Origin of the sequence: Streptomyces sp. NPDC088124, from assembly GCF_040685895.1 — a bacterium.
GTDB lineage: Bacteria > Actinomycetota > Actinomycetes > Streptomycetales > Streptomycetaceae > Streptomyces.
Genome location: NZ_JBFBJB010000025.1, coordinates 57263 through 142047 on the forward strand (window position 1 = coordinate 57263; position 84785 = coordinate 142047).

General features: G+C 72.9%; 76 protein-coding genes, 7 tRNA genes and 1 pseudogene (1 of these 84 cut by a window edge). 32 read left to right on the forward strand and 52 right to left on the reverse strand.

The window, feature by feature from the left end; genetic code table 11:
• A protein-coding gene (gene pgsA / locus AB0P17_RS21635) for a phosphatidylinositol phosphate synthase (RefSeq protein ID WP_365813259.1) crosses the window boundary here: on the reverse strand, positions 1-271 show its 5' portion. 419 nt of this gene lie to the left of the window's left edge; only the first 271 of its 690 coding nucleotides appear in the window; it begins with the start codon at positions 269-271; its stop codon lies beyond the left edge, outside the window.
• A gap of 282 nt (positions 272-553) precedes the next feature.
• On the opposite strand from pgsA, the gene AB0P17_RS21640 reads away from it, so the two are divergent.
• Together AB0P17_RS21640 and AB0P17_RS21645 are read left to right on the forward strand one after the other, a co-directional pair.
• A complete protein-coding gene (locus AB0P17_RS21640; protein WP_365813261.1) occupies positions 554-2788 on the forward strand; it encodes an elongation factor G-like protein EF-G2 in 2235 nt (744 codons plus the stop codon).
• Positions 2789-2993: 205 nt separating this feature from the next.
• On the forward strand, positions 2994-4649 hold the full coding sequence (locus AB0P17_RS21645) for a hypothetical protein (RefSeq protein ID WP_365813263.1): 1656 nt from the start codon (positions 2994-2996) through the stop codon (positions 4647-4649).
• A 100-nt stretch (positions 4650-4749) separates the two neighbouring features.
• Here the strand turns inward: AB0P17_RS21645 and AB0P17_RS21650 are convergent, their stop codons facing one another.
• A complete protein-coding gene (locus tag AB0P17_RS21650) occupies positions 4750-5313 on the reverse strand; it encodes an HIT domain-containing protein (RefSeq protein ID WP_365813265.1) in 564 nt (187 codons plus the stop codon).
• A 66-nt stretch (positions 5314-5379) separates the two neighbouring features.
• Here AB0P17_RS21650 and AB0P17_RS21655 point away from each other — a divergent pair, with 66 nt between their 5' ends.
• Positions 5380-6045 carry an ion channel gene (locus AB0P17_RS21655; protein ID WP_365813267.1) on the forward strand — a complete coding sequence of 222 codons (666 nt, stop codon included), beginning with the start codon at positions 5380-5382 and terminating at the stop codon, positions 6043-6045.
• 48 nt (positions 6046-6093) lie between these two features.
• Here the strand turns inward: AB0P17_RS21655 and thrS are convergent, their stop codons facing one another.
• Complete coding sequence (gene thrS, locus AB0P17_RS21660) at positions 6094-8070, reverse strand: threonine--tRNA ligase (RefSeq protein WP_365813269.1); 1977 nt, start codon at positions 8068-8070, stop codon at positions 6094-6096.
• A gap of 276 nt (positions 8071-8346) precedes the next feature.
• Between thrS and AB0P17_RS21665 the strand changes: the two genes are divergently transcribed.
• Complete coding sequence (locus AB0P17_RS21665) at positions 8347-9228, forward strand: 3'-5' exonuclease (protein ID WP_365813271.1); 882 nt, start codon at positions 8347-8349, stop codon at positions 9226-9228.
• Between the two features lie 64 nt (positions 9229-9292).
• Here the strand turns inward: AB0P17_RS21665 and AB0P17_RS21670 are convergent.
• Positions 9293-9364 (reverse strand) — tRNA-Val (locus AB0P17_RS21670).
• A 123-nt stretch (positions 9365-9487) separates the two neighbouring features.
• On the opposite strand from AB0P17_RS21670, the gene AB0P17_RS21675 reads away from it, so the two are divergent.
• On the forward strand, positions 9488-11989 hold the full coding sequence (locus AB0P17_RS21675) for a hypothetical protein (protein WP_365813272.1): 2502 nt from the start codon (positions 9488-9490) through the stop codon (positions 11987-11989).
• A gap of 72 nt (positions 11990-12061) precedes the next feature.
• Here AB0P17_RS21675 and AB0P17_RS21680 read toward each other — a convergent pair.
• Positions 12062-12133 (reverse strand) — tRNA-Val (locus AB0P17_RS21680).
• Positions 12134-12187: 54 nt separating this feature from the next.
• Positions 12188-12658: a TIGR02611 family protein gene (locus AB0P17_RS21685; RefSeq protein WP_365813274.1), complete on the reverse strand. Its 471-nt coding sequence runs from the start codon at positions 12656-12658 to the stop codon at positions 12188-12190.
• Between the two features lie 189 nt (positions 12659-12847).
• Between AB0P17_RS21685 and AB0P17_RS21690 the strand changes: the two genes are divergently transcribed.
• Entirely contained in the window at positions 12848-13261 is a 414-nt protein-coding gene (locus AB0P17_RS21690) for an SsgA family sporulation/cell division regulator (RefSeq protein ID WP_003959770.1), read from the forward strand.
• A gap of 226 nt (positions 13262-13487) precedes the next feature.
• Positions 13488-14057, forward strand: a complete 570-nt coding sequence (locus AB0P17_RS21695; RefSeq protein WP_365813276.1) for a CGNR zinc finger domain-containing protein — start codon at positions 13488-13490, stop codon at positions 14055-14057.
• Between the two features lie 3 nt (positions 14058-14060).
• Here the strand turns inward: AB0P17_RS21695 and AB0P17_RS21700 are convergent, their stop codons facing one another.
• A complete protein-coding gene (locus AB0P17_RS21700) occupies positions 14061-14213 on the reverse strand; it encodes a hypothetical protein (protein WP_365813278.1) in 153 nt (50 codons plus the stop codon).
• A 189-nt stretch (positions 14214-14402) separates the two neighbouring features.
• A complete protein-coding gene (locus AB0P17_RS21705) occupies positions 14403-14852 on the reverse strand; it encodes a hypothetical protein (protein WP_365813280.1) in 450 nt (149 codons plus the stop codon).
• Between the two features lie 213 nt (positions 14853-15065).
• On the opposite strand from AB0P17_RS21705, the gene AB0P17_RS21710 reads away from it, so the two are divergent.
• Positions 15066-15575, forward strand: coding sequence for a DsbA family protein (locus AB0P17_RS21710; RefSeq protein WP_365813282.1), 510 nt, complete (start codon positions 15066-15068; stop codon positions 15573-15575).
• Between the two features lie 45 nt (positions 15576-15620).
• Here AB0P17_RS21710 and AB0P17_RS21715 read toward each other — a convergent pair whose 3' ends face one another.
• The 4 genes from AB0P17_RS21715 to AB0P17_RS21730 all read right to left on the reverse strand — a co-directional run bounded on the left by AB0P17_RS21715 (position 15621) and on the right by AB0P17_RS21730 (position 19373).
• The gene (locus AB0P17_RS21715) at positions 15621-16457 is read right to left on the reverse strand and encodes a helix-turn-helix transcriptional regulator (RefSeq protein WP_365813284.1); all 837 of its coding nucleotides are present in this window, start codon (positions 16455-16457) and stop codon (positions 15621-15623) included.
• A 92-nt stretch (positions 16458-16549) separates the two neighbouring features.
• Positions 16550-17389 carry a GNAT family N-acetyltransferase gene (locus AB0P17_RS21720; protein WP_365813286.1) on the reverse strand — a complete coding sequence of 280 codons (840 nt, stop codon included), beginning with the start codon at positions 17387-17389 and terminating at the stop codon, positions 16550-16552.
• A gap of 53 nt (positions 17390-17442) precedes the next feature.
• The gene (locus AB0P17_RS21725) at positions 17443-18270 is read right to left on the reverse strand and encodes an aminodeoxychorismate lyase (protein WP_365813288.1); all 828 of its coding nucleotides are present in this window, start codon (positions 18268-18270) and stop codon (positions 17443-17445) included.
• Positions 18267-19373, reverse strand: coding sequence for a chorismate-binding protein (locus AB0P17_RS21730; protein WP_365813289.1), 1107 nt, complete (start codon positions 19371-19373; stop codon positions 18267-18269). Before AB0P17_RS21730 ends, AB0P17_RS21725 begins: the two co-directional genes overlap by 4 nt.
• Positions 19374-19531: 158 nt before the next feature.
• On the opposite strand from AB0P17_RS21730, the gene AB0P17_RS21735 reads away from it, so the two are divergent.
• The 5 genes from AB0P17_RS21735 to AB0P17_RS21755 all read left to right on the forward strand — a co-directional run bounded on the left by AB0P17_RS21735 (position 19532) and on the right by AB0P17_RS21755 (position 20023).
• Positions 19532-19604: transfer RNA gene (locus AB0P17_RS21735), tRNA-Gly, on the forward strand.
• A gap of 35 nt (positions 19605-19639) precedes the next feature.
• Positions 19640-19713: transfer RNA gene (locus tag AB0P17_RS21740), tRNA-Cys, on the forward strand.
• Between the two features lies 1 nt (position 19714).
• Positions 19715-19786, forward strand: a tRNA-Val gene (locus AB0P17_RS21745).
• Positions 19787-19806: 20 nt separating this feature from the next.
• Positions 19807-19878: transfer RNA gene (locus tag AB0P17_RS21750), tRNA-Val, on the forward strand.
• Between the two features lie 70 nt (positions 19879-19948).
• Positions 19949-20023: transfer RNA gene (locus tag AB0P17_RS21755), tRNA-Val, on the forward strand.
• Positions 20024-20075: 52 nt separating this feature from the next.
• Here AB0P17_RS21755 and AB0P17_RS21760 read toward each other — a convergent pair.
• The 3 genes from AB0P17_RS21760 to AB0P17_RS21770 all read right to left on the reverse strand — a co-directional run bounded on the left by AB0P17_RS21760 (position 20076) and on the right by AB0P17_RS21770 (position 21915).
• Positions 20076-20375 carry a zf-TFIIB domain-containing protein gene (locus tag AB0P17_RS21760; protein ID WP_365813291.1) on the reverse strand — a complete coding sequence of 100 codons (300 nt, stop codon included), beginning with the start codon at positions 20373-20375 and terminating at the stop codon, positions 20076-20078.
• A 67-nt stretch (positions 20376-20442) separates the two neighbouring features.
• Positions 20443-21483, reverse strand: coding sequence for an aminoglycoside phosphotransferase family protein (locus AB0P17_RS21765; protein ID WP_365813293.1), 1041 nt, complete (start codon positions 21481-21483; stop codon positions 20443-20445).
• Between the two features lie 225 nt (positions 21484-21708).
• Positions 21709-21915, reverse strand: a complete 207-nt coding sequence (locus AB0P17_RS21770; RefSeq protein ID WP_365813295.1) for a hypothetical protein — start codon at positions 21913-21915, stop codon at positions 21709-21711.
• Positions 21916-22509: 594 nt separating this feature from the next.
• Between AB0P17_RS21770 and AB0P17_RS21775 the strand changes: the two genes are divergently transcribed.
• Entirely contained in the window at positions 22510-23787 is a 1278-nt protein-coding gene (locus AB0P17_RS21775) for a serine/threonine-protein kinase (RefSeq protein ID WP_365813388.1), read from the forward strand.
• A 61-nt stretch (positions 23788-23848) separates the two neighbouring features.
• Here the strand turns inward: AB0P17_RS21775 and AB0P17_RS21780 are convergent, their stop codons facing one another.
• The 8 genes from AB0P17_RS21780 to AB0P17_RS21815 all read right to left on the reverse strand — a co-directional run bounded on the left by AB0P17_RS21780 (position 23849) and on the right by AB0P17_RS21815 (position 35122).
• Complete coding sequence (locus AB0P17_RS21780) at positions 23849-24667, reverse strand: RNA methyltransferase (protein WP_365813297.1); 819 nt, start codon at positions 24665-24667, stop codon at positions 23849-23851.
• Positions 24668-24746: 79 nt separating this feature from the next.
• Positions 24747-25970 (reverse strand): uroporphyrinogen-III C-methyltransferase, encoded by a 1224-nt coding sequence (cobA, locus tag AB0P17_RS21785; protein ID WP_365813299.1) that lies wholly within the window; start codon positions 25968-25970, stop codon positions 24747-24749.
• A 336-nt stretch (positions 25971-26306) separates the two neighbouring features.
• The gene (cobT, locus tag AB0P17_RS21790; protein WP_365813301.1) at positions 26307-29909 is read right to left on the reverse strand and encodes a nicotinate-nucleotide--dimethylbenzimidazole phosphoribosyltransferase; all 3603 of its coding nucleotides are present in this window, start codon (positions 29907-29909) and stop codon (positions 26307-26309) included.
• A 349-nt stretch (positions 29910-30258) separates the two neighbouring features.
• A complete protein-coding gene (cbiE, locus tag AB0P17_RS21795; protein ID WP_365813302.1) occupies positions 30259-31479 on the reverse strand; it encodes a precorrin-6y C5,15-methyltransferase (decarboxylating) subunit CbiE in 1221 nt (406 codons plus the stop codon).
• A 157-nt stretch (positions 31480-31636) separates the two neighbouring features.
• Complete coding sequence (locus tag AB0P17_RS21800; RefSeq protein ID WP_365813304.1) at positions 31637-32275, reverse strand: GNAT family N-acetyltransferase; 639 nt, start codon at positions 32273-32275, stop codon at positions 31637-31639.
• Positions 32276-32420: 145 nt separating this feature from the next.
• Positions 32421-33275, reverse strand: a complete 855-nt coding sequence (locus AB0P17_RS21805; RefSeq protein ID WP_365813305.1) for a MetQ/NlpA family ABC transporter substrate-binding protein — start codon at positions 33273-33275, stop codon at positions 32421-32423.
• Positions 33276-33374: 99 nt separating this feature from the next.
• Positions 33375-34046, reverse strand: a complete 672-nt coding sequence (locus tag AB0P17_RS21810) for a methionine ABC transporter permease (RefSeq protein ID WP_365813306.1) — start codon at positions 34044-34046, stop codon at positions 33375-33377.
• Positions 34043-35122 carry an ATP-binding cassette domain-containing protein gene (locus tag AB0P17_RS21815; RefSeq protein ID WP_365813308.1) on the reverse strand — a complete coding sequence of 360 codons (1080 nt, stop codon included), beginning with the start codon at positions 35120-35122 and terminating at the stop codon, positions 34043-34045. The genes AB0P17_RS21810 and AB0P17_RS21815 overlap by 4 nt, the downstream gene beginning before the upstream one ends.
• Positions 35123-35770: 648 nt before the next feature.
• Here AB0P17_RS21815 and AB0P17_RS21820 point away from each other — a divergent pair.
• Together AB0P17_RS21820 and AB0P17_RS21825 are read left to right on the forward strand one after the other, a co-directional pair.
• Positions 35771-36130, forward strand: a complete 360-nt coding sequence (locus tag AB0P17_RS21820; RefSeq protein ID WP_365813310.1) for a hypothetical protein — start codon at positions 35771-35773, stop codon at positions 36128-36130.
• A gap of 130 nt (positions 36131-36260) precedes the next feature.
• A complete protein-coding gene (locus AB0P17_RS21825) occupies positions 36261-36602 on the forward strand; it encodes a hypothetical protein (protein WP_365813390.1) in 342 nt (113 codons plus the stop codon).
• Between the two features lie 89 nt (positions 36603-36691).
• Here AB0P17_RS21825 and AB0P17_RS21830 read toward each other — a convergent pair whose 3' ends face one another.
• The 3 genes from AB0P17_RS21830 to AB0P17_RS21840 form a co-directional block, all read right to left on the reverse strand.
• Positions 36692-37195, reverse strand: a complete 504-nt coding sequence (locus AB0P17_RS21830; protein ID WP_365813312.1) for a GNAT family N-acetyltransferase — start codon at positions 37193-37195, stop codon at positions 36692-36694.
• A gap of 36 nt (positions 37196-37231) precedes the next feature.
• Entirely contained in the window at positions 37232-37852 is a 621-nt protein-coding gene (locus tag AB0P17_RS21835) for a sigma-70 family RNA polymerase sigma factor (protein ID WP_365813314.1), read from the reverse strand.
• Between the two features lie 74 nt (positions 37853-37926).
• Positions 37927-39078: a glycerophosphodiester phosphodiesterase gene (locus AB0P17_RS21840; protein ID WP_365813316.1), complete on the reverse strand. Its 1152-nt coding sequence runs from the start codon at positions 39076-39078 to the stop codon at positions 37927-37929.
• Between the two features lie 275 nt (positions 39079-39353).
• On the opposite strand from AB0P17_RS21840, the gene AB0P17_RS21845 reads away from it, so the two are divergent.
• The gene (locus AB0P17_RS21845) at positions 39354-39983 is read left to right on the forward strand and encodes a lysophospholipid acyltransferase family protein (RefSeq protein ID WP_365813391.1); all 630 of its coding nucleotides are present in this window, start codon (positions 39354-39356) and stop codon (positions 39981-39983) included.
• 12 nt (positions 39984-39995) lie between these two features.
• Here AB0P17_RS21845 and AB0P17_RS21850 read toward each other — a convergent pair whose 3' ends face one another.
• Positions 39996-41537, reverse strand: coding sequence for an MFS transporter (locus tag AB0P17_RS21850; RefSeq protein WP_365813318.1), 1542 nt, complete (start codon positions 41535-41537; stop codon positions 39996-39998).
• Entirely contained in the window at positions 41534-42082 is a 549-nt protein-coding gene (locus tag AB0P17_RS21855; RefSeq protein ID WP_365813320.1) for a TetR/AcrR family transcriptional regulator, read from the reverse strand. Before AB0P17_RS21855 ends, AB0P17_RS21850 begins: the two co-directional genes overlap by 4 nt.
• Before the next feature lie 79 nt (positions 42083-42161).
• Between AB0P17_RS21855 and AB0P17_RS21860 the strand changes: the two genes are divergently transcribed.
• Positions 42162-42671 (forward strand): HAD domain-containing protein, encoded by a 510-nt coding sequence (locus AB0P17_RS21860; RefSeq protein WP_365813393.1) that lies wholly within the window; start codon positions 42162-42164, stop codon positions 42669-42671.
• Between the two features lie 28 nt (positions 42672-42699).
• Here AB0P17_RS21860 and argH read toward each other — a convergent pair whose 3' ends face one another.
• Together argH and AB0P17_RS21870 are read right to left on the reverse strand one after the other, a co-directional pair.
• Positions 42700-44127, reverse strand: a complete 1428-nt coding sequence (gene argH / locus AB0P17_RS21865) for an argininosuccinate lyase (protein ID WP_365813322.1) — start codon at positions 44125-44127, stop codon at positions 42700-42702.
• 123 nt (positions 44128-44250) lie between these two features.
• Positions 44251-45444 carry an argininosuccinate synthase gene (locus AB0P17_RS21870; protein ID WP_365813324.1) on the reverse strand — a complete coding sequence of 398 codons (1194 nt, stop codon included), beginning with the start codon at positions 45442-45444 and terminating at the stop codon, positions 44251-44253.
• 219 nt (positions 45445-45663) lie between these two features.
• On the opposite strand from AB0P17_RS21870, the gene AB0P17_RS21875 reads away from it, so the two are divergent.
• The 6 genes from AB0P17_RS21875 to AB0P17_RS21900 all read left to right on the forward strand — a co-directional run bounded on the left by AB0P17_RS21875 (position 45664) and on the right by AB0P17_RS21900 (position 51271).
• Positions 45664-46593 carry a hypothetical protein gene (locus tag AB0P17_RS21875; protein WP_365813326.1) on the forward strand — a complete coding sequence of 310 codons (930 nt, stop codon included), beginning with the start codon at positions 45664-45666 and terminating at the stop codon, positions 46591-46593.
• Between the two features lie 105 nt (positions 46594-46698).
• Positions 46699-47310: a pyridoxamine 5'-phosphate oxidase family protein gene (locus AB0P17_RS21880; protein ID WP_365813328.1), complete on the forward strand. Its 612-nt coding sequence runs from the start codon at positions 46699-46701 to the stop codon at positions 47308-47310.
• A gap of 52 nt (positions 47311-47362) precedes the next feature.
• On the forward strand, positions 47363-48130 hold the full coding sequence (locus tag AB0P17_RS21885) for a L,D-transpeptidase family protein (protein WP_365813330.1): 768 nt from the start codon (positions 47363-47365) through the stop codon (positions 48128-48130).
• A gap of 95 nt (positions 48131-48225) precedes the next feature.
• Positions 48226-49593, forward strand: coding sequence for a ferredoxin reductase family protein (locus AB0P17_RS21890; RefSeq protein ID WP_365813394.1), 1368 nt, complete (start codon positions 48226-48228; stop codon positions 49591-49593).
• An 8-nt stretch (positions 49594-49601) separates the two neighbouring features.
• Positions 49602-50498, forward strand: coding sequence for an FMN-binding protein (locus AB0P17_RS21895; RefSeq protein WP_365813332.1), 897 nt, complete (start codon positions 49602-49604; stop codon positions 50496-50498).
• A complete protein-coding gene (locus tag AB0P17_RS21900) occupies positions 50498-51271 on the forward strand; it encodes an FAD:protein FMN transferase (RefSeq protein ID WP_365813334.1) in 774 nt (257 codons plus the stop codon). Before AB0P17_RS21895 ends, AB0P17_RS21900 begins: the two co-directional genes overlap by 1 nt.
• A 169-nt stretch (positions 51272-51440) precedes the next feature.
• Here AB0P17_RS21900 and AB0P17_RS21905 read toward each other — a convergent pair whose 3' ends face one another.
• From AB0P17_RS21905 to argC, 5 genes are read right to left on the reverse strand one after another with little or no spacing between them, the layout of a single operon-like run.
• A complete protein-coding gene (locus tag AB0P17_RS21905) occupies positions 51441-51983 on the reverse strand; it encodes an arginine repressor (RefSeq protein WP_365813335.1) in 543 nt (180 codons plus the stop codon).
• A gap of 17 nt (positions 51984-52000) precedes the next feature.
• Entirely contained in the window at positions 52001-53194 is a 1194-nt protein-coding gene (locus tag AB0P17_RS21910; RefSeq protein ID WP_365813337.1) for an acetylornithine transaminase, read from the reverse strand.
• Positions 53191-54135, reverse strand: a complete 945-nt coding sequence (argB, locus tag AB0P17_RS21915; RefSeq protein WP_365813339.1) for an acetylglutamate kinase — start codon at positions 54133-54135, stop codon at positions 53191-53193. Before argB ends, AB0P17_RS21910 begins: the two co-directional genes overlap by 4 nt.
• On the reverse strand, positions 54132-55286 hold the full coding sequence (gene argJ / locus AB0P17_RS21920; protein WP_365813341.1) for a bifunctional glutamate N-acetyltransferase/amino-acid acetyltransferase ArgJ: 1155 nt from the start codon (positions 55284-55286) through the stop codon (positions 54132-54134). The genes argB and argJ overlap by 4 nt, the downstream gene beginning before the upstream one ends.
• Positions 55283-56311: an N-acetyl-gamma-glutamyl-phosphate reductase gene (argC, locus tag AB0P17_RS21925; protein ID WP_365813343.1), complete on the reverse strand. Its 1029-nt coding sequence runs from the start codon at positions 56309-56311 to the stop codon at positions 55283-55285. The genes argJ and argC overlap by 4 nt, the downstream gene beginning before the upstream one ends.
• Positions 56312-56483: 172 nt before the next feature.
• Between argC and AB0P17_RS21930 the strand changes: the two genes are divergently transcribed.
• Complete coding sequence (locus tag AB0P17_RS21930) at positions 56484-58703, forward strand: NADP-dependent isocitrate dehydrogenase (protein ID WP_365813345.1); 2220 nt, start codon at positions 56484-56486, stop codon at positions 58701-58703.
• Positions 58704-58797: 94 nt separating this feature from the next.
• Here AB0P17_RS21930 and AB0P17_RS21935 read toward each other — a convergent pair whose 3' ends face one another.
• Both AB0P17_RS21935 and AB0P17_RS21940 read right to left on the reverse strand, forming a co-directional pair.
• A complete protein-coding gene (locus AB0P17_RS21935) occupies positions 58798-59685 on the reverse strand; it encodes a transferase (RefSeq protein ID WP_365813347.1) in 888 nt (295 codons plus the stop codon).
• Entirely contained in the window at positions 59682-60944 is a 1263-nt protein-coding gene (locus AB0P17_RS21940) for a glycosyltransferase family 4 protein (RefSeq protein WP_365813396.1), read from the reverse strand. The genes AB0P17_RS21935 and AB0P17_RS21940 overlap by 4 nt, the downstream gene beginning before the upstream one ends.
• Before the next feature lie 309 nt (positions 60945-61253).
• On the opposite strand from AB0P17_RS21940, the gene AB0P17_RS21945 reads away from it, so the two are divergent.
• Positions 61254-61445, forward strand: a complete 192-nt coding sequence (locus AB0P17_RS21945) for a DUF1059 domain-containing protein (RefSeq protein ID WP_365813349.1) — start codon at positions 61254-61256, stop codon at positions 61443-61445.
• A 63-nt stretch (positions 61446-61508) separates the two neighbouring features.
• Here the strand turns inward: AB0P17_RS21945 and AB0P17_RS21950 are convergent, their stop codons facing one another.
• Positions 61509-62285, reverse strand: coding sequence for a VOC family protein (locus AB0P17_RS21950; RefSeq protein WP_365813351.1), 777 nt, complete (start codon positions 62283-62285; stop codon positions 61509-61511).
• A 169-nt stretch (positions 62286-62454) separates the two neighbouring features.
• Between AB0P17_RS21950 and recQ the strand changes: the two genes are divergently transcribed.
• Positions 62455-64557 (forward strand): DNA helicase RecQ, encoded by a 2103-nt coding sequence (gene recQ, locus AB0P17_RS21955; protein ID WP_365813353.1) that lies wholly within the window; start codon positions 62455-62457, stop codon positions 64555-64557.
• 48 nt (positions 64558-64605) lie between these two features.
• Here recQ and AB0P17_RS21960 read toward each other — a convergent pair whose 3' ends face one another.
• Positions 64606-65181, reverse strand: a complete 576-nt coding sequence (locus AB0P17_RS21960) for a histidine phosphatase family protein (RefSeq protein ID WP_365813355.1) — start codon at positions 65179-65181, stop codon at positions 64606-64608.
• 148 nt (positions 65182-65329) lie between these two features.
• On the reverse strand, positions 65330-66772 hold the full coding sequence (locus tag AB0P17_RS21965) for a PLP-dependent aminotransferase family protein (protein WP_365813356.1): 1443 nt from the start codon (positions 66770-66772) through the stop codon (positions 65330-65332).
• Here AB0P17_RS21965 and AB0P17_RS21970 point away from each other — a divergent pair.
• Positions 66771-67775, forward strand: coding sequence for a DMT family transporter (locus AB0P17_RS21970; protein WP_365813358.1), 1005 nt, complete (start codon positions 66771-66773; stop codon positions 67773-67775). The genes AB0P17_RS21965 and AB0P17_RS21970 overlap by 2 nt on opposite strands.
• Positions 67776-67822: 47 nt before the next feature.
• Here the strand turns inward: AB0P17_RS21970 and AB0P17_RS21975 are convergent, their stop codons facing one another.
• Positions 67823-69205 (reverse strand): family 10 glycosylhydrolase, encoded by a 1383-nt coding sequence (locus tag AB0P17_RS21975; RefSeq protein WP_365813360.1) that lies wholly within the window; start codon positions 69203-69205, stop codon positions 67823-67825.
• A 212-nt stretch (positions 69206-69417) separates the two neighbouring features.
• Between AB0P17_RS21975 and AB0P17_RS21980 the strand changes: the two genes are divergently transcribed.
• Positions 69418-70278, forward strand: a complete 861-nt coding sequence (locus tag AB0P17_RS21980) for a 3-hydroxybutyryl-CoA dehydrogenase (RefSeq protein WP_365813398.1) — start codon at positions 69418-69420, stop codon at positions 70276-70278.
• 158 nt (positions 70279-70436) lie between these two features.
• Complete coding sequence (locus AB0P17_RS21985; RefSeq protein WP_365813361.1) at positions 70437-70694, forward strand: hypothetical protein; 258 nt, start codon at positions 70437-70439, stop codon at positions 70692-70694.
• Between the two features lie 49 nt (positions 70695-70743).
• Here the strand turns inward: AB0P17_RS21985 and AB0P17_RS21990 are convergent, their stop codons facing one another.
• The 10 genes and pseudogenes from AB0P17_RS21990 to infC form a co-directional block, all read right to left on the reverse strand.
• Positions 70744-71274 (reverse strand): NUDIX hydrolase, encoded by a 531-nt coding sequence (locus AB0P17_RS21990; RefSeq protein WP_365813363.1) that lies wholly within the window; start codon positions 71272-71274, stop codon positions 70744-70746.
• Between the two features lie 86 nt (positions 71275-71360).
• Positions 71361-72701: a transcriptional regulator gene (locus AB0P17_RS21995; protein ID WP_365813365.1), complete on the reverse strand. Its 1341-nt coding sequence runs from the start codon at positions 72699-72701 to the stop codon at positions 71361-71363.
• Positions 72702-73460: 759 nt separating this feature from the next.
• Positions 73461-74402, reverse strand: a pseudogene (locus AB0P17_RS22000) (PP2C family protein-serine/threonine phosphatase); the annotation flags it as partial.
• Positions 74403-74761: 359 nt separating this feature from the next.
• Entirely contained in the window at positions 74762-77290 is a 2529-nt protein-coding gene (gene pheT, locus AB0P17_RS22005; RefSeq protein WP_365813367.1) for a phenylalanine--tRNA ligase subunit beta, read from the reverse strand.
• Positions 77290-78417: a phenylalanine--tRNA ligase subunit alpha gene (gene pheS / locus AB0P17_RS22010; protein WP_365813368.1), complete on the reverse strand. Its 1128-nt coding sequence runs from the start codon at positions 78415-78417 to the stop codon at positions 77290-77292. Before pheS ends, pheT begins: the two co-directional genes overlap by 1 nt.
• Before the next feature lie 163 nt (positions 78418-78580).
• Positions 78581-79711 carry an ATP-binding protein gene (locus tag AB0P17_RS22015; protein WP_365813370.1) on the reverse strand — a complete coding sequence of 377 codons (1131 nt, stop codon included), beginning with the start codon at positions 79709-79711 and terminating at the stop codon, positions 78581-78583.
• An 83-nt stretch (positions 79712-79794) separates the two neighbouring features.
• Complete coding sequence (locus AB0P17_RS22020; RefSeq protein ID WP_365813372.1) at positions 79795-80634, reverse strand: RNA methyltransferase; 840 nt, start codon at positions 80632-80634, stop codon at positions 79795-79797.
• A 170-nt stretch (positions 80635-80804) separates the two neighbouring features.
• Positions 80805-81191, reverse strand: a complete 387-nt coding sequence (gene rplT / locus AB0P17_RS22025) for a 50S ribosomal protein L20 (protein WP_114626556.1) — start codon at positions 81189-81191, stop codon at positions 80805-80807.
• Positions 81192-81293: 102 nt separating this feature from the next.
• Entirely contained in the window at positions 81294-81488 is a 195-nt protein-coding gene (gene rpmI / locus AB0P17_RS22030) for a 50S ribosomal protein L35 (RefSeq protein WP_003947156.1), read from the reverse strand.
• Positions 81489-81617: 129 nt separating this feature from the next.
• On the reverse strand, positions 81618-82289 hold the full coding sequence (gene infC / locus AB0P17_RS22035; RefSeq protein WP_365813374.1) for a translation initiation factor IF-3: 672 nt from the start codon (positions 82287-82289) through the stop codon (positions 81618-81620).
• 367 nt (positions 82290-82656) lie between these two features.
• Between infC and AB0P17_RS22040 the strand changes: the two genes are divergently transcribed.
• The gene (locus AB0P17_RS22040) at positions 82657-83046 is read left to right on the forward strand and encodes a DUF1844 domain-containing protein (protein ID WP_365813375.1); all 390 of its coding nucleotides are present in this window, start codon (positions 82657-82659) and stop codon (positions 83044-83046) included.
• Positions 83047-83068: 22 nt separating this feature from the next.
• Here the strand turns inward: AB0P17_RS22040 and AB0P17_RS22045 are convergent, their stop codons facing one another.
• Positions 83069-83881, reverse strand: a complete 813-nt coding sequence (locus AB0P17_RS22045) for an SseB family protein (RefSeq protein ID WP_365813377.1) — start codon at positions 83879-83881, stop codon at positions 83069-83071.
• 41 nt (positions 83882-83922) lie between these two features.
• Between AB0P17_RS22045 and AB0P17_RS22050 the strand changes: the two genes are divergently transcribed.
• Entirely contained in the window at positions 83923-84600 is a 678-nt protein-coding gene (locus AB0P17_RS22050) for a serine hydrolase (RefSeq protein WP_365813379.1), read from the forward strand.
• The last annotated feature ends 185 nt before the right edge of the window (positions 84601-84785 follow it).

The window sequence follows — 84785 nt, forward strand, 5'->3', positions numbered from 1 at the left end:
CCAGAGTCGAGTCGAGGAAGGCCCCCCAGCGGCTGGAGATGCCCGCCTGGCGCGCCATGTTGCCGTCGACGAGGTCGGAGAAGACGAAGACGGTGATGACGATCGTGCCCCAGAAGAACTCCCCGCGGGGGAAGAAGACCAGCGCACCCGCCACCACCCCGGCCGTGCCGATGAGCGTGACCGCGTCCGGAGTGACTCCTCGACGGAGCAGAAACGCCGCGAACGGTGTGAGGACACGCGTGAAGAATGCACGCGCGTACTTGTTCAGCATGGCCTTCCCGAGGTTCGGTGGGCCGAGGGCCCCTGTGGCCGACGGCTGGCCCACGGCGCCTGCGGCCCGTCGGCTGGCCCATCGTAGCCACGACCGTCACGGCGCAGCGCCGGGCACCCGGACCATGCCGCGTCGTACGACGTATGGACGCGCCATGGCGGGAGTGCGAAGCTCGAAGGACCACCGCGGGCATCGCCGGAGCTGCCGCGCGGCTCCCCCGGCCCGCCTCTCTCCATCCCCCTCCACCGCCCAGTCGGTGGACCCGATCGGGAGGCAGCAGTCATGGGTGATAAAGGCGGTAAAGGCGAAAAAATCGACAAGGAGCCCCCGCGCCCCGGGGCCGCCGGCAGGGCGACGGCGGCCGACCGGCCCGCGTCCGTACGGAACGTGGTGCTGGTGGGCCACAGCGGCTCGGGGAAGACCACCCTCGTCGAGGCCCTGGCGCTCACGGCGGGCGCGGTCAACCGGGCGGGCCGGGTCGAGGACGGCGCGACGGTCTCCGACTACGACGAGATCGAGCACCGCCAGCAGCGTTCCGTACAGCTCTCGCTCGTCCCGGTGGAGTGGGGCGGGTACAAGATAAATCTGCTGGACACCCCCGGCTACGCGGATTTCGTCGGGGAGCTCAGGGCCGGTCTGCGCGCCGCGGACGCGGCCCTTTTCGTGGTGTCGGCGGCCCAGGAGGCGGACGCCGTGGCGGGGGCGACCCGGGCGGTCTGGGAGGAGTGCGCGGCGGTCGGGATGCCGCGCGCCATCGTCGTCACCCATCTCGACACGGCGCGCACCGGCTTCGACGAGATGACGCGGCTCTGCGCGCGGATCTTCGGCGGGGACGACCCCGACGCCGTACTGCCGCTCTATCTGCCGGTGCACGGCGCCGAGGGCCCGGACGGGCACGCGCCCGCCACCGGGCTGGTGGGGCTGCTCTCGCAGAAGGTCTTCGACTACTCCTCGGGGGAGCGGCGGGTGGGGCCGCCGGAGCCCGCGCGGCTCCCGGAGATCGCGGAGGCCAGGGACCGGCTGATCGAGGGGATCATCGCCGAGAGCGAGGACGAGACCCTCATGGACCGCTATCTGGGCGGCGACGAGGTCGATCTCAAGACGCTGATGGAGGACCTGGAGAAGGCGGTGACGCGCGGGGTCTTCCATCCGGTGCTCGCGGCGGCGCCCGCGCCGCCCGGCGCCCGGCAGGGGCTGGGCACGGTCGAGCTGCTCGATCTGATCACCGGCGGCTTCCCGACGCCGCTGGAGCGCCCGGCGCCCGCCGTCACCACCCCGCTCGGCGCCCCGCGCCCGGAGATCTGCTGCGATCCGGGCGGCCCGCTGGTCGCCGAGGTCGTCAAGACCGCCTCGGACCCCTACGTGGGCCGGCTCTCGCTCGTACGGGTCTTCTCGGGGACCCTGCGCCCCGACGAGACGGTGCACGTGTCCGGGCACGGGCTCACCGACCGGGGGCACGAGGACCACGACGTGGAGGAGCGGGTCGGCTCGCTCTCGTCACCGTTCGGCAAACAGCAGCGGGCGCTGGCGCACTGTGTCGCGGGCGATCTCGCGTGCGTGGGGAAGCTGTCCCGCGCGGAGACCGGGGACACGCTCTCCGCGAAGGACGATCCGCTGCTGATGGCGGCGTGGACGATGCCCGACCCGCTGTTGCCGCTCGCCGTGCGGGCGCACAGCAAGGCGGACGAGGACCGGCTGTCCCAGGGGCTGGCCCGGCTGGTGGCGGAGGACCCGACGATGCGGCTCGAACAGAACCCGGACACCCATCAGGTGGTGCTCTGGTGCCTGGGTGAGGCGCACCGGGACGTGGCGCTGGACCGGCTGCGCGGCCGGTACGGGGTCCAGGTGGACGCCGTACCGTTCCGGGTCGCCCTGCGGGAGACGTTCGGCGCGAGCGCCACGGGACGCGGCCGCCATGTGAAGCAGTCGGGCGGCCACGGCCAGTTCGCGATCTGTGAGATCGCGGTGGACCCGCTGCCGGCCGGGTCCGGTGTCGAGTTCGTCGACAAGGTGGTGGGCGGCGCGGTCCCCCGTCAGTTCATCCCCTCCGTCGAGAAGGGCGTGAGGGCCCAGGCGGCGCACGGCGTCGCGGCGGGCCATCCGCTGGTCGACATCCGGGTGACGCTGCTCGACGGGAAGGCCCACTCGGTGGACTCCTCCGACGCCGCGTTCCAGACGGCGGGCGCGCTGGCCCTGCGGGAGGCGGCGGGCGAGGCGGCGATCCATCTGCTGGAGCCGGTCGCCGAGGTGGCGGTCCTGGTCCCGGACGAGTACGTGGGGCCGGTGATGAGCGATCTGTCGGGGCGACGGGGCCGGGTCGTCGGCACCGAACAGGCCGGCCCCGGACGGACCCTGGTCCGGGCCGAGGTACCCGAACTGGAGATCGGCCGGTACGCGGTGGACCTCCGCTCGATCTCGCACGGCACCGGGAGCTTCGGCCGGACGTACGCCCGCCACGAGCCGATGCCCCAGGCGGTGGCGGACCGTCAGCTCACCAGGGAGGAGAGCCCGGTGTAGGGCGCCGGTGCCGTCCGGTACCCCATGTACGGCGCCCCCGGGGCCGGTTGGCGAAAGACCGCTGGATGTCGGACTCACTCATCCGGGCCCCATGACGCGGAAGGCATCGCACCGTTACTCTGGGGTGCCCAGCTCCAGCAGGTGTGCGGGGCGCGCGGGCCGGGAAGAGGTCGCGGCAGCGAATCCTTGCGGCAAGGGGGCGGCAGTGGCGGACGATCTATTCGACTTCAGCCCGGGGGCGCAGGTTCCGCTCCAGGGTGCGGCCGGGGGCACGGCGGCGACCTTCGCCCTCGCCTCGGCCGCGTACCGGGACAGTCCGCTCGAAGAGATCTCCAAGGCCGACAACGACTGGCACAAGTCGGGCGTGAGCAAAGGCAAGTTCACGCTCTTCGAGCCGAATCTGGGCGAGGCGTTCGCGCGGGCCGTCCAGCTCAGGACGCTGGGCGGCGGCCGGGGCCCGATCATCCAGTCCTTCGGCATGGACCCGCAGGCCGTGGTGGAGCACTGCCTCGCCGCGAACCACATCCGCAAGGAGCGGGACAAGAAGCTCACCGCCGTCACCGCGGTGTTCGGGGTGCTCTTCCTGCCCGGACTGCTGCTCTGGCTGGGCGTGTTCCAGCTGCGCCGCACCCTGGCGGGGGCCAAGGACCGCCGGGCCGGGGCGATCGGCGGTGCCCTGCTGGCGGCGGTCGCCGTGTTCGCGGTGATCGTGCTGATCAAGCTGCCCCTCGACGGCGTACTGAACTGGTATCTGCGCGGCATGCTCGTCGCCCCGGTCGTCGGCTGGCTGCTCGCCAAGCAGATCTGCGAGTCGACCGCCAAGGATCTGCGGGCCCGCTGGGAGAGCCTGCTCTCGGGCGGCGGCACCGGCGCCAAGATCCCCGAGGCCGTCCCGGGGAACCCGGGCGACACCTCGCGGGAGGTGCTGCGCCAGGGGCTGGAGAAGCTGAGCGCCGAGCAGCGCTCCAATGTGGCCTTCTACGCCGGCCCCAAGGGGATACTCGGCATGGGCACCCGCTGGGGAAGCTGGCAGCTCGCGGAGGAGCTGGTCCCCAAGGACGCCGACAAGGAGATCCACCAGTTCCGCAGCTACGACGTGATACGCGCGATCCACGACCAGATGAAGCTGTTGGAGCGCGGCCCCCTCAACTCCGGTGGCTTCCCGACGCCTTCGGTGAAGCACTGGATCGTGTCCGCGGTCGGCGAGGGCGCCGGTTCGGTCTCCTGGCCCGAGGGCCCGGAGGTGGAGGCGTTCCAGTACAAGAGCCACGAGATACAGCGGATCTGCAACCACCAGCAGTTCGGCAGCGGGAACCGGCACTACCTGGGAGTGCAGTTCACCCTCTGGGAGAGCCAGCTGGTCATCACGATGATGATCTCGGTCACGGTGCTCCACGAGACCCTGCGCATCGAGGTCTCCGGGTACGCGCTGGGTCCCGTGCACTCCCTGTTCTTCGCGAAGCCGTCACCCAAGAAGATCACCCGTCCGAAGACCGTACGGTTCTGGGAGACCACGTCGAGGAATCTGCCGCTGGTCGAGCCGCGTGAGGCGGTCAGGCTCGCGGTGCGCGCCCCGTTCACCTGGTATCCGCCGGTCCTGGACTTCCTGGGCGGCAAGCTCAGCCTGCCCGAGCCGTTCGGCATGCGGCACGCCTGGGCCGACCAGCCGTGGCGCCACCGCTTCATGGCGGACGACGCGATGCGCGCGGCCACCCCGGTCCTGCGGGTGGCGCACAACGCGGCGATGCGGGTGCTGGACGAGCACGGGGTGAACACCGAGCGCTTCAGCAACCGTTCCTCGTCGCTGATAGGGGCGGTCCAGGACCCGTCCCCGAAGAAGATCGACGCGTACGACGCGTAGCGCGGGGCGCACCCCGCGTCGCCGACGTCCCGCGCGTGCCCGCCCCGGTCGGGGCGGGCACGCGCGGCAGGTCGGGCACCCCCGACGGAGCGGGCGGGGGTCAGGAGCCGGCCGGCCAGGCGTCGGCCAGCATGGCGCGGGTGTCCGCGAGAAGCTGCGGCAGCACCCTCGTGTGGCCGACGACCGGCATGAAGTTGGTGTCGCCGCCCCAGCGCGGCACCACATGCTGGTGGAGGTGGGCGGCGATCCCGGCACCGGCCGAAGTCCCCTGGTTCATCCCGATGTTGAAGCCGTGCGCCCCGGACGCGGCGCGCAGCGCGGTCATCGCCCGCTGGGTGAAGAGCCCGAGCTCGGCGGTCTCCGCCTCGTCCAGCTCCGTGTAGTCGGCGACGTGGCGGAAGGGGACGACCATCAGATGCCCGCCGTTGTACGGGTAGAGGTTGAGCACCGCGTACACCCGCTCACCGCGCGCGATCACCAGCCCGTCCTCGTCGGATTTGGACGGGATGGAGCAGAAGGGACAGCCGTCCTCGGCGCCCGGCCCGGTGGGCTTGTTCTCACCCTGGATGTAGGCCATCCGATGGGGCGTCCACAGGCGCTGGAACGCGTCCTGGGTCCCCACTCCTATCTGCTGCTCCGGCTCACTCGTCATGTTGTGCAGCATATGACTTCGCCCGTGTGAGGCGTGTCGCCGGGCCCGCACCGGCCCCCGCCCGGCGATGCTGGCCCGATGCATGTCCGCAACGGCCCCGACCGGCTGCGCGGCTGGGAGCGGCGTACGGAGCTGCCGCTGCTCGTGGCCTCGCCGCTCTTCCTCGCCTGCTACGCGGTACGCGTCCTGTCAACGGGCCCCGACCCGTTCTGGCGGGACCTCGCGCTGGCACTGTCCCTGCTGATCTGGGCCGCCTTCGTGGTGGACTACGTCGTACGGCTCGTCCTCAGCGGCGAGGGCGCGCGCTTCGTACGGACGCACCTGCTCGACACGGTCGTGGTGATCCTGCCGCTGCTGCGGCCGCTGCGGATCGTGAACACGTACATGGCGATCCAGCGGCGGCGCGACCGCCCCCGGCTGAGCCTGTACGCGCGCGTGATGGCGTACGCGAGCATCACCGCCGGCCTGCTCACCGTCTCCGCCGCGCTCGCCGTCTACCAGCAGGAACGGGGCGCGCCCGGCGCCACGATCCTCACCTTCGGGGACTCCGTCTGGTGGGCCTGCTCGGCGATCACCACGGTCGGTTACGGCGATGTGACCCCGGTGACGCCGCTCGGCCGGCTGTACGCGGTCTGTCTGATGCTGTGCGGACTGGCGCTGCTGGGCGCGGTCACCGGGTCGTTCTCGTCCTGGCTGATCCAGGTCTTCGGCCGGGAGGACAAGGAGCGGCCCCCGGCGGGCTGATGCCTGCCGGGGGCCGCTCCGGGACCACCCACGGGTGGACGGGACGCGTCAGACCTGTACGCGGCGCTCCACCACGTCGAGGAGCTTCGCCAGCGCCTGGTCGCGCGGCACGCCGTTCTCCTGCGAACCGTCGCGGTACCGGAAGGAGACCGTGCCCGCGTTCATGTCCTCGTCACCCACGAGGATCATGAAGGGGACCTTCAGCTTCTGGTGGTTCCTGATCTTCTTCTGCATCCGGTCGGAGGAGGCGTCCACCTCGACCCGCAGCCCCTTGGCCCGCGCCGCCTTCGCGAAGTCCTGGAGGTACTCGACGTGGGCCTCGCCGATCGGGATGCCGACCGCCTGCACCGGCGCCAGCCAGACCGGGAACGCGCCCGCGTAGTGCTCCAGCAGCACCGCGAAGAACCGCTCGATCGAGCCGAAGAGCGCGCGGTGGATCATCACCGGGCGCTGCTTGGAGCCGTCCGGCGAGGTGTACTCCAGGTCGAAGCGCTCCGGCAGGTTGAAGTCGAGCTGCACGGTCGACATCTGCCAGGTACGGCCGATCGCGTCCCGCGCCTGCACCGAGATCTTCGGGCCGTAGAACGCGGCGCCGCCCGGGTCGGGGACCAGCGGCAGCCCCTGCTTCTCGGCCACCTTGCGCAGCGTCTCGGTGGCCTCCTCCCACGCCTCGTCCGTGCCGACGAACTTCTCGGGGTCCTTGGTGGACAGCTCCAGGTAGAAGTCGGTCAGCCCGTAGTCGCGCAGCAGGTTGAGCACGAAGGTCAGCGTCGAGTCCAGCTCGTCCGCCATCTGCTCGCGGGTGCAGTAGATGTGCGCGTCGTCCTGGGTGAAGCCGCGGGCCCGGGTCAGGCCGTGCACCACGCCGGACTTCTCGTACCGGTAGACCGTCCCGAACTCGAAGAGCCGCAGCGGCAGCTCACGGTAGGAGCGGCCCCGGGCGTCGAAGATCAGGTTGTGCATGGGGCAGTTCATGGGCTTGAGGTAGTAGTCCACGCCCTCGTCGAGCTGCATGGGCGGGTACATGCCGTCGGCGTACCAGTCCAGGTGCCCGGACTTCTCGAAGAGCTTCCCCTTGGTGGCGTGCGGGGTGTAGACGAACTCGTACCCCTCCTCCTCGTGCCGGCGGCGCGAGTAGTCCTCCATGGCCCGGCGGATGATGCCGCCCTTGGGGTGGAAGACGGCGAGCCCGGAGCCGACCTCGTCGGGGAACGAGAAGAGGTCCAGCTCGTTGCCGAGCTTGCGGTGGTCGCGCTTCTCGGCCTCGGCGAGGAACTCCAGATGTGCCTTCAGCTCCTCCTTCGACGGCCACGCGGTGCCGTAGATGCGCTGGAGCATCGGGTTCTTCTCGCTGCCGCGCCAGTAGGCGGCGGCGTTCCGCATCAGCTTGAACGCCGGGATGTTCCGGGTGGTCGGCAGGTGCGGGCCGCGGCAGAGGTCCTTCCAGCACAGCTCGCCGGTCTTGGCGTCCAGGTTGTCGTAGATGGTCAGCTCGCCGCCGCCCACCTCGACATCCGCGCCGTCGTCGGTCGAGGCCGCGCCCTTGATGCCGATGAGCTCCAGCTTGTACGGCTCGCCGGCGAGCTCCTCGCGCGCCGCCTCGTCCGTGACGACCCGGCGTGAGAAGCGCTGGCCGCGCTTCTGGATCTCCTGCATCTTCTTCTCGATGGCCTTGAGGTCATCGGGGGTGAAGGGGGTCTCGACGTCGAAGTCGTAGTAGAAGCCGTCCTTGACCGGCGGGCCGATGCCCAGCTTCGCCTCGGGGTGCAGCTCCTGTACGGCCTGTGCCATCACGTGCGCGGTGGAGTGGCGCAGGATGTTCAGGCCGTCCTCGGAGGAGATCTCGACGGGCTCGACGACCTCGCCCTCGCCGATCGCGTACGCGAGGTCCTTCAGCTCGCCGTCCACCCGGGCGGCGACGACGGTGCGCTCGCCGGGGAAGAGTTCCGCCGCCGTAGTGCCCGTCGTCACCACGCGCTCTTCCCGCTCGGAATCGCGTTGGATGATCACACGGACGTCTGACACCGGTCTCTCCTGACTTCTGGGGTGCGCACCCCGCGCATGGCGTACGCACTGCGCATCGTACCGAGCCCGGCGGGCAGCCCGCGAAAGGGTTTGTTCCGCCCGGTCCCCGCCCCGTCGACGCCCGGTCCCCGGCCCGTCCCCGGCGGCCTCCGGCGGCCTCCTGGGCCCGCACCGCCCCACCCGTCACCAGGTGACACGGGTCCGACACGGTGCGTATGGAGGGACCTGTCCGGGTATCACCCCATGGATGAGTGCGAGAGGCTCGGGGGTTCGGGGATGACGTGTTGGTACGAAGGGCCGCTGGCGGCGTTCGGTGCCGGTACGACGGGGGTGGACGCCGAGAAGGACCGGATCGTGTCGGCCGCGCTGATCGTCCAGGACACGACGGGGGTACGGCCGAGAGTACGGCGCTGGCTGGTGAACCCGGGGGTGCCCGTGCCGCCCGGGGCCGCCGAGGCGCACGGCCTGACCGACGAGTTCCTGCACCGCAACGGCCGCTGGCCGGCGCCCGTGGTGGAGGAGGTGGCCAGGGCGCTGGCCGAGCAGTGCGCGGCGGGCCGGCCGCTGGTGGTGATGAACGCGCCGTTCGGCCTGACGCTCCTCGACCGGGAGCTGCGCCGCCATCGCGCCTCGTCGCTCGGCCGCCGGCTGGAGAACGCCTCGCTGTGCGTGCTGGATCCGCTGGTCCTCGACCGGCATCTCGACCGGTACCGCAAGGGCAGCCGCGATCTCACCGGACTGTGCGCCCAGTACGCGGTGGGGGCGGACAGCGCGCTCGACACGGCGGACGGCGAACCGGCCGGGCCCGCCCGGCCGACCGGACCTGACCTGTCGGCCGGACCTGACCTGCCGATCGGACCTGGCCTGCCGATCGGACCTGGCCTGCCGATCGGGCCCGACCTGCCGGCCGGGCCGTCCGCGCCGGCCGCCCTGTCGACCCTCTCGGCCCTGTCGGCACTGGAGTTGGTCCGGGCGATCGGCCGCCGGTTCGCGCCCCGGATGGCGCGGCTCTCGCCCCGTGAGCTGCACGCGCTCCAGGCCGTCTGGCATGTGACGCAGACGCGGGGCCCCCAGGCGTGGTTCTCCCGCGGCTCCGGGGAGGGCGCGTCGCATCCCGCCTGGCCGCTCCGTCCCCAACGGCCCGCCGCTGCCGCCTGATCGGGGCACCGGGGCCCGGAACGCGCGAAGGCCGGTCCGTCATCGACGGACCGGCCTTTCCCGGTGGGCGATACTGGGTTCGAACCAGTGACCTCTTCGGTGTGAACGAAGCGCTCTCCCACTGAGCTAATCGCCCGGGAACGACCTGAACCATACAGGCCCCGGCGGCCTTCGTTCAAACCGGATCCGACGTACTCAGACGCGGATCTGAGTAGCCGGACCCATGGCAGGGGCTGTGTCCCGGGCCACACTCCGTCGTATGGAGAACGTTCCGCACCCCGCCCGGGAACTGGCGCTCATCGACCAGGAATTGACCCGGCTCGACGCACGCCGAGGCCAGTTGCTGACGCGCCGCTCGTATCTGACAGCCGTGCTGGCCCGGCTCGGGCCGGAGCCCACCGCCCGACCCGTGGCCGCCGGCATCACCACCTCCCCCGGTGCTCCGCCCAGCGCGCAGAACGTGCTGCTCGCCCTCGGCGGCGTGCTGCTGACGGTCGCCGCGATCGCCTTCACCCTGGTGAGCTGGGGCCGTCTCGGCATCGGCGGCCGCTCCGCGGTGCTGGCCGTGATCACCCTCGCCGCGCTGGCCGCCCCCGCCGCGCTGCTGCGCCGGGGGCTCTCCTCGACCGCCGAGTCCGTGGCGGCGTTCGCGCTGGTGCTCACGGCGCTCGACGCGTACGCGCTGTACGCGGTGGCGCTGCCCGGGGTGGACGGGCTGCGGTACACCGCGGCCGCCTGTGCCGCGCTCGCCGCACTCTGGGGCGGCTACGGGGCGCTGCTCGGCCGGTTGCGGGGCCCGCTGCCCGTCGCGGTGGTGGCCGCCCAACTCCCGCCGCTCCTCTGGTCGGTGGCGGCCGGCGCGGGGAGCCTGGGGGTGGCATGGGCGCTGCTGGCGACGGCCGCGGCGGACACCGCGGTGGCACTGTGGCTCGCCCCGCGCCACGCGGCGAAGCCGCCGCGGCATGTCTCGGGGAGGGCCGCGCGGAGCCTGGTGGTGGCCGCCGCGTTCGCGGCCTCGGGAGCGGCGCTGCTCCTGGCGGGGTGGTCGTCGGTGCCCGCGGGAACCCCTGCCGCGATGGCCGGGCCCGCCGCGCTGCTGCTCGCCGGGGCGGCGCTCGGTCTGTCGGTGGCCTGGCGAGCGCCGGAGGCGGCGTTCGTGTGCGCGGCGGGGGCGGGGCTCGCCTCGGTCGTCGCGGTGGGCGGCGTGGTGCGTACGGCCGTGCCGGCGGGCTGGGCGGTGCTCGGGTATCTGCTCTGCGCCGTCGCGCTGCTGACGGTGGTACGGGCCCGGCTGCCGCGTGCGGTGCGGCAGGGGCTCGGCGCGGCGGGCGGCGCCGTGACGGCCGCCGCGCTGCTCTGGGCGCTGCCCTCGGTCGCGGCCACGCTGCTGGGCGGCGCGACCCGGATCACGGAGATCTGGTCGGGGGCGCCCGCGGGCACACGGGCGGCGCTCGGCGTGCGTCTCGCGGCGGCCTGGCAGGTCACGGCCCCGCTGGTGCTGGCGACGGCCGCCGGGACGCTGGCCGTCGCGTACCGGTGGCTGCCGCGGCTCGCGGAGGGCGTGGTGCCGGTCGCCGATGTACGGCGGCCCCGTGCGGCGGCGCTGTGCGGTGCGGGGGTGCTCGGCTGGGCCGCGGTGCTGGTGGTGCCGGTCGTGGGCGATCTGCCCTACGCGGCGGCGCTGGCGGTCCCGCTGGGCCTGACCACGGCGGCGCTCGCGCTCGCCGTCCGCCCCCGCGCCGCCCTGGGGCCGGCCGGGGCGTACACCGCGCTGGTCCTCGCGCTGGCGGGCTCGGCCGCCGTCACACCGCTCTCCCTCGCGACCCGGCCCGCGACGCTGACGGTGCTCGCGGCGCTGGCGGCGCTGTTCGCGGGGGCGGCCGTGGCGCTGCGGACCGTACCCGCGCAGGGCCCGGAGGGGAGCGCGGGCGCCGCGCTCGGCGAGCCGGTGCGCGCGCTCCTCGGCTGCCTCGCCGTCGGCTGCGCGGCGGCCCTGGTCCACGCGGCGACGGTGGCGGCCGGGCTGTCCGCCGGGGCCACGGCGGTGGCACTGCTCGCCGTACCGGCGGCGGTGGCACTGCTCGGCGCCCGGCTGCGCGAGCATCCCGTGGCGGTGCCGGTGGAGTGCGCGGGCGCCGCGGCCGGGCTGCTGGCGATCGCCCCGGCCCTGGGACACCCCCCGGTGCTGGCGCTGGTCCTCGCGCTGTGCGGGGTGATCGCGGCGGGTACGGCGGTACGCGCCGAGCGGCGCCGGGTGGCCGGGTACGCGGCGACGGCGCTCTTCGTCGCGGCGGCGTGGGTACGGCTGGCCGCGTCCGGGGTGTCGGTCCCCGAGGCGTACACGCTGCCGGTGACGGCGGCCGCGCTGGCCGTCGGGGTGGTGCGGCGGCGCCGTGACCCGGAGGCGTCGTCGTGGACGGCGTACGGGCCGGGACTGGCGGCGACGCTGGCGCCGAGCCTGCTGGCCGCGTGGGGGGACTCGCACTGGGCGCGCCCGCTGCTGCTGGGGCTCGCCGCCCTGGGACTGACGCTGGCCGGGGCGAGACTGCGGCTCCAGGCGCTCCTGCTGCTGGGCGGGGCGGCGCTGGCGCTGGTCGCGCTGCACGAGCTGGCGCCGTACGTCGTGCAGGTGGTGGGCGCGCTGCCGCGCTGGCTGCCGCCGGCCCTGGCGGGGCTGCTCCTGCTCGGCGTGGGCGCCACGTACGAGCAGCGGCTGCGGGACGCCCGGCGGGTGCGCCGGGGACTGGGCCGGATGCGCTGACGGCCACGGGGCATCGGCCGGAAACGACCGAGGCCCCGACGACGTTTCCGTCGTCGGGGCCTCGGTTCCGGGTGGGCGATACTGGGTTCGAACCAGTGACCTCTTCGGTGTGAACGAAGCGCTCTCCCACTGAGCTAATCGCCCGGGCGCAGGGCATACGTTACCCCATGTCAGGGGCGTCCCCCGACGCGTCACCGGTCATTGGTCGATCGTCCAGGGCAGGGCGAGGCCGAACTTCCACAGGTAGATCCCCGCGAGCACCGCGATGATCACCAGGCCGACGGTCGTAAGGATGATGTTGCGGCGCCTGACCTTGGGGTCGAGGGCCTTCCTCGCCGCTTCCGTGACCTTGCGCCGGGTCCAGCGCAGCACGAGCTGGGCCCAGACGAACTCGGTCGCCCAGATCGCCATGCCGGCGAAGATCACCACCCATCCGGGGCCGGGCAGCACCAGCATGGCGACCCCCGCGGCGACCACCGCGAGGCCGACCAGGAAGACACCGACCTGCCAGCTCAGATGAAGGGTCCTGGACGATTTGACGAAGCGCGGCGCGCGGGAGCCCAGTGCCCGCTCCGGCGCGGTCGTCCCGTCCGTCGGCCTGTCCCCCGTGGCGGTCGCCGTGGCCGTCGAGGCGACATCGCGATCCCGCTCGTGACTCTCCGCGTGCATGGAGCCAACGTACCGGAACACGCCGTATCACCGGAATGGCGGTATGACTCGAAGTAGCACACCGCCGTACGAGCTACCCGAAGAAGCACAAAACAGACAGAGGGGTTTACAACGGCACCGTAGGTGGCATGTCGATTTCGCCGACGTGCGAATCCCCGAGCGCACACTGAGCGAAAGGCCCTGGCGCTTATGAACACCACGGTCAGCTGCGAGCTGCACCTGCGCCTCGTTGTATCGAGCGAGTCCTCACTGCCTGTACCCGCGGGCCTGCGGTATGACACGGCCGATCCCTATGCCGTGCACGCCACCTTCCACACCGGAGCCGAAGAGACGGTCGAGTGGGTCTTCGCCCGCGATCTTCTCGCCGAGGGGCTGCACCGGCCCACCGGCACGGGCGACGTCCGGGTCTGGCCGTCCCGCAGCCACGGTCAGGGCGTCGTCTGCATCGCGCTGAGCTCCCCGGAGGGCGAAGCCCTGCTGGAGGCCCCGGCACGCGCCCTGGAGTCGTTCCTCAAGAGGACCGACGCCGCGGTGCCGCCGGGCACCGAGCATCGTCACTTCGACCTCGACACGGAGCTCTCCCACATCCTGGCCGAGAGCTGAGCCAGGCAGAGAGCTGCACGGCGCCGTCCGACTCGGGGAGACGGCGCCGCGCGGACAACCGCATACGGAGGACACCGGAGCCGTCGCCGCGGAACCCACCGCGGCGGCGGCTCCGGCGCGTCCGCCCTGGCGCCGAGGCGCCCGCCCGGCTCCACCCGGCTCGCGAACGGTCTAAAGTCGTCCGGGTTCGGCGGGCACCGGCCCGCGGCAGGCCAGGGAGCGGACCGTGCTGATTCCACACGACACCCGGATGGCCCTCGACACGGTCGTCGATCTCGTGAACACCGCGCCGGAGGCCGACACGGGAGAGGGCGCGGCGGACCGGCTCGCGGACGTCGGGGCGCTGTACGACTTCGTACGGAGCCACAACGTCAGCGGCGTGGGCGACCTGGGCGAGCGGGATCTGCGGGCCGTGCGGGAGGTACGGAGCCGTTTCACGGAGGTGTTCGCGACACCGGACGCGCGGGCCGCGGCCGATCTGATCAATCAGCTGGTGGCCGCGGCGGGGACGACCCCGCAGCTCACGAACCACGACGGCTACGACTGGCACGTGCACTACTTCGCACCGGGCGCCTCGGTCGCCGACCATCTCGCGGCCGACTGCGGCATGGCGCTGGCCTTCATGGTCGTGGCCGGCGAGCAGGACAGGCTGCGCCGCTGCGAGGCGCCGGACTGCGGGCACGCGTTCGTCGACCTGTCGCGCAACCGCTCCCGGCGCTACTGCGACAGCCGCACCTGCGGCAACCGGCTGCATGTGGCCGCGTACCGGGCGCGCCGCAAGGAAGCGGCCGGCTGAGCCTCACAAGAGGAACAGATCGTGCACCGCCGCCATCAGCAGCAGCGTTCCGATCACCGTCAGAAAGATCATCAACGGCGGCTGGGAGAGCGCGAACAGACAGCCGCGCGGCTCCTCGGTCTGGGCGGGGTTCTCACCCCGTGAGCTATCGAGCATTTCGAGGTGATCATGGCGCACTGCGAACCGGGCCGATGACCAACACGCGTGATCGGCCCGGGAGTTCATCATATTCCGTGGAAAAAGGCCCGGAACCCCCACAGAATTCGCGCGCACCTGGCATGCTGCCGGGCACCTCCCCGGGGCAGGCGCCACCACCGGGCGGTGTTCCCGGCGTCACCAGGTGGGTCAGATGCCGTGCTTCTTCAGGATCGCCTCGATGTCGCTGAAGTCGTCACCGGAGCGCGCGGGCTCGGGCTTCGCCGCGGGACGGTCGGCGGGCCGGGCCCCGGCACCCAGCGAGGGCGCCGAGGCGGCGGGCTCCACCGCCCCGCCCCTGGCGGCCGCCTTCGCCGCGGCTCTGCGCTCCTTGCGCGTACCGCCGGCGCGCCGCTCCACCGCGCGGGTCGTCATGAAGAGCACCCACGCCAGCGCCAGCACCCCGAAGCCCGCCCAGGCGACCGGGCTGAAGGCGGTGCTCGCCAGCCACTGCACGACACCCGTCATCACCAGACCGACCGGCACCAGCGCGTACGCGGCGATGCGGGTCGCGGCGAGGAACCGCTTGCGGTACGCCGTGATCGCGGCGATGCCCAGGCCCGCTGCTGACACCGCGGAGCAAATGGTCTCGGCAATCATCGGGTCCTCCAGGCATCGCACGTCAACGGCCGAATCCGGTCTCCCCTCCATCCTGCACCTGGCACCGGGTCCGGGGCCACGGTGCGGACCCCTCCCCGGCGGATCTGGGGGAGATCTCGGGGACGGTGTCCTCCCCAGGTCCCGGTCACAGGCTCCCCGGGGACGAGATCCCCTCGGGCACGGGCGGGCCCGGTCTGCTGGAAGACTGGTCCCATGACCGACTCCACCACCCCGCGCCCCGTCGTCCTCGACGTCTGGTGCGAACTCCAGTGCCCCGACTGCGACCGCGCCCTGACGGACGTCCGCGCGCTGCGCGCCCGCTACGGCGACCGGCTGGAGGTGCGGCTGCGGCACTTCCCGCTGGAGAAGCACCGGCACGCGTACGCCGCCGCGCAGGCCGCCGAGGAGGCCGCGGAGCAGGGCAGCGGCTGGCCGTACGTGGAGGCCGTACTGGCCGGGACACGGGAGCTGGGCGCGCGGGGCGAGCCGTTCCTGCTGGAGGTCGCCCGTGAACTGGGGCTGGACGCCGAGGAGTTCGACACCGCGCTGATCGACGGCCGTCATCTGCTGGCCGTCGACGCCGACCAGGCCGAGGGCAAGGCGATCGGGGTGACCGGTACACCCACGTACGTCATCGACGGGGAGCGGCTCGACGGCGGGAAGAGCCAGGAGGGGCTGCGGGAGCGGATCGTGGCGATCGCCGACCGTCTGCTCGCGGAGTGAACCCCTGCGCGGCCTGAGCGCCGGCGGCCCTCCCGCCGGCGCCGGTCAGGCCGGACGGCCGGTCGCCCGCCGGGTGGCGTCCAGGGTGCCGAGCAGGGCCAGCGCGTGGGCGGCGGGGCTGCCCGGCTCCGCGTGGTAGATCACGAGCTGCTGGCCGGGGGCGCCGCGTACGTCGAAGGTCTGGTAGGTCAGTGACAGGGTCCCCACCTGAGGATGGACGAGTTCCTTGCTGTCGCGGGTCTTGCCCTGGACGGTGTGGGAGGACCAGAGCGCGGCGAACTCGTCGCTGGCCGCGGTGAGCCTCCGCACGAGGTCCCGCAGCCGCGGGTAGTGCGGGGTAAGGCCGGACGCCTCGCGCAGCGCGGCCACCGCCGACTCGGCCGCGCGGTGCCACCGGGCGTGGAAGGGCCGGGCCGCCGGGTCGAGGAAGATCATCCGGGCGAGGTTGTCGACCCGCTCGAACGGGGAGAAGAGCGCCTCGGCCAGGGAGTTGGCCGTCAGGAAGTCCAGGGCCGGGTTGAGGACGAACGCCGGGGTGTGCGCGTAGCCGTCCAGGAGCCGCCGCAGATCGGCGTCGGCGTGTTCCGCCGGCGCGGGCCCGCGGTCCGGCGTCGTCTCCGCCAGCCGGTACAGGTGTGCGCGCGCCCCGTCGTCCAGGCGCAGCGCGCCGCTGATCGCGTCGAGGATCTGGAGTGAGGGGCCGCGCTCGCGCCCCTGTTCCAGACGGGCGTAATAGTCGGAGTTCATTCCGGCGAGTACGGCGACCTCCTCCCGGCGCAGCCCCGGAACGCGGCGCCGGCCGTACGAGGCCAGCCCCACGTCGTCGGGGTGCAGCCGGGCGCGGTGCGCCCGGAGGAACTCACCGAGGTCGTTGTTGGTCACCCGGTCAGGTTACGGGTGTCCCGGGCGCGGAGCCTGGGTGTCCGATGCCCAGGCTCGGCCGGTCCCAGCCGACCCGCCCGGCGCCGCCCGGTTCAGACGAGCGGCCGGAAGAAGTTGAGCTGCGTCGTCCGGTATCCGAGGGAGTCGTAGAGCCGGAGCGCCGGGGTGTTGCCCGTGAAGACGTGCAGCCCCAGCAGGGGCGGGCCCGACTCCGCGGCGACCCGCTCGGCGAGCCGCATCAGGGCGCGGCCGTACCCCTTGCCGCGCTGCTCCTCGGCCACCTCCACGTCGTACACGTACGAACCGGGGCGGCCGGGGCGCACCTCGCGCGGGGCGACCCAGACATGGCCCACGGCGTCTCCTGCGTGGACGAGGACGGTGAACGAGCTGCCCGGGGTGGCCAGCCCCTGGGGAAGGTTGTCCCGGTGGCTCGCCTCGGACTTGGCACGGGCCTGCTCGGGGGATACTCCGCGGTCGATCCAGCTCCGCGCGAAGTCGTCCATGGAACGCGCGCGCCACACCTCGAACTCCGCCTCCGTCATGGGGCGGCCCGTGAGGCCCTCGGGCAGCGCGGGCGCCTCCGCGGTGAGTTCCTTGTCCATGTTGCGGCTGCGCTCGGTGTATCCGAGGCTCTCCACCAGGCGCAGCGCGGCCCCGGCGCCTGCCGGTACGAGTGCCTGCGCCTGGTCGCAGCCCCAGCCGCGCAGCACCTCCTCGGCGGCGAGCACGGCGACCGTGGCCCGGCCCCGCCGGCGGTCGGGCTCGTCGATCCGGAGGGACCGGACGAGGCCGGCCCGGTGGGCGAAGCCGGGATCCGTGGCGATCTCGACCGCACCGACGGGGCGGCCGTTCACACAGATCTCGTAGGAGCGTGACTTCGTGCCGTCGTCGGCCTGCTGAAGCGGTCCGGTGGGCCGCAGGGTGGTGGTCATCAGGGGAGTTCTACCCCCGGGGACGTGCGCCCGTCACCCGATTAAGGATCGGCTCACGGGTCGAGATCGGCGCCCGACCGCTCCTCGAAGACGCGCATCGCCTTGGCGGTCACGGGTCCGGGGGCGTTGGCGGCGTCGAAGGACCGGCCGTCGACGCGGTGGACGGCCTGGACGTCGCGGAGCGTCGAGGTCAGGAAGATCTCCTCGGCGTGCTCCAGCGCGTCCAGCGGCAGCTCCGTCTCGCGGGCCCCGCACCACTCGGCGGTCAGCTCACGGGTGATTCCGGCGAGGCAGCCGGAGGCGAGGGGCGGGGTGTGCAGCTCACCGTCGAGGACGACGAACACGTTGGAGCCGGTGCCCTCGCAGAGCGCGCCGGTGGTGTTGGCGAAGAGCGCCTCGCTCGCGCCCCGCTCGCGCGCGTGGGCGAGCGCGACGACGTTCTCCCCGTACGAGGTGGTCTTGAGGCCGGTCAGCGCGCCGCGTTCGTTGCGGGTCCAGGGGACGGTGACGACGGCGGTGGTGTCGGGGCGGCGCTGGGTCTCGCCGACGGCGACGACCAGGGTGGCGCCCGCGTCGCCGCGGTCCGAGCCGAGCGGGGAGACTCCCCCGGTGTACGTGACGCGCAGCCGGCCCAGCTCCACCGGGTTGGCGTCGAGGACGGCCGTACAGGCGCGGCGCACCTCGTCCAGGTCGGGTTCCGGCAGGCCGAGGCCGTGCGCGGAGCGGGCCAGCCGGCGCAGATGGCGGGTGAGGGCGAAGGGGCGGCCCCGGACGGCCTTGACCGTCTCGAAGACGCCGTCGCCGACGGTCAGTCCGTGGTCGAGCACGGACACCTGGGCGGCGTCGGCCGGCCGCAGTGCCCCGTTGACCCAGATCCTCATGACACGGTCCTTCCGTTGGCGGTCCCGGTCGTCGCGGAGCCGTCGGCTCCGGGTGCGTACGTTCCCGACGCTATCGCGAGCAGCCGGGACGCCTTCAGTTCCGTCTCGGCCCACTCCCCCTCCGGGTCGGAGCCCCAGGTGATCCCGGCGCCCGCGCCGAAGCACAGGACGGGGCGGGTGTGGGTGGCGCGGTCGATCCAGAACGTACGGATCCCGACGGCCAGCGCGGCCGTGCCCCGGTCGGCGTCGACCCAGCCGATCCCGCCGCAGTAGGGGCCGCGCGGGGCGGTCTCCAGCTCCTCGATGATCGTCAGGGCGCTCGACTTGGGGGCGCCGGTGACCGAACCGGGCGGAAACGTGGCGGCCAGCAGCTCCGGCCAGCCGGCCCGCTCGGTGAGTTCCCCCCGTACGGTCGAGACGAGATGGACCAGACCGGGGTGGGGTTCCAGGGCGCACAGGTCGGGGACGGTGACGGATCCGGCGGCGCAGACGCGGCCCAGGTCGTTGCGGACGAGGTCCACGATCATCACGTTCTCGGCGTAGTCCTTCTCCAGCAGGTCCGCGGCGGTCCGCCCGGTGCCCTTGATCGGTCCGGACTCGACGGTGCGGCCGTCGCGGCGCAGATACAGCTCGGGCGAGGCGGTGGCGATCTCCACGCCGTGCGCGGGCAGCCGGACCGTCCCCGCGTACGGCGCCGGGTTGTCGCGGGCGAGCAGGGCGGTGAGCGCGTCGATGTCCGCCGAGGCGGGGTCGGCCGTGGCGGACCCGGGCAGCGGGGCGGAGAGAACGCGGCAGAGGTTGGCCTGGTACACATCGCCCGCCGCGATGTACTCGCGGATCCGGCGGACGCCCTTCGTGTACGCGGCGCGGTCGAGGGACGACGTCCAGTCACCGGCCGCGGGGCCCCGCCACCGCCCGGGGACCGGCGCGGGCACGGGCTCGTGCCGTACGTCGTCGAAACGGGCGCAGGTGAGGCGGCCTTCGAAGTCCGCGGCGACGGCCCAGAACCCGGTGGAGTCCAGCGCGCCCGGGTCGTGGGTGACGTCCCGCAGACCGGAGGCGACGAGGCCGCCGAAGCGGGCCAGAGGAGCGAGGTCGTGCACGGTTGCGAGTCTAGAACAGGCTCCCTGGGGCGGCTCCGGGCCGAACGCGCGGCGAACGTACCGCATCACGCTGCGGAAACGCGTTTTTGTGCTGGCCCCGGAATCCGCTAGAGTTCAACACGTCGCCGGGCCGCACCGATGGTCCCGGGAAACGGCACGCGGACGTAGCTCAGTTGGTAGAGCGCAACCTTGCCAAGGTTGAGGTCGCCAGTTCGAACCTGGTCGTCCGCTCGATGGTGTGGGGGTTTCCCGACCCCCGCGCTCCTGGTGGAGTGGCCGAGAGGCGAGGCAACGGCCTGCAAAGCCGTCTACACGGGTTCAAATCCCGTCTCCACCTCCAAGGACGATTAGCTCAGCGGGAGAGCGCTTCCCTGACACGGAAGAGGTCACTGGTTCAATCCCAGTATCGTCCACTGAATCCTTCTGGATTCCCGCGCGATTAGCTCAGCGGGAGAGCGCTTCCCTGACACGGAAGAGGTCACTGGTTCAATCCCAGTATCGCGCACGCAGTGTGCAGTACGCAGTACGAACGGATCCTGGCAGGCGGTACGAGCAGGTCCGGCAGGTCCAAGCCCGCGCGATTAGCTCAGCGGGAGAGCGCTTCCCTGACACGGAAGAGGTCACTGGTTCAATCCCAGTATCGCGCACCATCCGGAGCCCCCGGTCGTCGTATCGACGACCGGGGGCTCCTTTTTCAGGCCGTCATGAGGAGAAGAGCATCCGCCCGAAGCTCTTGTGGCGGTGGTGCCCGCCGTGATGGCCTCCGTAGTGGCCCCCGTGCTGCTGGGCGCCCCAGGCGGGGCCCGGGGCCGGCGGGTAGGCCTGCGGAGGCGGAGCCTGCTGTACGGGCGGCGCCTGGGGTGCCCACTGCGCCTCCAGGCGGGTCAGGGACTCCAGCTCGCCGTAGTCGAGGAAGATCCCCCGGCAACCGCTGCACTGTTCTATCTGGACACCGTTGCGGTTGTACGTCTGCATCGCAGCACGGCACTTGGGACACTGCATGGTCGGCACGCTCCTCGTCGTTCGTCCGGCGGCGCCGGAACACACTCCCGGCGACCGCCCGTTCACCCTACGGGGACGCCCCTGGCTCCAACTCGGTTGCGAGTCCGGCGATCCGGGCACAGGAGTCGATCATCAGCATCTCCACCTCGTCCGGCTCCCGGTCCTCCGCGACGGACTTGGCGACGGCGAGCGCGGCCGTCTGCACGGTGAGGGCGCGGGCCGCGACGTCCAGCCGGGGCCACGGGTCGGCGGCGGGGTCCGCGGGCACGGCGGGACCGTGCCCGCGGCGGTAGGCGCCGAGGAAGCGCTGCCACGGCTCCGCGGGCAGCAGTCCGGCCGCGTACCAGGCCGCGGGGCGCGCCAAGTCCCAGGCGGGGTCGCCGAGTCCGAGGTCGTCGACGTCGATGAGGAGCCAGGGGCCGTGGGGGGCCGGGTGGCGTACCAGCTGGCCGAGGTGGAGATCGCCGTGGCAGAGGGCGTACGGACCGGGCGGCGGCGCCTCGCCGCGGGCCCACGCGGGAAGCCGCTCCCAGGCGCGCCGTACGGGTACCGCCGCGGGGTGCGGGCCGGCGGCGCGCAGCCGGGCGAGGGCGCGGGCCGCCTTGGCGGGGCCGCGCGCGACGGGCAGACCGCCGGTCACCGGCCGGGCTCCGCCCGTCGCGTCGGCCAGGGCCTCGGTCAGGGCCTCCGCCAGGGTGTCGGGCGGTACGGAGTGCAGCCGGGCGATCAGCGTCCCCGCCTGCTCCCAGGGCGCCGAGTCCGGGTCGGCGGGGTCGACCGGGGCCCCGTAGGGCCAGGCGGTGACCGGACGGCCGTCCACGTCCCCGGCGTCCGTCGGGAGGGGCGGCAGCAGGATCCCGGCGAGCCGGGGGTGCGCGGCGACGGCGAGCCGGGTGCGGTGCGCGATGGGGTCCGTACCGTCGGCGTGCGCCTTGGCGACCACGTCTCCGTACCGTACGACGGTCGCGTCGGCCCGGTCCGCGAGCACGGTGACATCCTGGTCGCGGGCGCGGCACGGGGCGGGAACGTGGGTGGAGTGGGCCGCGTGGGCCACGTGGGCCGCTTCGCGGGCGACGCGGCCGAGCGCGCGGACGACGGACGCGGTCATGATGGCCCCCGGGTGCGATGTGTTCCGGCGCGGAGCCTACCCGCGGCGCTCCGGTCGTGGTGGGCAGGCACCACACGCCTGGCGGAACGCGGTGGAGAAACGCGATGGCCGGTCAGCTCCCCAGCTAACCGGCCCACCGCTGCCGTCCGCCGCACCCCCGTCCCCACGGGGTTGTTTGGCCGGATGTCCCCGACCCGGGCCGCTCTCCCGGGTCCGGGGCGCCGCTCAGCGCCCCAGCATCACGCCCACGGACGACGCTTGTGTGACCACTGCTTCCCAGCCGCCGAAGACGACGACGAGCAGGGCCGCCAGAGGAAGAACCATGGCCGTCGCCACCAAGGGGTGGCGCGTACCGGACTGGCGCCCGCCGAACGCGGCGTACGCCTTGCGTCCTCGCGTGCGGATCATTGTCCGCGTTGCCGTGTCCGCCATGGTCCTTCTCCTGTCCCGATTCGACAGCGGCGAGTGTCCGACCTCGGGGGACGAGTTCCGCACCCGCCGCTTGATCTCAAGATTAGGGACGCCTGAACGTCGGGGCGTCATGCCCGCGTACCGATTGACGGGCCTCCCGGAGGATGAGCCGTGGACCGGTGATGTACTCCCCTGGGTGGAGAACGGGCTTCCGGAGTTGGGGTCTTCCCGGAGGGGATGATCCGGAATGCCTTACGGAGGACCGGGCTCTCGCCCGGAAGGATGACGCACTCGCCCGGGAGAACCACTGCTCGGGCCGCCGGTCCGGCGCCTGTCGGGCTCTCGCCGATCCGCTTCTGGTGACTTCTCTCACGCACGCCTCCGCCCGGGGGGCCACCGCGCCCTCCGTACGTCCCGTTCTCCCAATCCCCCTTACCCGCACGACCTTTGGGATCATCTCCTGCCGGTCCTCCGGACCCGTCCCGCCGCTGACCTGTCCTCAAGTTTCCCGCTCCACACCGACAATCGGTCGGCGTGCGAGGGCGCGGCCTATGAGCACACCCGGGCACGGGTACGTAAGCTGTGCCACGGCACACGGACGACCGGGCAGCGGGGATGGACATGGCGATGATGCGGCTCCGGCGCGAGGACCCGCGTGTCGTCGGCTCGTTCAGGCTCCACCGACGGCTCGGGGCGGGCGGGATGGGCGTCGTCTATCTCGGTTCCGACCGGCGCGGTCAGCGGGTCGCGCTGAAGGTGATCCGGCCCGATCTGGCGGAGGACCAGGAGTTCCGGTCGCGGTTCGCCCGCGAGGTCTCCGCCGCGCGGCGCATCCGCGGCGGCTGCACGGCCCGGCTGGTCGCCGCCGACCTGGACGCGGACCGTCCCTGGTTCGCCACCCAGTACGTCCCGGGCCCCTCGCTCCACGACAAGGTCAACGAGGAGGGCCCGCTGCTCGCGGCCGAGGTCGCCTCGGTGGGCGCCGCGCTCTCCGAGGGCCTGGTCGCCGTCCACGAGGCCGGGGTCGTGCACCGTGACCTGAAGCCCTCGAACATCCTGCTCTCCCCCAAGGGCCCGCGCATCATCGACTTCGGCATCGCCTGGGCGACCGGTGCCAGCACGCTGACCCATGTCGGAACGGCGGTCGGGTCGCCCGGCTTCCTCGCGCCCGAGCAGGTACGGGGAGCCGCCGTCACGCCCGCGACGGACGTCTTCTCGCTGGGCGCCACACTGGCGTACGCGGCCACCGCCGACTCCCCGTTCGGGCACGGCAGCTCCGAGGTGATGCTCTACCGGGTGGTCCACGAGGAGGCACACCTCCACGGCGTGCCGGACGCCCTCGCTCCGCTCGTACGGGCCTGTCTGGCGAAGGACCCGGAGGACCGTCCCAGCACGCTCCAGCTCTCCATGCGGCTCAAGGAGATCGCCGCGCGGGAGGCGCAGGGGCTCATCGACAGCCGGCCGCCGGTGCAGCGGGTGCGCGGCGGGCAGGAGCAGGTGCCGGGCGGACTGACGGAGCGGTACACGGAGCGGGAGCCCGCGCGCGGCCCGCAGAGCCGCATGGGGGCCTCCGGTGCTCCTGGGGCGCTGGACGGCTCCGGACCGCGTCAGGGCGGTGGCTCCCGTACCGGCGGCGCGGGCCCTTCCCGTACCGGCGGGGCCTTCGACCGTACGGGATCCTCCGGCGGGCGTACGGGGTCCGGCCGGCCCCCGCGGCCCCGGGACACGGCCCGGGGATCGGCCCGGACGAACGGCCGCCCGGCGTCGGGTACCCGGACGAAGTCGTCCAGGCTGCGGCCCGCGAACCCGCGGCTGCTGCGGCAGCGGCTGATCGTCTTCGTCGTCGTGACGCTCATCGTCGCGCTGGGGATCGCGGCGGCGCAGCAGCTCTGAGGGTGACGCCGCGGGGTCCGCCGCGCGGTGGTGTGCGGGGGGGGCGCGGGCGGGGCCGGGGTCAGTGCTCCGGGCGACCCGCCGTGACCGCGTAGAAGGCGACGGCCGCGGCGGCCCCCACGTTCAGCGAGTCCACGCCGTGCGCCATCGGGATACGGACCCAGGCGTCGGCGGAGTCCAGCGCCCGCCGCGACAGACCGTCGCCCTCGGCGCCGAGCATCAGCGCGACCCGCTCCATCCGGTGCGGAGCCGCGGTGTCCATCGGGACCGCCCGCGCGTCCGGGGTGAGCGCCAGCAGCCGGAAGCCCGCGTCCCGCACGGTGTCCAGCGCCCTCGGCCAGCCCTCAAGACGGGCGTACGGCACGGAGAACACGGCCCCCATCGACACCTTCACCGAGCGCCGGTAGAGCGGGTCCGCGCAGTCCGGCGAGAGCAGCACGGCATCCATGCCGAGCGCGGCGGCGCTGCGGAAGATCGCGCCGATGTTGGTGTGGTCGTTGACCGCTTCCATGACGGCGACGCGGCGGGCCGTACGGAGCACATCGGCGACCGTCGGCAGCGGCTTGCGCGCCAGGGAGGCGAGGGCGCCGCGGTGCACGTGGTAGCCGGTGACCCGCTCGGCGAGGTCCGGGCTGACCACGTACACCGGCGCCCGCGCCGCGTCGATGACGTCGCGCATGGCGTCGAGCCACTTGGCGGAGAGCAGCATCGACCGCATCACGTAACCGGCCTGGCCGGCCCGGCGGATCACCTTCTCGCCCTCCGCGATGAAGAGCCCCTCGGCCGGCTCGCGCCGGCGCCGCAGTTCGACGTCGGTCAGCCCGGTGTAGTCGCTCAGGCGCGGGTCGTCGGGGTCCTCGACGGTGATGACTTCAGCCACGGGGTGCTACTGACCTGTCCTGTCTGGGTGGGGGTGAGTGGGGGTGGGGTGGGGTGGGTCGGGCTGTGGGGGGGGTGGGTCAGTGGCCGTCTCCCAGTGCCACTACGTCACCGATGACGATGACGGCGGGGGGCCGTACCTCTTCGGCCCGGACGACCTCCCCCACCGTCGCGAGTGTGGCGTCCACGCGCCGCTGGGCGGCGGTCGTGCCCTCCTGGACCAGCGCGACGGGGGTTTCGGGGGCCTTGCCGTGCTCGACCAGTGCCTGGGCGATGGAGCCGATCTTGTCGACGGCCATCAGCAGGACGAGCGTGCCGCGGAGGCGGGCGAGCGCGGACCAGTCGACCAGCGACCGTTCGTCGTCCGGCGCGACATGGCCGCTGACGACGGTGAACTCGTGGGCGACACCGCGGTGCGTGACGGGGATCCCGGCGGCGCCCGGCACACTGATCGAGCTGGAGATGCCGGGCACGACCGTGCACGGAATGCCCTCGGCGGCGAGCGCGTGCGCCTCCTCCATGCCCCTGCCGAAGACGAACGGGTCCCCGCCCTTGAGCCGCACGACGGCCTTGCCCGCCTTGGCATGCTCGATGAGCGCGCTGTTGATGGCCTCCTGAGCCATGAAGCGGCCGTACGGGATCTTCGCGGCGTCGATCACCTCGACGTGCGGCGGCAGCTCGTCCAGCAGATCGCGCGGGCCCAGCCGGTCGGCGATGACGACGTCCGCCTCGGCGAGCAGCCTGCGGCCCCGCACGGTGATCAGGTCGGGGTCGCCGGGGCCGCCGCCGACGAGGGCGACACCGGGGGTACGGGTGCGGTGGTGCGGCGCGGCGAGGGTGCCCTCGCGCAGCCCCTCGACGATGGCGTCGCGTACGGCGGCGGAACGGCGCGGGTCGCGCCCGGTGAGCACGGCCACGGTGACGCCCTCACTGCGGCCGGTCGCCGGGGTCCAGGCGGTCGCGGCCTCCGCGTCGTCGCTGCGTACGCACCAGACCCGGCCGCGCTCGGCCTCGGCGGAGGCGGTCCGGTTGGCCTCCGGGTCGCTCGACGCGATGAGGGCGTACCAGGCACCGGCGAGGTCGCCCTCCTCGTACCTCCGGCGCTCCCAGCGGATCTCGCCGGCCGCCGCCATGGCCTCCACGGACGGCTTCGCCGAGGGCGAGACGAGCACGATGTCGGCGCCCGCGGCGATGAGCGCCGGCAGCCTGCGCTGCGCGACCTGGCCTCCGCCGACGACAACGACGCGCCGGCCGGAGAGGCGGAGACCGACGGGGTACGCGGGGTGGTCGGCGTGCTGGGCCATGTGGGCGGGGGCTCCTCGGGCGGCGGGGACATGACGAACGTGCTGGTGGGATGGGCTCCAGCTTACGCGGGGGCGGGGTTCCCGGCGGGGGCCGGTGCGTTGCCGGGGTACGTGGCTGAGGGGGCGGGGGCCGGGGCCTCCGGAGGCACAGATGCCGGACGCCATGCTGTGTTCTCTCCGGGGGACACCCCCGGACCCCCGTACGCCGCGTGCGGGATGAACACCTGGGCGCGGGCCGCTTGTGCGGCACACATCAGCTTCAGTGTCCGGACACGTATCTCCTCCGGGCCCGGCCCCGGCCCCCTCCCGCCGGTGGGTCGTCTCCGTGAACCGGGCCTATTTCTCCGTTACTCCTGCCGAGTCGAACGTCGCGACCTCGTGCATCGCTCGCGCCGCGCTCTGGATCACCGGGAGGGCCAGCAGCGCGCCCGTGCCTTCGCCCAGGCGGAGGTCCAGGTCGACCAGGGGGCGCAGGCCGAGCTTGTTCAGGGCTGCCACATGGCCCGGTTCCGCACTGCGGTGGCCCGCGATGCAGGCCGCCAGGGCCTCCGGGGCGATCGCGCGGGCGACCAGCGCCGCCGCGCCCGCGCTGACGCCGTCCAGGATCACCGGCGTACGCATCGACGCGCCGCCGAGGAGGAAGCCGACCAGCGCCGCGTGTTCCAGGCCGCCGACGGCCGCGAGGACACCGATCGGGTCGGCCGGGTCGGGCTGGTGGAGGTCGAGGCCGCGGCGGACGACATCGACCTTCCGGGCGTGCATCTCGTCGTTGATGCCGGTGCCCCGGCCGGTGACCTCCGCCGGGTCCTGTCCGGTGTAGACGCAGATCAGCGCGGCGGACACCGTCGTGTTGGCGATGCCCATCTCGCCCGTGAGCAGCGCCTTGTTGCCCGCCGCCACCAGATCGCGAGCCGTTTCGATGCCCACCTCGATCGCCGCGAGAACCTCCTCGCGGCTCATCGCGGGGCCGGTCGTGAAGTCGCCCGTACCGGCGCGGACCTTGCGGGGCAGCAGGCCGGAGCTGGTCGGGAGGTCGCTCGCGACGCCCACGTCCACGACGCAGACCTCCGCGCCGACCTGGGTCGCGAACGCGTTGCAGACCGCTCCTCCGGCCAGGAAGTTCGCGACCATCTGGCCGGTGACCTCCTGGGGCCAGGGGGTGACCCCTTGCGCGTGCACCCCGTGGTCGCCCGCGAAGACCGCGACGGCGGCCGGCTCGGGGATCGGTGGCGGGCAGAGCCGGGAAAGGCCGCTGAGCTGCGCGGAGATGATCTCCAGCATGCCGAGCGCGCCGGCCGGCTTCGTCATCCGCTTCTGGCGCTCCCACGCCTCGCCCAGCGCCTTGGCGTCCAGCGGGCGGATCGCGGTGATGGTCTCCTGGAGCAGGTCGTGCGGCTCCTCGCCGGGCAGGGCGCGGCGGCCGTACGTCTCCTCGTGGACGACCCACGACAGGGGGCGGCGCTTGGACCAGCCCGCCTGCATCAGTTCGGGCTCCTCGGGGAATTCGTCGACGTATCCGACGCACAGGTACGCCACGACCTCAAGGTGCTCCGGCAGGCCCAGCGCGCGGACCATCTCGCGCTCGTCGAAGAAGCTGACCCAGCCGACGCCCAGGCCCTCGGCGCGGGCGGCGAGCCAGAGGTTCTCCACGGCGAGCGCGGAGGAGTACGGGGCCATCTGCGGCTGGGTGTGACGGCCCAGGGTGTGGCGGCCGCCGCGGGTCGGGTCCGCGGTGACGACGATGTTCACCGGGGTGTCGAGGATGGCCTCGATCTTCAGTTCCTTGAACTGCTTGGCCCGGCCCTTGGGCAGCGACTTGGCGTAGACATCGCGCTGACGCTGCGCCAGTTCGAGCATGGACCGCCGGGTCTCGGCGGAGCGGATGACGACGAAGTCCCAGGGCTGGGAGTGGCCCACGCTGGGCGCGGTGTGCGCGGCTTCCAGGACGCGGAGCAGCACCTCGTGCGGGATGGGGTCGGAGCGGAATCCGTTGCGGATGTCGCGGCGCTCGCGCATCACACGGAGCACGGCGTCGCGCTCGGCGTCGTCGTAGCCGGACGCGGCCGGCGTTCCCTCCTGCGGAGCGGGCTCCGGGGCGGGGAGCGGAGCCTGCTGCTCCTGGGCTGTCGGCTGGTCCTGGGCTGTCGGCTGGTCCTGGGCTGCTGTCTGGACCTGGGGTGCTGTCTGGACCTGGGCCGCCGGCTGGTCGTCGGCTGCTGTCTCGTCTTCGGCGGGGAGCGGGGCCTGCTCCTGGGCCTCGTCCGGCGCCGGGGGCGGTGTCCGGTCCGCGGAGGGTGTCCGGTCCGGGGTCGGGGCGGGCTCCGGGGCGGGAGCTGCCGTTTCCGCCGCTGCCGCCGCTGCCACGACGGGCTGCGCGTCGGGCTCGGCTACGGGTGCGGGCTCCGGCTCGGGCTCGGGCTCGGGCACCGCCGCCGTGGTGGGCTCCGGGGCGGGCTCGGGTTGCGGCGCGGACTCCGGGGCGGGCTCGGGGGCCGCCGCCACCACCGGCTCGGGCTCCGGGGCGGGTTCCGGCTCCGCGACCGGCGCCGGGGTGGGCTCGGGCTCGGGGGTCTGTTCGGCCACCGGCTCGGGGGCCGGCTCCGCCACCGGCTCGGGGGCCGACTGCGGCTCGGGCTGGGGCTCCGGTGTTTCGGCCACCGGCTCGGGGGCGGGAGCGGGTTCCGGTTCGGGGGCGGCGGCCACTGCCTCGGGCGCGGCCTGCGGTTCGGGTTCGGGTTCCGGCTCCGGGGCCGGTGCCGGTGCCGGTGCCGGTGCCGGGGTCGCGGGTTCCTCGGCCGCTACCGGCTCCGGCTCGGGCGCGGGGGGCTGCTGGGCTTCCGGGGTTTCCGCCACCGCGACCGGCTCGGGCGCGAGCTGCGGCTGGGGTTCCTGGGGCGCGGGCTCGGGGGCGGCGGTCTCCGCGACCGGCTCGGGCGCGGGCTGCGGCTGGGGTTCCTGGTGCGCCGGCTCAGGGACGGCCGTCTCGGCGGCGGGGGGCGTCTGCGGTTCGGGAGGTTCGGGGGCCACGGGCGGCGTCTGGGGCCGGGGGCGCACCCGGACGGCCTGGGTCGGGGCGCCGGCCGGGCCGCGGTCGGCGAGGGAGCGGACCACGCCGCCCGTCGGGTCGGGGACCGGCGGGCCCATGTGCAGCGGGCGGCGCGGCGGTGCCGAAGCGGTCGCGGTCGCCGGGGCCGCGGCGGGCGGCGGGACCCGTACGCCGTTCAGGTCGACCGAGCCGGAATCCCGGCCACCGGTCTCGTGGGCACCGGGCTGGTGCGGCGCCGGCGGCTGCTCGACCGCGGGCTCCTCCGGCTGCGCCGCGGCGGGCTCGGGGGCCGGCTGCTCCGGCGCCGCGGCGGCCTCCGGTGCGGGCGCTTCCGCCGCGGCCGGGGGCTCGGGCGCCGCCGGTTCGGGCTGTCCGGGGGCGGGCTCGGGCGCCGCGGGAGCGGCCTGCTCCGGGGGGGCTTCGTACGCCTCAGGTGCCTGCGGCGGGACCTGGGCCTGTGACACCGGCTCCGTCATCGGCGCCGGCTGTTCTATGAGGGGCACGTGCTGCGGGGCGGCCGCGTACTCCTGCTGGGCAGCGTACGGGTCGGGTGCGTACGCCTCGGGGGGCGTGTACGCCTCGGGCGCGGGGGCGGCGTACGCCTCGGGGGCCGGGTAGCCCTCGGGGACCCCGTACGCCTGCTGGGGCGCCGTCGCGTAGCTGTCGGCGTACCCCTCGGGCACGGCGTAGGCGGCGTGCGGGTCCGCCGGGACGACCTGGGGGTCGCTCCAGCCGCCCTGCGAACTCGGCATCAGCAGCAGGTCTTCGTCCTCGGTGGCGGGCCCGGAGGGGGTCAGGTAGGTGTACGTACCAGAAGCCGGTACGCCCGGCTGCTTCACCATGCCTGCGTTCTCCGGCAGTCCCTCGCCCGGGACCTGGCCGGTGTCAGTCATGCGTACCCCTCGCCCATTTGTTTCCGCTCCTTCGGCCCTTCCACCGGGGCGCCCGATCCGCGGCGTGTGTCCGGCGCCCGTCAGGAACAACGAGCGTGGGCGCCGCGCGGCACGAATCGGCCCGCGGTCGGCCCGTGGTGTCACGGCTTCCCGCAGGCTCGCACAGCCGTGGCGGGGTTCGCCACGGTCCGCTGTGGACTGCGCCACGTCGCGCGTCCCCCCGGTTCTCCGCTGTACCACATCAGGGCCCAAAACGGGCCCCTTTTCCGGACATTGACGAACGAAGCGACGAACGCCCGGCAGCGGTACAACGATCGGCCAGCCTACCTCGCGAAGGGTCTCGGCAGGGTCATGAGGGGAGTCCTCGACGCCGTCCCGAGACCAGGAAGACGACGGAGCGCTCGCGCTCGGTCCACCCTCCCGTGTCGAGTTCGACGGACTGGAGAAGGGCGCACTCCACCTCATATCCCCCTCCCGCCAAGGCCGTTCCGACCGCTTCGGCCTCGTCCCTGGTGGCCGCGTGGGTGACGATCCGCTCGGGCCGCCGGTCGGCGCAGGCGATGACGACATCGACGCCGCCGCCCCCGATCCGTACGACATCGGGTTCGGGGAGCCGTTCCAGCACATGGGGCGCGCGGCCCTGGACGACCTGGAGCTGGACGCCCGCGCGGCGGGCGGCGGCGGCGGTGCTGGCGCAGGCGCCGGGTTCGTCGTCGACGGCGATCACGGCCGCGCCGAAGCGGGCCGCCTCGGCGGCGAGGGCTCCGCTGCCGGAGCCGATGTCCCAGATCAGGTCGCCGGTGCGGGCGCCGATCCGGGCGAGCTGGGCGGCGCGCAGCCAGGTGGACTCGCCCTCGTCGAGGTTGATGCCGTACTCCGCGCCGGGCAGCGCCCAGCCGCGGCGCTCCGGCGGGTAGCCGGGGTCGCGGCCGGCGATCCAGCCGCCGGACGGGGCGGGTGCGGTGCCGACGCCCCCGATGACGATCACGACGTTGGGGTCGCGCCAGACGTGGTCGGCGGCCTTGTCGGAGGTGAGGACGGTGACCTGTTCGCGGTCGGTGCCCAGTTCCTCGCAGATGACGAAGGTGCGGTGGACGCCGTCGAGGAGGAGGGCGAGTTCGGCGGGTCCCGCGCCCGGGGAGGTGAGGACGGCGACCTTGGTGTGGGCGCGGACGACGTTGACGGCGCGGCGCAGGGTGCGGCGGTGGGCGACGACGATCTGGGCGTCGTCCCAGGCCATGCCGGCCCGGGAGAAGGCGGCGGCCACCGAGGAGACCGCGGGGACGACCTCGACCTCCAGGCCGTGCGCGGGGGCGCGCAGGGTGCGTACGACGCCGAAGAAGCCGGGGTCGCCGTCGGCGAGGACGACGGCGGTGCCGCGGTGGCCGACGATCCGGCGGGCCGCCAGGTCGATGGAGCCGAGCCGGATGCGTTCGGCGCGGGCCGGCACCTCGGGGAGCGCGAGATGGTGGGCGGCCCCGGCCACCAGGGTGGCGGCCGAGAGCGCGGACCTGGCGGCGGCGGTGAGGGGCGAGCCGTCCCAGCCGATCACCGTGACGCGGTCGGCCATCGTCGTCAGTCTCCCGAAGGTTGTCGCGGGTGGGGCGAGGGCGTGGGGGTTTCGCTGCGTACGGACCCCCTGGGGCCGGGCACGGTGAGAGTACCTGGCCCGGTCGGAGGGAGGGGGTGCGGGTCGGGGTGGGGTCGGGGTGGGGGCGGTGCGGGGGTCAGCGCCAGTCGGGGAAGGAGGCGTAGCCGCGCGCGTCGGCCAGTTGTTCGTCGATGCCTTCGAGGTCCTCGGGGAGCAGGCTCCAGACGATGAGGTCGGTGCGGATCCGGGTCCAGCCGCCGTCCTCGGTCTGCGAGCGCGCTATCCAGGCGTTGCGCAGGACGCCCTCGCTGATACAGCCGATCTTCTGCGCGACCTGCTGGGCGGCGGTGTTGTCGGCGGCGGTGCGTACTTCGATGCGTTCGAACTTCTGGTCCCTGAAGAGCCATTGGGCGACCGCCTGCATCGCCTCGGTGGCGTATCCCTCGCCGCGGGCCCAGGGGGCGGTCACGTAGGACGCCTCGGTGGCGAGGGCGTGCCAGTTGGTGTTCCGCAGGCGTACGACGCCGACGAGCCGCTGGGTCAGGAACTCGTGGACGGCGAAGGCGATCCCGCGTCCGGTGCGGCGTTCGTTGGGCGCGATTCTTCGGACCCACACCTCGGCGTCCTTGTGGGTGTAGGGATGGGGCACGGAGGTCCAGGCCGTGACCATCTCGTCGTTCATCATGTCGATGTGCGCCGGGATGTCCGCGAGTTCGTAGGGGCGCAGCACCAACCGCTCCGTGCTGATGGAGACGTCCGGAAAGGTGGTAGTCATGCGAGCTCCATGCCTCAGTCCGTCGTAAATGCACAGCATGCAGCATCCGGACGGGATGCGCATGGCCGGGTCCGTACGGATGCGTGTGCCCCGCACACGATCGGTGTGTGCGGGGCGCGCGCGGGCGGGAACGTTACCGGCGTGCCTACTTGGCCGCACCGAAGGAGGGGATGACCGAGCCGTCGTAGGTGTCGTCGATGTACTTCTTGACCTCGTCGGAGTTGAGGAGCTGCGCGAGCTTCACGACGCGCGGGTCCTTCTCGTTGCCGCGCTTGACGGCGAGGAAGTTGGCGTACGGGTTGCCGTCGGCCTTCTCCAGGGCGAGGGCGTCCTGGGCGGGCTTGAGCTTGGCCTCGATGGCGTAGTTGCCGTTGATGACGGCGGCGTCCACGTCGTTCAGGGCGCGGGGCAGTGTGGCGGCCTCCAGTTCCTTGAACGTGAGGCCCTTCGCGTCCTTGATGGAGGAGAGGTTGGCGTCGGTGCCGACGCCGTCCTTCAGTGTGATCACACCGTTGTCGGCGAGCAGTTTGAGGGCGCGGCCCTCGTTGGTGGTGTCGTTGGGGATGGCGACGGTCTGGCCGGCCTTGAGGTCCGCCAGCTTCTCGATCTTCTTGGAGTAGAGGCCGAGGGGCTCCAGCTCGACGTTGACGACGGGCACGATGTCGGTGCCCTTCTTCTTGTTGAAGTCGTCGAGGTAGGGCTTGTGCTGGAAGAAGTTGGCGCCGACCTCGCCGCTCTGGGTGGCGGTGTTCGGCAGGACATAGTCCGTGAACTCCTTGACCTCCAGCTTGAGGCCGGCCTTCTCCGCCAGGTTCTTCTTGACGAAGTTCAGGATGTCGGCGTGCGGTGTCGGGGACGCGGCGACGACGAGGGGCTTGGAGGTGTCGGCGGAGGCGGTGGAGCCGGCGCCCGGGTCGGAGGAGGTGCCGCAGGCGCTGAGGCCGAGGGCGAGGGCCGCGGTGACGGCCGCGGTCGCGGTGATCTTGAGGGTGGTACGCACGAAGAGTGCCTCTTTCCGGTGGTGCGGGTGACGTCGCCCGGACAAGGAGTGCGGGCGGTTGGGGAGGAGGTCGGGAGAGTCAGGAGGAGGTCGGGAGGGTCAGGAGGCGGTACGGCCGCGGCGGGCCAGCAGGCGCCCGGCGCCGTCGCCGAGGAGCTGGATCACGGTGACGAGCGCGATCAGCACCACGACCGTGGCGATCATGAAGCCGTTCTCGAAGCGCTGGAAGCCGTAGGTGACGGCCTTGGAGCCGAGCCCCTCACCGCCCACCGCGCCCGCCATCGCCGAGTAGCCGATGAGCACGATGAGGGTGGTGGTGACGGCGGAGACGAGGGAGGGCAGGGCCTGCGGGAGCAGGACCTTGCGGACGATGGTGGGGATCGAGCCGCCCATCGCCTGGACGGCTTCGACCAGCCCGTGGTCCACCTCGCGGACCGCCGTCTCGACGAGGCGCGCGAAGAAGGGGATGGCGCCGATCGCCAGGGGCACGATCATCGCGGTGGGGCCGATGAAGGTGCCGACGACCAGGGTGGTGAAGGGGATCAGCGCGATCAGCAGGATCATGAACGGCAGCGAGCGGCCGATGTTCACGATCACCCCGACCACCTTGTTGACCAGGGTGTTCTGGAGCAGTCCACCCTGGTCGGTGAGGACCAGCAGGATGCCGAGGGGCAGTCCGCCCGCGACGGTGACGAGCGCGGACCACAGCACCATGTAGAGGGTGTCGATGGTTCCCTGGGTCAGCAGGGGCTGCATTTCCGACCAGGTCACTTGGCATCTTCCTTCACGGGCGCGGTGGCCTGGGCCGGGACGGTCACGGGCGCGGCGGTCCCGTCGGCGTCGACGACCTCCGCCTGGAGGCCCTGCTCGCGCAGGAAGCCGATCGGGACGACGTTCTCCTCGTACGCGCCGGGGAGTTCGATGCGCATCCGGCCGATCTGGCGTCCGCCGACGGTGTCCATCGCGGCGCCCAGGATCGATATGTCGATGTTGTAGGTGCGGGCGAGCTGGGAGATCACCGGCTGGGTGGCCGCCTCGCCGTGGAACGTGACGTCGATGACCGTACGGCCGGGGCCCGAGGGCGTCCCGCCGACCGGGAAGAGTTCCTGGGCGAGCTGGGAGCCGGGGGTGGCGAGGAGTTCGCCGACGGTGCCGGACTCGACGATCCGGCCCCGGCTCATCAGCGCCGCCGAGTCGCAGATCGTCTTCACGACCTCCATCTCGTGGGTGATGAGCAGGACGGTCAGGCCGAGCTGCCGGTTGAGGTCGCGCAGGAGCTGGAGGATGGAGCGGGTGGTCTCCGGGTCGAGGGCGCTGGTCGCCTCGTCGGAGAGGAGCACCTTCGGGCGGCCGGCGAGCGCGCGGGCGATGCCGACGCGCTGCTTCTGGCCGCCGGAGAGCTGGGCGGGGTAGGCCTTGGCCTTGTCGGCGAGTCCGACGAGGTCGAGCAGTTCCAGGGCGCGGCGGGAGCGCTCCTCGCCGGTGACACCGAGGATCTCCAGCGGGAGTTCGATGTTGTCCTTGACGGTGCGGGAGGACAGCAGGTTGAAGTGCTGGAAGACCATGCCGATCGAGCTGCGCGCGCGGCGCAGCTCCTTCCCGGCCCGGCGGCCCCGGCCGGCGAGCGCGGTGAGGTCCTGGCCGTCGACGGTGACCGTCCCGGCGGTGGGGCGTTCGAGGAGGTTGACGCAGCGGATCAGCGAGGATTTGCCGGCGCCGCTGCGGCCCACGACGCCGAAGACCTCGCCCTCGCGGACATGCAGGTCGACGCCGTCGAGCGCGGTGACCTCACGGCCGCGCGACTGCGCGGACCGGTAGACCTTGGTCAGGCCCGTAGTAGTGATCACAGGGGGTTTCCGTCACTGTCGAGTGCGCGGCGGGATGGGCCGGGCACGGGGCATTCGTCGTTGCCGCGCGCACGTCGGCGCGGTGGGTGACCGGGGCACGGCGCGTGCGGGACAGGCCCGACCGGGCGCGGGCGTGCGTGGGGGGGCAGGCTCGCTTCGGGGGCGCGAGGCTCAGGCGGGGGCCCTCAGAAGGAGCACATTCGACACAGACAACGAGCACCGGGCGTCGTGATCGCCTCGGTCGCGGGGGCGCGGTAGCTCGTCGTGGTCATGCGGCAAGTAAAACAGACATCAGACCGCCCACCGGGCGAGTGTCCGAATAGCGGAACAAAACGTCGCACCATACGGACGGCTCCGGAGGCGCGGCGGCAGCGGTCCGGCCGCCTCGGCGGGCCCGGGTCGGGGCCGCTCCCCCGGCCGTGACCTGCATGAATACGGAGCGGCCCGCGGCGGTGGCCGGATCCGCGCACCTTTCGGGGGCGGTCCCGGACCGGCGTGCGCTGTGGTCAAGGCCACGGTCACCCGGCGCTCGCCGCGCGCGGGCCGAGCGCGGGCGGAACGCGAGTGGAACACAGCCGGAACGCGGGCGGCCGGACGCGGCCGGGGGCGCCCGCCGGGGGCCTATTACGCCGTAATACTCTCAGGTCCATGCTTGTCGCCCTGACGGTCACGGTCTCCGTGGCCGCGCTCGTCCTCGCCGCCTGGTGCGGTCACGCCGCCTACCGCGACCAGCCCACCAAGGACTGGCACTTCATCGGCATGGCCGTGGTGTCCCTGCTGGCGCTGGTCCAGTTCGTGGTCGGGGTCGTGCAGCTCGCACGCGGCGAGCAGGCCGACGAGGGCACGGTCATCTTCGTCTCGTACCTGCTGGGCGCCCTGCTGGCCGTGCCCGCGGCGGGCTTCCTGTCGTTGGGTGAGCGGACCCGCTGGGGTTCGGTGACGGTCGCGGCGGGGGCGGTCGTCCTGGCCGTGCTGGAAGTACGGCTCCACGACATCTGGGGAGGCTGACCCGATGAGCACCGAGGTACCGGAGACGTCCGGGGCGCCGGAGACGTCCGGGGCGCCGGGCGGCGCGCCCGCCCCGCCGGCCCCCCTGGTCAAGGGCCCCGGGCTGCTGCTGGTCTGGCTGTACGGGGTGATGTCCGTGGGCGCCGTCTCGCGCTCGGCCTACCAGATCGCCACGGAGTTCGACCACGCGCCGCTGGCCTACTCGCTCTCCGCCGTCGCGGCCGCCGTCTACGCGTTCATCACGTACACCCTGGTGCGCGGCGGCGAGGCGGCGCGCCGGGCGGCCCTGGTGTGCTGTGCCGCGGAGCTGGCCGGGGTCCTGACCGTGGGGACATGGGCGCTGGCGGACCCGTCCGCCTTCCCGGACTCCACCGTCTGGTCGGACTACGGCAGGGGCTATCTCTTCATCCCGGTGCTGCTGCCGGTCACGGGCATCCTGTGGCTGCGGAAGCGGGGCGCGGCGCGCGCGTGATTCCGGGGTGACCGGGACGCGTTCGAGAAGCGGAATCCCCGGTCGGCCTCCGCCGCTGCGCGGCGGACGGGGAGGATTCCGCCCTCACGTCAGGCGCTGGCCAGGTACACCCGGTCGGCGGGCGTCTTCTCCAGCGTGACGAGCCGCAGCCGCGGACCGACCTGCTCCGTCGCCACCGGCGCGTACCCACGGCTGCGGTAGAGCCGCAGATTGCCCTCGCTGCGGTGGCCCGTGAAGAGCTGGAAGCGCCGCGCGGCCGGTTCCGCCGTGAAGTGGACCTCTATGGCGTCGAGCAGCCGCCCGCCGAGACCGTGCCTGCGCAGCCGTGGATGGACGATGAGTTTCGCGATCCGCGCGGTGCCCGTCTCGTCGACGCTGCCGCGCACGGAGGCCACCACCTCGTCGCCGAGGCGGGCCACCAGGGCGTGTCCGCCGGCGAGTTCGGCCCGCAGGTCGTCGAGCGTCTGGGTCAGCGGCTCGATGGTGTAGTCGCCGTACAGCTCGGCCTCGTTCTGATAGCACAGGTACTGGAGTTTCAGGATCTGTTCCGCGTCCTGCGCACGCGCCGCTGAGATGGTCACGCTCATGCCCATGTGTGCATGCCTCCCGCTCACTTGGTCCGCCGGTGTCTACCGCTCCTTTCCCCCGCGTTCAGGAGCCGCAACCTCCGCCGCCAGCATTCTGCGCAGGCATCCCAGGCATCTCGAACGCAAGGGCCCCAAACTGCCCTGTGACATACCCAACTCACCGGCCATCTCCCGATAGGTGAGGTCCTCGGCGGACAGCATCGCCGTCAGCACGCTCGGGCAGCGGCCGGGCGTGCGACCGACCGCCGCGCGCACCACCCTGTTCCAGTCGGTGCGCAGCGCGATCCGCTCGGGGTCCGATTCGAGGTCGGCGGGTGGTTCGTGACGATACGTGCGTTCCCTGGCGGCGATGCGCCGGGCGCGGCGGGCCTCCGCCCGTACGACATCGCGCACCCAGCGCGCCGGGTCGCCGGGCGCCCCGGCCCGGACCGGCCGCTCCAGCAGCCGCACCCAGGCGCCCTGTTCGAGGTCCCCGGCCTCGACACCGGCCGCCGGCGCCTCGGCCGCGGCCTCGGCCCGGACCAGGGGCAGCAGCGCGCGGACCAGGGTCCCCGGCGCGGCCGCCGGGGGGCCCGGCGCGCGCCTGGGCTGCGGCGGGCGGTGCGCCTCTGGCTGGGGCGGGCGGGGTACGCGGAGGGGCCGGGTGGCACGGGCTGGCGTCATGTCCGGCGGGACGTACGGGCGGTGGGGGAAGGTTGCCCCCCGGCCGGGCAGTCACCCGACCGGGGGAAGCCGGCTCAGCGGCTGACGAAGTCCGCCCGCGCGAGCAGACCGGTGTCCGGGTTGTCGGTGAAGATCCCGTCGATGCCCTGCTCGAAGTAGGCCCGCAGGGCGCCGAAGGCGTCGCCGTACGCGTTCGGGTCCGTGCCGCGCCGGAAGTCGGCGGGCAGGAAGGCGTTCTCGTTGCGGAGCGTGTACGGATGCAGGACCAGCCCCTCGGCGTGGGCGTCCCGTACGAGCGTGGTGGGCTTCCCGAGCCTGCCCGCGGCGTCCTTCGGGATGACGAGGTCGAGCGTCGGGCCGATGCCCTGCGCGAAGGAGGCGATCCACTTCAGCCCCTCGGGCTTCACCAGATCGGCGACCGTCCGCGGGTCGCCCGCCACCGTGAAGTCCCAGGGGCGGCTGCCCGCCGCGTCGAGCAGGACGACGCGCGGCGAGTCGACCAGCTTCGCCATCCGCCGCATGCTGCTCGGCTCGAAGGACTGGAGGAAGATCGCGGAGTCGGCGCGGTCGCGGCGGTACTTCCGGAGCAGCTTCGCGAAGGGCTCCTCCAGGCCGAGGCCGATGGAGCGGAAGTAGGTGGGGTGCTTGGTCTCGGTGTAGAGCCAGACGGTGCGGCCGAGGCGGCGGCCCTGCTCGTCGGCCCAGCGGAGCACCTCCTCGAAGGTGGGCACCGTCCAGCGGCCGTCGTAGAGCGTGTTGTGCTGCCGCACGCCCGGGATGCGCTCCTTGGCGCGCAGGGTCTTCAGCTCGGCAAGGGTGAAGTCCTCGGTGAACCAGCCCGTGAGGCTGACCCCGTCGATGGACTTGGTGGCCTTGCGGTCGGCGAACTCCGGGTGGTCCGCGACATCGGTGGTGGCCGTGATGTCGTTCTCGTGACGGCACACCAGATGCCCGTCCTTGGTGGGCACCAGGTCCTGCTCGATCACGTGCGCGCCGAGGTCGAGGGCGTGCTGGTACGAGCCGAGGGTGTGCTCGGGGCGGTAGCCGCTGGCCCCCCGGTGGCCGATGACCGTGGGCACGGGGAGAGCCTGCCCCGACGGCCCGTGACCGCCCCGTCCCCGCTCGGCGGCGACCGCCGCGGTGGGCAGCGCCACGGCCGCCGAGCCGAGCACCGCCGCGCCCAGTACGGTCCGCCGTCCGGGCGTGTTCCGCGCACCCTGTGTCATGAACGCTCCTTCGATGTTCGATGTGAGGTCCGGCACCTGAGAATCGAGGTGAGCGTAGGCGGACGTCCCCTCCGTACGGGAGACCATCGCGCGAACGTGGTGGGAACACAGATCAACAGTGCGTATCCACTCCGTGAACCCGATGTGCGGCGCGCCCGGGCCGCGAGTACCGTACTCACCTGCACGGATTTACTCGGCCGTCCAACAACCGCACCACGACACCGGAGGACCCGTTGTCCCGCTTCGCCCTCATCAAGGCAGTGCTCGGGCCGGTCATGCGCCTGATGTTCCGTACGAGGGTGGAGGGCGCCGAGAACATCCCGCGGAGCGGCCCCGTCATCCTCGCCGGGAACCACCTCACCTTCATCGACTCGATGGTCCTGCCGCTGGTCTGCGACCGTCAGGTCTTCTTCATCGGCAAGGACGAGTACGTCACGGGCAAGGGGCTCAAGGGCCGGCTGATGGCGTGGTTCTTCACCGGTGTCGGCATGATCCCGGTGGACCGGGACGGCGGCCGGGGCGGTGTCGCGGCGCTGATGACGGGCCGCCGGGTGCTGGAGCGGGGCCAGCTCTTCGGCATCTACCCGGAGGGCACCCGCTCCCCCGACGGCCGCCTGTACCGGGGGCGTACGGGTATCGCGCGGCTGACGCTGATGACCGGCGCGCCGGTGGTCCCGTTCGCGATGATCGGAACGGACAAGCTCCAGCCGAGCGGTTCCGGCATGCCGCGCTTCGGCAAGGTGACGGTGCGCTTCGGCGAGCCGATGGAGTTCTCCCGGTACGAGGGCATGGACCGGGACCGCTATGTGCTGCGCGCGGTGACGGACTCGGTGATGACCGAGGTCATGGAGCTGTCCGGGCAGGAGTACGTGGACGTCTACGCCACGAAGGCCAAGGCCGCGTAGACGCGCCGGTCCTCAGTGTTCGACGCCGTCGTCCAGCTTCTGGCCCCGCAGCAGGAACCAGGCGGCCACCGCCGTCGCCAGCAGGACCGCCGCGCCGAGGCCCGACGCCAGGCGCAGGCCCTCGACGAAGGCGCCCTGGGCGGCGGTGAGCAGGTCCGCGCCCGCGGGGCCCGGCAGGGTGGCCGCCGCGTCCACCGCGCCGCCCAGTGACTGGTGGGCCTGCGCGGCCGTCGCCTCGGGGATGCCGGGCGGGGTGGCGAAGTCCCGGTAGACGCCGGTGACGACGGAGCCGAGCAGCGCGATGCCGAGCGCCGCGCCCAGTTCGTACGCCGTCTCGGAGACCGCGGAGGCCGAGCCCGCCTGTTCCTTGGGGACGCTGGAGAGGATCACGTCCGCGGTGACGGTGAACGAGAAGCCCGCGCCGGCCCCGACGAGCAGCAGCACCGCGCCCAGCACCGGGTAGCCGGTGGACGCGCTCAGCCCGGTCATCACGGCGAGCGGGACACCGATCGCCGCGAGCCCGCCGGCCACCACCGCCCGTACGGAGAACCGGCGCGCGGCGCGGCCCGCGAGCAGCCCGGTCACCACCGCGCCGATCGCCGCGGGCAGTTCGGCGACGCCGGCCTCCAGCGGGCCGCGCCCCTGGACCAGTTGCAGGAACTGTGAGAGGAAGAAGACCAGCCCGGACAGGCCGAGGATCGTCAGCAGATCGGCCAGTACGGCACCGGAGAAGCCCCGGTGGTGGAAGAGGCGCACGTCCAGCAGCGGGGCGGGCAGGGTGAGCTGGCGGCGTACGAACCAGTACAGCGCGGCCACGCCGGCCACCGCGACCACCGCGACGTCCCAGGCCGCACCGTGCGCGGCGGCCTCCTTGATCGCGTACACGACACCGACGACGCCGACGAGCGAGAGCGCCACGCTGAGCAGATCCCACGGGCCCGGGGCCGGGTTCTTCGACTCGGGGAGCGTACGGATGCCGACGAGGACGAGCACCGCCATCACGGGCAGGTTGATCAGGAAGACCGAGCCCCACCAGAAGTGCTCCAGCAGGAAGCCGCCGACGACCGGGCCGACCGCCGCGCCCGCCGACGCCATCGCGCCCCAGATGCCGATGGCGAGACTGCGCTCGCGGGGATCGTGGAAGAGATTCCGGATCAGGGCGAGCGTGGCCGGCATCAGGGTCGCTCCCGCGACCCCCAGCAGCGCCCGCGCCACGATCATCATCTCCGGGGTGGACGCGTAGGCGTTCAGCACGGAGACACCGCCGAAGGCGACCGCGCCCGTCAGCAGCAGCTTCTTGCGGCCGATGCGGTCGCCGAGGCTGCCCATCGAGACCAGCAGGCCCGCGATGACGAAGGAGTAGATGTCGCCGATCCACAGGAGCTGTGTGCCGGAGGGTTTGAGGTCCTCACTGAGGAAGGGGGTGGCGAGGCCGAGCACGGTGGCGTCGACGGCCACCAGCAGCACCGCGAGGACCAGGACGGTGAGCGCGATCCAGCGCCCGGGACGGGGCCGGATCCCGGTGTCCGTCACCGCCGGGTGGGTGCTGGTCATGTGTCCACGCTCCGTCGCGCTCCGCCGAGCAGCAGCTCGACGATCATGTACGGGAAGTCCTTGGCGGCGACCCTGCCGTCGTGGATCGCCCAGGCGCCGGCGCCGATGAGTCCGTACAGCGCCTCGGTCAGCCAGGCGGGGCTGAGGTCGATCCGGAAGTGGCCCTGTTCCTGGCCGCGCCGGAAGAGTGCGGAGAACCGGGCGTCGATCCGGTCCCAGCCCTCGTTGACCTCGCCCTCGAAGAGCTGGTTCTCGGTGACGAGGAAGGCGAGGAGCCCGGCGACGGGTTCGACCCGGGCGACGAGCCGGCGCAGCGCCTCGTCCGCGGGGCCCTCGCCGAGCCGGGCCTCGTCCAGGGCCGCCTCCAGCTCCTGGAGGCCGCGCGCCTCCAGCGCCTTGATCAGCGCGTCCCGCCCGGCGAAGTGCCGGTGGAGGGTGGCCCGGCCGATGCCGGCGGCGCGCGCGACCTCGTCCATGGTCGCGGTCGGTCTGCGGGTGAGCAGGGCCGCGGCGGTGCGCAGCACCTGGTCCCGGTCGGTCGTCATGAGGCAACCATAACCCGAATGAGACATCTACGTCTCATTCAATACGATGATCTACCAGAGAGCCGGAGAGGTGGAGTGGATGAGGCCACTGCTGCTGATCGATGTCGACGGTCCGCTCAATCCGTACGTCGCCCTGTCGGAGCCGCGGCCGCCGGGCGGCTACACCGCGCATGTGATGCGCCCCTCGGCCTGGCCGTACCCGCAGCCGCTGACCGTGCTGCTCAACCCGGAGCACGGCACGGAGCTGCTGGCCCTCGCGGGCCGTTACGAGCTGGTCTGGGCCACGACCTGGGAGGGTGACGCCAACGAATGGATCGGGCCGCACCTCGGGCTGCCGGAGCTGCCGTACATCAGCTGGCCCGAAACACATGGGAGGACCCCGCGGGGGACCTTCTGGAAGACGCGGTACGTCCTGGAGTACGCGGCCGGGCGGCCGTTCGCCTGGGTCGACGACGAGATCACGTCGTACGACCGGGAGTGGGTGGAGCGGGAACACCTCGCCCCCGCCCTGCTGCTGCGCGTCGACCCCGGCATCGGGCTGACCCGGCCGGACTTCGAGGCGCTCGCGCGGTGGGCGGCGGCGCGGTGATCCCGCGCCGCCGCCCACCGGCGGGCCGTCACTTCCTGGCGGTGGCCCAGGCGTGCTGGATCACCAGGTCCGCCTTGACCTCGGCGAGCTGGGCGGCCACGGCGGAGGGGGCCGTGCCGCCCCGGCCGTTACGGGAGGCCAGCGATCCGGCCACGTTGAGCACCGACCGGACGTCCGGGGTGAGGTGCGCGGAGATCTTCGCGAACTGCTCGTCCGTCAGCTCGTCCAGCTCGATACCGAGCGACTCGCACTCCTTGACGCACTCCCCCGCGACCTCGTGGGCCACCCGGAACGGCACACCCTGGCGGACCAGCCACTCCGCGATGTCCGTGGCGAGCGAGAAACCGGCGGGGGCCAGCTCCTCCATCCTGGTCCGGTTGACGGTCAGCGTGGCCATCATGCCGGTGAAGGCGGGCAGCAGGACCTCCAGCTGGTCGCAGGAGTCGAAGACCGGCTCCTTGTCCTCCTGGAGATCGCGGTTGTACGCGAGCGGCAGCGCCTTGAGCGTGGCCAGCAGCCCGGTCAGATTGCCGATGAGCCGCCCCGACTTGCCGCGCGCCAGCTCCGCGATGTCCGGGTTCTTCTTCTGCGGCATGATCGAGGAGCCGGTGGAGAACGCGTCGTGCAGGGTGACGAAGGAGAACTCCTTCGTGTTCCAGAGGATGATCTCCTCCGCGATACGCGACAGGTTGACACCGATCATCGCGGTGATGAAGGCGAACTCGGCCACGAAGTCGCGCGAGGCCGTCCCGTCGATCGAGTTGCCCACCGAGCCGCGCTCGAAGCCCAGGTCGGCGGCGACCGCCTCGGGGTCGAGGCCGAGCGAGGAGCCGGCCAGCGCGCCGGAGCCGTACGGGGAGACCGCCGTGCGCTTGTCCCACTGCCGCAGCCGCTCCGCGTCGCGGGAGAGCGACTGGACGTGCGCGAGTACGTGGTGCGCGAAGAGGACGGGCTGGGCGTGCTGGAGGTGCGTGCGCCCCGGCATCGCGACGTCCGGGTTGGCCTCGGCGAGACCGACCAGCGCGTCCTGGAGGTCGGCGATCAGCCCGCCGACGATCCGCGCGTGGTCGCGCAGGTACATCCGGAAGAGCGTGGCGACCTGGTCGTTGCGGGAGCGGCCGGCGCGCAGCTTGCCGCCGAGGTCGGCGCCGAGGCGCTCCAGGAGCCCCCGCTCCAGGGCGGTGTGGACGTCCTCGTCGGCGACGGTGCCGGTGAACGAGCCGTCGGCGACGTCCGCCTCCAGCCGGTCGAGACCGGCGATCATGCGGGTCAGTTCGTCGGCGGTGAGCAGTCCCGCCTTGTGGAGCACCCGGGCGTGGGCACGGGACCCGGCGATGTCGTACGGCGCGAGCCGCCAGTCGAAGTGGACCGACGCCGACAGGGCCGCCAGCGCGTCCGAGGGACCGTCGGCGAAGCGTCCGCCCCAGAGCCGGACGTCACCGTTGTTGCTGCTCACTGCGGAACTCCTTGGAGGGTTCGTGAAGTCTCGGGCAGGGTGCCCGGAAGAAGCACGGCCGCCTCCCCGCCGTGGAGGAGGGGGGGAGGCGGCCGTCGTACGGGCGGGGTGAGCCGGGCTCGCTCAGGCGAGGTCGCGCCGGGCGGCGATCTTGGAGGAGAGCCCAAAGATCTCGATGAAGCCCTGGGCCTTGGACTGGTCGAACGTGTCGCCCGAGTCGTAGGTGGCGAGGTTGAAGTCGTACAGCGACTCGTCCGACCGACGGCCGGTGACGACGGCCCGGCCGCCGTGCAGCGTCATCCGGATGTCGCCGGTGACGTGCTGGTTGGCCTCGTTGATGAAGCCGTCCAGGGCACGCTTGAGCGGGGAGAACCACAGGCCGTCGTAGACGATCTCGCCCCAGCGCTGCTCGACCTGCCGCTTGTAGCGGGCCAGCTCGCGCTCGACGGTGACGTTCTCCAGCTCCTGGTGCGCGGTGATCAGCGCGATGGCGCCGGGCGCCTCGTAGATCTCCCGGGACTTGATGCCCACGAGCCGGTCCTCGACCATGTCGATCCGGCCGATGCCCTGGGCACCCGCCCGCTCGTTGAGCTGCTGGATGGCCTGGAGGACGGTGACGGGCTTGCCGTCGATCGCGACGGGGACGCCCTCCTTGAAGGAGATGATCACCTCGTCGGCCTCGCGCGGGGTGGCCGGGTTCGAGGTGTACTCGTACACGTCCTCGATCGGGCCGTTCCAGATGTCCTCCAGGAAGCCCGTCTCGACGGCGCGCCCGAAGACGTTCTGATCGATGGAGTACGGGGACTTCTTGGTGGTCGCGATCGGGAGGTTCTTCTCCTCGCAGAAGGCGATCGCCTTGTCCCGGGTCATCGCGTAGTCGCGGACCGGGGCGATGCACTTCAGGTCCGGGCCGAGGGCGGTGATCCCGGCCTCGAACCGCACCTGGTCGTTGCCCTTGCCGGTGCAGCCGTGGGCGACGGTGCCGGCGCCGTGCTTCTTGGCGGCGGCGACGAGGTGCTTGACGATCGTCGGCCGGGAGAGGGCGGAGACCAGCGGGTAGCGGTCCATGTAGAGGGCGTTGGCCTTGATCGCCGGGAGGCAGTACTCCTCGGCGAACTCGTCCTTGGCGTCCGCGACCTCGGCCTCCACCGCACCGCAGGCGAGCGCGCGCTTGCGGATGACGTCCAGGTCCTCGCCACCCTGGCCGACGTCCACGGCAACGGCGATGACCTCGGCGCCCGTCTCCTCGGCGATCCAGCCGATGGCGACGGAGGTGTCCAGGCCGCCCGAATAGGCGAGTACGACGCGCTCGGTCACGGGTTTCTCCTCACGATGCATTCACTGATGGGCATAAGTATGCATCCCTCCGTATGATTCGTCAATCTCGGAGAGATTGGAGTGACGTTTGAACGGACGGCGTGATCACCTCGTACACCTCACCGAACGCAGGCGCCGCGTTGTACGAACCGAGGTCGAGCCGTCCGGCCACTCACCGGACGGCCCCCACCCCCGCCCTTATCCGAGTGAGGTTTCCGCATGTCCAGGGCTCTTCCGAAGTACAACAAGCGCCGTGTGCTTATCGCCGGTGGCGCCGCCGCGGTCGTCCTGTCCGGTGCCGTGATCGCCGGCAACGCCTTGGCCGGCGAGGGCGACAGCGGTACGCAGGCCGGCTCGCCCGGCACGGTGAGCTGCCCGGCCGTCGCGGGCTCGCTCCCCGCGGTCCCGGCCTCCGCCCAGGCCGAGATCGACCGCAACCTCGCGCTCCTGGAGACCCAGATCTCCGAGGCGAACCAGCGGCTGATCGACACCGTCGGCCAGGGCGGCCCGAACTTCGTGCAGAACGCCATCCTCGGCCCGCTGGAGGACAAGCGCGTCGCCACCATCAACCGCATGGCCACCGCCATCGGCCGCACCGCCGAGAAGCCCGTCGGCCTCGACGCGCTCGCGCCCTGCACCCTGAACGCGGGGGGCGGCGGGAACGCCGGGGCCGGAGACGCGGGAGCCGGTGACGCCGGGGCTGGTGACGCGGGCGCCGGGGACGCCGGAGCCGGGGATGCCGGGGCTGGTGACGCGGGCGCCGGGAATGCCGGAGCCGGTGACGCCGGGGCCGGAGACGCGGGAGCCGGGGACGCCGGAGCCGGGGACGCCGGGGCCGGGGCCGGGAACGCCGGCGCCGCGGGCACCGTGAACTGCCCGGATGTCGCGGGCTCGCTCCCCGCGGTCCCGGCCTCCGCCCAGGCCGAGATCGACCGCAACCTCGCCCTGCTCAACACGCAGATCTCCGAGGCGAACCAGCGGATCATCGACACCGTCGGCCAGGGTGGCCCGAACTTCGTGCAGAACGCCATCCTCGGCCCGCTGGAGGACAAGCGCGTCGCCACCATCAACCGCATGGCCACCGCCATCGGCCGCAGCGCCGAGAAGCCCGTCGGCCTCGACGCGCTCGCGCCCTGCACCCTGAACTGACCACCGGACCGACCCCACCGGACCGAACTCTGACCGGGACGCCGTCGTCGCTGCCGAGCGACGGCGGCGTTCCGTTCGTCCGGCACGCTCGCGACAATCATCCGTATGGGAAAACGCTATGAACGGATCGACGGCAGAATCCGTGCCTTCATCGAGGAACAGCCCGTTTTCTTCACCGCCACCGCCCCGCTCGCGGACGACGGCCACGTCAACCTCTCGCCCAAGGGGCGCGCCGGCACCCTCGTCGTGGTCGACGAGCTGACCCTGGCCTATCTCGACTTCGGCGGCAGCGGCGCCGAGACCATCGCCCACCTCCGGGAGAACGGCCGCATCACCCTGATGTGGTGCGCCTTCACCGGCCCGCCCAAGGTGCTGCGGGTGCACGGCAGGGGTGAGCCGGTCTTCCGCGACGACCCGCGCTGGGCCACCTACATCCCGTACTTCGCGGAGGCCGACGGACCGGCCGCCCGCGCGATCATCGTCGTCCACGCCCTGCGGATCGGCGACGCCTGCGGATTCGCCGTGCCCTTCATGGAGTACCGCGCGGAACGCACCCAGCACGCCGAGCACTTCGGGCGGAAGTCCGACGAGGAGTTCGCCGCGTACTGCGCGAAGAAGGAGCATGTCCCGGTGAGCCTGGACGGGCTCCCCGCGCTGCCGGTGCCACTGCCCCCGCGGACGGACCGGCCGGCTGAATCCGGGCTGCGTTCGGCCTAGCGCGCGGCCTTCCAGGGGGACGGCGGCGGACCACCCGCGTACGGTCCGGGCCATGCGTACCGCTCGTACCGCCCGCGCCCTCGCCGTCCTCGCCGCCGCCACCCTGCTCGCCCTCGGCACCGGGGCGCCCGCCGCCGGAACCGTCCACGGCGCCCGAACCGCCGACGCGCCGCTGCCCGAGCGGATGGCCGACACCGGCGGCGGCAGCCAGCTCCTCACCGCCGAGGCGCCCGGCACCGGGTCGACCACCGGCCGGCTCACCTGGTGGGACCGGCGGGACGGCCGGTGGGTGGCCGCCGGCTCCGCCGCCGCGCGCTTCGGGGCCGGCGGGCTCACCGAGGGCACCGGCCGACGGCAGGGCACCTCCACCACGCCGACGGGGGTGTACGACCTGCCGTACGCGTTCGGGACCGCCCCCGCGCCCGCCGGGACCGCGTACTCCTACCGTCCCGTGACCGGGGCGTCCTGGTGGTGCCAGGACAACGCGTCGCGCGACTACAACCGCTGGGTGGAGGGGCTGCCCGCGGACTGCCGGGCCGCCGAGTCGGAGCGGCTCGCGGACTACGGGACGCAGTACTCCCACGCCATGGTCATCGGCTTCAACTACGACCGGCCGGTGCGCGGCCGGGGCGCGGGGATCTTCCTCCACGTCGACGGCGCGGGGGCGACGGCCGGCTGTGTCTCCGTGCCGGCCGACGCGATGCGGGCCGTGCTGGCGTGGGCGGACCCGGCGCGCGCCCCGCACCTCGCGATCGGCACGGCGGACGGGCCGACCGCGCTGACGGCCGTCACCCGGTTCGGAGGAACCACCAAAGATTGAACTCGTCGCACCGCTCCCCCGCTTCTTTGAACCCGCCGTCACTCAAATCCGTATCGGCGGGCACGGAGGAGAGTTGAGGTGCAGTTCCCGTGGCGATGATGCACAACGGCCGGGCCGCCAGACGGCAGACCATGCGCGCGATCAGCCCCCAGCGGTCGGGCGCGCTGCCCCTGCTGGTGATGTGCTGGGCGGGCGCGGCCGCCGTCATGGCGTTGTGGTGGCAGAACACCGCGGTCGTCTACATGAACATGGCCGAGTGGCTGCTCGGCGGGGGCCGGCTCACCGGGCTGCTGGGCGGCTATCTGATCGCGATCGTGGTGCTGCTGATGGCGCGGGTGCCCGCGCTGGAGCGGCGGGTCGGTTCCGACCGGGTGGCCCGCTGGCACGCGGTGAGCGGCCGGTACGCGGTGAGCCTGGTGATCGCCCATGTCGTGCTGACGGTCTGGGGGTACGCGGTCCAGGCGAACAGCCCGATTCTGGAGCAGACCGTCAATGTGGTCACCACGTTCCCGCGGATGATCGAGGCCACGATCGGGACGGTGCTCCTCCTCCTGGTCGGCTTCGTCTCGGCCGGTACGGTGCGCCGCAAGGTGCGCTACGAGACCTGGTACTACCTGCACCTCCTCACCTACGTGGCGGTCTACCTGACGTTCTGGCACCAGCTCGCCACGGGCGCCGAGTTCGTCGGCAACGCGACGGCGACGACGGTCTGGTACGTGCTGTACGCGGCGGCCGGCGCCCTGCTGCTCTGGTACCGCGTCCTGACGCCGGTCCGGCTCAACATGCGCCACCGGATGCGGGTCGACTCGACGGTGTACGAGGCGCCGGGCGTGGTCTCCGTACTGATCACCGGACGGCGGCTGCACCGGATCGGCGCGCAGCCCGGCCAGTTCTTCCGCTGGCGGTTCCTCACCGACGGACTGCGCTGGAGCTCCAACCCGTACTCGCTCTCGGCGCCGCCGCGCCCGGACCTGCTGCGGATCACCGTCAAGGCGAACGGGGAGCACAGTGAGGCCCTGGCGCGGCTGGAGCCCGGCACGCGGATCTGGGCGGAGGGGCCCTACGGCGCGCTGACCGCGGGCCGGCGGAGCCAGGAGAAGGTGCTGATGATCGCGGGCGGGGCCGGCATCACCCCGATGCGGGCGCTGTTCGAGACGCTGCCCGGTGAGCCCGGCGATCTGACGCTGCTCTACCGGGCCAGCAAGACCGAGGACCTGGCGCTGTGGAGCGAGCTGCGCCAGATCGCGTCGGCGCGCGGGGCGCGGCTGCTGTACGCGGTCAACGGTCCCGACGGGGTCCGGCCCGAGATCACCCCCCAGCGGCTGCGCGAGCTGCTGCCGGACATCGACGACCACGACGTGTACGTGTGCGGGCCCACCGGGCTCGCCCGTCAATCGTACGAAGCCCTGCGCGAGGCGGGCGTGCCCGCCCGGCGCATCCATCACGAGTCCTTCGAAATGTGAGGCAGCCGGTGAAGAGGAAGCATCCGCTCCGGCGGATCATGATCGGTGTCGCCGCGACCGCGTCGGGCATAGTCCTGCTGCTCGCGCTGAAGCAGCCCGGCGGGTCCTCGGTGGTCGGCGCGACGGCGCCCCCCGGCTCCGCGGCGGGCGCGGCGGCGGGTGCGGCCGGGGCCAACGGCGGGCAGCCCCTGCTCGGGGACGCCGTGAACACCCAGTACGGCCCGGTCCAGGTGCGGCTCACCATGGCCGGCGGCAGGATCACCCAGGCCGAGGCGGTGCAGGCGCCGGGCTCGGACGCGCGCTCCAAGTCGATCACGGCCGACGCCGTACCGAAGCTGAACCAGGCGGCGGTCACCGCGCAGAGCGCCCGGATCGACGCCGTGACGGGGGCCAGCTACACCAGCAAGGGCTACCAGGAATCGCTCCAGAGCGCCCTGGACAAGGCGGGTACGGCCGGTACCGGCGGTACGGGCGCGGACGCGGGCGGCGGTTCGGTCGAGGCGGGCGGCGAGACGGGCGCCGGAGCGAGCGGGGGCGCGGGCTCCGGGTCGGACGGCTCCGGGGCGGACGCGGGATCCGGCACCGGGGCGGGGTCGGGCTCCGACGCCCCGCCCGCGGCGCCCGCCGCCCCGAAGACCGTCCTCGGGAGCGCGGTCGACACCCAGTACGGGCCCGTCCAGGTGCGGATCACCGTCGCGGACGGGAAGGTCACCGCGTCCGAGGCGGTCCGGGCCCCCTCCTCGGACGCCCGCAGCAAGTCGGTGACCGCCGACTCCGTACCGAAGCTGAACCAGGCGGCGGTCACCGCGCAGAGCGCACAGATCGACGCCGTGTCCGGCGCCAGCTACACCAGCGAGGGCTACCGGGAATCGCTCCAGAGCGCGCTCGACCAGGCGGGCCTCTGATGGCGCCCGAGGGGGCGCGGCTGCGCCATGTCGAGGAGTCGATGGGCACGGTCTTCTCGTTCGACATCCGGGGGGTACGGGACCGGCCGCGGGTACGGGCGGGGCTCCAGGCGGCGGTGGCCTCGCTGCATCGCGCGGACGAGATCTTCTCGACGTACCGCCCCGACAGCCAGATCTCGCGGCTCAACCGGGGTGAGCTGACGCTCTCCGACTGTCTGACGGAGGTCGTCGAGGTGCTCGACCTGTGCGCGGAGGCCGAGCGGGAGAGCGACGGCTGGTTCACCCCCCGGTACGCGGGCGGGGTCGACCCGACGGGGCTGGTGAAGGGCTGGGCGGTGGAGCGGGCGGCCCGGATGATCGCCTCGTCCGGGGCTGCCTCGGTCTGCCTCAACGGCGGCGGCGACATCCAGCTGGTGGGCGGCCCCTGGCGGGTGGGCATCGCCGATCCGCTGCACCCCGGGGACCTCGCCACGGTGATCGAGGCCGACCAGGGCCTGGGCCTGGCCACCTCGGGCCCGGCGGAGCGGGGCTGCCACGTCCTGGACCCGCATACGGGCGAGGCGCCGGACGGGGGCCTGGCGTCGGTCACCGTGGTCTGCGAGGAGGGCGTGACGGCGGCGGACACCCGGGCGACGGCCGCGTACGCGATGGGCGAGCGGGCGCGGGAGTGGCTGGAGGCGCTGCCGGGCACCGAGGGCTTCGCCGTCACACCGCACGGCGGGACCTGGGCGACGAGCGGCTTCCACCGCCATGTCGCGACCGTGGGGGTCTGAGCGGACGGCACACGGGCGGCGCCGTATCCACCGCACGCGCGGGCGGCGCCGTACCGGCGCACACGGACGGCGCCGTACCGACGCGAGCCGGGCGGCCCGGGGACAACCCGGGCCGCCCGGACGGCGGTTGAGCCGCGGGGACGCCGGCCGCACACCCCCTGGGGCGCGTTCAGCGGTCGTTCTGGGCCAGTTTCAGCAGATGGTCCGCGAGGGCCTGGCCGCCGGCCGGGTCGCGGCTGATCAGCATGAGGGTGTCGTCGCCGGCGATCGTGCCGAGGATGTCGCTCAGTTCGGCCTGGTCGATGGCGGAGGCGAGGAACTGGGCCGCGCCCGGCGGGGTGCGCAGGACGACGAGGTTGGCGGACGCCTCGGCGGAGATGAGGAGTTCACCGGCGAGGCGGCGCATCCGCTCCTCCTTGGCGGACTCCCCCAGCGGGGCGTGCGGGGTGCGGAAGCCGCCCTCGCTGGGGACCGCGTAGATCAACTCACCGTTGGTGTTGCGGATCTTGACCGCGCCCAGTTCGTCCAGGTCCCGGGAGAGCGTCGCCTGGGTGACGCTCAGCCCGTCGTCCGCGAGCAGTTTCGCCAGCTGGCTCTGGGAGCGCACCGGCTGCCGGTTGAGGATGTCGACGATCCGGCGGTGGCGGGCGGTTCTGGTCTGCGGCACGGACGGCCCGCCGTGCTCTGCTTCCTGGGCGTGGGCGTCGGTCATCGTCGTCGTCTCATTTCTCAGGATCGTCCGTCCCCGTGCGCGTCGTCGAGGATGCCGGGAAGGGCCTCCAGGAACGCGTCCACCTCGGTGTCGCCGATGATCAGGGGAGGCATCAGCCGTACGACGTCGGGGGCGGGGGCGTTCACCAGGAAACCGGCACCCTGGGCCGCCTGTTGCACCGTCGGCGCGTGCGGCCCGGTGAGCACGATACCCAGCAGCAGTCCCGAACCGCGGACGTGGGAGACGAGCGGGTGGCCGAGGCCCTCGACGCCGTCGCGCAGTTTCTCGCCGAGCCGCTTCACCTGGTCGAGGCAGCCGTCGGCGGCGAGCGTGTCGAGCACGGCGAGCCCGGCGGCGCAGGCGACCGGGTTGCCACCGAACGTCGTGCCGTGCTGGCCCGGCTTGAGCAGGTCGGCGGCGTCCCCGAAGGCGAGGACCGCGCCGAGCGGCAGACCGCCGCCGAGGCCCTTGGCGAGGGTGACGACATCGGGCTCGACGCCCTGGTGCGCCTGGTGCTCGAACCAGGCGCCGGTCCGGCCGACGCCCGTCTGCACCTCGTCGAGGACGAGCAGGGTGCCGGTGGCGCGGGTGATCTCCCGGGCGGCCTCCAGATAGCCCTTGGGCGGGACGACCACGCCGTTCTCGCCCTGGATCGGCTCGATGATCACCAGTGCGGTCTCCTCGGTGACCGCGGCGCGCAGCGCGTCGGCGTCCCCGTACGGGACATGGGTGACCTCGCCGGGCAGCGGCAGGAAGGGCGTCTGCTTCGCGGGCTGGCCGGTGAGCGCCAGGGCGCCCATCGTCCGGCCGTGGAAGCCGCCCTCGGTGGCGACCATGTGGGTACGGCCCGTCAGCCGGCCGATCTTGAAGGCGGCCTCGTTGGCCTCGGCGCCGGAGTTGCAGAAGAACACCCGTCCCGGGCGGCCGGAGAGCTGGATCAGCCGCTCGGCGAGGGCGATGGGCGGCTGGGCCACGTACAGGTTGGAGACATGGCCGAGGGCGGCGATCTGCCGGGTGACGGCGGCCACGACGGCGGGGTGTCCGTGGCCGAGCGCGTTCACCGCGATGCCGCCGACGAAGTCGGTGTAGCCGGTGCCGTCGGCGTCCCAGACGCGGGCGCCCTCGCCGCGTACGAGGGAGAGGCCGGGCGTCCCGTAGTTGTCGGCCATGACGCCCTGCCAGCGCTGGATCAGCTCCTGGTTGCCGGTCACTTCGCTCCCCTTGCCTCGGTGTGCGTCCGTACGTGGTCCCGCGCGCCGGGGGCCTGCCCGTCCGGCACGACCATGGTCCCTATGCCCTCGTCGGTGAAGATCTCCAGCAGGATCGAGTGCGGGACCCTGCCGTCGAGCACGCGTGCCGTGGTGACCCCGTTGCGCACGGCGAACAGGCACCCTTCCATCTTCGGCACCATGCCGCTGGACAGCTCGGGCAGCAGCGTCTCCAGCTGGGTGGCGGTGAGCCTGCTGATCACCTCGTCGCTGTTGGGCCAGTCCTCGTAGAGGCCCTCCACGTCGGTGAGGACCATCAGCGTCTCGGCACCGAGCGCGGCGGCGAGCGCGGCGGCCGCGGTGTCGGCGTTGACGTTGTAGATCCGGCCGTCGTCGGCGCCGCGTGCCACGGAGGAGATGACCGGGATCCGGCCGTCGGCGAGCAGTGCCTCGACGGCGCCGGTGTCGATCGCGGTGATCTCGCCGACCCGGCCGATGTCGACGAGTTCGCCGTCGATCCGTGGCCGGTGCTTGACCGCGGAGATGGTGTGCGCGTCCTCGCCGGTCATGCCGACGGCGAGCGGGCCGTGCTCGTTGAGCAGGCCGACCAGCTCGCGCTGGACCTGCCCGGCGAGGACCATCCGTACGACGTCCATCGCCTCGGGCGTGGTGACGCGCAGGCCGGCCTTGAACTCGCTGACCAGGCCGTGCCGGTCCAGCGCGGCGCTGATCTGGGGGCCGCCGCCGTGCACGACGACCGGCTTGAGGCCGGACTGCCGCAGGAAGACGACGTCCTGGGCGAAGGCGGCCTTGAGCTCCTCGTCGACCATGGCGTTGCCGCCGAACTTGATGACGACGGTCTTCCCGTTGTGGCGGGTGAGCCAGGGCAGCGCCTCTATGAGGATGCGGGCCTTGGGCAGCGCGGTGTGCTTGCGGGTGCTCATGAGCTGTACGCGCTGTTCTCGTGGACGTACTCGGCCGTGAGGTCGTTGGACCAGATGACGGCCGTGTCCGTGCCGGCGGACAGGTCGGCGGTGATGCGGACCTCGCGGTAGCGCATGTCGACCAGGTCGCGGTCCTCGCCGACGGAGCCGTTCTTGCAGACCCAGACGTCGTTGATGGCGACGTTCAGCCGGTCGGGCTCGAAGGCGGCGCCGGTCGTGCCGATCGCGGAGAGCACCCGGCCCCAGTTGGGGTCCTCGCCGTGGAGGGCGCACTTGAGGAGGTTGTTCCGCGCGATGGAGCGGCCCACCTCGACGGCGTCGTCCTCGGTCGCCGCGTTGATCACCTCGATCCGGATGTCCTTCGAGGCGCCCTCGGCGTCCCCGATGAGCTGCCGGGCCAGATCGGCGCAGACCTGCCGGACGGCCTCGGCGAAGGCGTCGTACTCGGGGGTCACCCCGGAGGCGCCGGAGGCGAGCAGCAGGACGGTGTCGTTGGTGGACATGCAGCCGTCGGAGTCGACCCGGTCGAAGGTGGTACGGGTGGCGGCGCGCAGCGCGGTGTCGAGGGCGGCCGTCTCGATGTCGGCGTCGGTGGTGAGGACGACGAGCATGGTGGCGAGGCCGGGGGCGAGCATGCCCGCGCCCTTGGCCATGCCGCCGACGGTCCAGCCCGCACCGCCCGCGACCGCGGTCTTGTGGACGGTGTCGGTGGTCTTGATGGCGATGGCGGCCTTCTCGCCGCCGTGTTCGGAGAGGGCCGCGGCGGCCGTGCCGATGCCGGGCAGCAGCTTGTCCATGGGCAGCGTGACGCCGATGAGACCGGTGGAGGCGACGGCGATCTCCCCGGCGCTGTGGCCGGTCAGGACCTCGGCGGTGTGCTCGGCGGTGGCGTGGGTGTCCTGGAAGCCCTTCGGGCCCGTACAGGCGTTGGCGCCGCCGGAGTTGAGGACGACGGCGGAGACGGTGCCGCCCTTGAGGACCTGCTCGGACCAGAGGACGGGGGCGGCCTTGACACGGTTGGAGGTGAAGACGCCCGCGGCGGCGCGGCGCGGCCCCTCGTTGACCACGAGGGCCAGGTCGGGTCCGCCGTTCTCCTTGATCCCGGCGGCGATGCCCGCCGCCATGAATCCCTTCGCTGCGGTGACGCTCAAGGTGCCACTCCGATCGTGGTCAGTCCGGTGGACTCGGGAAGTCCGAGGGCGATGTTCATGCTCTGCACCGCGCCGCCGGCGGTGCCCTTGGTGAGGTTGTCGATGGCGCTGACGGCGATGACGCGCTCGGCCGCCTCGTCGTACGCGACCTGGAGCTGGGTGGCGTTGGAGCCGTACACGGAGGCGGTGGCGGGCCACCGGCCCTCCGGGAGGAGGTGCACGAAGGGCTCGTCGGCGTACGCCTTCTCGTACGCGTCGCGTACGTCCTCGGCGGTGGTGCCGGAGGTGGCCCGGGCGGAGCAGGTGGCGAGGATGCCGCGCGGCATGGGGGCGAGGGTGGGGGTGAAGGAGACGGTCACCCGCTCGCCCGCGGCGGCGCTGAGGTTCTGGATCATCTCGGGGGTGTGCCGGTGGCCGCCGCCGACGCCGTACGGGGTCATGGAGCCCATGACCTCGGAGCCGAGCAGGTGTGGCTTGGCGGTCTTGCCGGCGCCGGAGGTGCCGGAGGCGGCGGTGATCACGGCCTCGGGCTCCACGAGTCCGGCGGCGTACGCGGGGAAGAGGGCGAGCGAGACGGCGGTGGGGTAGCAGCCCGGCACCGCGACACGCTTGGACCCCTCCAGCGCGGCACGGGCGCCCGGCAGCTCCGGGAGGCCGTAGGGCCAGGTCCCGGCGTGTGCGGAGCCGTAGAACCGCTCCCAGTCGGCGGCGTCCTTGAGCCGGAAGTCGGCGCCCATGTCGATGACGAGGACCTCGTCGCCGAGCTGCTCGGCGACGGCCGCGGACTGCCCGTGGGGCAGCGCGAGGAAGACGACGTCGTGGCCGGCCAGGACCTCGGCGGTGGTGGGCGCGAGGACGCGCCCGGCCAGGGGGAGCAGATGCGGCTGGAGCCCGCCGAGCGCCTGTCCCGCGTTGGAGTTGCCGGTGAGGGCTCCGATCTCGATCTCCGGGTGGGTGAGCAGCAGACGGAGCAGTTCCCCGCCCGCGTATCCGCTCGCTCCTGCCACCGCCGCACGTACAGCCATCGAAATATCCTCCTCGGTAATGGCATGACTATACGTAGCTATGCAGTTTTATGCAATGACGTCTCCGATGGGAAGGGGAGGCCGGGGCCCTGTCCTCCGGAGGGGGTTCACGAGATATCTTGATGTCGAGCAATGTTGCAGACGTATGTTGCAGACGTGGAGCGGAGCACCGGTGACTGACTCGACCATCATCTATACGCACACCGACGAGGCCCCGGCCCTGGCGACGTATTCGTTCCTGCCGGTGGTCGAGGCGTACGCCTCGACGGCCGGGGTCTCGGTGGAAACCCGCGACATCTCGCTGGCGGGACGGATCATCGCGGGCTTCCCCGAGTGGCTCCAGGACGGCCAGCGGATCGATGACGCGCTCGCCGAGCTGGGCGGGCTGGCCAGGACTCCTGAGGCCAACATCATCAAGCTGCCGAACATCTCGGCGTCCATCCCGCAGCTCAAGGCGGCCATCGCGGAGCTCCAGGGACAGGGCTACGCGCTCCCGGACTACCCGGACGACCCCAAGTCCGACCAGGAGAAGGACATCCGCGCGCGGTACGACAAGGTGAAGGGCAGCGCCGTCAACCCGGTGCTGCGCGAGGGCAACTCCGACCGCCGCGCGCCCGCGTCCGTGAAGAACTACGCCAAGGCGCACCCGCACCGCATGGGCGCCTGGTCGGCCGAGTCGAAGACGAACGTCGCGACCATGGGCGCCGACGACTTCCGCTCCACCGAGAAGTCCGCGGTCGTCGCCGAGGCCGGTTCGCTCCGGATCGAGCTGGCGGGCGAGGACGGCTCCACCACCGTCCTGCGCGAGTCCGTGCCGGTCCTCGCGGGCGAGGTCGTGGACGCGTCGGTGCTGCGGGTGGCGGCGCTGCGCACATTCGTCGCGGCGCAGATCGCCCGCGCCAAGGCCGAGGGCGTGCTCTTCTCCGTGCACCTGAAGGCCACGATGATGAAGGTCTCCGACCCGATCATCTTCGGTCATGTCGTACGGGCCTTCTTCCCGAAGACGTTCGCCGCGCACGGCGCGACGCTCGCCGCGGCCGGCCTGACCCCGAACGACGGTCTCGGCGGCATCCTCAAGGGCCTGGAGTCGCTGCCCGGGGGCGCGGAGATCGCGGCGTCCTTCACCGCCGAGCTGGCCGAGGGCCCCGCGCTGGCGATGGTCGACTCCGACCGCGGCATCACCAACCTGCACGTGCCGAGCGATGTCATCGTCGACGCCTCCATGCCGGCCATGATCCGCACCTCCGGCCACATGTGGGGCCCGGACGGCGCCGAGGCCGACACGATCGCCGTCCTCCCGGACAGCAGCTACGCCGGGATCTACCAGGTCGTCATCGACGACTGCCGCGCCAACGGCGCCTTCGACCCGTCGACGATGGGCTCGGTGCCCAACGTCGGTCTGATGGCGCAGAAGGCCGAGGAGTACGGCAGCCACGACAAGACCTTCGAGATCACCGCCGCCGGCACGGTCCGCGTGGTGAACGAGGCCGGCGAGGCCGTGCTGGAGCAGCCGGTGAACGCCGGTGACATCTTCCGCATGTGCCAGACCAAGGACCTGCCGATCCAGGACTGGGTCAAGCTCGCCGTCAGCCGCGCCCGCGCGACCGGCAACCCGGCCGTGTTCTGGCTGGACGAGGGGCGCGCGCACGACGCGAACCTGATCGCGAAGGTCGAGGCGTACCTGCCGGAGCACGACACCGACGGGCTCGACATCAGGATCATGGCGCCGGTCGAGGCGATCGCGTTCTCGCTGGAGCGCATCCGGCGCGGCGAGGACACGATCTCCGTCACCGGCAACGTGCTGCGCGACTACCTCACCGACCTGTTCCCGATCCTGGAGCTGGGCACGAGCGCGAAGATGCTCTCCGTCGTCCCGCTGATGAACGGCGGCGGCCTCTTCGAGACCGGGGCCGGCGGCTCCGCGCCCAAGCACGTGCAGCAGCTGGTCAGGGAGAACTACCTGCGCTGGGACAGCCTGGGCGAGTTCCTCGCGCTGGCGGTCAGCTTCGAGCACCTCGCGCAGACCACGGACAACCCGCGCGCCCAGGTCCTCGCCGACACCCTCGACCGCGCGACCGGCTCCTTCCTCAACGAGGACAAGTCGCCCAGCCGCAAGGTCGGCGGCATCGACAACCGCGGCAGCCACTTCTACCTGGCGCTGTACTGGGCCCAGGAGCTGGCGAAGCAGACGGACGACGCGCAGCTCGCCGAGGCGTTCGGCGCGCTCGCCAAGACGCTGACCGAGCAGGAGGGCACGATCGTCGACGAGCTGATCGCGGTGCAGGGCTCGCCCGCCGAGATCGGCGGCTACTACCGGCCCGACGCGGAGAAGGCCGCGGCGGTCATGCGCCCGTCGAAGACCTTCAACCAGGCGATCGCCACCCTCGGCTGACGCCCCGCGGGACGTGCGTCGCCTTCCGGCGGACGGCACGTCCCTCTCCCGCACGGCCCCGCCCCGGTCCGGCTTCATGCCCGGCCGGGGCGGTTCAGTCTCCCGCCACCTCCAGGGAGAGGTCGTTGTCGAGCGTGTAGTACGGGCGCACGGTCACCCCGCCGAGCGTGGCGGCCGGGTAGACGAAGATCTTCTTGCGGTCCGCCACGTCGTCCAGCAGCCGGCCCATCCGGACCGGGCCCGCGACGGCCCGGTCCGGTGGCGGCTGTACGTAGAGGTCCCACACCGCGTGGCCCCCGCCGCCCGCGTCGAGCAGGTCGCGGTAGTCGACGGTGAAGGAGAAGTCCTCGCCGTCCGGGCCGCCCTCGGCGCGGGGTTCCGTCCGCAGCTCCGCGCCGTCCCCGCCCCGGCGGCGCAGCAGGACCGCCGTCCCGGCCGCGGGGCCGGCGCCGTACAGCCGCGCGCGTACGGTCAGGGTGTGGCCCGCGACGCGGATGCCGGCCGCCTCGGCGTGGCCGGGCCGCAGCCAGGCCCGTACGGCGAGATAGCCGTCGGCCGTGGCGTACGGGACGCGGACGGCCAGCGGTGCGCTCCGGCCGGCCGGGCGGCCGGAGAGCAGCGCACGCAGGTCCCGCAGCCCCGGGAGCAGCCGCTGCCGCGCCGCCTCCCCGGTGTCACCGGAGGCGGGCACCAGATACGTGTCCCAGCGGCCCTCGGCGAGCAGCGGCTCCGGTTCCAGAACGGCCCGCAGCAGGTCGGGCCCGGCCGGTTCCAGGCCGAGGAGGTGCCGGACCGTCTCGGGCCGCCCCTTCTTCGGGCGCAGCCGCAGCAGCAGCCGGGGGAGCGCGCCGGCGGGGGCCGTCCAATGGATGTTCCAGGTGATCCGGCCCGCGCCGTCCACCGTGCAGTCGGCGCGGGGTCGTGCGGCGGGCGGGGCGGGCCTGGCCGGGCCGGCGGGCGGGGCGTGTTCCGTCGTGCTCATCGGCCTGCCTTCCGTACGGTCCTGAGGGCCGCGCCGGCCGCGACCCGGGCGGTGTCCCTGGCCGCGTAGCCGCCGCTGATCAGCGCGCTCACCGGGCGCGACGGCGGGGCCGCCGGTCTGCCCGCGCGGCGGGCCGCGGCAAGGTCGCCGAGGAGCCGCTCGGCCTGCGCGACGACGGGGCCGGGGGCGAAGCGCCAGGAGTTCTCCAGGGCGGCACGGCCCATCCGGCGGCGCCGTTCGTCGTCGCCGACGAGTGCCAGCAGCGCGGCGGCCAGGGCGTCCCGGTCACCGACCGGGACGAGCGCCCCGTCGACGCCGTCCCGGATGATCTCGGCGGGGCCGTAGGGGCAGTCGGTGGCGACGACGGGCAGCCCGCACCGCATCGCCTCGACGATCGTCATGCCGAAGGGTTCGAAGTTGGAGGTCACGGCCCCGATGGAGCCCTTGACCCACTCGGCCTCCATGGGGGTGGCCGAGCCCATCAGGAAAACGTTGTCGTGCAGGCCCAGTCCGTCGATGAGCCCGCGCAGCCGGTCCTGTTCCTCACCCCCGCCGTAGATGCGCAGCAGCCACTCCGGATGGCGCTCCGCCACCTGCGCGAACGCCTCGACGAGCAGGTCGTACCGCTTCACCGGGACCAGCCGGCCCGCGGCGACCACGACGCGGGCGTTCCCGTCGGCCGGGGGCAGGACCGGATCGGGGACGCTGTTGGGCAGCGCCTCCACCCGGACGCCCGGCAGCCGCATCTTGCGCCGGTAGGCGGCGGCGTCGGCCTCGGTGACGGTGGTCAGCGCGTCGAGCCGGGTGTAGGCGCGGCGCAGGACCTTCCGCAGCCGCGGCGAGTGGTTGTCCAGGGTCAGGTGCTCCTGCCCGATCCGCAGGGTGCGCTCGGGTGCCTGGAGCGCGAGATGGACGTTGAGCCCGGGGCGGGTGCCGATCACGGCGTCGGCGTCCAGTCCTTCCAGGCAGGCGCCTATCCGCTCGTCGGTCAGCTCGCTGTACTGGTCGTAGCGGTACTCCGAGGCCGGGTAGACCTTCGCCGGGCGCAGATGGCCCGGGTGGTCCCGCTCGGTGCGGAGGTCGACGAGGGGGCGCAGGGTGATCCGCGGATCCGGTGTGAGGTTCGGCGCCTCGCGGTGCCGGAACACGGAGATGATCTCCACCTCGTGCCGGTCGGCCAGCGAACGGGCCAGGTTGTATGTGGTGGTGATGGTCCCTCCGATTCCGTAGGCGTTGTGAATGAGTAAAGAGATCTTCATGCGCCGGAAGACCGTCCGGGCGGTGGCCAGGTTGTCCGTGTTGCCGCTTTGTTGGCCGGCTGTTTGCTTTCCGTGACGCGGCGGGACGGCCCCCGCGGCCTTGGCCACGGCGAGAACGGCGGGCAGCGCCTCGGGAAGGACCAGCGCAGGGTTCTTCATACGTGTCCGCATCATCGGTCTCCTGGTGAAGAGCCGGCCACGGCGGCCGGTCACCGCTCCGACGGGTCGCGCCCGCGGAATGTGACACGGCCCGCGGCCGGGAAGCGCCCGCCACGGGGCGGCCGGATACTGGAGGGGAGGAGGTGCGTCATGCGCAAGGTCGCCGACTGCCGGGATTTCCCGAGCGAGACGGAGTGCTCGCTCGCCATCACCGGCGAGGAGGACGAGGTGGTCCGCGCCGCCAGCGAGCACGCCGTCTCCGTGCACGGTCACGAGGACAGCCCTCAGCTGCGGCAGCAGATCCGGTCGGCGCTGAAGGACGAGGTCCCTCAGCACGCCTGAACCGGACCGGATGGGCCCGTCATCCCCGTCCTCGACACCACATCCCCGATCCGGGGCCCGCGGTCAGCTCGCCCGAGCGGCCGGGGGCCTCGCGCCGACCTGGAACACGGCCCCGAACGGGTCGGTGATCCCGGCCATCCGTACGTAGAGGGTGTCCTCCGGCTCCCCGGCGGTGCCGCCCGCCGCCACCGCGCGGCGCGCCGTCCCGTCCGTGTCCGCCACCTCGAAGAGGGTGCCCCAGGCGGCGGCCGGCGCCTCCGGAACGCCCATGATGCCGCCGATCTCGTGGCCGTCGGGGCGGCGCAGGAAGGTGAAGTCCGCGTCGGGCATGTCCTGGTTGGCGTCCAGGGTGAAGTCGAAGACCTTCGCGTAGAACTCCCGCGCCGGGGCCGGGTCCGGCGTGACCAGGTCGTTGCGTACGAGGCTGCCGGGCTCGTTGACCAGTTCGCAGCCGAGCAGGGTGCCGCCCTGCCAGAGGCCGAAGGCGGCGCCGCCCGGGTCCACGGCGAGGGCCGACCTGCCCTGCTCGCCCTTGTCCAGCGGGCCCGCGGTGACCGTACCGCCCGCTTCCGCGACGCGGCGGGCGGTGGCGTCGCAGTCGTCGGTGGCGAGGTGGACGCGCCAGCGGGGCGGCCGCGGCGACGCCGGCGCGGGGACCGGGCGCAGCCCCGCGACCCGGCTGCCGCGCAGCAGGGCGAAGGTGTACCCGCCGGCGCCGGGCGCGCTGAACTCCCAGCCGAACACCGCCCCGTAGAACTCCTTGGCCCTCTCGACGTCCGGGACGTCGAGATCGATCCACGTGGGGGTGCCCCCGGGCTGGTTGGCGGTGACCCTGCTCATGATCGGCTCCTTCTGCTGTTCTCTCCTGGCCTGCGTGTTCGACGCTAGATCGCCTCCAGGACAGGGGGTGTCCTACTTCGCGCCGCCCGCGCCGGCGGGCCGGGCCCCGATCCGGCGGATCCGCCGGATCGCACCGGCCGGTGTCACCGGGGCCTCGTAGAATCGCCGGATGAGCGCTCCCGATTCCGCCACCGTTCCCGAGCCGGGTACCGAGCCGCGCACCGAGGCGGGTACCGAGACCGATCCGGGGACGGATCTGTGGGCCGGTCCGGACACCGGTCCCGGGTCCGGACCGGAGCCCGATCCGTGGGCGGATCCGTGGGCGGGTCCCGAACCCGGTCCCGAGTCCGACCCCTGGGCCGACTCCGGGGCCGGTCCCGAGCCCGACCCGTGGGCCGGTTCCGAGACGGGACCGGGGGCCCGTTCCGCGAGCGGTCCGGGGCCCGCCGAGGGGACCGGTGATCCGCTGGACGTGCTGCGCCGTGTCTTCGGCTACGACTCGTTCCGCGGCAGCCAGCAGGAGATCATCGAGCAGGTGGTGTCCGGCGGGGACGCGCTGGTCCTCATGCCGACCGGCGGCGGCAAGTCGCTCTGCTACCAGATCCCTGCCCTCGTACGGAAGGGCGTCGGGGTCGTCGTATCACCGCTGATCGCGCTGATGCAGGACCAGGTCGACGCGTTGCGGGCGCTCGGCGTGCGGGCCGGATTCCTCAACTCCACCCAGGACTTCGAGGAACGGCGCCTGGTGGAGGCCGAGTTCCTCGCCGGTGAGCTGGATCTGCTCTATCTCGCGCCGGAGCGGCTGCGGGTCGAGGCGACCGTACGGCTGCTGGAGCGCGGCACGATCTCGCTCTTCGCCATCGACGAGGCGCACTGCGTCGCCCAGTGGGGCCACGACTTCCGCCCCGACTACCTCGCCCTCTCCTCGCTCCACGAGCGCTGGCCCGACGTGCCCCGGATCGCGCTGACCGCGACGGCCACCGAGGCGACGCACGCGGAGATCGCCTCCCGGCTGAAGCTCCAGGACGCCCGCCACTTCGTCGCGAGCTTCGACCGGCCCAACATCCAGTACCGGATCGCGCCGAAGAACGACCCCAAGCGCCAGCTCCTCCAGCTGCTGCGCGCCGAGCACGAGGGCGACGCGGGGATCGTCTACTGCCTCTCGCGGGCGTCGGTGGAGAAGACCGCCGAGTTCCTGGTGAAGAACGGGATCGCGGCGCTCCCGTACCACGCGGGGCTCGACACCCGGACGCGGGCCGTGAACCAGTCGCGCTTCCTGCGGGAGGAGGGGCTGGTGATGGTCGCGACGATCGCCTTCGGGATGGGCATCGACAAGCCGGACGTGCGCTTCGTCGCCCACCTCGACCTGCCGAAGTCGGTGGAGGGCTACTACCAGGAGACCGGGCGCGCCGGGCGGGACGGGCTGCCGTCCACGGCGTGGCTCGCGTACGGGCTCCAGGACGTGGTCCAGCAGCGGAAGATGATCGACACGTCGGAGGGCGACGAGGCGCACCGGCGGCGTCTGGGCGCGCATGTGGACGCGATGCTGGCGCTGTGCGAGACGGTCGAGTGCCGCCGGGTCCAACTGCTCGCGTACTTCGGGCAGAAGAGCACCGCGTGCGGCAACTGCGACACGTGTCTGACGCCCGCGGAGTCCTGGGACGGCACGGTCCCCGCGCAGAAGCTGCTGTCGACGGTCGTCCGGCTGAAGCGCGAGCGCAACCAGAAGTTCGGCGCCGGGCAGATCACCGACATCCTGCTGGGCAGGAAGACCGCCAAGGTCATCCAGTTCGACCATGACGCGCTGAGCGTCTTCGGGATCGGCGCGGATCTGCGCGAGGCCGAATGGCGCGGTGTGGCACGGCAGTTGCTGGCGCAGGGGCTGATCGCCGTGGAGGGGGACTACGGGACGCTGGTGCTGACGGAGGAGAGCGCCGAGGTGCTGGGCGGCCGGCGGCAGGTGATGCTGCGGCGCGAGCCCGAGAAGGCGGCGCGGCCCGCGCGCGCGGACAAGCCGGCCAGGCAGCGTTCGGCGCCGGTGGATCTGCCGGCCGAGGCCGTGCCGGTCTTCGAGACGCTGCGCGCCTGGCGGGCCGCCTCGGCGAAGGAGCAGGGCGTGCCCGCGTATGTCATCTTCCACGACGCGACGCTGCGCGAGATCGCGGTCCTGGCGCCGTCGACGCTGGCGGAGCTGTCCACGGTCACCGGGGTCGGCGAGAACAAGCTGGCGAAGTACGGCGAGCAGATCCTGGAGGCGCTGGGTACGGCGTGACCGGCCGGGGCGCCGGTTCCGGAGCACCCGGGACCGGTGTCCGGGCCTTCAGGCGCGGGGGTCGAGCCGCAGGTTCCAGCGGCCGGGCGTGCCGGTCAGGGTGATGGTCGACAGCGGCCGTACGTCCACGTACCAGTACGTACGGGGCGGCGCCTGCAGGGCGTAGACCAGCGCCGCCCGTACGACGGCCGGTTCGGTGACCGCGACGATCGCCGAGACGTCCTCGGCCGGGCGGGTGTCCAGCCAGCCGCCTATCCGGGAGATGAACGTGAGCAGCGGCTCGCCGCCGTGCGGGGCGCCGCGCGGGTCGGCGAGCCAGGCGTCGACACCGGCCGGTTCGCGGGCCATCACCTCGGCGAGGGTGTAGCCGCGCCAGCGCCCCATGTCGCAGTCGCGCAGGGCGGGTTGGGCGAGCGGCGCGAAGCCGAGGGCGGCGCCGGTGGCGCGGCTGCGCGGGGTGGGTGAGCAGTAGCGGAGATCGGCGGCGGCGAGCGGGATGAGGGTGTGGGCGACGCGCTGCATCTCGTGCCAGTCGGCCCGGTCCAGAGGGCGGTCGTCCCCGAAGCGCTCGTCGTACAGGTCCGTGCTGCGCGCCGCGGCGACCATGGTGACCCGAACACTCATGGCCGTGATCGTGGAGGGGAAAGCGGTACCGGTCAAGGGGTCTCAGCCCCGCGGAACGCCCTGATCCCGGGGAAGGGCGCCCCCGTTCCCGCCCCGACATACGCCGGTCACGCGCCGGTCATCCACGGGCGGGCGCGTCCGCCGGCGCTCACCCGCGGCCGAGCACTTCGTCGCAGGCGGTACGGAGCCGGCGTACCCCCTCGGTGATCTCGGCGGGGCCGGCCGGCGCCGCGAAGCTCAGCCGCAGGTGCGGGGCGGGCGGCTCGGCGCCGAAGTACGGGCGGCCCGGCGCGACCGCGACACCCGCGCGCAGCGCCGCGGCGACGACGGCCGCCTCGTCGGTGCCGTCGGGCAGCCGGAGCCAGAGGTGGTATCCCCCGGCCGGGATGTGCGCGAGCCCCGGCTCGGGCAGCGTGGTGCGCAGCGCGGCGGTCAGGGTGTCCCTGCGGGTCTTCAGCTCGGCGGCCACGGAGCGCAGTTGGCGGTGCCAGGCGACGGAGCCCACCAGTTCGAGGGTGGCTTCCTGGAGCGGGCGCGGCACGAAGAAGGTGTCGACGACATGGATGGCGCGCAGCCGTTCCAGTACGGGTCCCCGGGCGGCCAGGGCGCCGACGCGCAGGCTCGGTGAGGTCACCTTGGTGAGCGAGCAGACATGGACGACGACGCCGTCGGGGTCGTCGGCGGCGAGCGTGGGAGGCAGCGGGCCCGCGTCCGCGTGCACCATACGGCGCGCGAAGTCGTCCTCGACGACGAAGGCCCCGGCCTCCCGGGCGATCCGCAGCACCTCGGGTCGGCGGTCCGGGGCGAGCACGGCGCCGGTCGGGTTCTGGAAGAGCGGCTGGCAGACGAAGACCTTGGCGCCGCTGGCCCGGAAGGCGGCGGCGAGCAGGTCGGGCCGTACCCCGTCCGGATCGACGGGTACGGGGACGGGGCGCAGCCCGGCGGCGCGGGCGATCGCCAGCATGCCCGGGTACGTGGGCGACTCGACGAGGACCGGCGCGCCGGGCGGGGCGAGGGCGCGCAGCGCGGTGGTGAGCGCGCTCTGGCCGCCCGCCGTGACCAGGATCTCCGCGGCGGTACTGGTGGGCGCGACGGCCCGGGCGAACCACTCGCGCAGTTCGGGCAGTCCGTCGACGGGCGGCCGGCCCCAGACGCCGGGGCGGCGGCCCGCGCGGGCGAGGGCGGCGGCCATCGCGGCCTCGGGCTGGAGCGTGGGGTGCAGATAGCCGCCGTTCAGCTCGATGACGCCGGGCGGCGGCGCGGCGAGGGTGATCAGGACACCGGAGGCGTCGACGGCGCGCGGCACGCCGTCGGCCGTGGTCTCCGCGCTGAGGGTGACCTCCTGCCAGGAGGTGTCGCCGGCCCTGGCCGGGGCGGGGCGTTCGGGGGCCCGGAAGGCTCCGGCGCCGGGGCGCGTGACGACCAGCCCCTCGGCGGTGAGCCGGGCGAGCGCGCGGGAGACGGTCACGGGCGAGACCCGGTAGCGCTCGATCAGCTCCCTGCTGGACGGCAGCTTTCCACCAGGTGAGTAGTGGTTCAGCTCACGCTTCAGGGAATCGGCCAGCTCGGCCACACTGCTACGCTCATGCATGACAGCAGAGAATAGCGCTACACCTCGCACGACGATAGCGGTCGACGGGGGCGACACCGCCCGAGGCGACCGGAACGAACGGGACGGCCAGGACGGCCGGAACGGTCAGGACGACCCGGACGACCAGGACGACCAGGACGGCCGGGGCAATCGGGGCACGCTCCTCGCCGCCCTGGGCATCGTCGCCTTCTCCCTCACCTTCCCGTCCACCGTGTGGGGCCTGGAGAGCTTCGGCCCCTGGTCCCTCGTCGCCGTCCGCAGCGTGCTGGCCGCGCTCCTCGCGGGCGGCTGTCTGCTGGCGCTGCGCGTCCCGGTCCCCGAGCGGCGGCACCGGGGCGGGCTGGTGGTCGTGGCGATGGGGGTCGTCGTGGGGTTCCCGCTGCTCACCACGCTCGCGCTGGAGACCTCCACCACCTCGCACGCGGCCGTGGTGGTCGGGCTGCTGCCGCTGACCACGGCCGCCTTCGCGGCGGTCCGTACGGGGCGCCGGCCCTCCCGTACCTTCTGGGCGGCGGCCGTCGCCGGAGCCGCCGTGGTGATCGCCTTCACGGTGGGACAGAGCGGCGGGGCGCTGTCCACGGGGGATCTGTATCTCTTCGGTGCGCTGCTGGTGTGCGCGGCGGGGTACACGGAGGGCGGCCGGCTGGCCCGGGAGATGCCCGGCTGGCAGGTGGTCGGCTGGGCGCTGGTCGGGGCGCTGCCGCTCTCGCTGGCCGGCGGCGCCGTCGCGCTCTCCTTCGAGCCGGTGCGGCTGACGGCGCACGGGGTGATCGGCGTGGTCTGGGTGGCGCTGGCCTCCACCTTCTTCGGGCTGTACGTCTGGTACCGGGGCATGGCGGCGATCGGGATCGCGCGGGCCAGTCAGCTCCAGCTCGCGCAGCCGGTGCTGACCCTGGTCTGGTCGGTGCTGCTGCTCGGCGAACGCCTCACCCCGGCGGCGCCCGTGGCCGCCGTGGCGGTGCTGGTCTGCATCGCGGTGACCCAGCGCGCCGCCACCCGCTGACCGGGCCCCCGTGAGGAGCCGCCACCCGCCGGTGCGGTGCCCCGGGCTCAGCGCGGCAGCCGTGACCGCCTGCCGTAGTGGTCCGTGACCACGCGCGTCATCGCCCCGATCGGATCGGCGCCGACCTCCTTCGCCGAGAAGTAGCAGTGGCCCCGTACCCCCGCGAAGTCCTTCGCCAGAGTGAGATGGCGGGACAGCTCGGCGGGATCCTGCCAGGCGGCGGGCTGGGCCGGGTCGCCCGCCTTGTACAGGGCCTCGCCGATGTAGAGGTCGACGCCCGTCCCCCGTACGGTCGCGTCCCACCAGCGCACCAGCTTCGCGTAGTCCGCGGCGGCGTAGCCGATGTTCCAGTAGAGCTGCGGGGCGATGTAGTCGATCCAGCCCTTGCGGACCCAGGCGCGGGTGTCCGCGTGCAGGTCGTCATAGGTCTGCACACCCGCCCGGGTGTCGGAGCCGAGCGGGTCGGTGGCGGCGTTGCGCCACACCCCGAACGGGCTGATCCCGAAGCGCACGCCCTTCTTGGTCCGCCGGATCCGCTCCGCCGTCCCGCGCACCAGCCGGTCGGTGTTGTCGCGCCGCCAGGCCGCCTTGTCGGGGAAGTCCGCCCCGTACCGCGCGTACGCCGCGTCGTCGTCGAAGACCTCTCCGGCGACCGGGTACGGATAGAAGTAGTCGTCCCAGTGCACGGCGTCGATGTCGTACCGCTCGACGGCGTCGAGCATGGCGTCCTGGACGAAGGTCCGCACCTCGGGCAGGCCCGGGTTGTAGTAGAGCTTCCCGCCGTACGGCAGGACCCAGCCGGGATGGATCCGGGCCGGGTGGTCCGGGGAGAGGCGGGTGGGGTCGGTATGGGTGGCGACGCGGTACGGGTTGAACCAGGCGTGCAGTTCGAGGCCGCGCGCGTGGGCCTCCCGTACCGCCGTGCCCAGCGGGTCCCAGCCGGGGTCCCGGCCCTGCGTACCGGTCAGGTACTGCGACCAGGGCTCGTACGGCGACGGCCACAGCGCGTCGGCGGTGGGCCTGACCTGGAAGACGACGGCGTTGAGCCGGCGGTCCACCGCCGTGTCGAGGTGCTTGATCAGCTCGGCCCGCTGGCGGTCGGCCGGGAGCCCGGGCTTCGAGGGCCAGTCCCGGTTGGCGACGGTCGCCAGCCACATGCCGCGCAGCGCGGGGCGCGTCCCGTGGTGGACCGGCACGGGGCGCCCGCCGGGTCCCTGCCCCGGGGCGGCTCCGGCGGCGGCCGTGTCCCCCGCGGTCAGCAGGGTGGCCGCCACCCCGGCCGCGGCGGCGACGAACCCGCGCCGCCCGACGGGCGCCACGCCCCGCGGCCGCACCCGCCCCACCGCGCCGTACCCGCTCGCTCCCTGTCCCGCCGTGCCCTGCCCCGCCGTGCCGTACTCCGCCGTGCCCTGCCCCGACTCGTGCCCCATGCGCCGTCCCTCACCCTGTCGCGTGTCATGTCCCGGCAATGGACCGCACCGCCGCGGCAACGGACGGCCCGGTCCTCCGCCGAGCATGCCTGCCCCGGGCCGTCCCGCGCATCCGGTGCCGGAGTAACGTCCTGTTCCCGGGGCAGGCGCCGGAATCGTACGGGGGACCTGCACGGACACGGACCGGAGAAAGGCACGATGTGACCGACACCCTGACCGATATCGCCCGCGTCGGAGTGGTGGGCTGCGGCCAGATGGGCGCAGGCATCGCGGAGGTCGCCGCGCGCAGCGGCCTGGAGGTCATCGTCGCGGAGACCACCGGCGAGGCGCTGGAGATCGGCCGGACCCGGCTGCAGAACTCGCTGGGCAAGGCCGCGGAACGCGGCAAGATCAGCGAGGAGGAGCGCGACGCGGCGCTCGGCAGGCTGAGCTTCACCACGGATCTCGGGGAGTTCGCCGACCGCGATCTGGTCATCGAGGCCGTCGTGGAGAACGAGCAGGTCAAGACGGAGATCTTCCAGGTGCTCGACCAGGTGGTGACGCGTCCCGACGCGATCCTGGCCTCCAACACCTCCTCCATCCCGCTGGTCAAACTGGCCGTCGCGACCTCGCGCCCCGACCAGGTGATCGGGATCCACTTCTTCAACCCGGCCCCCGTACAGCAGCTCGTCGAGCTGATCCCCGCGCTGACGACGTCCGAGGAGACGATCCTCCGCTCGGAGGCCGTCGTGCAGGGCGTGTTCGGCAAGCACGCGATCCGCGCCCAGGACCGCTCGGGCTTCGTGGTGAACGCGCTGCTGATTCCGTATCTGCTCGCCGCGATCCGGATGTTCGAGTCGGGCATCGCGAGCCGCGAGGACATCGACAACGGGATGGAGCTGGGCTGCGCCCACCCGATGGGCCCGCTCAAGCTCGCCGACCTGATCGGTCTGGACACCGTGGCGTCGGTCGCGGACTCGATGTACGCGGAGTACAAGGAGCCGTTGTACGCGGCATCGCCGCTGCTCCAGCGGATGGTGGACGCGGGCCGGCTGGGCCGCAAGACGGGGGCGGGCTTCTACCCGTACTCCTGATTCACACGGTGTGTGCGCGGGGTGCGCGCATATGACTTCCGTACACCCTGATGCCCGCCGTTCAGGGGGAGTTGACTCGATTCCGCTTGGCCGCCGAACCCGTCGCGGCCGGGCAGTCGCATCGTGGAACCCTTCTCCCCGAACAGGAGCGGAACATCGTGACCACCGACTCTGACCATTCCGTGGTCGGCCAGGAGCGCGCGGAGTTACGTCGCAGCCTCGACGTCGGTCTTGCCAGGACCGACGGCAGGATGGCGCTACTGGCCCACCGCAACGACCAGACCGACAAGGATGTGGCCGATCTGGCCGCGCGTGTGGCGGCCCTGGAGCACTCCAGGTGGCCGCTGCCCGCCGTGGCGGCGCTCTGCTCGCTGGGCGCGCTCGCGGTGGCCGTCTGGCAGAGCCTGGGCCGTTAGCTACCTGGGCCGTTGGCTGCCTGTGCGGTTCAGGTCACCCGACAGGCTCTCAGCCCAGCCTCAAGTGGTGGAGCATCAGCAGCCCGGCCGTCATGTTGGCGGCCGGGATCTCGCCCCTGGCGATCATGTCGGGCACCAGCTTGAGCGGCACCCACTCCCGGCGTGAGGACTCGAAGTCGTCCTGCGGATGACCGATGTACGTCGCGTCCTCCGCCCAGTAGAGATGGTGCCGCGCGTCGCTGAGCCCGTTGGACGGCTCGACCGTGAGGAGATGCCTGAGGGGTCCCGGGCGCCAGCCGGTCTCCTCCTCCATCTCCCGCGCGGCCGCGGTCTTGATGTCCTCGCCGTCCTCGACGACCCCGGCGGCCAGCTCCCAGCCCCAGCTGTCGGTGATGAAGCGGTGCCGCCAGAGCATCAGCACCTCGTTGGCGGAGTTGACCGCGGTCGCCACGGCGACCGGGCGGAGCCGGATGAGGAAGTGGTCCAGATGCCGGCCGTCAGGGAGTTTGACGTCGGCGAGATTGACGCTGAACCAGCGGTTCTCGTACACGGTCTGCTCGCTTAAGTTCGTCCACTGCACGTTTCTGCCACCTTCCGACAAGTTGATGGCAATATCGCAGCAGCGACGCCCACCCCGGCGAAAGCACGGGGGGCTCACCCGGGGGCTCACAGAGGAACGCGCAGCGCCCCCGCGATCAGTTCCGCCGTGTCCTCGGCATCCGAGGATCCGCTGGCCACGAGTTGTTCGCGTACCTCGCGCAGGCGGTCGCGCAGCCGCTGGGACTCCATCCCCCGGGCCCGCTCGGCCATCTCCGCCGCCGTTCTGGCAGCCCGGTCGGCCTCGCCCTGCCGCAATTCGATATGACTGAGCATCGCGAGCCGGTGGACCCGGCCGCGGTCATGCGCCGGGGTGTCCACGGCCGCCGTCGCGTGCACCCGCGCGGCGGCCAGCTCGCCGAGGCTGAGGAGCGCCTCCGCCACCTGTACGTTGACCAGGCCCGGCTGGACGTAGCCCGTCTCGTCCGGTTCATGGCCCGGACTGATGCGCTCCGCCTCGGTCTCCGCCCGCCGGATGCAGCCGAGCGCCGCGGCGGCGTCGCCGAGATGCGCGTACGACTTGGCCTGCATCGCGTAGAGATCGGCGGCGAGTGCCGGGGTGATCCGGCCGCCCGCCGTCCGCAGCGCCGCCTCCGCGAAGGCCACGGACTGACGGTACTCCCCCATGAACAGCGACTGGTTGACGAGCAGCGCGATCACGTACGCGCCGAACCCGCGGTCTCCGCTGGCCTTCGCGAGCCGCAGCGCCTGGTGGAAGTAGCGCTGCGCCAGACCGTGGGCGTCGGAGTCGTACGCGCAGATGCCGGCCACGGCGACCAGGCCGCCGGTGGCGCGGTGGAGCTGGCGCCCCAGGGCGTCGCTGTACCCGCCGCGCAGCAGCGGCGCGGTCTCGGCGTTGAGGAAGCGGACGATCCGCGCGCGGGTCGCGACGCCGCCCGCCCGGCGGTACATCAACTCGTAGTGCGCGCGGGCCGATCTGAGCAGTTCGATGTCGGCGGGGCCGACCTTCGTGCCGCCCGCGCGGGACACGTCGGAGTCCTCCGGCGGGTTCTCCCACTCCCAGACGGGCATCACGGCGGGCGTGCCGGTGACGGCGGGGGCGCCCACTATGTGCGGGCGCTGCTGCTCGTCACTGCGCCACAGCGCGGCGGCGCGCTCCACGAAGCCGGAGAGCGGGGTGGAGTGGGGCAGGGGCGTCTCCCCCACCAGCCCGAACCCGATGTCGTCCAGGGTGAAGGGTCTGCGCAGACGGTCGCTGAGCACCGCGCAGATCAGGTCGGGCACCTGCCCGCGCGGCCGCTGGCCCTTCAGCCAGCGGGACACGGCGGTGTGTTCGTACCGCAGCGCGAGGCCCCTGGCGCGCCCCGCCTGGTTGACTCGGGCGGCGAGACCGGCATGAGAGATGCCCGCCTCGTCGAGCAGGGAATCGAGCAGAGTGTTGGGCTGCATGTGCCCCTCCGGTGACTCGGCCGAACCAGCCTAGCCGAGGAAGTCCGAACTCCCGCCCGCCGCAAGGGGACGGACGGTGTCACTTCGGACGTGCTCGTCGGGTGGAACGGGAAACGCACGGGGTGTGAACGGAGTGCCCGGACTCGCGCCGTGTGCGCACTGCCGCCGGGCGGGCGGGGCCTGTTGACTGGTTCTCCTCATCAAGGAGGCGGCCGGGTCGCCGGCTCCCCCTCGTAAGTGCGGCGGCCCGCAGTCGTGTCGTCCGTCCCGCACCTGCCCGACACTCCGCGGCGGGGCGGACGACACGGCCACCGCGCCGATGGCTCCCTCAGGCCTCGGGCGTGGTGCTCCTGGGTGGGAGACGAGTCCGGTGACGGACAACAGCGGTCACAGCACCGGAGTCCAGGGACGGGAAGGAGCGGGACGGGTACGGCGCAGCGCCGGTTCGCCGGACTGCGCCGGCACCCGTGTGCGCTCGTCCCGTACGGGACGACAGCCCGGCGGCGCCTGGCCGTTGACCGGTGGCGGCTCCGGCGGCCGAGGCGTCTCGTCCGGGCCGAGGAGCCGCCCCGGACCGGCGAGGCCGCCCGGATCCGCGAGGCCGACCGGCCCCGCCCCGTCCGCCCCGGAGCGGTCGGTGCCCCGCCGGCCGGAATCGGTGGGCCCGGACTCGCGGGGGTCGCCCCCGGACCGGCCGGCCGGTGGGTCGTCGGCCGGCCCCGACCGGCCTCCGGCCGCCGCGCACGCGGTGCCGTCCACCCGGTCGTTGCGCAGCACCAGCAGCGCCATGTCGTCGGTGATCCGTCCGCCGGTGTGCCGCAGCAGCGCCGTGTGCACCTGCCGTACCACCTCGGCGGGCGACAGCACGGCGGCCGAAGCCGCCTCCGCCAGCGTCTCCCTGAGGCCGAAGAAGCGCCCCCGCGCGTCCCGGGCGTCCTCCGCGCCGTCGGTGTGCAGGAACAGCGCCTCGCCCGGCAGCAGGCGTCCGCAGCGGTACGGGGTGAGCTCCGCCGGCAGCGGGAAGGCGCCCAGCGGCGGCAGCGGCTCCCCGCAGGCGAGCGGCTCCGCGCCGGTCCCGAGCCGGTAGGGCCAAGGATGACCGCAGTTGAGGGCGCGTACCTCCGCGTCGGGCCCGATCTCCAGCAGCAGGACGGTGACGAACTCCTCCGCGATGTCGTCCGCGTCCGCCTCCGCCATCCGCTGCGCGGCCCGGCAGGCCTCGGCGACCTCGGCCGCGTCCGCGGCGTCCGCCGCCCCGTTCCTCGCGGCCGCGTCGGCGAGCACGGCGACCCGGAGCGCCGCGGCGCGGTCGGGTTCTCGAAGGGCCTGCTCCCGCTCCCGCAGATGCCGTTGGTGTGCCCGGTCGAGTCTGCGCAGGACGCCGTCGAGCCCGCTCTCGTCGTGGGCGGCCTCGCGGAAGCTGCCGAGCACCGCCGCCACCGTGCCGATGGCGGGCAGTCCGTGGCCGCGCACGTCCCCGATGACCACGCGCACCCCGTGGGTGGTCGCCATCACCTCGTACAGGTCGCCGCCCACGTCCGCGCCGCGCGACGCGGAGAGCTGGCGGGCGTGGAGCGCCAGCCCGTCGAGCCGGGACGGCAGCGGGCGCAGCAGGACCTCCTGCGCGGCGCGCGCCACGGCGCGCACCTGGAGGATCTCGCGCGCCGCGCGGCGCCGTACCCGCATGACGAGATACGCCATCAGCAGCGTGAAGGCCACACAGGTCACGATGCGCGGCAGGAGCGTGTCACGCTCCGAGGGCGGGCGCGTCAGCTCCCAGGTGATCACCAGCGCGAGCACGCCACCGGGAATCGCGCACTCCACGAATCCCCAGGAGGCTGTCTCCTCGGGTGTCTGCTCTTCTGCACTGGTCCGATTCATACGTCGGCCCCCCTCGGCCGTCCGGCCACTCAGCCGTTGGGCGTACGTCGACCGTCGCGGCCGGATCGATTGTGTCGATCACTCGCCGCCGATGGCGCGACGCGCCGGGGGTTCTCACTCAAATGAGTGAGGGGCGCGTCCGGGGCCCCGGACGCGCCCCTCAGGGCGTGGAGACGCGGTCACGCGCCCCGCAGTACCGCCCCGGTCCGCTCGGCGGCGAGCGCGACGGCCGCGTCACGGGCCGCCGTGGCCTCCTCGACCGTCAGCGTGCGGTCGGCGGCGCGGAAGCGCAGGGCGTACGCGAGGGACTTGTTCCCCGCGCCGACCTGTTCGCCGGAGAAGACGTCGAACAGCCGCAGGGACTCAAGGAGTTCGCCCGCGCCCTCGTGCAGCGCGCGCTCCACGTCCCCGGCCGGCACGTCGGCCGCGACGACCAGCGCCACGTCCTGGGTGGCCACCGGGTAGGTGGAGATGCGCGGCGCCTGGAGCACGCCGGTACCGGCCCGCTCCAGCAGGTCCAGGTCGATCTCCATGGCGCTGGTGCGCTCCGGCAGCCCGAGCGTCTTGACGACGCGCGGGTGCAGTTCACCGGCGTGCCCGACGAGCGTCTCCGTGCCGTCCACCGTCGCGAGGAGCGCGGCGCAGCGGCCGGGGTGCCACGGCTCGTGGCGGTCGGCCCGTACGGACAGCTCGACGCCGGCCTCGCGGGCGACGGTGCGGGCCGACTCGACGGCGTCCGCCCAGTTCGCCCGGGTGCCCTTGCCCCACCAGCCGGCCTGCTCGCGCGCGCCGGACAGGACGACGGCGGCGTGGCGCGGCTGGCGCGGCAGCGTGGCGTCGAGGGCGGCGATCTCCTCGTCGGTGGGCCGCCGGTCGACGGGCAGCCGGACCGGTACGGTCTCCTCGCCGGTCGGCCGGAAGACCAGCCCGGTCTCGAAGAGCGCGAGGTCGTGCGAGCCGCGGCCGTCGTTGCGGCGCAGCGCGGTGAGGAGGCCGGGCAGCAGCGTGGTGCGCAGCGCGGGCTCCTCGTCGGAGAGCGGGTTGACGAGGGTGACCGTACGGCGCCGGTCGTCGTCGGCGGGGAGGCCGAACGCGTCGAGGACCGCCGGGCCGGTGAACGGGTAGTTCAGCGCCTCGACGTAGCCCGCCCCGGCCAGGGCGCGGCCGACGCGGCGGTGCAGCCGCTGCCGCTCGGTGAGCCCGCGGCCGGACGGCGGGGTCGGCAGCGTGGAGGGCAGGTTCTCGTACCCCTCCAGCCGGATGACCTCCTCGGCGAGGTCGTTGGGCGCGACGAGGTCGGGGCGCCAGGACGGGACGGTGACGATCAGCTCGTCCTGCCCGTACACGTCGCAGCCGATCTGCTGGAGGCGCCGTACGACGGTCTCCCGGCCGTAGCCGACGCCCGCGACGCGGTCGGGGTGGTCGGCGGGCATGGTGATCGTGTGCGGCGCGGAGGGCGCGAGGACCTCGGTGACCCCGGCCTCGGCGGAGCCGCCCGCGAGGAGCACCAGCAGGTCGACGGTGCGCTGCGCCGCCGCCGCGGTGGCCGCCGGGTCGACGCCGCGCTCGAAGCGCTTGGACGCCTCGGAGGGCAGCTTGTGGCGGCGCGCGGTACGGGCGATGGTGATCGCGTCGAAGTGCGCCGCCTCGATGACGACCTCGGTCGTGCCGTGCACCACGCCGGTCTCGGCGTCGGTGACGACATCGGCGATCTCGGTGTGGGCTCCGCCCATCACGCCCGCGAGGCCGATCGGCCCGCGGTCGTCGGTGATGACCAGGTCCTGGGCGTCGAGGACGCGCTGGACGCCGTCGAGGGTGGTGATCTTCTCACCGGCCTCGGCGCGGCGGACGCCGATCGCGCCGTCGAGCCGGGTCCGGTCGTAGGCGTGCAGCGGCTGGCCGAGCTCCAGCATCACGTAGTTGGTGATGTCGACGGCGAGCGAGATGGGGCGCATCCCGGCCTTCTGGAGGCGGCGGCGCAGCCAGATCGGCGAGCGGGCCTCGGGGTCGAGCCCGGTGACCGTGCGCGCGGTGAAGCGGTCGCAGCCCATCGGGTCGGCGATCTTCACGGGGTGGCCGTACGCGTTCGGCGCGGGGACGTCGAGGAGCGCCGGGTCGCGCAGCGGCAGGCCGTACGCGATGGCGGTCTCGCGGGCGACGCCACGCAGCGAGAGGCAGTAGCCGCGGTCGGGGGTGACGGCGATGTCCAGGACCTCGTCCACCAGCTCCAGGAGCGCGATGGCGTCGGTGCCGGGCTCGTACTCGGGCGGCAGCACGATGATGCCGCCGGAGCCGTCATCGCCCATGCCCAGCTCGTCGCCGGAGCAGATCATGCCGTGCGAGGTCTTGCCGTACGTCTTGCGCGCGGCGATGGCGAAGTCGCCCGGGAGGACGGCGCCGGGCAGCACGACGACGACCTTGTCGCCGACGGCGAAGTTGCGCGCGCCGCAGACGATCTCCTGCGGCTCGCCGGTGCCGTTGGCGGTGCCGACGTCGACGGTGCAGAAGCGGATGGGCTTCTTGAAGCCCTCCAGCTCCTCGATGGTGAGGACCTTGCCGACGACGAGGGGGCCCTTGAGGCCGGCGCCGAGCTGCTCGACGGTCTCGACCTCCAGACCGGCGGCGACGAGCTTGGCCTGTACGTCACGGCCGGTCTCCGTCGCCGGCAGGTCGACGTACTCCCGCAGCCAGGAAAGCGGGACGCGCATCAGATCTCCATCCCGAACGGCCGGGTGAACCGGACGTCACCCTCGACCATGTCTCGCATGTCTTCGACGTTGTGGCGGAACATCAGCATCCGTTCGATGCCGAACCCGAAGGCGAATCCGCTGTACTTCCCGGGGTCGACGCCGCAGGCGGTGAGCACCTTCGGGTTGACCATGCCGCAGCCGCCCAGCTCGATCCAGCCCTCGCTGCCGCAGGTGCGGCAGGGCCGGTCGGGGTTGCCGACGGAGGCGCCGCGGCAGACGTAGCAGACCATGTCCATCTCGGCGGACGGCTCGGTGAACGGGAAGAAGTTCGGGCGGAGCCGGGTCTTCATGTCCGGGCCGAAGAGCGCCTGGACCATGTGGTCCAGGGTGCCCTTGAGGTCGGCCATGGTCAGGCCCTCGTCGACGGCGAGCAGCTCGATCTGGTGGAAGACCGGGGTGTGCGTGGCGTCCAGCTCGTCGGTGCGGTAGACCCGCCCGGGGCAGACGACGTAGACGGGCGGCTCGCGGTCGATCAGGGTGCGGGCCTGGACCGGCGAGGTGTGCGTACGGAGCACCACGCCGGACTCGTCGCCAGTGGTGCCCTCGGGGCCCTGCACGAAGAAGGTGTCCTGCATCTGGCGCGCCGGGTGGTCGGGCACGAAGTTGAGGGCGTCGAAGTTGAACCACTCGGCCTCGGCCTCGGGCCCCTCGGCGACCTCGTACCCCATGGCCACGAAGACGTCGGCGACCCGCTCCATGAAGGTGGTGAGCGGGTGGCGGGCGCCGGCCGGGATGCGGTCGTACGGCAGTGTGACGTCCACCGCCTCCTCGACCAGCACCCGGGCGTCACGCTCGGCCTCCAGCTCCGTCTGCCGGGCGGCGAGGGCCCGGCCGACGGCGGCGCGGGCCTGGCCCACGCGCTTGCCCGCCTCGGCCTTGGCCTGCGGGGGCAGCGCGCCGATCTCCCGGTTGGCGAGGGAGAGCGGCGAGGTGGACCCGGTGTGCGCGTTCTTCGCGTGGGCGAGCGCGTCGAGGTCACCGGCGGCGGCAAAGGCGGCGAGCGCCTCGTCCTTGATCCGCTCGATGCGCTTCGGTTTCAGTGCCTCGACCTCGACCGGGTCGTACGACTTGTTGGGTGCGGACATCTCTTCCCGTACTTCCGATTGGCTTGGCGAAACGACCCTGCTCGACGACTCTGCTCGATCACCGAGGGTGTGAAGGTGCCAAAAGCCGAGTCTAAGGGGTCGTACGAAGGTGGCTCCGCCCGCGGGCGGCCCGGGCCGGCTCCCCGGATCGGTCGGGAGACCGTCAGGAGAGGTAGGCCGGGGCGCCGACGGGCAGGACGAACCGGAACTGCGCGCCGCCGCCGGGGCCGCGGCCGACGGTGATCGTGCCGCCGTGCGCCTCGACGATGCCCTTGACGATGTAGAGGCCCAGCCCCGTCCCGCCGCGCTTGCTGCCCCGCCAGAAGCGGGTGAAGACGCGCTGCATCGACTCCTCGGGGATGCCGGGTCCTTCGTCGCACACGGTGACGGCCGTTCCCTTCTCACTCTCCGCCGCGTGTTCGATACGCGCGGGCGCCACCACAATGGTGACGGTTCCCTCGCCGTGGCGCACCGCGTTTTCCAGCAGGTTGCCGAGGACCTGGTCGATCTTGTCGGGGTCCGCCCACAGATCGGGCAGCGGCTGCTCTATCCGTACGAGGAACCGGTCCGGTGACTCTCCCGACGCGGTGTGCGACTGGACGTGCCGGCCGACGGCCGCGCCGATGTCGACGGGCTGGCGGCGCACCTCCAGCCGTCCCGAGTCGATCCGGGAGATGTCGAGCAGTTCGGCGATGAGCCGGGTGACCCGGTTGGCGTCGGCGTCGACGGTCTCCAGCATCAGCCGCTTCTGGTCGTCCGTGAACCGCTCCCACTTGGCGAGCAGGGTCGCCGTGAACCCCTTGACGGAGGTCAGCGGCGAGCGCAGCTCGTGGGCGACGGTGGCAATCAGCTCGGCATGGCTCAGCTCGGTGCGGCGGCGGGCCTCCGTGCCCCGTACACAGATCACCAGCTTGCGGACGGGGCCGGTGGGGTACGCGCGGACGTAGCGCGCCGAGACCAGGACCTCGCGGCCGCCGGGGAGCAGCAGGTTGCGCTCCGGCTGCCCGGTCCGGGTCGCGAGGCCGCCGTACGGGTCGGTCAGCGTCCACCAGCGGCGGCCCTTGAGGTCCTCCAGCGGCAGCGCGTGGTCCAGCGGGCTGCCGAGGGCGGTGGCGCGGTCGACGGCGGTGATCCGGGCGGCGGCGGCGTTGAAGCAGACGACGCGGCCGGTCTCGTCCGCGATGATCAGCCCGTCGGGGAGGTCGTCGGGGTCCAGCCCCGGTCCGGCCGGGCCGTCGGCAGCGGCGGGTAAGGCTCCCTGGACCCTTGCGGGTCGGCTCGCCCCGACGGTCATCCCCGCACCCCACCTCTTCCGGCTAGCTCAGTGGGTCCCCGAGCACGCCACCCTACTAGCTGACGGTGACCGGACGGACCCCCTCAGCGCATACCGCGGACGCGCTGGGCGCGCGCTGAGGCATAGAGACATACGGCCGCGGCGGTCGCGAGGTTCAAGCTCTCGGCCTTTCCGTGGATCGGCACCCGCACCACGGCGTCCGCCAGGGCACGGGTCTCCTCCGGCAGCCCCCACGCCTCGTTGCCGAAGATCCAGGCGGTGGGCCCGGCCATGGTGCCCGCGTCCAGTTCGTCGTCGAGGTCGTCCTCGCCCGCTCCGTCGGCCGCCAGGATGCGCACCCCGGCGCCCTGGAGGCCGCGTACGGCCTGCTCCACGGGGACGCCGACGGCGACGGGCAGATGGAAGAGCGAGCCGGCCGACGCGCGGACGGACTTCGGGTTGTACAGGTCGACGGAGGCGTCGGTGAGGACGACGGCGTCGGCCCCCGCGGCGTCCGCGCAGCGCAGCACCGTACCGGCGTTGCCGGGGTCGCGGACATGGGCGAGGACGGCGACGAGCCGGGGGCCGGCCGCGAGGACGTCCGCGAACGGGGTGTCCAGGAAGCGGCAGACGCCCAGCAGGCCCTGCGGGGTGACCGTCTGGGAGACCTCGGCGAGGACGGTGTCCGGCGCGAAGTGCACCCGGGCCCCCGTGGCGCGGGCCGCGTCGATGATGTCGCCGTACCGCTCGGCGGCCTCGGCGGTGGTGAACAGTTCGAGGAGCGTGGGCTCGCCGTCCGCCCCGCGGTGCGCCACCGCCTCGCGCACGGCCTGCGGCCCCTCGGCGATGAACCGGCGCTCCTTGCCCCGGAAGGCGCGCTTGGCGAGCCTGCGCGCGGCCGTGACACGGGGGGAACGCGGGGAGATCAGCTCGGGGGTGCCCATGGGCGGCGGCTCGCTTCTCGTCTGGCGGTAACGGGCGGTCTCGGTACGGGGCGGTCTCGGTACGGGGCGGTTTCGATGCGCGCCGGCGGGTGCGGAAACACGCGGGACCCGCAGGCGGTGTGCCTGCGGGTCCGGCGGGAAGGGGCGCGGGCTGGAGAGCCGGCAGGCTCTTAGGCCGCGGCCTTCGGGGCGTTGACGTCGCTGGGGAGCGCCTTCTGGGCGACCTCGACGAGCGCGGCGAACGCGTTGGCGTCGTTGACGGCCAGCTCCGCGAGGATCTTGCGGTCCACCTCGACGTTGGCGGCCTTCAGACCCTGGATGAAGCGGTTGTAGGTGATGCCGTTGGCACGGGCAGCGGCGTTGATCCGCTGGATCCAGAGCTGACGGAAGTCGCCCTTGCGCTTCTTACGGTCGTTGTAGTTGTAGACGAGGGAGTGGGTGACCTGCTCCTTCGCCTTCCGGTACAGACGCGAACGCTGGCCGCGGTAACCGCTGGCCGCTTCGAGGATTGCCCGGCGCTTCTTGTGGGCGTTGACTGCCCGCTTGACGCGTGCCACGTGTTGACTCCTTGTAGCGGGGCCGTGGTTGGACTCACACGGCCCGAAAACGAATAGGTCCCGGTCCTGTTGCCGCGCCCCCGGTCACCGGAGGCGGCGGCCTCACTTGCCGAGAAGCTTCTTGATCTTCTTGGCGTCGCCCGGGGCCATCTCGGCGTTGCCGGTGAGGCGACGCGTCAGCCTTGACGACTTGTGCTCGAGCAGGTGGCGCTTGCCGGCCCGCTCGCGCAGCACCTTGCCGGAGCCGGTGATCTTGAAGCGCTTGCTGGCACCGCTGTGCGACTTGTTCTTCGGCATAGCGCCGTTCTCTCCTCGTCAGTGGCGCTCCCAGCCGGTCCGCTTTCTCGACCGGCGCGCGGGAGCGTCAGATCTCTGGTGTGTGGTTCCGAGCGGAGCCGGGGGCCGCCTGGGTGGCGCCCCCACGGATCACACGTCGGAAGATGCCTCGACGGGGGTCTCGGCCGGAGCCGCGACGTTCCCGGCCGACTCCTCGGGCGTGGAGCCCTGGCGTTCGGCCTTGCGGGCCGCCTGCGCTTCACGGGCCTCGGCCATGGCCTCGGTCTTCTTCTTGTGCGGACCGAGAACCATGATCATGTTCCGGCCGTCCTGCTTCGGGTTCGACTCGATGAAGCCGAGTTCCTCGACGTCGGAGGCGAGCCGCTGGAGCAGTCGGAAGCCCAGTTCCGGGCGGGACTGCTCGCGACCACGGAACATGATCGTGATCTTGACCTTGTCGCCCTGCTTGAGGAACCGGACGACGTGACCCTTCTTGGTGTCATAGTCGTGCGGGTCGATCTTCGGCCGGAGCTTCATCTCCTTGATGACCGTGTGCGCCTGGTTCTTGCGCGCCTCACGGGCCTTCATGGCCGACTCGTACTTGAACTTCCCGTAGTCCATGAGCTTGCACACGGGCGGACGGGCGTTCGCCGCGACCTCGACCAGGTCCAGGTCGTACTCCTGTGCAAGCTCCAGGGCCTTGGCGAGCGGGACGATGCCCACCTGCTCGCCGCTGGGACCGACAAGTCGCACTTCGGGAACGCGAATCCGGTCGTTGATGCGGGGCTCGGCGCTGATGGATCCTCCTCGGTAGCACCACACGACTGTCTGGCAGACAGCCGCGTAACGTCTGTACGTTTCAGACCAACCGCGGCGGCACAGTAAAAATGCCCCGGACGGCACACAGGCAGGAGCTCCTCGAATACCGGAGCACCGCCGCGCGACTGCCACGGGGCGCATCGGGCGGTTCCATCGTCCGTACGGAACGATGGGCACCGCCTGACCGGTGACCCGCCGCCCCTCAGGGGCAGCCAGGTGGGAGATCGGAGCCTCCACTTGTGGGCCGGGCACGCACGTGTCCGGCCGGTCGTTACACAAGGTTAGCATCCCCCGGAGCCATCCGCTAACCCTCGGGTCCGCACCCGCTCCCCCGGACGGGCGCCCGCCGCGTGGGCCTATCGTGTGGGGCATGAGCGACGCGACCTCCCCCCAGTCCACCCCGGAAGCCCCGGAAGCCCCCGCATCACCCGGCTACGACGCCATGGCCCGCGACATCGCGGAAGTTCCCGCCGTCGAGGTGATCGTCACGGTCGCGGTGAACCTGATGAGCGCGGCGGCCGTGAAGCTCGGTCTGACCGAGGAGGGCGACGAGCACAAGGACCTGGACGAGGCGCGCAAGCTGGTCCACGCGCTGGCCGGACTGCTGGACGCGAGCACGACGGAGATCAGCTCGTTCCACGCGGCGCCGCTGCGTGACGGGCTGAAGTCGCTGCAGCTGGCCTTCCGCGAGGCATCGGTCGTACCGGACGAGCCGGGCCAGGGCCCGGGCGAGAAGTACACGGGCCCGGTCTACGGCTGACCGGCGCCCCCGCCCCGCGCCGTCACGCGGGGCGTTCTCCGTCGCGGGGCGGCTGATCCCGTACGTACAGGGGCTCGCCCGGTGGGGTGGCCTCGGCCGGCAGCACCGCCAGGTCGAGTCCGCGCACCAGGCGGGCCCTCAGCACATCGTCGTCCGCGAGGGCGCGCGCGACCCTGCGGGCCGCCTCCGCCGCGGCTGCGGCCGGGGCCGGCACCAGGGCGAGGATGCCGTCCGCGCTGCCGGGGCCGAGATATGCCCGTACCACCGCGGGCTCGGCGGCGACCACCGAACGTACCGCCGCCGTCACGGCCGGGTCGTCGAGCGGACCGGTCCCCGTACGCCCCTCCGCGAGGGCGAGCAGGGCGGGCCCGGTGAGCTGGTACGGGACGGGGCCCGCGAGATCGAGGACCACGGTGTCCGCCCCCTCGTGCGCGGCGGCCTGGAGCGCCTGGTGCAGCGGTACGGCGACGGGCCTGGCCGCGGGGTCCCACCGGGCCAGCGCCTCGACGGAGGTGAAGGCGGGCAGGGCGCGGCGGTCACCGGCCCGGAGCGTCGGCACGGCCATGTCGCTGGTCTTCTCCCGGCGCAGGCCCGCCCGTCGCCCACCACCCTTGTCCGACGCTGCGCCGCCCCCCTCATCGGCCTCATCGGCCTCCTCGACCTCCCCCAGGACGGCCACGACGGGCACCAGCAGCCGGGAGGTGCGCAGCGCCGCCAGCACCGGCCCATGAGCCGCGCGGTCCTCGGCCCAGGCGGCGAGGGCCGCCGTCAGCGCGGGATCGGCGGTGCCGTCGTCGTCGGAGAAACCGGGGTCCGGAATGTTCTTGAGCGCCACGGGACGAGCCTAGTTGAGCGGGCCGGGCGTACGGTCCTGGGGTGGATCTCTCGGTCGCGGTGTACGACATGGTGGGCGGGCACGAGGCGGCGTACGGCCCGGAGCGCGCGTATGTCACCGCCAGTGTGGTGAAGGTCGCGGTGCTGGCGGCCCTGCTGCTGCGCGCCCGGGACACCGGCCGGTGGCTGGACGCGGGCGAGGAGCGGCTCGCCGAGGCCATGATCGGGCGCAGCGACAACGAGGCGGCGACGGCACTGCGGGAGGCCGCCGGGGGTGTGCCGGGGCTGGACGCGGCGCACGCGCGGCTCGGCATGGACCGGACGGCGGCAGCCCCGGCGTGGGGGCTGACCCGGACCACGGCGGGCGATCAGCTCACCCTCCTGAAGGCGGTCTTCGCCCCGGAGACCAGGCCGGAGGCCCCTCTCGACGCGCGGTCGCGCCGCTATGTGGCGGGGCTGATGGGGCGGGTGGTGGCGGGGCAGGACTGGGGCGTGTCGGCGGCGGACGGCGCGGCGGCCCCGGCCGGTGTCGCGCTGAAGAACGGCTGGCTGCCGCGTACGGAGAGCGGACTGTGGGTCGTCCACTCCGTGGGGCGGGTGAGCGGCTGCCTGGTGGCGGTCCTCTCCGACGGCCACGCCTCGAAGGAGGAGGGCATCGCCCGGGTCGAGGAGGCGGCGGTCGGCGCGGTACGCCGGATCACGGCGCTCCGGCCCGGGTGAGGCGGAACGCCGTACGGCCTGAGGTGCCCTGGCCGTACGGCCTGAGGTGCCCTGGCCGTGGCGGCCCGGGGCACACCACTCGCAGGAACGCTAGTGCCCCTCCCGGCAAGCTTTGCCCCGTCGCGCCGCCCAGCACGCACGCTCGCCGCGTTGGCCAAAAGCCCTGGTAGCTCCGCTACAAGGAC

Bases quoted from the DNA above. Each gene is read 5' to 3' on its own strand.
- AB0P17_RS21640 (WP_365813261.1), top strand. From the start codon at position 554: ATGGGTGATAAAGGCGGTAAAGGCGAAAAAATCGACAAGGAGCCCCCG.
- AB0P17_RS21650 (WP_365813265.1), bottom strand. From the start codon at position 5,313: ATGCTGCACAACATGACGAGTGAGCCGGAGCAGCAGATAGGAGTGGGG.
- AB0P17_RS21655 (WP_365813267.1), top strand. From the start codon at position 5,380: ATGCATGTCCGCAACGGCCCCGACCGGCTGCGCGGCTGGGAGCGGCGT.
- AB0P17_RS21665 (WP_365813271.1), top strand. From the start codon at position 8,347: ATGACGTGTTGGTACGAAGGGCCGCTGGCGGCGTTCGGTGCCGGTACG.
- AB0P17_RS21675 (WP_365813272.1), top strand. From the start codon at position 9,488: ATGGAGAACGTTCCGCACCCCGCCCGGGAACTGGCGCTCATCGACCAG.
- AB0P17_RS21685 (WP_365813274.1), bottom strand. From the start codon at position 12,658: ATGCACGCGGAGAGTCACGAGCGGGATCGCGATGTCGCCTCGACGGCC.
- AB0P17_RS21690 (WP_003959770.1), top strand. From the start codon at position 12,848: ATGAACACCACGGTCAGCTGCGAGCTGCACCTGCGCCTCGTTGTATCG.
- AB0P17_RS21700 (WP_365813278.1), bottom strand. From the start codon at position 14,213: ATGCTCGATAGCTCACGGGGTGAGAACCCCGCCCAGACCGAGGAGCCG.
- AB0P17_RS21705 (WP_365813280.1), bottom strand. From the start codon at position 14,852: ATGATTGCCGAGACCATTTGCTCCGCGGTGTCAGCAGCGGGCCTGGGC.
- AB0P17_RS21710 (WP_365813282.1), top strand. From the start codon at position 15,066: ATGACCGACTCCACCACCCCGCGCCCCGTCGTCCTCGACGTCTGGTGC.
- AB0P17_RS21720 (WP_365813286.1), bottom strand. From the start codon at position 17,389: ATGACCACCACCCTGCGGCCCACCGGACCGCTTCAGCAGGCCGACGAC.
- AB0P17_RS21725 (WP_365813288.1), bottom strand. From the start codon at position 18,270: ATGAGGATCTGGGTCAACGGGGCACTGCGGCCGGCCGACGCCGCCCAG.
- AB0P17_RS21760 (WP_365813291.1), bottom strand. From the start codon at position 20,375: ATGCAGTGTCCCAAGTGCCGTGCTGCGATGCAGACGTACAACCGCAAC.
- AB0P17_RS21765 (WP_365813293.1), bottom strand. From the start codon at position 21,483: ATGACCGCGTCCGTCGTCCGCGCGCTCGGCCGCGTCGCCCGCGAAGCG.
- AB0P17_RS21770 (WP_365813295.1), bottom strand. From the start codon at position 21,915: ATGGCGGACACGGCAACGCGGACAATGATCCGCACGCGAGGACGCAAG.
- AB0P17_RS21775 (WP_365813388.1), top strand. From the start codon at position 22,510: ATGGACATGGCGATGATGCGGCTCCGGCGCGAGGACCCGCGTGTCGTC.
- cobA (WP_365813299.1), bottom strand. From the start codon at position 25,970: ATGGCCCAGCACGCCGACCACCCCGCGTACCCCGTCGGTCTCCGCCTC.
- cobT (WP_365813301.1), bottom strand. From the start codon at position 29,909: ATGACTGACACCGGCCAGGTCCCGGGCGAGGGACTGCCGGAGAACGCA.
- cbiE (WP_365813302.1), bottom strand. From the start codon at position 31,479: ATGGCCGACCGCGTCACGGTGATCGGCTGGGACGGCTCGCCCCTCACC.
- AB0P17_RS21800 (WP_365813304.1), bottom strand. From the start codon at position 32,275: ATGACTACCACCTTTCCGGACGTCTCCATCAGCACGGAGCGGTTGGTG.
- AB0P17_RS21820 (WP_365813310.1), top strand. From the start codon at position 35,771: ATGCTTGTCGCCCTGACGGTCACGGTCTCCGTGGCCGCGCTCGTCCTC.
- AB0P17_RS21825 (WP_365813390.1), top strand. From the start codon at position 36,261: ATGTCCGTGGGCGCCGTCTCGCGCTCGGCCTACCAGATCGCCACGGAG.
- AB0P17_RS21830 (WP_365813312.1), bottom strand. From the start codon at position 37,195: ATGGGCATGAGCGTGACCATCTCAGCGGCGCGTGCGCAGGACGCGGAA.
- AB0P17_RS21835 (WP_365813314.1), bottom strand. From the start codon at position 37,852: ATGACGCCAGCCCGTGCCACCCGGCCCCTCCGCGTACCCCGCCCGCCC.
- AB0P17_RS21840 (WP_365813316.1), bottom strand. From the start codon at position 39,078: ATGACACAGGGTGCGCGGAACACGCCCGGACGGCGGACCGTACTGGGC.
- AB0P17_RS21845 (WP_365813391.1), top strand. From the start codon at position 39,354: ATGCGCCTGATGTTCCGTACGAGGGTGGAGGGCGCCGAGAACATCCCG.
- AB0P17_RS21850 (WP_365813318.1), bottom strand. From the start codon at position 41,537: ATGACCAGCACCCACCCGGCGGTGACGGACACCGGGATCCGGCCCCGT.
- AB0P17_RS21855 (WP_365813320.1), bottom strand. From the start codon at position 42,082: ATGACGACCGACCGGGACCAGGTGCTGCGCACCGCCGCGGCCCTGCTC.
- AB0P17_RS21860 (WP_365813393.1), top strand. From the start codon at position 42,162: ATGAGGCCACTGCTGCTGATCGATGTCGACGGTCCGCTCAATCCGTAC.
- AB0P17_RS21875 (WP_365813326.1), top strand. From the start codon at position 45,664: ATGTCCAGGGCTCTTCCGAAGTACAACAAGCGCCGTGTGCTTATCGCC.
- AB0P17_RS21880 (WP_365813328.1), top strand. From the start codon at position 46,699: ATGGGAAAACGCTATGAACGGATCGACGGCAGAATCCGTGCCTTCATC.
- AB0P17_RS21885 (WP_365813330.1), top strand. From the start codon at position 47,363: ATGCGTACCGCTCGTACCGCCCGCGCCCTCGCCGTCCTCGCCGCCGCC.
- AB0P17_RS21890 (WP_365813394.1), top strand. From the start codon at position 48,226: ATGATGCACAACGGCCGGGCCGCCAGACGGCAGACCATGCGCGCGATC.
- AB0P17_RS21900 (WP_365813334.1), top strand. From the start codon at position 50,498: ATGGCGCCCGAGGGGGCGCGGCTGCGCCATGTCGAGGAGTCGATGGGC.
- AB0P17_RS21905 (WP_365813335.1), bottom strand. From the start codon at position 51,983: ATGACCGACGCCCACGCCCAGGAAGCAGAGCACGGCGGGCCGTCCGTG.
- argB (WP_365813339.1), bottom strand. From the start codon at position 54,135: ATGAGCACCCGCAAGCACACCGCGCTGCCCAAGGCCCGCATCCTCATA.
- argC (WP_365813343.1), bottom strand. From the start codon at position 56,311: ATGGCTGTACGTGCGGCGGTGGCAGGAGCGAGCGGATACGCGGGCGGG.
- AB0P17_RS21935 (WP_365813347.1), bottom strand. From the start codon at position 59,685: ATGAGCACGACGGAACACGCCCCGCCCGCCGGCCCGGCCAGGCCCGCC.
- AB0P17_RS21940 (WP_365813396.1), bottom strand. From the start codon at position 60,944: ATGAAGATCTCTTTACTCATTCACAACGCCTACGGAATCGGAGGGACC.
- AB0P17_RS21945 (WP_365813349.1), top strand. From the start codon at position 61,254: ATGCGCAAGGTCGCCGACTGCCGGGATTTCCCGAGCGAGACGGAGTGC.
- AB0P17_RS21950 (WP_365813351.1), bottom strand. From the start codon at position 62,285: ATGAGCAGGGTCACCGCCAACCAGCCCGGGGGCACCCCCACGTGGATC.
- recQ (WP_365813353.1), top strand. From the start codon at position 62,455: ATGAGCGCTCCCGATTCCGCCACCGTTCCCGAGCCGGGTACCGAGCCG.
- AB0P17_RS21960 (WP_365813355.1), bottom strand. From the start codon at position 65,181: ATGAGTGTTCGGGTCACCATGGTCGCCGCGGCGCGCAGCACGGACCTG.
- AB0P17_RS21970 (WP_365813358.1), top strand. From the start codon at position 66,771: ATGACAGCAGAGAATAGCGCTACACCTCGCACGACGATAGCGGTCGAC.
- AB0P17_RS21965 (WP_365813356.1), bottom strand. From the start codon at position 66,772: ATGCATGAGCGTAGCAGTGTGGCCGAGCTGGCCGATTCCCTGAAGCGT.
- AB0P17_RS21975 (WP_365813360.1), bottom strand. From the start codon at position 69,205: ATGGGGCACGAGTCGGGGCAGGGCACGGCGGAGTACGGCACGGCGGGG.
- AB0P17_RS21995 (WP_365813365.1), bottom strand. From the start codon at position 72,701: ATGCAGCCCAACACTCTGCTCGATTCCCTGCTCGACGAGGCGGGCATC.
- pheT (WP_365813367.1), bottom strand. From the start codon at position 77,290: ATGCGCGTCCCGCTTTCCTGGCTGCGGGAGTACGTCGACCTGCCGGCG.
- pheS (WP_365813368.1), bottom strand. From the start codon at position 78,417: ATGTCCGCACCCAACAAGTCGTACGACCCGGTCGAGGTCGAGGCACTG.
- AB0P17_RS22015 (WP_365813370.1), bottom strand. From the start codon at position 79,711: ATGACCGTCGGGGCGAGCCGACCCGCAAGGGTCCAGGGAGCCTTACCC.
- AB0P17_RS22020 (WP_365813372.1), bottom strand. From the start codon at position 80,634: ATGGGCACCCCCGAGCTGATCTCCCCGCGTTCCCCCCGTGTCACGGCC.
- rpmI (WP_003947156.1), bottom strand. From the start codon at position 81,488: ATGCCGAAGAACAAGTCGCACAGCGGTGCCAGCAAGCGCTTCAAGATC.
- AB0P17_RS22040 (WP_365813375.1), top strand. From the start codon at position 82,657: ATGAGCGACGCGACCTCCCCCCAGTCCACCCCGGAAGCCCCGGAAGCC.